Below are 113428 nucleotides of genomic sequence, written 5' to 3' on the forward strand. Positions count from 1 at the left end.
CGCTTCATCGTTCGCGGGGTTGTGCAGCGTGTAGCTGCCATGCGGGGACGAGGTGACCCAGTCGCCGTCCACGTACGCGCCTTCGCGCCAGAGTTGCTTGTCCTTCAGGAGATGACGCATGCCGGCGCTCCTTAACAAGGATGGCGGCCAGCCATGAATGCGCTGTCCGAGTCCTGCGTGACCGGCAGGCCCGAGGCGACCAGGCCCTGGCGCAGCATCTTCATGAGGCGGTCGGGCACGCGCATGGCGGGGGCGCGCAGCGGTCCGCCGTTGAAGCCCGCCAGCCAGTCCTGATACTTCCACATCGTGCGGTTCAGAACGCCTGTGCCACCGGCGTAGCTCTGGGCCGCAGCGCCGTTGGCGTTGCGCGCTGGATTCACCTTCCAGTAGAGCTCCATCGCGGCTTCCCATTCGCCCTTGCGCGCGAGTTCGAAGGCGCGCGGGTAGTAGCTGCCCATCCACTGGGTATTGCTCGTGCCGGAGAACTGCAGCTTCATCAGGCTCATGAGCGGAATGGCATCGCCCTCGATCGGGCAGCTGATCACGACCTCGTCGCGGAAGTGGTGGTACATCTCGCAGATGCCGGCCGGCAGCGGAAAGCCCTGCTCGGACTTGATCGCGACGATGTTGGGACAATCCTTCAGCAGCCGGCGCACGAGCTCGACGGACATGCCCGCAGGATGCACGCGCTCGAAGCCCCACAAGGGGATCGGGAACAGCATCACCGCCAGCCCGGTCGCATCGCAGAACTGCTTCGTGTAGTCGTAGATCTCCTGCTCGGTCGTGGGCCAGAACTGCGGTGGGTAGGAGAGCAGCACGATGTCCGCGCCAGCCTTTTCGGCCAGCTTCACTGCCCGGATGTTCTCGGCCAGCGTACCGAACGCAGCGTGGAAGAACAGGCCGAAGCCGCTGCCGGCGGTGTCGCGCGCCCAGGCGGTGAATTGCGCGTTCTCCTCGGGCGTGATCGCGACCTCCGCGCACAGCAGCGTGTAGGTGTAGCCGAGTTCCTTGGCGAGCGCCACGTCGTGGCGGATACCGCGCTCGTTGAGCCGGGCGAGATCGGCCGAGTAGCTCGGGATCGTTACCGCGGAACAGCCGACAAGGTGTTCGCGAGCCCATGCACGGGCGTCATTGAGTTGGTAGGCGGGCATGAGGTTTTCCTTTTCTTGAGGTTTACTTGGCCACCGGCACGATGCTCCGGGCCAGTTCGGTTCCGACATGGCGGGCCCGCGCGCGGGCCAGCAGCATCTCGGCGGTGATGACGTCCTGCAGCGCGGAGCCGACGGACTTGTAGAGAACGATGTCTTCCGGCGCGCGCGCAACCTTGCCGGCCACGAAGTCGGAAAGCGGAACGAGCCGGGCGGCAAAGTCGATGCCCGCCCTCGCGGCAGCCAGCATGTCGCCGGTGTCGTGGGCCACCTCCTCGGGCATGTCGGCGACGATGCGCGCCGCCCGTGCGATCACCTGTTCGTCGACTTCGCGCTGTTCCGGGAGCGTCGAACCGATCGAAACCACCGTCATGCCGGGCTCGAGCCACTCACCGCGCAGCACCGGCGTCTCGTCGCGGCTGCGCGCGGCGCACAGCACCACGTCGGCGCCCGCCACCGCTTCGGCTGCCGAGGCAACGGCATTGATGGCCATACCTTGCTCCTGCCTGAAGGCCGCGGCAAATCGTTCGCGGCTGGAGGGTGTGGGGCTGAACACGCAAGCACGGCCGATGGTGCGCACGGCGGCCAGCGCGGCCAGCAGCCCCCTGGCTTCGAAGCCGGAGCCGATCACCGCGACCTTCAACGCCCGGTGTGGTGCGGCCGCATCCACGGCCACGGCGGCGGTCGCGGCGGTCCGGATGCCCGTGATGCGATTGCCGTCGATCAGCGCGGCAAGAGCCATGGTCTCCTGGTCGAACAGCGAAACGAGGTAGCTGGCGCGTCGGGCCTTGATGTTGGCCGAGATGAGCTTGCAGCCCAGGTGGCGGCCGCTCGGCGAAACCGCGGTGAGCCCGCGCAACCAGACGCCGTCGCCGCGTGCCATGGAGCGCGGAGGGACCATCGCTGGCGCGATCGCACTCGCGTAGGCACTGCGCAGGGCGTCGAAGGCCGCGTTCCAGTCGGCGAGTTGCGCGACGTCGGCGTCGGTGAGGAACAGAGTCGGCGGGACGGAAGCCGCCGTGTCGGGGGTCTGGATGCCCAAGGCCATATCTCCTTTAGTTGGAGCGGATGCTAGGCAGGCAGGACCGGCGCAGCGAGAGCACGTGCGCGAAAGCAGCTTTCCCGTTATCGGATAGCTGGCAGCTGCGACTATGTCGCCTTGAGGGTGGCGGTGGCCATGGAGCGTATGAGGCTCGCGACCGAACGCGTTGCCAGCGTGTGGGGGCGATGCGCGGTGATGCCCAGGACGATGGATCGCCACAGGGTGGGCCGGGTGATGCGCACCGCGGCCAGCCGCCGTGCGTCGTGCTGCATCAGTGCCCCGGCGGTGATCGCGAAGCCACCGCCGCAGGCGACGATCTCGTGCTGCAGGCGAATGGAGTCGGCTTCCAGCGCCTGGACCAGCGACACCTGGTGCTCGCGGGCGAGCACCGCCAGCCGCGCCAGCAGAGGATGAGGCTCACTGGGGAGCACCAGGGGAAGCCTGGCGACTTCCTCGAAGGGAATGCTCTTGCGCTTCGCGAGGAGATGTCCCGCGGGCACCACCAGACAAAGCGGCAGCCGAACCAGCACGGGCTCGTCCGGCCTCGCCGTGTCCTCCTCGCGCAGCAGCAGCGCCATGTCGAGCCGGCCCTGGCCCAGCCATTCCTCCAGCTGTGCGCTGGAGCCTTCCGTGAGATGCAGGCGCACCTCGGGCCACTGCTTGCGGACTTCGGAGAAGAGCACCCCCGCCAGCAAGGGCACGGTCGACGGAAGCAGGCCGCAGCGCACGTCCCCAATGGGCATGCCGCTGCGTGTGCGCATCTCATCGGCAAGCTGCTCGGCTTGCCGGATCAGCGCCATGATGCGCGGATACACCTGCTCTCCGAATTCGGTCAGCACCACGCCGCGGCCGGTGCGGCGGAAAAGGCGTGCTCCCGATTCGGTCTCGAGCTGCGCGATCTGGCGGCTCACCACGGACTGCGGAAGGTCCAGCGCGACGGCCGCGCCGGACACGCTGCCGAGGTCTGCCACCTTGACGAACAGTCGCCACCTGGCGTCGACGATGGTTTGCATGGGGTCGTTGTCCTCAGGTCTCGTCCATGTGCCTTGCCGCGTCCGCCAGCAGGCTGCGCAACCAGACCAGCCCGGGATCGCTGGTGCGGAACTTGTGCCATTGCACAGACTGCTCCATGCGATCGAATTGCATCGGCGTTTGGCGGATCTCAAGCGGAAAGGCCTGGACCAGCCGGCGCGCGACGCGTGCATGCACCGTCGCGACGTACTCCGTGCCCACCAGCATCGCAGGCAGCGTGACGAAGCTGTAGGTCGAGACGGCGATGCGACGCGTGACGCCGAAGCGCCTGAGGAACCATCCCTCGAACGCGTCGGCCTGCCCACCGGCCGGCTGCATGACGACGTGCTCCGCGTTCACGTACCGCTCGAAGCTAAGCTCGCCCTGCGCCAACGAGCCGTGCCGCCACACCATGCAGACGAAATCCTCGTGGTAGAGAAGCTCGCGCGGATGGTCCGGGGACATGAAGCCGGTGGGAATGATGAGCAGGTCGGCTTCCCCGCGCTCCAATTGCCGGTGCGGCGCCGCCACCTGCGGCAGGAACTCGAAACGGACCGTGCTGCGCGCCTTCGCCGCGAGCGCCAGCAGCGACGGCACCAGCACGAGCTGGGTGTAGTCCGAGGCGAAGATGCGAAAGATGCGGTCGCTGCCATTCGGCTCGAAGACCGGCTGGTCCGCGATCGTGCTGTCGATGCGCAAGAGGAGATCGCGAACGGCGGCGTGCAGCCCTTCCGCCCGCGGCGTGAGTTCCATCTTGCGGCCGATCTGCACGAGCAATTCGTCGCCGAAGTAGTCGCGCAAGCGCGCCAGCGCATTGCTCGTCGCTGATGCGCTCAGGTTCAGTGCTTCGGCAGCGCGGCTCACACTGCGTTCCTTGAGCAGCACGTCGAGCGCCACCAGCAGGTTGAGATCGAGCTTCTTGAATCTCATTGTTGTGTCATCTCCGGTCTGGTTCGGCGGCGCGGACTCCGGTCTCCAGCGCGTAATTGTCGAGGTTCTCGGAGCGCATCTTGGACGCGATTCGCGCGTCCCGGGTTAACCCTCGATCGTTCGGCCGCACCGAAAGCTCGCCTTCATCGAAAGCGATTTTCCGAAGGCGCGTGCCCGCATAACCTTCCGCTCCATCACCGCAAGCAGCGGTGCAATACCAAAGGCAGGAGACAACGAATGGCCATGTGCCAACCGAAGGGCGTGTTCGTGCCCACGAACCCCGGCTTCACCGGATGCGCCCTTGCATGGCGCGCGGCGACCTGAAGATGACGGTGCATCGCGTCGTCGTCGTCGGAGCGGGCATCGCGGGCCTGGCGTGTGCCCTCGCCTGCGCCCGTGCCGGGGCGAGCGTGGAGATCCTGGAAGCGCGGACCCGACCGGCTGCGACGCCGGCGCACCTCGACCTCGTCCCCAACCTGTTGCGCGACCTCGCACGGTTGGGCATCGCCGAGGAATGCGTGCGCCGCGGTTTTGCCTACAACGGACTGGCGGTGGTCAACGAACACGGCGATCAAGGTTTCGAGATCCCGACGCCGCGTCTCGCCGGCAGCCACCTGCCCTGTGCCGCCGGCATCGCCTACGACGAAGCCCTGGATGTGCTGACAACACATGCGCAAACGGCCGGGGCTGTGATTCACGCCGGGCGTCGCGCCACCACCGTCGATCCCGCGACAGGCCGCGTTTCCGCGACAGACGGCAGCCGATTCGAGGCCGATCTCGTCGTTCTCGCCACGGGAGCCGACTCGCCCCTCGCCGCGCAACTGTTCGGCTCGGTGTCGCGCAGAGCGATCGTGCATTGGTGGTGGCATGCGCTGCTTCCCCGCCCCGAGGGCCTGGACCGCGCCACCTGGATGGCGGGTGCGCCGGGGCGCCGCCTGCTTCTCGTCCCCATCGACATGTCACGCGCCGGCATCGCCGTGATTCGGACGCAGGCGGTTGGCGCCGGAACGGACGGCGCTGCGCTGCGCGAGACGCTGGCCGGCTGGGGTGGTCTACCGCAGCGGCTCGCTGCCTTGATTTCTCCGCAGACGCCCACGGCGCTGCACCCGGCGAGCGTCGCCCTGCTCGAGCCCCCCTGGTATCAGGAAGCGGTCGTGGGCGTCGGCGCCTGCGTGCATGCGCCGCCGCCGCCGTTCGGGCAGGCCGCCGCGCAGGCGCTGGAGGACGCGGTCGTGCTCGGCGAACTCGTCGGCGCCCGGCTGGCGCGCCCGTCGCTGCTGGAGCAGTACATGGCCAGGCGCGGCGAACGCGCACGCCGCGTCCATTCCTTGCTCGAGCGCGCGGCGCGATGGGTCGCACAACCCGAGCCGGCGATGGACCTGATGGCCCTGTCGCGCGAACTCGGCTCGATCCTGGCCGTTCCGGCATGACCCGCGCAGCCCCCTCTTCCAACTTCAACAGGAGCTCCATTCCATGATCAAGATGATGGCCACGATCTGCCGCCGCCCCGGCATGACCCACGCCGAGTATGTGGCGTACGTGCAGCACGTGCATGGCCCGATCGCGACCGAGACACCGGTCACGTTGAGGCGCTACGTGCAGAACCATGTGTTCGATGCTGCCTTCGGCACTGCCGCGGATCGCGCGCATTCGATGGTGGTGGCGCGCGACTCGGTGACGGAGCTGTACTGGGATACCCCGCAGGACATGGCCGCCAACTTCGCGCACGAGCATGTGCGCACGAAGGTCGGCCCCGATGGCGCCAACTTCAGCGACCTGAGCGTGGCATTGAGCCTGGTTGCACAGGAGAGCGAGCAGCCGGTCCAGCGCCCGGGTCGTGGTGCGGGCGCCAAGGTCATGCACTTCATGCGGGCCTCCGAAGGCCTGAGCCTGGCGGAATTCTTCGATCGCTGGGCGCGCGCACACGAGCAGGCCCTCGCTGCGGCGCCGGCGGCCGCGGAGGCCGTGCGCCGCTGTGTGCACAACCGGCAACTGCCGCAGTTCAACGAGATGCTCGCGTACTTCGGTGGGCTGGAGGTCTTCTACGAAGGAGTGGCGAGCCTCTGGTTCGACGACGTGGCCAGTGTGGGTGCCTTCCGCGCGTACGAGCGCGCGCTGCTCGCCATCAATGCCGATCCCGGATCAGCTTTCTATCAGCCATCGAAATCGTTCTTCCTCCATGCAACGGAAGTGCCGATCTACGAGCGCAGCGCGCACTGACGAGCCTGCGCAACGCCCCCTTCCAACCCTTCTAGGACAAAAAACGCAATGAAGATCATCGGACCCGACGCACTCGTGTTCGGCGTCGACGACGTCGCCGCCTGCGCCCAGTACCTCACCGACTATGGCCTCTTGCCGTCAGCAGACGGCCGCTTCGAGGCGCTGGACGGCACGGCGGTCGTGCTTCGACCGAAGGACGATCCGGGTCTGCCGGACCCGCTGGCGACCGCCAGCATGCTGCGTGAAACGGTCTACGGTGTCGCCGACGCGCAGACGCTGGACGAAATCGAGAACGAACTGCGCCGTGACCGCGAAGTGACGCGCAGGGACGGGGTCCTGCGCTGCGTCGACGACATGGGCTTCGCGCTCGCCTTTCAGGTGACCGTGCGAAGGCCGCTGGCGCTGCCCGTCGAAGCGGTGAATGCACCAGGCGCGCCAGCGCAGCGCGGACTGAACGTGCCGGGCGTGCGCGAGGACATGGCGGCACGCCCCCGCACCCTGTCGCATGTCGTGTACTTCGTGCCGGACGCGGCCAAGGCCGAGGCGTTCTACACCCGATTGGGTTTTGTGCGCACCGACCTGTTCACGGACTGCGGGCCTTTCCTGCGGCCGGCCGGCACGCAAGACCACCACACGCTGTTCCTGATCCAGACGCCCGAATCCATGAAGGGCGTGGAGCATTTCACTTTCCACCTGGGCGGACCCACGGAGCTGATGCTGGCCGGCACGCGCTTCGTGCAGAAGGGCTACGAGTCGTTCTGGGGGCCGGGGCGCCACAAGTTCGGCAGCAACTGGTTCTGGTACTTCAACAGCCCGCTCGGCTGCCATGTCGAGTACGACGCCGACATGGACCTGCATGACGAGCATTGGCAGGCACGCGAATCGCCGATGGGCGCGGACAACTCGCAGGCATTCCTGTTCCAGTACCGCGAGAAGTGGGCTCCGGGCGGCCCACCGCCTCAGGGAGCGCAGTCGCGCTGATCCATTCAACCGTTCGGAGATCCATTTATGACAAGACAAGCGCGTCGCATCCTCATCGTCGGCGGCGGATTTGCAGGCATGTCCGCGGCCATCGAGCTGCGCAAGACGGGGGCCGAAGTCGACCTGGTCGAGATCGACCCGGAATGGCGCAACTACGGCGCCGGCATCAGCCTGGGCGGAGCGACCCTTCGGGCGTTCCGACAGCTCGGGGTTCTCGAGGAATTCCTTGCACATGGCAGCGCGCACGACGGCGTCTCCATTCGCCTGCCCCACGGCGTGCAGATCGGCGAGTTGCCCACGCCCCGGATCGCCGGGGCGGAGGTGCCCGGAGGCGGCGCCATCATGCGGCCAATGCTGGCGAGGATCCTGGCCGATGCCACGCGCAGGGCGGGCACCCGCGTGCACCTGGGCTGCACCTTCAGCACCATCGAACAAGATGCCGAGGGTGTGGAGGTGAGCTTCACCGACGGCCGGCGCGAGCGCTACGACCTGCTCGTGGGCGCCGACGGCCTGCACTCCAAGGTGCGGCAGACTGTCTGCCCCGAAGCGCCGCAGCCGCGATACAGCGGCCAGGGCGTCTGGCGCGCGGTGCTGCCGCGCCCGCCGGAGATCCGGACCGCGACCATGTGGGTCGGCCCCAGGATCAAGCCCGGCGTGAACCCCGTGTCGAAGGAGGAGATGTACCTCTTCATCACCGAGCCTCGGCCGGTGAACGAACACGTGGACCCGGCCACCTTCGTCGAGCGGGTGCGCGCCTTGCTGGCCGACTTCCCGGCACCCGAGTTGCAGCAGATCCGCCGTCAGCTCGGCCCGGATTCGCTGGTGGTCTACCGCCCACTCGAAGCCCTGCTGCTGCCGCGTCCCTGGTTCCGCGGGCGCATCGTCCTGATCGGCGACGCGGTGCATGCGACGACCCCACACCTGGCCTCCGGTGCCTGCATCGGCATCGAGGACGCACTGGTGCTGGCCCAAGAGCTTGCCCGCCACGGCGATCCGGCACCCGCGCTGGCCGCTTTCGAGGAGCGGCGCTGGGAACGCTGCCGCATGGTGGTGCAGAACTCCGCGCGCCTCGGAGAGATCGAGATCGCGGGCGGCGACAAGGACGAGCACGCCCGGGTCATGCGTGAGTCGCTGATGGCCCTGGCCGAGCCGATCTGACGGAAGGAATTCCCGCATCGATCGGTCCCCGGCCCCGAAAACATCTTCCGCTGCGTGAAGGCTTCGCAGCGTTGCGGCACTGAATCACAGAACCATTCCAAAACGAGGAGACGACATGGACAAGACGAGGAAGCTCAGGCTGACCCTCACCGCGGCCGCTGCGCTCACGGCGGCCCGTGGCTGGGCAATCGAGCTCGACACCGGCAACCCGGACTGGAGCGTGCGCTTCGACAACACGGTGAAGGCGAGCACGATCTACCGTACCGGCGAGGCCGATCCGGCGCTCGCGAGCTCATTCCGACAGCTGACGCCGGGCGTACCCGCCTCGGCCTTCCCGCAGGCCCTGAACTTCAATGCCGGGGACGACAACTTTCGCAACCGCGGTTTTGTTTCGAAGCGGGTCGACCTGCTGAGCGAATTCGATGCGGTCTACCGCAGGAACTTCGGACTGCGCGTGAGCGCGGCGGCCTGGTACGACGACGCCTACCACGGCACCACCGATGCCATCGACTCCAGGAATGGCCAGACGCCTTTCAACCAATTCCCGTCCCGCACACGCAAGCTGGCCGGCGAAAAGGCGGAGCTGCTCGATGCCTTCGTGTTCGGCGGCTGGGAGCTGGGCGATGGCCGCAAGCTCACAGCGCGCTTCGGTCGGCATGCGTTGCTGTACGGAGAGAGCTTGTTCTTCGGTGACAACGGGATCGCGCGCGCGCAGGGGCCGGTCGACATCTACAAGCTGCAGTCTTCGCCCAACGCGCAGTTCAAGGAGATCATCCGCCCCGTTCCGCAGGTGTCTACGCAGCTGCAGCTGTCGCCGGATCTTTCCATCGGCGGCTACTACCAGTTCCACTGGCAGGCCGACCGCTTGCCGCCCTCGGGCAGCTTCTATTCGGCGGCCAACATTCCCTGGGGCTCGGTGCAGCCCGAATTCGTCGGCATCCAGTCGGGCCAGCTCGCGGGCAACTATGTGCTCAACCCCGCCGGTGACGTGAAACCGCGCAACTCGGGACAGTTCGGCGCACAGCTCAAGTGGCGCGTGGCCGAAACCGATCTCGGCTTCTATGCCGCGCGCTACCACGACAAGGGCGGCCAGCTGTACGGCAACCTGAACGTGTTCGCGCCTGCAGCCAGCCAGTGGTTCTACGTGTTCCCGGAGGCGATCAAGACCGCGGGCGTGAGCGCGAGCCGCTCCATCGGCGATGTGAACTTCGCCGGAGAGGCGTCGCTGCGCTGGAACATGCCGCTGCGCAGCCAGAACATGGTCTATCCCGGCGCCCTCGGCCCTGCGCCCACCTATGCAACCGGACGCACCGCGCACGTGAACCTCTCGTGGCTGGCGACGCTCGGCCCGAACTTCCTTGCCCGGGAAAGCAGCCTGGTCGGCGAACTCGCATGGAACCGGGTCCTGAAGTTCGACGATCCGTCCCAGCAGCTCGATCCCGGCCGCACGCGCAGCGCCACCGCAGTGCAGCTCGTCTTCAGCCCGAGCTACCGGCAGGTCCTTCCCGGGCTCGACATCAACGTGCCGATCGGACTGCGCTACACGATCGATGGCCGCTCCGCGATCACCGCCTGGGACGCACGGGGCAGCGGCAGTGCCACCCTCGGCGTGGAAGGCACCTACCTCGGCGTGTGGCAGTTCGCGATCACCTACACGCACTACATCGGCAAGGCCGCGCCCTTCGTGGAATTCGCACCGCTGCTCAGCGGCGGTTCACCCATCTATTCGACCGGCAACCCACTGGCGGACCGCAACAACATCGCGGTCTCGCTGCGCCGGACCTTCTGATTCAACACTGGAGACAAGCAATGAAACGAATCGTTCTCGCGGCGGCTACGCTGGCCGTGCTCGGTGCGGCGTCGTCCGCTCTGGCGGCCGTCACCGCCGAGGAGGCTGCCAAACTCAAGAGCGAGCTGACGCCCCTTGGAGCCGAGAAGGCCGGCAACAGGGACGGCAGCATCCCGGCGTGGACCGGCGGCCATACGACGCCGATCGCCGGCGACAAGCCGGGCGGCCGCCGCGGCGACCCGTTCAAGGACGAGAAACCGCTCTTCTCGATCAGCGCCCAGAACATGGCGCAGTACGCCGACAGGCTCAGCGACGGGCAGCAGGCGCTGCTGAAGAAGTACCCCGAGTACCGCATCGACGTCTACAAGACCCACCGCACCGCCGCCGCGCCGCAATGGGTGTACGAGAACACGTTCAAGAACGCGACGCGCGCCAAGCTCGATGGCGACATCGAACAGGGCGGCTACGGGGGCGTCCCCTTCCCAATCCCCAAGAACGGCGCCGAGGTGATGTGGAACCACATGCTGCGCTGGCGGGGCTCTTCCTGGCAGTTCGTCTCGACGATGTACCAGATCACCGCCGATGGCCGCGCCGTGCTGACGACAGACGGCATCGGCGACCAGCAGATGTCTTTCTACATGCCTGATGGATCACCGGAAGCGTTCGAGAAGAGCGGCCTTCCGTACTGGCAGGTCCGGCTGGTCAATGCCGGTCCTCCTATCCGGGCGGGAGAAGCGATCGCCGGCGGCACCAAGCTCGACGGAACGAAGGACGAGGCCTGGGTCTACCTCACCGGGCAACGCCGCGTGCGCAAGCTGCCGAATCCATGCTGCGACACACCGACACCGGCCGCGGCGGGAGTGATGAGCTTCGACGAGCTCGAGGTCTGGACGGGGCGGCTGGACCGCTTCGACTGGAAGCTGGTCGGGAAGAAGGAGATGTTCATCCCCTACAACGGGAACAAGCTGATGCAACCCAAGACGGACAGCGACGTCCTCGCAAAGCACGGCCTCAACCCCGATCACGTGCGCTGGGAACTGCATCGCGTCTGGGTGGTAGAGGCAGCACTGCGTCCGGGCCAGCGCCACCAGGCACCCAAGAGCCGGTACTACTGCGACGAGGACACGTGGACGTGCGCCCTGGGGGACCGCTGGGACGCCAACGGGCAGCTCTGGAAGACGCTCTGGCAGATGAACTTCGTCGCGCCGGACCTCCCCGGCACCGTGGGAAGCACCTTCGGCTTCAACGACCTGCTATCCGGCACCGGCTTCGTATCGAACCTGTACAACACCAAGTCCGCGCAATACCCGCTCAAGCCCCGATACCCGGACGGCACGTTCACGGGTGATGCGCTGGCTGGCGAAGGCGTCCGCTGAGAACCCGCGGACAAGTCCACGCCATGCAAGAACTCTTGAAGCACGGCTGCCGTCCGGGGCTGGGCCGGGCGTTGCTGATGCTCGGCCTCGCTGTTGCGCCGCTGGCAGGGCATGCCGCCGCTCCCGCGGCCGACGCGCTGGAGCGCCCTGCCCTCGTCGCCCGGCAGCCGGAGCGCTCGGTGCTGCTGGCCGCGGCGCAGGCCGGCTCGCGCATCGTCGCGGTCGGCGAGCGGGGCCTCGTCGTGCTCTCTGAAGACGGCGGGCAACACTGGCGCCAGGCGCCCGTACCGGTCAGCGTCACGCTGACCGCCGTGCGCTTCGCCGATCAAGCCCACGGCTACGCGATCGGGCATGGCGGCACGGTGCTCGGCACGACCGACGGCGGCCAGACCTGGACCCGCCGGCTGGACGGCCGGCAGCTTGCGCAAGTGCTTCTGGCACAGGCGAAGGCCGGTGGTGATGCGGCGGCCCTGAAATCCGCGCAACGGCTGGTGGATGACGGCCCGGACAAGCCTCTGCTCGATCTGCTCGTCTTCGATGCGAAACGCATCCTCGCCGTGGGTGCCTACGGCCTGGCCTTGGCGACCGAGGATGGGGGCGCGACATGGACCTCCTGGCAAGGGCGTCTCGACAACCCCAAGGAACTCCATCTGTATGCCGTTCGCCAGCGCGGCAGCCGCATCGTCATCGCGGGCGAGCAGGGCCTTCTGCTGCAGTCGCTGGACGGCGGCCAGAGCTTCAGGCGCGTGGCGACGCCGTACGGCGGCAGCTTCTTCACCGCAGAGCTGAAGGATGACCGGACAGTCATCGTCGCGGGGCTGCGCGGCAATGCGTGGCGCTCGACGGATGCCGGCGCCAGCTGGACCCAGCTCGCCTCGCCTGTGCCTGTGTCGATCACGGCTTCGGCACAGGGACCGGACGGGCAAGCGCTGTTCGCCAACCAGGCGGGAATGATCCTCGGCCTGTCGGACGGCATGCTGAAGCCGCTGAGCGCGGCTGCTCTGCCGCCACTGAACTTCGTCCTGCCGCTGGAGCGCGCGCGCGTGCTCGCGCTGTCCGTGCAGGGCGCGCTGCGTGTGGGTCTGCGCAGCACCGATGAGGCCCGCAAAGGGGTGTCGCAATGAATGCCAAGTTTCCTGCCCCGGCCGCAGAGGCCTTCGATGCGCGTTCAGGATCACTGGTCGAGCGCGCCCTGTTCAACCATCGCGCGCTCATCGTCACGCTGTGCCTGCTGCTGACCGCCGTGTTCGGCTGGCAGGCCAGCAAGCTGCAACTCAACGCCAGCTTTGAAAAGACCATCCCCACGCATCATCCGTACATCGGCACCTTCCTGAAGTACCAGGGCGAGCTCGACGGCCTGGGCAATGCCGTGCGCATCGCCGTGGAGAACCCGGGCGGCACGATCTACGACGACCACTACCTGGCCACTTTGCGCAAGCTCAGCGACGAGGTGTTCCTCCTTCCCGGCGTCGCCCGGAACCAGATGAAATCCCTCTGGACGCCGACTACGCGCTGGGTCGGGGTGACAGAGGAAGGGCTCGAGGGCGGACCCGTCATTCCGGACGGTTACGACGGTTCCCCACGTTCGCTGGAGCAACTGCGCGCCAACATTGCTCGCTCAGGCGAGATCGGGCAACTGGTCGCGTTCGATGCTCGCTCCAGCGTGATCTACGTTCCCTTGCTGGCGAGAGATGCCGAAGGGCGCCAGCTTGACTATGCGCGCTTCTCCGGCCACATCGAAGCGCTGCGCGCGAAGTACGAGGCGCAGGGCATGCGCATCCACGTCACCGGCTTCGCCCAGGTCGTCGGCGACCTGATCGAGGGCGTGCGCGCCGTACTCGCATTCTTCCTGCTCGCCGTCGCGATCGCAGCAGCCATGGTGTACGGATACACGCGCTGCGTTCGCTCCACCCTGCTGGTGGTCGCAGCGTCTCTGGTCGCCGTGGTCTGGCAACTCGGGCTGCTTCCGACGCTCGGCTACTCGCTCGACCCGTACTCGATCCTCGTGCCCTTCCTGGTGTTCGCCATCGGCATGAGCCACGGTGCGCAGAAGATGAACGGCATCATGCAGGATGTCGGACGCGGCGCGGACAAGCTGGTGGCGGCGCGTCTCACCTTCCGCCGCCTGTTCCTCGCCGGCCTGACCGCATTGCTCGCGGACGCAGTGGGCTTCGCCGTGCTGCTGGTGATCGACATCCAGGTGATTCGCGAGCTGGCGGTCGCCGCATCGCTGGGCGTCGCGGCGCTGATCTTCACGAACCTGATCCTGCTTCCGATCCTCCTGTCGTACCTTGGGGTCAGCCCGAAGGCGGCGCGTCGCAGCCTGGGCGCGGAAGAAGGCGTCGCGCGCCCGGCGGCAAAGCACCCCTTGTGGGCCTGGCTCGACCGCTTCACCCGGCGCCGCCACGCGGCTGCGGCCGTCGGCGCAGCGGCCGTCCTCGGGCTGCTGGGCGTGGCGATCAGCACGCAGTTGTCCATCGGCGACCTCGATCCCGGCGCGCCGGAACTGCGGCCCGGCAGTCGCTACAACCAGGATGTCGCCTTCATGAACACGGCCTACGGCGCCTCCAGCGATGTGCTCGCCGTTCTCGTGAAGACCCCGGAAGGCCGATGCTCGAGCTACGACACGCTGAACAAGGTCGACGCCCTGGAGTGGGAGCTCAGGCAACTGGACGGCGTTGAGACGACGAACACGCTGGCCCTGCTGAACCGGCGCATGCTCACCGGGCTCAACGAAGGCAATCCGAAGTGGTACGAGTTCTTGCCGAACCAGGACATGCTCAACACCGTCACCGCGGGTGCGCCGCGGGGGCTGTACAACGACAGCTGCGGCCTGCTGACCGCCTATGTGTTCCTGCGGGACCACCGGGCGGAAACCCTCAGCGCTGTGGTGCGCCACGTCGAGGCTTTCGCGCAGGCCAATGACACGGCGGACGTGCAGTTCCTTCTGGCGGCCGGATCGGCGGGAGTCGAGGCGGCGACGAACATCGTCGTGAAGCAGGCCTGGCGACAAATGCTGTTGCTTGTGTACGGGGCAGTGGTGCTGCTGTGCTTCGTGACCTTCCGCTCCTGGCGCGCGGTGGTGGTCGCGGTGCTCCCGCTGGCGCTGACCTCGGTGCTGGCCGAGGCGCTCATGGTGGCGCTCGGCATGGGCGTGAAGGTGGCCACGCTGCCGGTGATTGCGCTGGGCGTGGGCATCGGGGTCGACTACGCGCTCTACATCCTGTCCGTGACGCTTGCCCAGATGCGCGCGGGAATGAGCTTGTCGGAGGCGTACTACCGCGCGCTCCAGTTCACCGGCAAGGTCGTGATGCTGACCGGCGTCACGCTCGCAATCGGCGTCGTCACCTGGGTGGCGAGCCCGATCAAGTTCCAGGCCGACATGGGGCTGCTGCTGGCCTTCATGTTCCTCTGGAACATGCTGGGCGCGCTGGTGCTGCTGCCAGCCCTCGCCCACTTCCTGCTCGTGCCGGCGCGCCGCGCCCCGGCCGAGGCCCAGCCTGCAGCGGCGCCGCCGCTGGCGCCAACCTGAAAGGACAAACAAACATGGCTTACCTGCGCAATGTCTGGTATGTGGCCGGCTGGTCGGACGAGGTCCAGCCCGGCGGGATGCTCGCGCGGCAGATCTGCGACGAACCGGTCGTTCTCTATCGCGACGAGCAAGGCTCCCCGCACGCGCTCTTCGACCGCTGCCCTCACCGCTTCGCCCCCCTGTCCATGGGCACGCTCTGCGAGGGCGGGCAATCGATCCAGTGCGGCTACCACGGGCTGCGCTTCGGGGCAGACGGCAAGTGCAAGCACAACCCGCATGGCGACGGCCGCATCCCCGCGAGTGCCGCGGTGAAGGCGTATCCCGTCGTCGAGCGCTGGAGCTTGCTGTGGATCTGGCTCGGCGAGCCCGGCCGCGCCGATGCCGGCCTGATCCCGAGCTATCCCTTCCTCGACACCGAGCATTGGCATGTGGGCAAGGCGCAGATGGACATCGACGCCAACTACGTGCTGGAGAGCGACAACATCCTCGACCTCAGCCATATCGAGTTCCTGCATCCGGGCAGCCTGGGCGCGGGGCAGTCCGGCGAGGGCAAGACGATGGTTTCGCAGGAGGGCCACACCGTCTGGTCGCGGCGCTTCGTGCGCAACGAGATCCTGCCGGCCTTCCTCTATCAGGCGACGGGCCTGCCCGAACAGGCGCCCTGCGACCGCTGGCTGGACGTGCGGTGGGATGCCCCCTCGTACATGTACCTGCAAGCCGACATGGCGGTCTCCGGCACGCCGCGCGAGCAGAGCATCCAGACGCCCCAGGTCCACCTGTTCACGCCGGCCTCCGAGCAGAAGACCCACTACTTCTATGCGCTGGCGCTGCCGAAGTCGCTGGGCGACTGGGCCGCGGAAGCGGCCGAACGCAACGTGGCGGGCCTGCGCGAGCCTTTCCTTCGAGAAGACAAGCCCATGGTCGAGGCCCAGCAGCGCGCGCTGGCGGGCCGCGCCTTCTGGGACATGAAGCCGGTGCTGCTGGATGTCGATGCGCCGGCGGTGCGCGCCCGGCGCGTGCTGGACCAGTTGCTTGCCGCCGAACAGGCGGCCGGCGCTTGATCCCATTGTCTGAACAGGAGCGACGAATGACGAATTACCCGCGCAATCAATGGTACGTGGCAGGCTTCGATGAGGAGCTGCAGCGCGGAGCGCTGCTGCCGCGCACCTATCTCGGCGAACGTGTGGTCCTGTTCCGCGAGCCCGACGGCACGCCCAGGGCCCTGGAGGATCGCTGCCCGCATCGATTCGCGCCGCTGTCGGCGGGCACGCTGCGCGAAGGCGGTATTCAGTGCGGCTACCATGGTCTGACGTTCGACGGCTCGGGGACTTGCGTGCGCAATCCTCACGGCGCGATCCCGAAGGCTGCCTGCGTGAAGTCGTATCCGGTGCGCGAGCGTCATCGCCTGCTCTGGATCTGGATGGGCGAGCCGGCACTCGCCGACGAAGTGCTGATTCCCGACTTCAGCGCCGTCGCGGCCGCGCCCGAGCATTCGTCCTTCCGCGGCTACCTGCCCACCGCCTGCGACACCCTGCTGCTGGTGGATAACATCCTCGACCTGTCGCACGTCGATTTCCTGCACCCGACCACGCTGGGTAGCGGCGCAATCTCGCGCGTGAAGGCGACCGTGGAAGACCTGTCGGAACGCAGCGTCAGGGTTTCATGGATTTCCAGCGGCGACATCGCGCCGCGCGCGTTCGACACGCACCTGCGCCAGCAGGGCCAGCCCACCGACCAATGGACCGAGGTGACCTGGACCGCGCCCTCCAACATGCTGCTTTGCGTCGGCGCGACCCTTCAAGGAGAACCGCGCAGCGAGGGTGTCACGACCCTGAACCTGCATCTGGGCACGCCCGAGGGCCCCGGGCACACGCACTACTGGTATTGGGCCACGCGCGACTTCGCGATCTCGCCCGAAGCCAATGCCGCCATCCGTCCGATGGTGGAGCACATCTTCCGCCATGAGGACAAGCCGATGCTCGAGGCCCAGCAGCGGCGCATCGGCGAGCATGACTTCTGGTCGCTCAAGCCGGTCCTGCTGGCGCCGGATGCCGGCGCCGTGCGCGCCCGCCGCAAACTCACGGCCCTTGCTCAGGCCGAGGCAGCCGCCTGACCCCTTCACTTTCCTGGAGATCTTCTTGTTCCGTTATTTCCCCACCAACTACGTCTGGAACCTGTCCGTCGACCTCGCGATAGAGATGGGCGCGCGCATCGGAGAGATCGAAGCGATGTGCGCCCCGCTCCAGGAGGCGGCCAAGGCGCCCGATGCCGCAGGCACGCAGGCGTTTCGCGAGACCTGGGCCAGCATGGCCGACAAGCTGTGCGCGCTGGCCGAAGAGGACGAAGCGCGCGGGCGGCTGCTCGCGGCCGGCGAGAAGTACAACCGCGCGGCGACCTATCTCATCACCTGCGAGCGCCTGCAGGCCCATGGCGCGCCGGGCCGGCTGGCGCTGTACCGGCGCTTTCTCGACGTGTTCACGCGCGGCGTCAGTCTCGCCAGGGAGAACTGCGAACGCGTCGAGATTCCGTACGAAGGCAAGGTGATCGCGGGCCTGTACGTCCGCGCCGAGGGCGTGGCCGGCCGCGCGCCGGTGCTGGTGCAGCTCAATGGTTTGGACTCCACCAAGGAAATGAAGTACCGGGTCGGGCTGCCGGCATGGCTGGCCAGGCGCGGCATCTCGTCGCTGGTGATCGACCAGCCGGGCAGCGGCGAAGCCTTGCGCCTGCACAGTCTCGCGGCGCGCTTCGACAGCGAGCATTGGGCCAGCCGCGTAGTGGACTGGCTCGAAACGCGCGATGACGTGGATCGTGAACGCATCGGGCTCGAAGGCGTCTCGCTCGGTGGCTACTTCTGCCCGCGCGCCGTCGCCTTCGAGCCGCGCTTCGCCTGCGGTGTGGTCTGGGGGGCCAACCACGACTGGCGCGACGTGCAGAAGAAGCGATTGCAGAAGGAAGGCAGCCTCCCCGTGCCGCACTACTGGCATCACGTGCAGTGGGTATGGGGAGCCGGGGATCTCGACGACTTCATGCGTATCGCCGAGAACGTCCACCTCGACGGCGTGCTGGATCGCATCAAGGTCCCTTTCCTGGTGACGCACGGGGAAAAGGATTCGCAGATTCCGATGAAGTGGGCACAACGCACCTACGAGCAGTTGGTCAACAGTCCCAAGCGAGAGCTGAAGATCTTCACCGAGCGCGAGGGCGGGGTGCAGCACTCCAGCTTCGACAACAGCGCCAACGCCGGCCACTACATCGCCGACTGGGTCGCCGAGACCCTGGGCGGGCGCACCGCGTGAGCAGATGAACCATCTCGTGCGCCTTTGCCACACGAGCGAGTTGCCCGAAGGCACCGCCCGTGGCTTCGATCCGGTTTCGCGCGGCCGCGACACCCTGTTCGTGGTCCGCCGCAACGGCCTTCATGCCTACCGCAACGCCTGCCCGCATTGGGCGGACACCTCGATGGCCTGGCGCAAGGACGCCTTTCTGAACGCCGACGCGAGCCGCATCGTCTGTGCCGCCCATGGGGCGCAGTTCGAGATCGAGACCGGGATGTGCGTGCTCGGCCCGTGCCTGGGCCAGGCGCTGACGCGCGTCGCACTGGTGGAAAGCGCAGACGGGTGGTTGACCGTCGATCCGAACACACTGGAGGCAAGCCAATGAATGACTTCACCCGAACCCGCCGCGGGGCCTTGCTCGTCGCGCATTGCGCCGGGATGCTCGACCTGGTGTCCCTGCCTGTCTGGATGGGCGCCCTCATCGGCTGGTACCGCTTCGATCCGCAGCAGGCCGGGCTGCTGGCCAGCCTGTTCCTCGCGGGCCAGGTGGCCAGCAGCGTCCTGCTTGCGCCGAAGTTCATGCACGTGCCGTTGCGCGCGGCCGCCGCAACCGGATTCGCGGTGGCCGCACTGTCCTTCTTCGGAGTGAGCCTGTCGACGAGCTACCCGGTGATGGCCCTCCTGCACTTCACCGGCGGGCTGGGCGCGGGCTGTGCACTGAGCGTGACGCACGGGTTGATCGGACGCAGCGCCAATCCGCACCGGCTGTTCGCCGCCGCCGGCTTCGCACTTGCATTGTTCGGCATCCTGATGCTGGGCGGAGGCTCCAGGCTGGTGGCGACGCACGGGGGAGCCGCGCTCTTCGCGCTGTTCGCCGCTGTCATGTTGGTGGCGTTGGTGGCGGCTGCGATCGGCTTTCCGCGGGTCGACGACACGACGCACCGGCACGGCGCGAGTCAAGCGCGGCTGCCGCGGCAAGTCTGGTTCGGGATGGTCGGCATGGGCCTGCTGGCCCTGGCGCAGGCCGCGATGTTCAGCTTCGTCGAGCGCATCGGTGCGGACCGCGGCTACGGCAGCACGGCCGTGACCGGCGTGCTGGTCGCCGCAGGCATCGTGAACCTGCTGCCCGCGCCGCTGGCGGGCTGGCTACAGCACCGGCTGCGCGCCGAGACCGTGGTGGTGGCCGGGCCGCTGCTGCATGCGGCCATCGCGTTCGCCGTCACGCACACCTCCTCCTTTCCCGTTTACGCGGCGCTGGTCTCGACGCTGATCGCGGTGGCGGTATTCACGCACACCTTCCTGTTCGGCCTGTTGGCACGCCACGACGCCAGCGGCCGGGCCGTGGCGGCCACGCCGGCAATGCTGATGATCGGCGCCGCCATCGGTCCCCTTCTCGGCGGCTCGGCGGTCAAGCTGATGGGTTACCCGGCACTGGGCATCATCGTGGCGTGCACCGGCGTGTTGTCCGCCCTGGTCTTCACCGGTGCGCGGGAACGCCGCCTCGCGTCCGCACTGGCGCAGCAAGTCGATTGAAGCGCTCAGATCTTCGGCAGCGCCTGTGCGGTCGCGATGAGCCGGTCGCGCACCCATTGCACGCCGGGATCGTCGGCGCGGTAGCGGTGCCACTGCAGCACCTCGGTCAGCCGCGGCGTCTCCATCGGAGGCCGCAGCAAGCGAACCGGCGTGGCTTGCTCGAACTGCAGTGCCAGCCGGGTCTGCACGGTGGCGATGCGGCGCGTTCCCACGATGAAGCGCGGCATGACCCCGTACCCGTGCGTGACCACCTCGATGCGCCGCGTATCGCCATGTTCGTTGGCATACCACTGCTCGAACCACGGGTTCGTGCCTCTGTCGTTCTGATAGACCACGTGGCCCAGGGCCTGGTATTGCTCCAGCGTGATGCCATCCTCGAGGTCCGCATGCTGCCGGCAGGCGATCACTTGGTAGGTGTCCTCGAACAGCACCGCCTGCGGATGCTCGTCGAGCGTCAGGTGCGCGGGCGTGATGAGGAAGTCGATCCGCCCCTGGTCCAGGTCCTGGACCATGCCGGAGCCGCTGGGCCGGATGTCGAAGCTCAGGCCCGGCGCCTCCTGCGCGATGCACCGCAGCGCATCTGCGAGCAGCACGTGCGACAGGTAGTCGGACGCGATGATGGTGAAGTGCCGCTGCGCCGTCGAGGGTTCGAAGTCCGGCCGACCGCCGAGGGTGGAATCGACCCGCATGATGATGTCGCGCACCGGTTGCACGAGCGTTTCGGCACGCGGCGTCAGGCGCAGGGTCCGGCCGACGGGGACCAGCAGCTGGTCGTCGAAGTGCTCGCGCAGCCGCGCCAGCACGCCGCTCATCGCGGACTGCGTGATGTGCATGCGCTCGGCGGCGCGCGTGACGCTGCGCTCGGCCAGCAGCGCATCCAGGGCCACGAGCAGGTTGAGGTCGACGCGTTGGTGCCGCATGGCGCGATCATAGTGGCAGGTATCGCGCCGCCCGATGGCTCGCATTGCGAAACGCCATTGGTGCGGCGGGCCCGCGGTCCCTATGCTCCTGTCGCCATGACAAAGAGCAATCCACTGCAAGGCTGGCAGGTCGACCCCGACGCCGTCCGCCATATCGGCCAGGACCTTCAGCGTCCCGAATGCATCCTCGCCGAAAAGAACGGCACGCTGTGGGCCGCCGATGCGCGCGGCGGCGTGATGCGCATCGCGCCCGACGGCAGCCAGCGCCTCATCGTGCCGCAGCAATCCGCCGCGGCGGCGACCTCCACCGATTTCCAGACACGCTACGTGCAGAGCCAGGGCTCGCTGCCCAACGGCATGGCCTTCTTGCCCAACGGCGATTTCGTCATCGCCAACTGGGGTAGCGACGCAGTCGAGCTGATGACGCGCGAAGGGCACGTACGCCGCCTGTTCGACAGCATCGACGGACAACCCATTGGCAAGGCCAATTTCGTGCTGCGCGACAGCCGCGGCAGGGTGTGGCTCACGGTGACCACGCGCATGCAACCATGGACCGACTCCGTCAACGCGCGCGCCCGTGACGGCTACATCGCCCTCATCGATAACAAGGGCGTGCGCATCGTCGCCGACGGCTTCGAGGGCACCAACGAGGTTCGGCTTGATGCGCGTGAGGAATGGCTGTACGTCGTGGAGAGCAACGGCCGGCACATCTCGCGCCTGCGGGTTCAGGAAGACGGCTCCCTGACGCACAGGGAAGTGTATGGCCCGAGCTCGCTGCCGGGCTTTCCGGACGGCTTCGCCTTCGATGCGCACGGCAATCTCTGGGTGACGCTCGTGATGACGGATCAGCTCATCGCCATCACCCCCGAAGGCGAGGTCCTGATGCTGCTGGACGACAGCAATCCCGAAGCGGCACGGAAGCTCAACGAGCACTACGAAGCGCGCACCCTCACGCCCGAGATCATGGGCGCCTGCGCCGGCACGCTCGCGCCCTGGATGGCCAGCATCACCTTCGGCGGACCCGACCTGCGCACCGTCTACCTCGGGAGCCTCCGCGGCACCACCTTGCCCAGCTTCCGCTCGCCCGTCGCCGGGCTGGCACCCATCCACTGGAATGAGATCTGCTCCGCATGAAATTCGCGACACTCAAGAACGGCAGCAAGGACGGCCGCCTGGTGGTCGTATCGCGCGACCTGCAGCGCGCCGCCGATGCCGGCCCGATCGCGCCCAGCCTGCTGGCCGCCGTCGAGACCTGGGACGCTTGCGCGCCGCGGCTGCTCGCGCTGTACGAACGCCTGAACGAAGGCCAGGCGGAGGGCGCATTCGATTTCGAGCCAGGCCAGGCCGCAGCGCCCCTGCCGCGCGCGCCCCAATGGTGCGACGGCTCGGCCTTCCTGAACCACGGGCGCCTGATGGAGAAGGCCTTCAACATACCGCCCATCCCGGACATGGACACGATTCCGCTCATGTACCAGGGCGGGTCGGATGACATGCTCGGGGCGCACGACGACATCCCGCTGCCGGACGAAGCGCACGGCATCGACTTCGAGGGAGAGTTCGGCGTGATCGTCGGCGACGTTCCCATGGGCAGCGGCGCGGCGCTGGCGCACAGCCGCATCCTGCTGCTGGTGCAGATCAACGACGTGAGCCTGCGCGCCTTCGGCCCGCGCGAGATGCGCACCGGCTTCGGCTTCTTCCAGGCGAAACCTTCGTCCAGCTTTGCGCCGGTGGTCGTGACGCCAGACGAAATCGGCGACGCCTGGCGCGATGCGCGCATCGGCCTCGACCTGCAGGTGGAACACAACGGCCAATGGTTCGGCAATCCGAACGGCGGCGAGATGAACTTCGGTTTCGACCAGCTGATCGCGCACGCGGCCGCCACCCGGCGTCTGCGCGCGGGGACGATCATCGGCTCCGGGACTGTCTCGAACGCATCCGGGAAGAACGGCTCTGCCTGCATCGCCGAGCGCCGCGCGATCGAAGCCATCGGCCAGGGCGAAGCCAAGACACCGTTCATGAAGTTCGGCGACCGCGTGCGCATGGAAGCCCGCTGGCAAGGCCGGCCCGTGTTCGGCGCGATCGACCAGCGCGTGGTCCGGGCCGAGCTGCCGGAAGGAGCGAGGTAAGCCAATGCCACGATTCGTCGACCTGTCGATCTACCTCGAGAACGACGTGCTTTCGGACCCGCCCATGCTGGCGCCGAAGATCGAATACCAGAAGCACGGCGACACGCTGCCGGAGTTCATGAAGCTGCTCCCGGGCACGCAGCCGCAGGACTACCCGGACCAGGAAGCGGCGGCGGCCGAATGGGTGCGGCTGACCACGCACAACGGCACGCACCTCGATGCGCCCTACCACTTCCATTCCACGCAGGATGCGAAGCTGGGCGACCCGCGCCCCTCGATGACCATCGACGAGGTGCCGCTGGACTGGTGCTTCCGCCCGGGCGTGAAGCTGGACTTCCGGCATCTGCCCGACGGCCACGTCTGCACGGCGGCCGAGGTGGCGGCGGAACTCGAGCGCATCGGCCACGAACTGAAGCCCTTCGACATCGTGGTGGTCAATACGCGGGCCGGGTCGCGCTACGGCCATGGCGACTACGTCAATGCGGGCTGCGGCATGGGCTACGAAGCGACGATGTATCTGCTGGAGCGCGGCGTGCGGCTCACGGGCACCGACGCGTGGAGCTGGGACGCGCCGTTCTCGTACACCGCCACGAGGTTCGCGCAGACCGGCGACAGGTCGCTGCTCTGGGAGGGCCACAAGGCGGGGAAGGACATCGGCTATTGCCATCTCGAGAAGCTGCACAACCTCGAGTCGCTGCCGGGCCATGGGTTCACCATCTGCTGCTTTCCCCACAAGATCCGCAGCGCCTCAGCCGGCTGGACGCGGGCGGTCGGCATCTTCGAGGACTGAGATGAAGGTGCTTGTCACAGGTGCGGGCGGCTTCATCGGCGCCCAGCTGGCGGCGCTGCTGCGCACGACCGGCCGCATCGGCCAGCAGCCGATCAGCGCCCTTGCGCTGGCCGATCAGCGGCTTGCCGACGTTCCCCCAGGCACGCTGGCGCTGCAAGGGGACCTGGGCTCCGCGCGGCTGCTGCAGCAGATCCGCGATTTCGCGCCGGCCGTGGTCTTCCATCTCGCCGCCGTGCCGGGCGGCGCGGCGGAAGCGGACTACGCGTTGGGGCGCCGCGTGAACCTTGACGCCACGCTGGCCTTGTTCGAAACGCTGGCCGCTGATGGCAAGCCACCCGTGGTCGTCTACGCCAGCAGCATCGCGGTCTACGGGAGCAGCCTCCCCGAGCGGGTCGGCCCCGAGACGCCTCTTCGCCCCCCGCTCACCTATGGCGCGCACAAGCTTGCCTGCGAGATCCTGCTCGCCGACTTCAGCCGCCGGGGCCTGCTGGACGGGCGTTCGGTCCGTCTGCCCGGCATCGTCGCCAGGCCCCGCGCGCCCTCGGGCCTGGCGTCCGCGTTCATGAGCGACATCCTGCATGCGCTCGCCGCCGGGGAGCCATTCATCTGCCCGGTGTCGCCGCAGGCCACGGCCTGGTGGATGTCGGCGCAGTGCTGTGCCGAGAACCTGCTGCACGCGGCCGTGATGGATGTCTCGCAGGCTGATCCCGCCCGGGCATGGCCCCTGCCCGTGCTGCGGCTGTCCATCGCGCAGGTGATCGACACGTGCGCGGCGCTGTACGGAGAGGACCGCCGGCAGCTGGTGCGGTTCGCCCCTCAAGCCGGACTTGAAAACGTGTTCGGACGCTATCCGCAGCTGGACGATGCGCCTTCGCGCGCGCTGGGACTGCGCGACGACGGTTCGGCCGAGACGCTCGTGCGGCGCGCGCTGGGCGCTTGAGAAACCAAGGGAATGAAGCAATGGAAGCGCTGAATCTGGTCGTTTGCAGCCGGCGGCAGGAAGCCGAAGGGATCTGCAGTTTCGAGCTCGAGGCGGTGCACGGTGACGAGCTGCCGCCGTTCGCCGCCGGGGCGCATGTCGATGTGCACGTGCAGCCGGGCATCGTGCGCCAGTATTCGCTGTGCGGCGATCCGGCCGATCGGCGTCGCTGGCGCATTGCGGTGCTGCGTGAGGCAGCTTCGCGCGGGGGCTCCGCCGGCATGCATGACCACGTCCGTCCGGGCACCACGTTGCAGGTGAGCGAGCCGCGCAACCACTTCCCGCTTGTTCCGGCGCGCCACAGCCTCCTGATCGCGGGGGGAATCGGCGTCACGCCGATCCTGTCCATGGCGCGCGCGCTGAACGGCGAGGGCCGCAGCTTCCACATGCACTACTGCACGCGCTCTCCCGCGCGCATTGCATTTCGCGACGAGATCGGGACTGGGGCTTTTGCCGATAAGGTCAGCTTCCATTTCGACGACGGCGAGCCGGCGCAGAAATTCGACGCCGACCATGTGCTGGCGAATTCCCTGCCCGGAACGCACCTGTATGTCTGCGGGCCCTCCGGCTTCATGGACCATGTGCTCGGCACGGCGCGGCGCCTTGGCTGGGCCGAGGACCGCCTTCATCGCGAATACTTCGCCGCATCGGCCGCAGCTTCAATTGCGGACGCCGCTTTTGAGGTGCGCCTCGCACACTCGGGTCACTCGCTGAGGGTCGAGGCGAACCAGACCGTCCTGCAAGTTCTGCTGGGTGCAGGCATCGATATCACGTTCTCGTGCGAGTCCGGTGTCTGCGGGTCCTGTCTCACGCGTGTGCTGGAGGGAACGCCGGATCATCGCGACGTCTATCTCTCGGACGCGGAGCATGCGGCGAACGACCAGTTCACACCCTGCTGCTCGCGCTCGAGGACGCCCGTGCTGGTGCTCGATCTTTAGCGCCGCTGCGCGCAGTTCCCTGCACCGTGTGCTCTGTTTGTGTTGTGGCAAGCCAGCAAGGAGAAGGCAATGCTTTGCTGAGCCGGTACCGAAACCCAGAGGAGATTTCAATGGCTTTCCTGAAAAACGCCTGGTATGTGGCCAGTTGGAGCGATGCACTCAAGCCCGGCGAACTGTTGCCTCGCAAGATTCTTGGTGAGGATGTGCTGCTCCTGCGCGATTCGAAAGGTCAGGTCGCGGCCATGCAAGACCGTTGTCCCCATCGGTTCATCCCACTTCACATGGGACGAATCGTCGAAGACACCGTGGAATGCTGCTATCACGGGCTTCGCTTCGACTGCTCCGGTCGCTGCGTTTTGAATCCGCACGGCGACGGAAAGATCCCAGCGGCAGCCAGAGTGCGGACCTACCCACTCGTCGAGCGCCACAGCATTGTCTGGATCTGGATGGGTGACCAAGAGGCCAATCCGGAAAGAATCCCCGACTACGGTGTGCTCGATTCCGATAGCGGCTTCATGACCACGCGTGGCGACATCCTCATGCAGTCCAACTACATCCTGATGGGCGAGAACCTTCTGGACCTCAGCCACGTGGCGTTCTTGCACAAGGGCTTGTTGGGCAGCGACCAAATGGTCAAGACGCTACCGTCGGTGCGCGAGGAGTCGGGCCACCTCCACGTCGACCGGTTGATGAAGGACGTCGATGTTCCATCGGTGTTCAACATGATCTTCCGCAACGACGGCAAGCCCGTTGACGCGTGGCAAAACATGCGCTGGACACCGCCGAGCTGCTACTTGCTGGACGTCGGTGTCACTGCTCCTGGTCATTCTCGCGACGACGGCGCATGGTTCTTTGGCATCCATCTGCTGACGCCAGAGACCGAGTCGACAACGCACTATCACTTCGCTTCGGCCCGCCCACCAGGCTCGGTCGTCGACCCAGACTTGGACGCGGAGTTGGCTCGCTGTCGCCGTATTGCCTTTGCCGACCAGGACAAGCCGGTCGTCGAGGCACAGCAGCGCGTTGTCGGGACACAGGAATTCTGGTCAATGAAGCCGGTACTTCTGCCTGTCGATGCAGGACCTGTGCGCATGCGTCGAAGCATGGAGCGACTCATCGCAGAAGAATCGAAGGGCGTCGATGCCTGAGTTAACCGCTGCCTTCCTCTTGCTCAGCACATAGCGGGTGCGCCTCGCTCTTGCGAGGGACCCGCTACGTCGCGCTACTGCCGGGACTATTCCCGATTCCCGAAGATTGCCTACTTTGCTATACATGAGTGCATCAGCAAAGGGAACTCGATGAGGGACATCGGATGTCACTGATTCTCAGGTCCAGCCCGGAGTCCGCGGCTCAACTCACGAGTCTGCTCGCTCGACCCATTCTGGCGCTCGGTCAGCCCTCTTTTGGGCCTGCGCTGCTCGGCGTCGTCGGCGACGCTTTCCGGGCGGACCTGCTGTCGGCCTTCTCTCTCGACGAGGTCGGCCGCCCGCACTATCGATTTGCGACAGCCGTCACCGAACTCGGGAACGCCTTTGCGGAACGCGCCGGTGTCCGCTATGAGTCCGATTACTGGAGCAGCGATCCCGGACTGGGCGGGCTCGTCCGGGCGCAACGAGAGACGCCTGGCACGGTGGTGTCCCAGCAGGCGTGGAGCCACATCCCGCCCACCTGGTATCGGGCCGTGTGCTACGAGCAGCCACAGTTGGTGGATCGTGTTTCGGTGCTCGCGGATGTCGCAGGCAGGCGCTTGCTCTTGAGCGCCTACCGCCGGGCGGTGCATGGCCCCTTCAGTGACGAAGAGATCCGCGGCTTTGCCGCCAATGCCGACATCCTGGTGGCCTTGGTAGGCAAGCATGTCGAGATGGCAGACGAGCCAGGCCGCAACCCGGGCGCGCAGGAGGATTCGCTCGACGAGCGCTTGGCGGCGCGTTTTCCTGCCCTCAGCACCCGCGAGCGACAGGTTTGCGCGGGCATCGTGGGCGGCCTGTCGGCGAAGGAGATCGCCAGGACCTATGGCATCGAGCCCAGCAGCGTCGTGACCTACAAGAAGCGCGCGCTGGACAAGATCGAAGTGCCCAACGGGCACGCGCTCGTGGCGCTGTGGCACGCGTCCGGGCGGAGATCGCCGCCGGCGTAGAGCAACGGATCGCCTTGTCCCCATTGCTAGGGGACAGACGTGTGAGCGCGGGGGGCCGACACTGCGGCCCCATGACACATCGACACACTTGCACGAGGCGCACCGCGCCATGAGCGACTGCCCCTCCATCCACGGGCTGCACCACTACGCTGCCCGGTGTCGCGACGCCGAACAGACCCGGCATTTCTACGAGGACCTGCTCGGCCTGCCGCTGGCGCATGTGATCCGTGCCGACAGGGTCCCCAGCACTGGCGAGCACTGTCCCTACGTGCACCTGTTCTTCCGGCTGGCGGACGGCTCGTGCATCGCCTTCTTCGACCTGGGTGATGGCCAAGCGGCCGAGCCGTCTCCCAACACACCGGCCTGGGTCCACCACATCGCCTTCAACATCCGCGCATTGCCGGAGCTGTTGGCCATGAAGGTCCGCCTGCAGTCCGCAGGGGTGGAGGTGCTCGGCCCCACCGACCATGGTTTCGTGCAGTCGATCTATTTCTTCGATCCGAACGGCCTGCGGCTGGAACTCACTGTGCCGACCGCGAGCGAAGCCGAGGTCACGGGCTACGAGCTCGAGGCGCATGCGCGCCTGCGTGCGTGGACCGCGGAAAAGACAGCTGCAGTCACAGACGGCGCGGCAGTCAACGCTCTGGAGCACCGATGCCGCTGAATCGCACGCACGATCCGCAGCGCCGCGGCTGGCTCGCGTCGGCCAACGCCGTCGGTACCGACTTTCCGCTGCAGAACCTGCCGCTGGGCAGCTTCAAGGCTGCCGGATCCCCGCAAGTCCGGGTGGGCATCGCCATCGGCGAGAGCGTACTGGACCTATTTGCCGTGCACAGCGCGCGGCTGTTGCGCGCAGAGGCGGCCGATGCGGCAGCCGTGGCACACGAGGGCGGACTCGCGGCCTTGATGGCCCTGCCTGCGGAAGCAATGTCTTCCTTGCGTGCCGGCGTCTTCGACCTGCTGTGCGACGACACCGAAGCCGGCGCGCGAACGCAAGGCCTGACGCCCGAAGTGCTCCGGGACGCAGCGCAGGTGCAGATGCAACTGCCTTGCGCTATTCGCGGCTATACGGACTTCCTGGCCTCGGAGCACCACACGGAGCGCAATGGACGGCTCAAGGGCCTCGCCGTCCCGGTGCCGGAGGCCTACCGATCGGTTCCGGTCGCCTACCACGGCCGTGCTTCTTCCATCGTCGTCAGCGGCACGGAGGTACGCCGCCCCAACGGACAGTGGAAGGCTGCGGACGGTCGGGTGGTGTTCGGCCCGGCGGACGCGCTCGACTTCGAACTGGAGATGGGCATCTTCATCGGGCAAGGCAATCCTCAGGGCCTGCCTGTCAAGCTTGCTGACGCGCACCGGCACATCTTCGGCCTGTGCCTGCTGAACGACTGGTCCTCGAAGGCCGTGCAGTGGTGGGAGCAGATGCTCGGTCCCTTCCTCGGCAAGAACTTCGCTACGTCCATCTCGCCATGGATCGTCACCCAGGAGGCGCTGGAGCCTTTCCGGGTTGCCGCGCCGCAGCGCGCCACTTCGCATCCGCCGGTCCTGCCCTACCTCGATGTGGGACGGCACTCGCAGGCCGGCAGTTGGAACATCGACCTTGTCGCGTGCCTCTCGACCCGGCAGATGCGCGAACGAAACCAGGCTGCCGCCGTAGTGACGCAAACCGGACTGCGCCATCTGTGTTGGACGCCGGCCCAGATGGTGGCCCACCACACCAGCAACGGTTGCAACCTCGAGACGGGCGACCTGCTCGGAACCGGAACGATCTCCGGTCCACACGACGATAGCCGCGCCTGCATGACCGAGCTCACCAGCGCCGGCCGCGCGCCGCTCGCGCTTTCTGGCGGGGAATCGCGCGGCTGGCTCGCCGATGGTGATGAGGTCGTCCTGCGCGCCCGGGCCTCCGCACCCGGGCATGTGCCGATCGGCTTCGGCGAATGCCGGGGCCTGATCCTGCCCTCCCTCACCTACTGATTCAACAACCACCGGAACCAGCAAACCATGAACAAACCCTTCGCATCCAGTGCCGACCTCAACGAGCAACGTCCTCAGGTGGTCGAACTCGCGCCCGACGTGTACGGCTACATCAGCGCGTCCGATCCCAACTGTGGATTCGTGGTGGGGCGCGACTGCGTGCTCGCAGTGGACACCACGGCCACCCCAGCCAGCGCCCGGCGCTGGCTCGAGGAGGTCCGCAAGATCACCGACAAGCCGGTTCGCTACGTGTTTCTCACCCACTACCACGCGGTGCGGGTCATGGGCGTATCAGCATTCGAGGGCGCCACCATCATCGCCAGCCGCGGCACCGGCTCGCTGATCGAGGAGCGCGGTTTGGCCGACTACGAGTCCGAGCGTGTCCGCATGCCACGGCTGTTCGCGGACGCCGACGTCATCGAGGGACTTTCCACGCCGCACATCACCTTCCAGGACGAGCTCACCCTGGACCTGGGCAACCAAAAGGTCGTCCTGAAGCACCTGGGCCGTGGGCACTCGGCCGGAGACGCGGTCTGCTGGATTCCGGGGGCGGACGTCATGTTCGGTGGAGACCTGATCGAGAACCGCTGCGGCATCTATTGCGGCGACGCCTACCTGGCGGACTGGCTGGAGACGCTGGAGCGGCTGCGGGAGTGTGCGCCGCGGGTACTCGTACCCGGCCGGGGCAACCCCATGCGAACGCCCAAGGAGATTTCCGATGCGATCGACACGCACAAGGACTTTCTGGTCACGCTGCTCGCGACCGTGCGGTACGGCTTGTCGCAGGGCCTGGACCTGAAGGGCTGCTACGACTTGGCCGATCGCCAGCTCACGGCCCGCTTCGGCGACTGGCCCGTGTACCGGCACGTGCTGCCGTTCGACGTGGCGCGGGCCTTCGATGAGCTGCGCGGGCTGCGGCATCCACAGATCTGGACGACCGAGAAAGACCGGCAGCTCTGGGCTGCGCTCGTCTGATGCCACAACCGGATGTGCGCCACACCATGAGTTCCGCTGAACAGCCCTACGCTGCTTCGCCGTACACGAATGGCTACGAGTTCAGCCAGGGCAGGGGCTACGCTCTTCCCGAATATCCGTTCGTTCCGCCGCCAGCGCTTGTCGAAGGCACGGTCGGGCGCTGCCAGGTGGCCATCGTCGGCGGCGGGCTTTCCGGGCTGACGCTGGCCTGCGCCCTCGCGCGACAAGGCGTCGAGGCGGTGCTGCTGGACGAGGACAACACCGTGGGGGTCAAGGGCGCCTCCTCGCGCGGCATCTGCTACACGCAGAAGTCGCTGGAGATCTTCCAGCGACTGGGCATCTTCGAGCGGATTGCTGCCAAGGGAATCCAATGGCGCGTCGGTCGGACCTACCTCGACGACGACGAGATCTACGCGTTCGACCTGCAGCGGCAGCCGGGCTTCGAACTGTCCGAGCAGCCGCCCTTCATCAATATCCAGCAGTTCTACGTGGAGGGCTACCTGGTCGAAAGAATCATGGAGCTCGGCCACGTCGAGCTGCGCTGGAGCAGCCGAGTGACAGGCTTCCGGATGGACGAGGATGGTGCACGCCTGGAGGTGCAGACGCCCGCCGGGCAGTACGTCCTGCAGGCGGACTACGTTGTCGACGCCACGGGCTCGCGCAGCCCCTTCCGCGCCTGGGCCGGCGCGCAGATGTCGGGCCAGCGCAGCGATGATCGCTGGTGCATTGCCGACGTCCGCTTTGCCGACCAGCCGCCGCTGGAGCGCCACACGTGGGTCGAGGCGCCATTCAACGAGGGCCGCGCGGTCTGGCAGCACCTGATGGGCGACGGCGTCTGGCGTATCGACTACCAGATGGCACCCGACGCCGATCCCCGCGAGATCAGCCGGGAGGATATCGTGCGAGAGCGCCTGGCACAGCAGTTCGGGGCGGACTGCGAAGTCGAGGTCCTCTGGGTGGGGCCCTGGATGTACCGCAGCGAATGCATCGACCGCATGCGCTACCACAGGCTCTTCTTCATGGGTGACGCGGCCAAGGTGGTCAGTCCGTTCGGCGCGCGCGGCGGCAATACCGGCGTGGCTGATGCCGACAACCTCGCCTGGAAGCTGGCGGCGGTGACGCGCGGCGCGGCGCCCCCAGAGCTTCTGGAGACCTACCACGACGAGCGCCATGAAGCCGCTCTGGTCAACATCGCGGTGACGGACCGCACCGCACGCTTCATGCGCGCGCGCACCGCGACTGAGCGGCTCTTCCGCAGTGCCGTGCTGTCGCTGGCACGCCAGCACCCCTTCGCGCGTTCGTTCGTCAATACCGGGCGCATGGCGGTGGCCAACCGCTACACGCGTTCACCCGTCTGCGGCCTGCACGGCGGGACATCGGTGCAAAACGTGAGGTTCACCCGCCCGAACGGGACCCAGGCGCTGCTCAACGACCTGCTCGAATCCGGTGGCCCCCACGTCCTGGTACTGCTGCTGTTCGGGCGACCGGGGCAAGCGGACGATTCGCTTCAGCGCGAGCGCCTTGCGGGTCTGCCCGTGCGTTGCATCGCCGTGCAGGAAGGCCAGGCCTCAGCTGGCGGCATCGACCACATCGTGGACGCGGAAGGCCGGCTGCGACGCGCCTGCATGCTGCCCGCGACCTCGGGCTGGGCCTTGCTGCGACCCGACGCGTACCTGGCCGCGGCAGGCTCCCTGGAGCACGATGACCCGGTGGCGGCGGTGCGCACGGCACTGGGCCTTGCTGCCAAAGGAATCCAATGAAGACCGCACTCGCTCTCGAAGATCCGGACGGCATCTACGAACAACTCCTGGACGCGCATGCCGGCCTGAGCGATGAACAGTCCTCGGCTTTCAATGCGCTGCTGATCCTCCTGCTGGTGAACCAAGTGGGTGATCAAACAGCTTCCGGCTGCATCCAAGCGGCACGGCTGGAGCTGGAGTCGCGCACCCCACGCTCGCATTCCTACCTCACTCCCACGGAGACATCATGAAGCCGATGCAATTTCTTCTCGCTGCCTGCGTAGCACTGGCGGCTTGGACGGCCCAGGCCCAGTCTTTCCCGGCCCAGCCCATCAAATGGATCGTGCCGTTCGCGGCCGGCGGCGGCACCGACAACATCGCGCGCACGCTTGCCGAAGTCATTCAGCAGGGGCTCGGCGCGCCCGTCGTGATCGACAACCGTCCGGGCGCGGCCACCAATGTCGGCGTCGCCGCGCTCCTGCACGGCAAGGCCGACGGCTACACGGTCATGCAAGCGGAGAACGGCGCCCTGCTGTTCAACGAATTCCTGTTCGCCAAGCTCCCATATAACCCCACTAAGGACTTTACATACATCGGCGGCATCGGGCGCCTGCCGGTGGCTCTCGCCGTGCATCCTTCGCTGCCGGTCCGCACGCTGGCGGATTTCGTGGCCTATGCCAAGGAGAACAGCGGCAAGGCGCACTACGCCTCAGCCGGCGTCGGAACGCCGCACCACATGGCCATGGAGCTGTTCAAGCAGCAGGCCGGCCTCGACCTGGTCCATATTCCCTACAAGGGGGCAGCGCCGGCGCTGCAGGACCTGGTGGGCGGACAGGTGAAAGTCATGATGGTGGACTTGGCTTCGTCACTCCAGTACATCCGCGCCGGCAAGATCCATGTGGTGGCGATCGCTGCGAACCGGCGTGCCCAGGCCCTTCCGGACGTGCCGACCTTCAGGGAAGGCGGCTATAAGGACGTCGATGCCTACGCATTCCAGGGCCTGATCGGCCCGGCCGGCATGCCCGCCGACGTGGTCGCCAAGCTCAACGCCGAACTGAACAAGGCCCTCGCGCATCCGAAGGTGGTCGCCCTCTTCAGCAACTTCGGTTTCGAAGCCATGACCGGCACTCCGGAAGAATTCCGCACCGCGGCACGCGATGAGCGCATGCGCTGGGGCCGGGTCATCAAGACGGCGGGCGTGCAGCTCGAATGAAGCGGGGTGACCTGACGACCCACCGACAGGCCAGCCGGTGATCAAGAGCAAGAGCACCGGATTGAGCGTCCTCCCAATGCGACTGCGCGCCTGACGCCTTGGCCGGCATAGAACGGTGAACCTGCATCAGGACCACTCCCGCCGGGATGCCACCCAACGATCCTGCGACGCCTGAAGGTGTGAACGCATGGCGGTCTGCGCTGCAAGCACGTCCCGGCTTTCCAGGGCTCGCAAGATGCCTTCATGTTCGCGCAGCGCCTCCATCCAGGTTTCGCTGCTTTCCGAGCGCACCCTGAGCCGGGAGGAGATGGGACTGTGGCGTCCATCGAACAATTCCCCGACCAGGCGCTCCATGACCGAGTTGCCTGTCATTGCGGCGATGGCCAGGTGAAACGCGCGGTCTTCTTTCAAGGGCGGACGATTTTCTTCGATCGCGGCACGCATCTCCGCCAACGCCTTCGATACGGCCGCGATCCCTTCAGGCGACGCCAGGCCGCATGCCAACGCGACCACCGAACCTTCGAACGCCGAACGGGTCTGCATCAGCTCGATCGGACTCTCGCCCAACGATGCAGTCGATTGCGATGCGCGCTCCGGCGGGGCGCAGACATAAACGCCGACGCCCATGCGGACTTCAACGCTGCCATCCAGTTCCAGTGCGATCAATGCCTCGCGAACGGAAGGACGCGATACGCCCAGCTGTTGCGCGAGGTCGCGCTCCGGGGGCAACCGGGAGCCCTCCGAAAAACCGCCCTCCTTGATGAGGGCTCGAATCTGGTCGGCGATCTGCTGGTAAAGCCGCCGGTTATCGACGGGTTTGAGCTGATTGATCACGTTTGCCCTTCATTCCAAAAAAGAGGCTCGGCGGCCTTACCACATGCGTGCGTGGCGAGTGACCTTACCACCGATTGACCCGCAGTGTACCCCGCAAAGCGCGCTTGAAAACAGGGGGAGCTATGCCCCGCCAGAAGGGAACGTGTCCTCGGCCAGTTGGCAACCAAGGGTATATACGGTAAGGCCACGACCGCCAATTGGGTAAAGTGGCCTTACCAAGATGTGTCGATTTTTTGAGCATACGAAACGACAGGAAAGCGATTTGGCCAGACCACGCTGCCTCGGCAGGCTCAGCCCTTCAAGGCGCACATCCCCACAGAACCAGGACAGGAGCCATGAAATACGACTTTGACATCAGCGCCCCGCTGGCCTATTGGCCGGATCTGTTGCACGCCGCCGGAACAACCTTGGGCTTGTCGCTGGCCGCGACGGTGTTCGGCTTCTTGCTCGGTGTGTTCTGCGCCGTCGCCGGCAAGAGCCGCGTCGCCTGGCTTGCACGATTGACCACGATCTACGTGGAGACGATCCGCAACACGCCATTGCTGGTACAGATATTCATCGTGTACTTCGGGCTTGCCACCATCGGCCTGAAAGTCGATGCGTTCACCGCTGCCACGGCGGCGCTGGTGATCAACGTCGGTGCGTACACCTCGGAGATCGTCCGTGCGGGCATCGAGTCGATTCCCAAGGGCCAACTGGAGGCGGCTGAGTGCCTGGGCCTCACGCGGCGTCAGCTTCTGACCCACGTGGTGCTACCGCCGGCCATCGAGCGGGTCTACCCGGCGCTCACCAGCCAGTATGTGCTGCTCATGCTGGCCTCGTCGATCACCTCGCAAATCTCTGCCGAGGAACTGACGGCGGTCGCCAACCGGATCCAGTCCGAAACCTTCCGCTCGGTGGAAACCTACCTGATCGTGGCTGCCGCCTACCTGGTGCTCTCGCTGGTGATGCGACTGGTCTTCTGGTGCGCGAGCTACGTCGCCTTCCCTCGCCGCCGACGCCTAGGCACGACCGTCTGAGGAAGAAATGCCATGACCGCCTTGTCTCTTCCCCAGCTCCAGTTCCTTTTGAGCGGCTTCGGGTGGACGATCGTCCTGACCCTGCTTGCATTCTCCGGTGGCGGAATCCTGGGCTTCGTGGTCGCGATCGCTCGCGTCTACGGGCCGAACTTCACCCGCCAGATCGTGATGCTCTACATCAAGCTGATCCAGGGCACGCCTCTACTGGTCTTGCTGTCTCTCGCCTACTTCGGCCTGCCGACGCTGGGCTTCAACATCAAGCCGCTCACCGCTGCCGCACTCGGCCTGAGCATCTATGTGTCGGCCTACCTGGGGGAGATCTGGCGCGGCTGCATCGAGTCCGTGCCGCGCACGCAGGCCGAAGCCGCAGAGTGCCTGGCGCTCAACTGGGGGCAGCGACTGATCCACGTGATCCTTCCCCAGGCCATGAAGATCGCCACGCCGCCGACCGTCGGATTCATGGTGCAAATCGTCAAGAACACCTCTTTGGCCTCCGCCATCGGATTCGTCGAACTCGCACGTGCCGGCCAGGTGATCAACAACGCCACCTTCCAGCCCTTCGTCATCTTCGTGCTCGTCGCAGCGCTGTACTTCGCCCTGTGCTACCCGCTGTCGGTGCTGAGTCGGCGCCTCGAAAGGAAATTCAATGTCGCCCATCGTTAATGTCCAGTCGATCTCGAAGAGCTACGGAGCCACCCGTGTGCTCAACGATGTGTCCTTCACTGTCGACAAGGGCTCGGTCGTTGCGATCATCGGGCGCAGCGGCTCCGGCAAGACCACGGCCTTGCGCTGCATCGATCGGCTCGAGACGGTCAGCGAGGGTCGCATCGATGTCTGCGGGCACGAGATCACCTCGCCCAAGCTGGACCTCCACCAACTGCGGCGCGATGTGGGCATCGTGTTCCAAAGCTACAACCTGTTCCCGCACATGACGGTCGAGCAGAACATCATGCTTGCTCCGCGCATTGTTCTCAAAGGCAAGCGGGACGAGGTCCGCGAACGAGCCCACGCCGTGCTGGCTCAAGTGGGCCTGTCGGACAAGGCGGACTTCTACCCGTCGCAGCTCTCCGGCGGCCAACAGCAACGTGTCGCCATCGCCCGGTCGCTCGCGATGTCTCCGCAACTGATGCTGTTCGACGAAGTCACCTCAGCACTCGATCCGGAGCTGACCGGCGAGGTCCTGCGCGTAATGGAAAAACTGGCCGCTGACGGAATGACCATGGTGCTCGTCACACACGAGATGGCTTTCGCCCGCAAGGTCGCCGACAAGATCATCTTCATGCACCGCGGCACCGTTTGGGAGGAAGGCCCTGGCGAGATGCTCGACGCTCCCAGGACCGAGGAACTGCGCAACTTCGTCGGCAGCGGCCTGTGAAATGACCGCATCGCACAAGCCTCATCGAGTACGCCCCACGGCACAACCACCTTTGCAACCATCCACCGAAAGAGAGACTCCCATGATTCAACGTTCCAAGATCTTGCGCCGCCTGTGTGCGGGTATTGCCCTGGTCGCCATTGCGGGTGCTGCACAGGCAGACCAACTCGACGAGGTGCGCGCAGCGAAGAAGATTCGCGTCGCCATCGACCTCGGGTCGCCCCCGTTCGGCACGAACGACGCGCAGATGAACCCGACCGGCTCCGACGTCGAAACGGCGCGCCTGCTGGCCAAGGACCTCGGCGTCGAACTGGAAATCGTCCCGACGACGGGCGCCAACCGGATTCCGTTTCTCCAGACCGGCAAGGCGGACGTCGTGATTTCCTCCTTGTCGGTCACGCCAGAGCGCGAGAAGGTCATCGACTTCTCGGCTCCCTATGCGCAGATCCAGGCGGTCATTGCGGCGCCCAAATCCGTCGTGGTCAAGGACTTTGCCGGCCTCGTCGGCAAACGGGTTGCCACTGCGCGCGGCACGACCAACGACAAACTTGCCACCGAGAGCGCCAAGGGTGCGCAGATCGTTCGCTTCGATGACGACAGCACCCTCGTCACCGCCGTCGCCAGTGGCCAGGTCGAGATCTTCGCAACGTCGCCCGCCATCGTGAAGACGGTCGCGGACAAGGTGCCCGCACTGGGCGTCGAGACCAAATTCGTGATGAAGAGCTTCCCCTTGGGCATTGGCATGCGCAAGGGTGAAACCAAGCTGCAAGCTTGGATCAACCAGTGGGTCGGCAACAACACCGAGAACGGCAAGCTCGCCGCCATCTACAAGCGCTTCCACGGTTGAAGCGTTCGTTCCATCACTCAAGGAAATTTTCATGCTGACTGTGATCTGCGAAACCCCCGGCACGCTGCGCGCCGAAGACCGGCCGATGCCGCTGCGTGGCGGTGACGAGGTGCTGCTGCGCGTCAAGCGCGTGGGCGTGTGCGGCACCGATCTGCACATCTTCACCGGCAACCAGCCGTATCTCAGCTACCCGCGTGTCATGGGTCACGAACTTTCCGGCATCGTCGAAGCCGCGCCGATGGGCAGCCGGTTGTCTCCGGGAGACCAGGTCTACGTCATGCCGTACTTGTCCTGTGGCAAGTGCATTGCCTGCCGCCAGGGCAAGACCAATTGCTGCGTCAACATCCAGGTGTTGGGCGTGCATCGCGATGGCGCATTTACCGAGTACCTCAGCGTTCCGCAGGCCTTCGTGCACAAGGCCGAGGGCGTATCGCTTGACCAGGCGGCGATGGTCGAGTTTCTCGCGATCGGCGCCCACGCGGTGCGACGTGCCGACGTTCGCGGTGGGCAGCGCGTACTGGTGGTCGGCGCAGGACCCATCGGCATGGCTGCGATGATCTTCTCGAAGTTGCGCGGTGCGCAGGTGACCGCGCTCGATACGCGCAAAGACCGCCTCGACTTCTGTTCAGCGCAACTCGGGATGGCTGCCAGCGTTCAGATTTCGGACGACGACGAAAAGCAGTTGGCTGCACTCACCGACAACGAGTTCTTCGACATCGTCTTCGATGCCACCGGCAATCCGAAGGCGATGGAGCGCGGCTTCAAGTTCGTCGCGCACGGCGGCACCTACGTGCTGATCTCCGTTGTCGGTGCCACGATCAGCTTCTCGGACCCGGAGTTCCACAAGCGCGAAACCACCTTGCTCGGAAGCCGCAACGCGACGACCGAAGATTTCGAGACAGTGCTCGAGGCGATGCGCGCGGGCCTCATTCCGGACGCGGCGCTCAACACGCACCGCCTTGCGCTGGCCGATGTTCCAGCCGACTTCAAGAACCTGCTGGATCCTGCCAGAGGCGTCGTCAAGGCCATCGTGGAGTGCTGAGCATCATGGGCCAGGCCATCCTCCAGTTCGGCACCAGCCGCTTCCTTCAGGCGCATGTGGACCTCTTCGTTTCGCAGGCGCTCGATCGCGGCGAAGCGGGCCAGGCGCTCGGCGGCATCATGGTCGTGCAGACGACCCGCAACCCGGCGAGCACCGAACGGGTGGCAGCCCTTGCAAGCGGTGGCGGCTATCCGGTCCGCATCCGCGGCATAAGGAGTGGTCGGCAAATCGACGAAACCATCACCTGCCGCGCCGTGCGCCAGGCCATGCAGGCGGACGCCGACTGGTCGGCGCTGCGCGACGCGGTCGCGACCGACGTCCGGGTGATCATTTCCAACACGGCCGATCGTGGGTATCAACTCGACGACGAGGACGGCCCGGGATTGATCGCCGACCGCCTGCATGCGCCCCGCAGCTTCCCGGCAAAGTTGCTGGTGCTGCTCCACCATCGTTGGCAGGCGATCCCCGCTGCCGACCTGTCGATCTTTCCCTGCGAACTCATCGAGCGCAATGGCGATGTCTTGCGCGATGTGGTGCGCGCAATGGCTGCACAGTGGAAGCTGGACGCGAGTTTCATCGAGTGGCTGGGCGAGCATTGTGTCTGGGCCAACTCACTCGTCGATCGCATTGTGTCGGAAGCCCTGCATCCGGTCGGCGCGGTTGCCGAACCCTATGCACTGTGGGCCATAGAACGTCAGCGAGGATTGACGCTGCCCTGTGCGCACCCGGACATCGTGGTGACGGACGATCTTGAGCGGTTCGAGCGGCTGAAACTGTTTTTGCTGAACGCGGGGCACACGTTCCTCGCTGAACGCTGGCTGACGGAGAACCGCGCCCAGGACGAGACGGTGAAGCAAGCCATGAACGACGCCGCCTCGCGGGGGGATCTCGAGTCGCTTTGGGCCGATGAAGTTCTGCCAGTGTTCGACGCACTTGGACAACGCACCGAAGCAGAGGCTTACCTCGTCGAGCTCAGGGAGAGGCTGCTCAATCCCTTTCTGAACCATCGTCTCGCCGATATTGCGCAGAACCACGCGCAAAAGAAACAACGGAGGCTCGCTCCCATCGTGGATCTTGCAGACAAGCTGCGGTGCGGACTCGCCCAGCCGCGGCTGCGCGCAGCGCTTGCAACGACGACTTGAATACACCCCGGAGCCACACTGATGCTGTCCCCTATCGAAGAGCAAGCCATCGAGAAAATCACGGCACCCACTGGCGCGCGCGTCATTCGCCTGCATCCCGATGACGATGTCGTCATTTCCCTGGACCAATTGGTATCCGGAGCGCACATCGCTTCCGAGAACACCACGGTCTCCGGCCTGATACCTCCGGGCCACAAGATGGCGACGCGCGCCATCGAAGCGGGCGCGGCGGTGCGGCGGTACGGTCAGATCATTGGCTTTGCAAGCCAGCCCATCCGGCCTGGTCAGCATGTGCACACGCACAACCTGGAAATGGGCGAGTTCGAGCGCGACTACGCCTTTGGGGCCGAAGTCCGCGAGACGGTGCCAGCGCTGCTGCCCGCCAGTTTCGAGGGCATCGTGCGCGAGGATGGCCGGGTGGCGACGCGCAACTACATTGGCATCCTCACCTCGGTCAATTGCTCGGCAACAGTCGCTCGCGCGATTGCGGACCACTTTCGACGCGATGGACACCCCGAGGCTCTTGCGGAGTTTCCCAATGTCGACGGTGTTGTCGCACTGACACACGGCACAGGCTGCGGGATCGACTCGGCCGGTGAAGGTCTTCAAATCCTTCAACGTACGCTTGGCGGCTATGCGTGCCATCCCAACTTCGCGGGCGTCCTCGTTGTCGGACTGGGCTGCGAGACCAATCAAATCCCGAAGTTGCTGGCCACGCAAGGCCTGAGCGATTCGGGGGCGTTGCGCTCGTTCACGATCCAGGACGTAGGGGGAACGACGAAGGCGATCGCCCGCGGCATCCAACTCGTCAAGGAAATGCTTCCATCGGCCAACCAGGTCCGACGTCAGTCCGTGCCAGCCAGCCACTTGATCATTGGGCTGCAGTGCGGTGGCTCTGACGGCTATTCCGGGATCTCAGCCAATCCGGTCTTGGGCGCGGCCGTCGACCTGCTCGTGGCACACGGTGGAACGGCCATTCTCTCGGAAACCCCTGAAATCTATGGCGCCGAGCATCTGCTGACTCGACGCGCTCAAACCCTCGAAGTTGGGCGAAAGCTCGTCTCGCGCATTCGTTGGTGGGAAGACTATTGCGGGCGTAACGGCGCGCAGATGAACAACAACCCCTCTGCTGGCAACAAGGCCGGTGGCCTGACCACGGTGCTCGAGAAATCGCTGGGAGGGATCGCCAAGGGCGGGTCCACCAATCTCACCGAGGTCTACGAATACGCGCAGCCCGTCAGGGCGCGGGGCTTGGTCTTCATGGACACGCCCGGCTATGACCCCATATCGGCCACGGGTCAGGTGGCGGGCGGCGCCAATCTGATCTGTTTCACCACCGGGCGGGGCTCGGCCTATGGATGTGCGCCATCGCCTTCGGTCAAGCTTGCCACCAACTCAGCGCTGATGGACAGGCAGGCGGACGATATGGACCTGAATTGCGGCCAAGTCCTGGATGGCACGAAGTCGATCAATGAGCTCGGCGCCGAGTTGTTCCAACTCTTGCTCGACACAGCTTCGGGCCGGCCATCACGCAGTGAAGTGCATGGCTATGGCCAGAACGAATTTGTTCCTTGGCAGATCAGCGTCATCACCTGACCCCGTCGCTATCGCGCCGCCTTTCGAGTTCGGCCCCGCCTGGCACTCCACTGCGTGATGCCCAGCATGACAGTCACCAGCACAGCGCCTGCGCCAAGCCCGAAGCTTCAGTGGCTAGCATTGCGCTGGCCCATGGCCTGAACGCGAACCTGGTGCACAAGTGGCGCCGGATGGCAGCGGCGCCCGCAGTCCCGAAGCTTGGCGCAAGTGCGGAACCTACGTATTCTTTTATTTCGCTGGCAGTCGCCGTCTCGCAGGACCCGTTGCCGGGCCGCGGGATCCGTGAAACCGTCCGCGCCAAGTTCGCGGGCTGCACGCGCCAGGGCGGCCAGATGAGCGCCCAGCTTGTCGTCGAGGTCCGCCGCAGCGCTCTCGGTCAGCGCCTGCTGCTGCTCGCGCATCAGGTTGACGTACTCACCCGACAGGCTTTCGGTACAACCACCAGCCCGTTGCACCTACCAGCGTGAGCACGAGCGAGGTGATCGGCAGTGCTGTCTTCGTTCTCAGCTTGAGCCGCACTTGGTTTCCTTCGCGAGCACGGCGGTGGTTCGAGGCTGCATTTTTCGACGATAGCAACGGCCTTCCTTGACCGCGGCATGGTACGGGGGCAGTTCGCGGCAGGATCCAGCTATATCTTCAATGTGTGTACGCAATCCGAATGAGTTGGGGCGTTAGATAAAACCGAGCCGCCTACAGAGGACCAAAAACAAAAGCCGAGATCGCAGTCGTTGTTTCAACAACAGATCGCCCAGGCCACCGCCACCAACATCCTCCCGAAACTTGATCAAAGTCAAGCGCCGAAAGCCACACGCGTAGATAACATCGAAGGCGACGCGAGGAGACGCCGTGGAACTCGAGATACCGGAAATGCTGGCCGCCGCGCTGCAGGGGCAGGTCGGTGCGCAATCGCCGCTTGGCCTTCAGCTGGGTGGACAAGGCGCCGGCAGCGGCACCCGGGTCGTGTCCAGCCGCCATTTCGACGGCCACTCGCTCAACCTGCTCTACCAGCTGGGCCTGACCACCGGTGCGCGCGACTTGGTGTTCCAGCTTCTCGCGCTGGACAACCTCAACGGCGAACCGCTGGTGCGCCCCATCCCCAGCCTGGAGTTGATGGTCCCGGCGCTGATCGAGTGGCTCGGGCGGGACTTGATCGACGGCTGGCTGTACCAGCGCGGCAAGGACGGTGTGCTTCTGGCCTGGCTGATCCATTCGGTGCGCCTGGTGAAGCCAGCGGACGGTCAGTCCTATGTACTGGTGGGACTGCTGGCCAACACGCTGTCGGCGGCCGGCCGCGATCCGCCCGCCGAACCGCGCCTGCGTTTCGCCGGAATGACCTGGGGCCTGAGCTTCTATGCCGAAGACCTGCCTGGACGCACCCTCGCCGGCCTGTTTGCCGATCACGGCTTTCACAAGGAATGCGCCGAATTCAAGCGCGAGTACGACTTGCAGGTGGCCTGCTTCACCAGGCTGCAGCCGCAGTTCGGCGCTCAATTCACCGTCAGCGGCAGCGCCTGGACTCCCGGTGAAAGCCCGCGGGCAGAGATGGTGCGCCATCGGCTGCCCACAGGCACGGTGGCACGCTGCGTGAACGACGAGGAACTGGTGCGCCGACGCTTTGATCTGTCCGCCGACCCCCGCTACTGGCGCGAGAACGGCGTCGCCAATGGCTTCGACCGCATTCCCCAGCACTGCTACCTGCACTTGTTCCACTTGGATTGGCACCGCAACATCTGGGTCCACGCGCAGCACGTGCAGGAATATAAATACCAGCCCAGCCTGCGCGAGCGGCTGGTGCTGCCGCAGGCGCACCGCGACCTGATCGACATCCTCACGGCCGACCGCAACTTCCTCGTGGAAGATGTGGTGTCCAATAAATCGGGCGGCACCACGATCCTGTGCAAAGGCGCGCCGGGGCTGGGCAAGACCCTCACCGCCGAGGTCTACGCGGAGGTGGTCGGCAAGCCCTTGTACCGCGTGCATTCGGGCCAGCTCGGCGTCACGGCCAGTTCGGTCGAGGCCAGCCTGACGCAGATCCTGCAGCGCGCGGCGCGCTGGGACTGCGTGCTGCTACTGGATGAGGCTGACGTCTATATCCGCCGGCGCGACAACGACCTGCAGCACAACGCCATCGTCGCGGAGTTCCTGCGTACACTGGAGTACTTCAGCGGCCTTCTCTTCATGACCACCAACCGGGTCGGCGACATCGACGAGGCCGTCCTGTCGCGCTGCATCGCAGTGATCGACTACCAGCCGCCGGGCCCCGACGACGCGCGGCGCCTGTGGTCCATGTTGTCGGCACAGTTGGGCGTCGACGTACCGGACACGCTAATCGACAGGCTGGTGGTGGACTACGCCGGTGCCAGCGGCCGCGACATCAAGGAACTGCTCAAGCTCACCAGCAAGTACTGCCGGCGCAAGGACCTGCCGCTGTCGACGCCCACGTTCGCGCAATGCGCGGTATTCCGCGGCATCGCCTGCGCCTCGTCGCCTGCAGGAGCGACCGCACCATGATCGACCCCACCCTGCTGGGCGGCGCGCTGACCGGCCGCATGGCCTTCCGGCCCGGCGCTGTGCCCGTGGCGGACCCGCTGCCGCCCGGACGCCACGGCCTGTCGTTCGCCGAGGGGCGCGAGGCGGTGCTGGTGGCACCCGAGGGCCTGCCCGTCGATGCACCGCTGCCACTGCTGGTGATATTCCATGGCGCGGGCGGCGAGGCCAACCGGGTGCTGCCGCATTTCGTGGCCCACGCGCGGGCACGGCGCTTCTTGCTGCTGGCCCCGCAGTCGATGTACCCCACCTGGGACATTGTGGTCGGCGGGTACGGCCCCGACCTGGAGCGGCTGGACGGCGCGTTGTCCAGGGTGGCCGATCATTTCCGGATCGACCCCACGCGCTTGGCATTCGCCGGCTTCTCCGACGGCGGCAGCTACGCCCTGTCGCTCGGCCTGACCAACGGCGACGTGGCGAGCCACGTGATCGGGTTATCGGCGGGCTTCATGAGCGCGTTCACGCAGACGGGCAAGCCGCGCGTGTTCCTCGCGCACGGGCGGTCGGACAACCAGTTGCCGATCGAGACCAGCGCCCACCCGCATGCACGGCGGCTGCTGGAGAGCGGGTACGACCTGACGCTACTGCCCTTTGACGGCGACCACGTCATCGAGCCGTGGGTTGTTGCAGGGGCGGTCGAGTTTTTCATGGGGATGCAGACAATAGGAAAACCAGCAACAGCAGCGCCGGGCTGAATTCGACCGGCCGCACCTGCCTCTCGCGGAGATGCGCCGCTGCGCCGACCGCAAAAGTAACGATGACGGGGCGACACCAACTGGTCGGCGAGATAGGTACCTGAGGGCTCCGGCACGCAGAAGCCCGACCTTCGACCTAAGTCGACTATGTGGGCGAGGCGCTTCCATTTTCACAATCCGTTCGGACAACTCGTCAGCATCCCCTCGCATGCTTGCGAAGGGTGTCCAAGTGTGATGCTCCGGTATCCCAAAAACGGGGTGCCTGCCGACACACCACACGAGGAGCAAAGCCGAAGCGGGCGAAACCAAGGCCTTGGAGCTGAAGATTGCCCCGCCACCGGCGACGACCACGCCATCGTCCGCGCGTCTGTCACGATGTCCGCCGTGTTGTAGAACAGTTCGTCCTACAGCACGGGCGCGTCGACTGGGAGTTCGGTCATTGCCGTCACCGGCATGGCCCAGGAATATGAAGAAGAGAGCTCAGGCGACGCGCCGCGTCGCAGATTGTCGCACTGCGCCTTTCGGCGCCAGGGCGCGCCAGCCAATGACGCACGACGTGATGCACAGGGCGATACCGAGCAGGGAAAGGACCAGCACCAGCGCTTCGCGCAACCAGGGCCGTTCGCGCAGCGGCTCGAAGTCGAGACTGTGCAATCCCTGGTAGAGAAGCCGCTGCCAACGGCCCGACGGGTCGACCCGCAACAGCACCTTGCCCGAGGCAGCGTCAGCATAGAGGGCCGTGCCGTCCGGCCAATGGGCGCGCCAGACGGGCAGCGGCCGGGTGTCCGGCGCCTCCGCCGACGCCGGGTCCTTCGCGTAGTAGACATCGTCGTAGCGATCCATCCGCGTCACGTTCGACGCGGGCTGGTCGATGCCGCGCAGGCGCCGCAGGGCGTCCGACACCAAGCCGTCCGGCAGCACCGATTCCACCGCCGGCCGGGCGTCCGCATCGTCCGCACGCACCCACCACCGGCGCTGCGTACCCTGGAGGCGGTACCAGACCTGCCCGTCGATCCGGACCCGCTCCAGTTCCAACGCCTGCGCGCCGGCCGCCCGGGACGCGACCGCGGCCAGGGCCAGCTGCGGCGCCACAGCGGCACCCCGGTCGGCGCCGAGCCAGCGGTCGCGCTCGGCGGGCGGAAGTCCCCGTGGAGAGAACACCCCGTAAGGATTCATCGACATCAGGCCCGAGAAAATCCAGGTCAGCGTGAACACCGCGGCGACCAGACCGACCATGTGGTGCCAACGCATCCAGAACTTGCGATACGGAATCCAGCGGGACCGGTTGAGAAACAACTGCCAGATGCCCAGCACCAACCCGCTCGCGGCCAGCAGCACGCCCAGAATCGAGAGCCAGACGACGACCTGGTTCCACGCCTGCGGGAACTGCCGCAGCACGGTCGGATAGATCCAGTGCGGCACGGCGCCGATCCAGTTCCAGAACCGCTCGGCGCGGCGCGTGTCGCGCACCACTTCGGCGGCCGTGCGGGACACGTACAGTTCGAGACCGTCGTCGCCATCCAGGCTGACTTTGAACAGAGGACGGTAAGGATCCAATCCTTGCGGAACCGTCCACTGGTCACGCTCGAGCGCTTCGGCCGCCAGCGCCCGCCGGCCGCTGAAGGTCTCGGCCACCTTCATGGCCTGGACGGTCGTCAGCGGCGCCTTCAGTGCACCGGTGCGGGCATCGAGCGCTTGCCATCGAGGGGGGGTCTTGTCGCCGGCATCGACCAGGAGTCGCCAGACCGGCGCCCCTTCCTCGGCCATGGCGAGGCGCGCTTCGGTGAACGCCACGCCGGCTCGCCGCGCAGCGTCTTCGGCCGTCAGGCAGCAGCCGGTGGCCGGAACCAGGGGCCGCAGTCCGGCCCGGCGCTCTGCCTGCGTGAGGTTCGGGAACGGCACGTAGTACAGCACGATGCCGCTGAGGAACCACATCAGAAACAGCAACGCCAGCGAGATGCCGAGCCACTTGTGAATGAAGATCAAGGCCGGCTTCATGTCTTTTCCATCGGCTTGATTCGGACGCGCATCAGAACGCCGCCCGGTAGCTGACTTCGAAGCTGCGCGGCGCGCCGATCAGGACCTGGTTGTTCGAATTCGCGCCGCTCCAGTAGGCGTAGAGCTTGTCCGTCAGGTTGCGCACACGAAACGTGAGGTCGCCCTTGGGCAGTGTCCACGTGGCATAGGCGCTGGCCGTGGTGTACCCGTTCATGCGCACCGTGTTGGCGTTGTTGGCGTAGGAGTGGCCGGTCCGGTTGACGCCCGCACCCACGCGCACGGGCCATCCGGGAATCTGGTAGTCGGCCCAGAGATTGGCGACCGTCTTCGGCACGTTGGGCGGCGTGTTTCCGGCGCGCGAAACATTCCCGGCCTCGATCAGTTGATCGAACTGCGCATCGACACGCGCCAGGTTGCCGCTCAGCGTCAGTGCACGCGTCGCCCTCCAGGCCGCAGCGAGCTCGAGGCCGCGGGCCGACTGCTTGCCGCTGTTGACGGTGAGCGTCGGGTTGCTGGAATCGCGCGACAGCACGTTGTCGAGTTCGATCTTGTAAGCCGCCACCGTGTAGTCGAGCCGCCCGTCGAAAGCCGACTGCTTGATGCCGACCTCGAGTTGCTTGCCCGTCGAGAGACTGAAGGCACTGTTGGCGGCCGAAAGCAGCAGGAGGTTGCCCGTCCCGACCGGCGCGCTCGCGTTGGTGTACTGCGCATAGACCGACGTGTCGGTGTCGATGGCGAACACCACGCCCAGCCGTCCCGACGTCGGCCTGTACTTCTGGGTGAACGACGTGAGCGCACGGGTGTTCAGGTCCACGTTCTGGCGCTGCAGCTTCACGTCGTCCTGCCGCAAGCCGCCCACGATGGTCCAGCGGTCGCTGACGGACAAGGCGTCCTCCAGAAACAGTGAGCGGGTGGGGATCCGTGCGTCGAAGACCGTGCGGTTGCCGGCGCCGGCGTAGAGCGCCGGATTGGCGGCAAAGGCGTCGTAGCGTCCCGGGAAGGTGGCGAACTCGCCCACTGCGAGGGCAGTGTTGGCCGCGGCCGATCCATTGGAGAAATCGCGGTTGGAAGAAAAGTCGGTCTTCGTGTATTCGAGGCCCACCACGAACCGGTTCTTCATTCCGGCGATGGGCGAGGTGTTGGTGAGGTCGAGCCGATTCGTCAGGATCTGGTGATCGTGCGTGATGCCGACCAGGTCCCGCACGATTCGCCCGGGCGCGGCAAAGGCAAAGGACTCCGCATTGCGCCACGCCCTGTCCGCCGTGTAGTAGGACAGTTCGTTGCGCAGCTTCCATTCCGGGGCGATCTGCCAGCTCAGCTTGGCACGCGTCCAGAGGCTGCGCGCGCTCATCTGGGCATCGTCGACGTTGTAGTTGCGAAAGGCGATGCTGCGATCGACCACCCGCCCCGACGAGTCGCTGAGGATGCCGGTCGGCTGCAGCGCAAAGGCGCGCGGCATCAGCGGCGTCCCCTGGTACGACAGTGCGCTGTCCTTGGCGTAGTCCATCGTCAGATCGAGGACCAGGTCACGCGTCAATGCCGTGGTGAACCCCATGGTGAGGTTGTCGTACCGCTGCTTGTTGCGGTCGATGTACCCGTTGGTCTCCTGGTGGCTGTAGTCCAGCCGGAAAGCACTCGATTCGCCGACGTTGACGCCCAGGCCGACGCCGGCACGCGCCGTGCCGAAACTGCCGTAGGACAGCATGGCCTCGGCGCCCGGGTTGTTGCGGTCGGGCCGCTTGGTCACGAAATTGACGGCCGCGCCGATGGCGCCTTCGCCGTAGAGCACCGAGGCGGGGCCCTTCAGGACTTCGATGCGCTCGTAGTTCCAGGTGTCCTGCGGCCGGCTCACCATCGAGGCCACGGCCACCCGATCGCCGTCGAACAGGTAGGTGATGAAGCCGCCGGTGAAGCCGCGCGTCGATGCCACGGAGGGCGAGCCGGGTGCGCCGCCCGCGGTCATGCCCACGCTGCCGCGCAATGCCTCCTCGAACGTTCGCGCACCGCGCCGTTCCATCGTTTCCTGCGTGATCACCTCCGCCGACGCGGGCGTTTCGCGGACGCTCAGGCCCAGCCGGCTGCCGACCGCGGGCGTGGCCTGCAGCGATGGCGACTGGTCCTGCTGCGTGGCCGTCACCTCGATGGCTTGCAGGCTCGGCTGCGCCATCGCCTGGGTGCTGGCCAGGGCGATGAAGCCCGGGAATGCGATGTGTTTGAACATGGGGGAACCGGAGAAGAAGCAAGAGAAAACCACCGGCCCGCGGCTGCGCTGCCTGTCGGCAGCCGTCGGTTCCCCGACGGGATCGCGAGGCGGCATCAGGAGGTCCGTGAAGGGCGGGGTGCGGGGGCCGCTTTGGCGCTGCGTGCGCGCCTGGCACTCCACGCCCAGATCCCCAGCATCACAGCCACCAGCGCGGCGCCGGTGATTGAAAACGCCATGTCGTCGAGTTCGACTTCCGGCAGCAAGACCTTGGCCACGTTGTAGCCCGCCACGCCAAACGAGATGGCCACGACGAGCCAGCCCAGTGTCCGGCGCACGCGGCGCCCCGCTTCCGGATTCTCGATGCCCCGGCCGATCCGGCAGATGATTCGGCCGTCCAGCGTGTCGGTCACCATCATCCCTGCCGTGAAGGTCAGCCCTGCGAGCAGGGCGGCCCACGCGCCGCCGTTCTTGTTGCTGGCGACGTAGCCCCAGGCGGCCGCCTGCGTGGCGGTGTCGAAGACGGTGGCGAACAGCACGCCGATGACCACCACCGACCAGGCACTTGACTGCTGGCGCAAGCGCGCAGGGATCAGGCTCATCTTCCAACCGGTCGGCGCGTAGGCCTCGTTCCTGCGCAGCAGCAGGCGCAGATTGAGGCAGCCGACCACGACCAGCAGCAAGGTCGGAATCCAATCGAAAACGGTCACCACGAAGCCCGGGGGGTCGAAGTGCAGCGCCAGCTTGCTGACGACCACCGCGATCAGCGTGACCAGCAGGCCGTGACCCAGTGCGAACAAGGTCCCGATCCAGCCCGCATGGGCATGCGAATGATTGAGCGCGCGCCAGGTGAGGCCATCGATGCAGGCGATATGGTCCGGATCCAGCCCGTGCCGCAACCCCAGGACAAACATCAGCAACAGCCCTGACAGGGAAAGCAACTCGGCACTCATTTACTGCTCCGCCATGGTCATTCAGGCCTTCTTCGGTTGCCCGGCGACTGCCTGGGCCAGCTCGCCCGCGGTGACCACCCGATGCTGCTCGAGCACCTGCAGCAGCGCCGCCAGGAAGCGCTCGTAGTAATCCCACGGCGGCTGCGCCGCGCAGTCGAGCCGTTCCCAATCGCCGATCGATCCTATCAACTGCTGGCGGAAGTCCTCCCACTCGAAGTGGCCCTGCTTGGCCACCGCGAGCGTCAGTCCAAAAAGCTGGCGCTGCCAGTCCTGGCCGAAGTACAGCTTGCCATGGCTGCGGGGGGGAGAGTCCGCATGGCCAAGCATCTGGGCGGCCGCGTATTCCTCGAAGCGGGTGAACATCGCGCCGACCTCACGCTGCCGATGCAGGCGGCTGAACCAGCGCGACGCCCATCATCGACTCAGGTGTGACCAACGCGGCCAACTGCTCTTCGCTGAGGCCGTCAGTGTTGATGGGCCGTTCCGGCACGACGAACCAGCGGATCTGCGCGCTGCTGTCCCACACCTTGACTTCGCTGTCCTCGCTCACCGGCACGCCGAACTCGCGCAGGACAGCCCGAGGCTCGCGCACGCCGCGGGCGCGGAACACCGGGTCCTTGTACCAGTACGGAGGCAGGCCGAGCACCGGCCACGGGTAGCAGGAACACAACGTGCAGATGATCAGGTTGTGCACGCCAGGGCCGTTGGCCACCGCGGCCATGTGCTCGCCTTCGGCGCCCTCCATGCCCTGCGGCAGCTGGAGTTCGGCGATGGCCTTGGGCGTGTTCGCCAGCAGGCGCTCCTTGTAGTCGGGGTCGGCCCACGCCCGCGCGACAATGCGTGCGCCATTGAAAGGGCCGGCGACCTTCTCGAAATGATCGAGCACCGCATCGACCGAATCGCTGGCGATCACGCCCTTCTCGATCAGCAGGGCTTCCAGTGCGCGAACCTTCGCCGCGCTCTCGGCTTCACGCTCGGCGTTGTACTTGAACAGATCGCTGCTCATGATATTTCCTCTTCTTCAAGTGTTCGGGGATTGCAGGTAGACCTCGAAGAGGTCGGCGTAGATCGTCGTGTTCGGCTCGCACAGCTCGGGACCCCAGATGTCTCCGGCGTCGAACGCAACGCGGTACACCGGCATCGGCGCTCCGAGCCCGTCCGGCCCGGTCGAGCAGAAGTACCCGAAGGCGCCTGGATACACCTCGCGGATGGTGCCCTTCTTGTGGCGCAGGTAGCCGGGCAGCCGCGTGTGTTCGGCGGCCGTGGGGTCGGCCACGTACACCGTTTGGCCCGCCGTGAACTGCGGCGCATGGGGCAGAGGCCGCAAACCGGAATCGCCGCGCAGCAGATAGTCGATCACCTGGCGTTTGATCGGCTCGCTGGGCCGGTCGGGCAGCGGCGCGTCCGGCTGGATGCGGTAGTGCGCAGTCATCCTGGCCAGCTCGTCGGCTGTGATGTAGCCCTTGTCGACGAAGAACTGGCTGATGCCCATCAGCCACTTCTCGTAGTAGCGGAACTTGAAGTACTCGAAGGGCTGCATGCTCTCTGCGCCAGTACGCAGCGAGGCCCAGGTCCAGGAGTCCTTGAACGAAGTTGGAAGCGTGTCGACGGGGTACTTCGGCAACGCCTCGGCGAGATGGGCGCTCTCGGCCATCATCACGGTGTGGATGCCGAAGATGCGCTTCTCCCAGTCCTGCACGAAGACGCGGGTTTCGAGGTTGACGGGCCCGAGGTTCTCGAGACCGCCCAGCGCGTGTTGAAGTTTCATGGGTACTCCGGTTGGCAGATTCGAGGCCACGCCTTCATGGCACTCGTTCGGATTGAGAAACGAGACAATTGAGGAAGCCTTCGCGCAGCGCGTCTACCGCCAGATCCCGGCCGATGAAGACCAGCCTGTTGCGGCGCGGCTCATCGGGGCGCCATCGACGCCCCGGCCGTGCGTCCAGCAACATGTGCACGCTGTGGAAGTGGAATTGGCGCGCCTCGCCGTGCAGGCGCAGCACGCCCTTGGTCCGCATCAACTGGGCGCCTTCGCGTTGGACCAGTTGGCTCATCCAGCGATTGAATCGCTCCGGGTCGAGGGCACCGTCGGTTTCGATACAGCACGATCCGATCGAGGTATCGTGTTCGTGGTCGTGCTCCTCGCCATCCAGCAGATCAGGCTCGATCGATAGCACGTGCGGCAACGAGAAGCGCTTCGTCCCCAGCAGCTCAGCAGCCGAGACCTGTGCGTGTTCAGTGCGGATCAGATGCGCGGCCGGGTTCAACCGGCGCAGTTCGCGCTCGAGCCGCGCCAGTTCCTGCGGGCTGGCCATCTCGATCTTGTTGAGCACGATCACGTCGGCAAAGGCGATCTGTTCGCGCACGATGTCGTCATCGATGTGAAGCAGGACATGGCATGCATCGGCGACGGTGACCACCGACTCGAGTTCCACACGCTCCAACAGCGCGGCGTCGGCAAGAAAGCTCTGCAGCACCGGGGCCGGGTCGGCCAGGCCGGAGGTCTCGATGATCAATCGATCGACCGGGCGGCCGGCACGCTGCAGCAGCTCGTCGACCGCTGCCGTCAGGTCCTTGCGCACGGTGCAGCAGACGCAGCCGTTGGTGATCTCGATCAGTGGCTGTTCATCGGCGACGATCAGCTGACTGTCGATGCCGACCTCGCCGAACTCGTTGACGATGATGCCGATGTAGGCATCGCCGCACTGCGCCAGCAGATTGTTCACGAGCGTGGTCTTGCCGGCCCCGAGGAAGCCGGTGACGATCGTGACGGGGATGTTGTGGAGCGCCATACCGGTCCTCATAGCCACTTGCCGTTCGTCCGGACTACTGTTGCGAAGCGGTGAGTGTCGCGACCGGGCTCGGCTTCTCCGTCGGCGTCGTCGGTTCGCGCATGTCCAGGCCGCGGCGGTCACGGATGCAGAACGCGCCGACCACCAGCGTAAGCAGCGACACGACGATCGTGTAGATGAGGCCGCGGTAGATATCGCCGCTGCTCACGACCATCGCGGTGGCGATGAACGGCGCGAAGCCGCCGATCCAGCCGTTGCCGAACTGCAGAGCCACCGAGACGCCGCTATAGCGCACCTGTGTCGGAAACTGCTCGACGAGGAAAGCGCCCATCGGACCGTACACCATGGTCGCGAGCAGGACCAGCACGAACAGCATCAGCACGACCATAGGCGCATTGACGCGCGCCGGATCGGCCGACAGCGGCATGCCGCGCTCGACCAGCACCTGGCGCAGCGCTGCTTCGTCGAAACCGGTCAGCGTCGTCTCGTCGACTACAAGCCGCAGCTCACCCGCCTGCGGCCGCAGCACATATGGCACGCCTTGCGCTGCCAGAAACGAGCGGGCGCGCGTGCACGGCTTGGTCGCCTTCGGCTGGAACAGCTGGCCGATGAAGGACTGGTCCTCGCGACAGTCGCCGCCCTGGATCACGACCTGGGTGCGGGCGCGGAACTCCTCCTGGGCGGGGTTGCCGTACTTCGCCATGCCCTGGAAAAGCGGCATGAACAGCAGCGCCGAGAGCAGGCAGCCCGTCAGCATGATCCACTTGCGCCCGATCAGGTCGGAAAGCCAGCCGAAAAACACGAAGAACGGCGTGGCCAGCACCAGGGCGATCGTGAGGTAGGCGTAGGCGGACTGCGGCGGCAGCTTGAGCGTGGCGGTGAGGAACTGCAGGCTGTAGAAGTGCGCGGTGTACCAGATCACCGCTTGTCCAGCCACCGCACCGAAGATCGTCACCAGCACGATCCGCAGGGTGCGCGGATTGCCGAAGGTGTCCTTGATCGGGTTTTGCGATCCCTTGCCGTGCGCCTTCATCTCGAGGAAGACAGGCGACTCCTCCAACCGCATGCGCACGTAGAGCGAGTACGCGAGAAGCCCGATCGACAAGATGAACGGTACGCGCCATCCCCACAGGGCGAAGGACTCAGCAGATAGCGAGGAGCGCAGCATGAGGATCACGGCCAGGGAGACGAGCAGCCCGATGGTGCCGGTGATCTGCAGCCAGCTCGTCATGAAGCCCCTGCGCCGCGGGTCTGCATGCTCGGCGATGTAGGTGACCGCGCCGCCGAACTCGCCGCCGATCGCCAGGCCCTGCAAAAGACGCAGCAGAACCAGGATTGCAGGCGCGGCCCAGCCGATGGTCTCAAACGTGGGTAGGAATCCGATCGTGGCGGTGGCGGTGCCCATGATCATCATCGTCACAAGAAAGGTCTTCTTGCGCCCAACCAGATCGCCCAGCCGCCCGAAGACGATCGCACCGAATGGCCTCAACACGAAGCCTGCCCCGAAGGTCGCGAGCGACGCGAGGATGGCCGCCGACTCGTTGCCCTTGGGAAAGAACAGCCCGCCGAAGAACACGGCGAGGCTGCCATAGATGAAGAAGTCATACCACTCGAACACGGTGCCGAGCGCCGCGGCGAAGACCACACGGCGCGTTTCACGCGCATGCCGAGGCGTTGCGGGGGATGCATTGACTGTTGTCATGTCCATACTCCTTGATGTATGGCGGGCGTCAGGCGCCGCTCCAGTTGTCGACGCAAGCGATGAAGTCGCGCAAGATGGCATTGAAGCGCTGGGGCTGCTCGAGCATCGGGAAGTGCGCGGCACCAGCGACGAGTTGCAGTATCGCGCCGGGGATGCCGGCGGCGAGCGCATGGGACTCGGCGGGCGGCGTGATGGCATCCTCGTCGCCACAGACGACGAGCGTCGGCAAGGCCAAGCGCGCGAGTTGCGCGCGGCTGTCGGCCTCGTTGAGCGAGATGATGGCTTCACGGGCGACGAACTCTGGCGTCTGCGCCACCTGTTCGCGCGCGAACGCCAACAGCTCGGCCGAGGCGGCGGAGCCGAACGAGCGGTCGATCACTGCCTGGCTCGCCGCTGCCACGCCCAGGCTGTCGATGGCCTGCAGCACATTCTTCACCTCTACGTCCGGGCCGAGTCCATGGGGCGTGGCGCCCACCAGCACCAATGCGCGCAAGCGGCTTCCGTGCGTGAGTGCGAAGCGCTGAGCGATCGTGCCGCCCATCGATAGCCCAACGAGAATGGCATCGTCGAGACGCAGTTTGTCGAACAGCAGTACGAGGTCATCGACGAAAGCATCGATCGTGTAGCGGCGCGTGGCCGGGGATGCCGAGCGGCCGTGCCCCGGCAGATCGAGGACCACCAATTGGTGGTCACGCGAGAACGGGGCGATCTGCTCGCGCCAGAACTCGCCGGTCGTGGTGTAGCCGTGGCAGAACACGAGGGCCGGACCGTGGCCCGCCACACGTACTTGCATGTCTCCGATAGTAATAATGTCGTTCATTGCATTTCCACTGAGGTGAGGGATGGAAGGCGCCACGCCGATTGCGCGCGGTGCGGACGACATAGAGCAAGCCTGATGCCAATCGCGCGGCGGACTCTGGCGCGCACACTAAGTCGTTGATTCCTCAGGGATAAACGCCACAGCGCCAATTGATTGACGGCGTTCCGCACATGCACTAGTCTCAGATTTGCGTCCAGATTTCGCAAATTCGAGACTATCCATGCCCTTTCCTGAATGGTTCGGTTCCGGCCAGAACGAGGCCGAGTTCCTGCGCAGCGTGCTTGACCATGTGTCCGACTGCCTTGTGGCGGTCGACACCGATGGCCGCGTGGTGCTCATCAATGCGCCCTACTGCCGCCTGCTGGGCGGCCCCCCCGAGGACTTCATCGGCAGGCACATCACTGATGTCGTGTCGGCGAAGACGCGCCTGCATCGTGTAGCGCGCGGCGACACCACTGTGACCATGATGCCGCTGGAAGTGCGAGGCCATCAGTTGCTCGCACGCCAAGTGCCGGTTTACCAGAACGAACGGATCATCGGCGCGGTCGGCTTGGCGCTGTTCTCGAACATGGCGGCGCTTAAGAAGGCAGTCGCCGTCGCCGGGAGCGAGGATCGCGCCATCCACAGCCCGCCCACGCCATGGACTGTGCGGTACGGGCCCGATGACATCCTGGGCCGGGGCGCCACCATGGATGGAGTGCGCGCGGCCATCGAACGAGCCGCATCGCTGTCGCAGCCAGTGCTTGTGCAAGGGGAGACGGGCAGCGGAAAAGAACTCGCGGCCAACGCCGTCCACGCGCTATCGCCGCGCGCCCGACGGCCATTTGTTTGGGTCAACTGCGCGTCGATTCCGGAGTCGCTGATCGATGCCGAGCTCTTCGGCTACGAAGGTGGTGCGTTCACGGGCGCCCGGACGCGCGGCAAGCCAGGCAAATTCGAACTGGCGAGCGGTGGCACGCTGTTTCTCGACGAGATTGGCGACATGCCGCTCAGCCTGCAAGCCACACTTCTGCGTGCTGTGCAGAACCAGGAGATCGTGCGAGTGGGCGGCGTCTCGCCGATCCCGATCGACACGCGCGTCATCTGCGCCACGCACCGCGATCTGCAAATGCGTGTGGATGCCGGCAAGTTCAGGGCCGACCTGTATTACCGGCTCAATGTTCTCGGCGTGCACATGCCAGCGCTGCGCGAGCGCGAGGACCTGGATTGGTTGACCGAGCAGTTGCTCGAGCGCATCGCGCAGCGAGAAGGTCTGCCGTCTCGCCGCGTGCCGCCCTCGGTACGCGCGCAATGGCGCGCGTTCGACTGGCCGGGCAACGTGCGTCAACTTGAAGCCGCGCTCCTACGCTTCCTCATATCCGGGGACGCGGGGCTGCCGACGAGACCGGCTGCGAAGCTCTCGCGGGCCGGCACCGACCCGCGTGAGGCCTCGTCAGCGACCACCTTGCAGGAACACCTCGATCGCGAGCGCGCCGCCTGCATACGGAAAACGCTGGCGGAGACCGTCGGCGACAAGGACGAAGCCGCACGACGGCTCGGGATCAGCCGTGCGACGCTGTACCGCGAACTTCGACACTTGCCCTCGTCGCTCTGACGGCCGGATGCCGGGGTCCGATTGCCTATTGCGTTCCGCCCATGAGCGCGGGCAGACGATGTCCAGGCGCCAACTTGCTTCCGCGCGGCCCGCTTATGCGGGGCCTGTCTTCCAGTCCTGAACCAGGACTACCCGGCTCGAATCACTGGCCCGAGAGTTCCGGTTCGAAGACTCTCCTCCACCAAGGCCGTGTCGACGCCAAATCGCTGGCAGACGGAAACAGAGTGCTCACCGACGGACGGCGCGCGGCATCTGTCTTCGCATGGGTTCGCCACACCAGGGATCTCGGCAAGAGGAAGAGAGCCGAGCGCGCCACCATCGATCCATCGGTATGCCTGCCGGGCGAGGACATGCTCGTCGCACAGCCATTCATCATAGGTCTGCACCTTTTCCACGAGCACCCCGACTGCCTGGAGTGCAACAAGCAGATGGCCCGTTGTCCAGCTTTCGGCCAGTCGAGCGAGCTCCTGCATCAGCACACCTTCGTTGCGAACACGATCCTCCCCCGACTTGAACCGGGCATCCCCTGCAAGGGCAGGCTCTCCCAGCACTTGGCATAGCAAGACAAAGTGTTCGCCCTTTCGGCAGGAAACAGAAACCCCGCCATCGCTCGTCGGGAGAAAACCGACCGGCCCGTAGAACGACTTGGGCTCGCCGCCACTGGCATGGAACTCGGCAATCTTGGCACCCTGAAAGGCAGCCGCCGACTGCATCAAGTTGAGGTCCAGATAGCCGCCCTCCCCCTGTTGGCGGCGCGCCGACAGTGCCGCTGAAAGCGCAGAGAACACGTACAAACCGGTCAGGACGTCGGCAGCGACCATTCCCTGGCGGTGAGGCGTTCCGTCGGGTGTGCGATTCATCACCATCATCCCCGAGAAGCCCTGAATGAGCGAGTCAACAGTGCCCCGTTGACTGTAGGGACCGGTCTGCCCAAACCCCGACACGGACGCATAGATCACGTCCGGACGAATCGCCTTGACTGCGTCGTACGAAAAGCCGAGCCGTTCGATGACGCCGGGCCTGAAGCTCTCGATGAAGATGTCGCATTGGCTGGCAATCGTCCTTAGCACCTTTTGGCCGGACTCGCTCTTCAGGTCCAGAGCGATCGATCGCTTGCCGAGGTTGTAGTGCCACGAGTGCACGCAGTGATCGCCGCTTCGGGGCCCAAGAAGGCGTCCCCAATCGCCATCCGGCGGCTCCACCTTGACGACCTCTGCGCCATATTGAGCCAGCAGCATCGTGGCGTGTGGCCCTGCAATGCCCTGGCTCAGATCGCAAACTCGAACGCCTTCAAAGGCTCGACCAAGATCCATTCGGACACTGCCTTTCACGAATACCTCCGCCGCAGATGACTGCCGATCCGTTCGTTCAGAATCTCCGTCGTGCCATCTGCATAGCTTGCCATCTTGACCTCGGCCAGTTGCCGCTGCAGCCCGTGCGTGCGCAGCAGACCGTTGGCTCCCATGCTCTGCATGCAGTGTTCGATCCCCGAGATTGCCCTCGACGTCGCGAACTTCTTTGCATGCGCGGCCGCAAGTTCGGCGTTCTCGCCCGCGTTGATCAGCTGGGCTGCCCGCAGTACCAAGGCGTTGGCGGCATCCAGTTCATTGGCCACGTCGACCAATCGCCACCGAAGACCTTGGTGATCCATCAGAGGATGCCCGAATGCCGTCCGGGTCAGGGTGTAGGCCACCGCAACCTCAAGCGCCCGCTCAAGGCATGCCGCCGCCATGGCAGCGACATGGACCCGCGCGCCGTTGATGGCAGCCATCGAGCGCTTGAACCCTTCGCCCGGAGCTTCGAGGAGATGGTCGTCAGGGACAAAGACGTCCGAAAACCTCAGGCCCCCGACCCCGCTGGCAGAACCGGCATCCACGGGATGTGCGCCCAAGCGATCCACACCCGACGCCGACAGGGAGACCAGGAATCGCCCAATGCCGGCGGTTCCTGTGGCCGTCTGCGCGCCGACCACAGCCAGATCAGCGATCGTCGCATTGGTGATCCACGCCTTCTCGCCGTTGATCAACCAGCCACCGTCGACTTTCTTGGCCAAGGTTCTGGTCGCAGCCAGATCACTGCCCCCTGTGTGCTCAGTCAGCGCGATGCAGGCCACCAGCTTGCCGGACAGCAGATCGCCAAGATAAAGATTGCGCAGCCTGTCCGACGTCTGCGTCGCGACCATGTGGACCATGCTGTGCGAATTGTTCAGACTGAACGCCGCCGCAAAGGCGAAGCGCGACAGCACCTGCACCACCCTGATCTTCGCCAGGTACGAAGCTCCCTGGCCTCCGAGGTCCTGCGGAGTCTGCAACCCTTGCAGCCCGAGTGCGGCCCATGCCTGAATCAGCTGCTTGGGGAGCACTTCTCCGGTGTGATGAGCTCGCTCGGCGAAGGGCACCAGTTCGGAGGCACAGAAGGACTTGGCCCTTTGCACCAACTCGACCTCACGCGGCGTCAGCAGCGCATCCCAATCCGCATAGAAGCTGCGCGAGTCACCCGACTTCGTCGAGGTGCTCATCTTCCCCGTGCCTTCTCGATGGTCCTGTCGAGCATGTCGAGCCGATCCTGGCCCCAGAAGGCCTCCCCCCGGAAAAAGTAGAACGGCGCGCCAAACACTCCCTTTTCAATCGCCTCGTTCGTGTACTTCATGTAGGTCAGTTCCGTTCGCCCGTCCTGCGCGCTCTTCAGGATCTCCTGACCGTCCAAGCCCATGTCGTTGGCAATGGACACCAGCGTGCCAGCGTCTTCGGCATTGCGGTCCTCCACCCAGATGGCGCGCATGATGCCCTGGCTCAGGTCCGCCACCTCGTGACCAAGCGCCTCCGCCGCGATCACGAACCAGGAGGGAAGATGCCCCGTCACGCAGAAGTGCTTGGGCTCGAGATTGATGGGCATGCCAAGGATTTCCCGGAAGCGCCTCATCTCCAGCAGGCGATAGTCCTTCCGTTCCTTCGAACGGTAGGGAAGCTTGATGCCGCCCGTTCTTGAGTAGACCGTTGCGAGATCCACGGGGCGATGGTTCACCTTGAGTCCATGGCGCTCACCCATGGCCTTCAACCGTGGGCCTCCGAAATAGGCCCAGTCTGAATGAATCCAATAGAAGGCATCGATGCAGTCGGTCATCTTCAGATCTCCTGTGAGTTACTCGTCGGCTTTGAGCACGCCCTTGTCGATGAGCATCTGCGCGGCCCGGTGGTCGGCCCGCGCCCGCTCAATGAATCGCGATCGATCGGTCGCAAGCACCACAAAGCTCGCGTCCTCGAGTTGCTTCTTGACCGCGGGCTGCTCCAACCCCCGTCGGACAGCCAGGGCGATGCGCTCCGTCACCGCCTTGGGCGTGCCCTTGGGAGCGACCAGGCCCACCCATATCGTTGATTCGTAGCCCGGGACCACGGTGCTCAGCGGCGGCACGCCGGGCAGCGCTGGAAGGGGCTGAGCCGATCCCACGGCGATCGCGTTGACCCTTTTTGCCTGAATCAAAGGCAAAAGCGCCGGGACCGAGGCAAGGACCACGTCAATCTGCCCTCCAGCGAGCGCCGTGAACGCAGGCGCCGCCCCCGAGAATGGCACATAAGTGACGCGCGAGCCGAGTGCCTGGTTCAGCAGCTCAGGTTTCAGCATGCTCGCCGCACCAGGTCCGGGTACTGCCTGGTTGATCTGCTCCGGCCTTGCCTTCAAGGCAGCGATGTACTTCGCAAGCGTGTCATAGCCCGATTGGAGCGAGGTTGCCAGGACCGTTGGCGACTGACCCAGCAGCGATATGTACTCGAACGAATCGAATGCGTCGAACTTGTAGTTCTTGTTGAAAAGATTGGCCGTCGCGTGGGTCTCATAGACCATGGACAGCGTGTACCCGTCCGCCTTGGCTCGCGCCACTTCGCCAGCGGCAATGTTGCCTCCGGCTCCGGCCTTGTTTTCGACAACGATCGGCTGACCCAACTCCTGCCCCAAAGGGCCGCTGATCACCCGTGCAACGAGATCGACAGGCCCGCCAGGCGGGAAGGGCACTACCAGCCGGACCGGCGCCGAGGGATACACATCTGCATGGGCCGAAACCAGGCCCGCGACCAAAGGCAACACGGCCGCAATCAACTTGGCTGGGGACATTCGATTCTCCTTGTTGTCTCCTAGGGGAACAGGAACTGTTGAGGCGGCCATTCAGCGGGCGGACATCCCAAAGCACGTCACGCCGAAGATGAGCGAAACCAGCTCCTACTGCGCCGCCTCTGCCGCAGAGGCAAGCATTACTCTTCGGGCTTGAGAATTCCCTTCTGGACCAGTTGCTCCGCGTCCCGAAAGTCCGCCCGGGCACGATCGATGAAGCCGTTCTGATCGGTCGCGAGGACGACAAACGTCGATGCCTCGAGCTGCTTTCGGACGGCGTCACTCGCCATCACTTTCTGCACGGCCCCCTGAAGACGATCGAACACGTCCTTGGGCAGTCCCGCAGGTGCCACGATGCCAATCCACGCCGTCGACTCGAAGTTGGGGATACTGCTGTTCATGGTGGGAACGCCCGGCAGCGCGGGCAGCGGCTTGGCCGATCCAACGGCGACCGCATTGACTTTCTTGGCCTGTATCAAGGGCAAGGCCGCAGTAACCGAGACCAGCGCGATGTCGATCTGCCCACCGACCAGTGCCTGCATCGCCGGCGCGACGCCCGGATACGGAACGTAGGTCACCTTGGTGCCCAGCGCCTGATGCATCAGTTCCGGCTTCAGAACGCTCGCTGCGCCAGGACCGGTAACTACTTGGTTGAGCGCGCCGGGCTTGCTCTTCAACGCAGCGATCAGCTTCGGGAAGGTGTCCAGGCCTGACTGCGTTGATGTCGTGAGCACCAGTGGCGAGTAGCCGAGCAGAGAGATGTGGTCGAAGGACTTGAAGGCGTCGAACTTGAAATTCTTGTAGAACAGATTGGTCGTTGCATGGGTCTCGTAAACCAGCGACAGCGTATAGCCATCAGGCTTCGCGCGAGACACCTCATTGGCAGCGACATTTCCGCCTGCTCCCGCCTTGTTCTCGATGACGATAGCCTGACCCAGCTCCTGACCAAGCGGCACACTGACGACCCGCGCCACGAAGTCGACGGGCCCTCCTGGCGGGTAGGGAACGACAAGTCTGATCGGGGCATTGGGATAGCCGCTGGCCTGCGCTGCCCCCATCGCAAGGAGCATGAAAGCACCTGCGGCAAGACTCGACTTCTTGACTGACATCGGCTTCTCCAGGAAGTTAAACGCAGCAACTCACTCCCACTTGAGCGATCGCTCCACAGACATGTCGGGATCGCTGCAGACCTCGATCACCACCGGTCCCTCGGTCGCCATCGCCCGCTCGACCATTCCTGCTGCGTCCCTGGCGTGCTCGATCCTGAAACCACGGGCGCCAAACGCCTCAGCAAGCTTGGCAAAGTTCGGATTCCCCAAGTCAGTACCACTCACCCGATTCGGAAAGTGCCGCTGTTGATGGGTTCGGATGGTCCCGTACGAGCCGTTGTTGGAAATCACCACCCGGATGTTCAGTCCTCGATCAACGGCTGTGATCAGCTCGTTGCCGTTCATGAGGAAGCCTCCGTCACCTACGAATGCGAGGACCTCCCTGTCCGGATAGCGCAAGCCGGCCGCCACCCCGGCTGGAACGCCCGTCCCCATGGCGCCGCACGCGGATCCCAGCAGCCGGTTCTCCGGTGTCATCTTGAAGATGCGGTGCACCCAGGAGGCGAAGTTCCCGGAGTCCGTCGTCAGGATCGCATCGCGCTTCGCCAAGCGCTCCAACGCCATGATCGTGTGCCCCATCACGTCGTCGGCCACCACGTTCTGAGGCTGCCAGCCGTGCGCACGATTCGCCGCTTCAGCAACGCGCTGCATCCAGGCCGCGGAGGTGCCTGCCCGCCTGCCGTGGCGCAGCGTCGCGCGCACGAATCCATGCGCTGTCGAAACGATCGGCAAATCCGTTTGAAAGTGCCGCCCGATCATCTCAGGATCGGGATACACGTGAACGAACCGCTGAGGGTTCAGGCCCTGACGCGGGAATGCGAAGCCGAGCGATGAGACATCGCCCATCCGGCTCCCGATGGCGATCAACAGGTCGGCTTCGCTGAACAGCGCCGTGTGCGCTGGCGAAGCGAAGAAGCTCAGCTGGCCGACCCAATGTGGATCCAGGTTGGAGAACTGGTCCTGATTCTTGTTCGTCAGCGCCACCGGCACGTCCCACAGGCCCACGAGTTCCTGGAGATCGCGTCGGAACTCGGAACTGCGGCATTCACCACCCACGATCAGGATGGGCCGGCTCGCGCTTGCAAGCAGCTCATGGACGCGAGCGGCATCGTCCACGCTCGCTTCAGCAATGGCTCGACCGTGGACTCGTGCTGGCCGCTGGTCGACAACGGCCGTCAGAACGTCTTCGGGCAATTCGACCGTCACGGGACCGGGTGTGCCCGAAACTGCCATGGCGAAGGCTCTGGCCATGACCTCGGCTACCGCGTCAGCGCGATCGATGCGCCCGGACCACTTGATACTTCCCCAGAACGCTTTGGACGAATCGATCTCCTGGACCGCTCCTCGTCCCAGATTTGGCGTATCCACCTGTCCAATCAGGAGGATCATGGGAATCGCTTCTTCCGCAGCCACGTGAACACCAATCGCAGCGTTGAATGCGCCAGGACCACGACTTGCCATGACGATGCCGGGGCGGCCGGTCAGCTTCGAGTCGGCGATGGCGGCCAGGGCGGCGGAACCTTCATGACGGCAAGTGACCAGATCGAAGTCGCGACGTGCGTGCAAGGCGTCCAGCAGTCCCAGAAAACTCTCCCCGGGGACGCTGAATCCGCGATCCGCACCGTGCGCGACCATGCTGTCAACGATTGCGTCAGCAACTCGGTATGCCATGACTGTCCTCTCATGAAGCCCATCGGTCTGGGCGGTTCAGCTCTTGCTAAGCGTTGGGATTGACAATCAGGCGACCGCGAACCTCTCCTCGCATCAGCCTTTTGGCAGCATCAATCGCCTGTCCCAAAGGGATTTCATCGGCGATGTCTTCCAGGATCGGCCCGTGCAGATCCTTTGCAAGGCGCTCCCACGCTGCCAACCGATCTGCCTTCGGACGCATCACGCTATCGACACCGAGCAAGGTCACGCCGCGAAGAATGAAGGGAGCGACGGAAGACGGGAAATCAAGTCCTTGCGCCATGCCGCATGCCGCGACAGCCCCGCCGTATTGAACTTGCGCGCACACATTCGCCAGAGTGTGGCTCCCCACGGAGTCCACGGCAGCGATCCACCGTTCCTTCTGCAAAGGCTTGCCTGGCTCGTTCAGTTCCTTGCGATCAATCACGTCGCTCGCGCCGAGGCGGCGTAGATACTCCGACTCAGCGGGGCGACCCGTCGAGGCCACGACCTGATAGCCCAGATTGGCCAGGAGCGCGACCCCGAAGCTACCTACGCCCCCGTTCGCACCGGTGACCAACACGGGCCCCTGCCCCGGCTTCAGGCCATGCCACTCAAGTGCCATCACGCAGAGCATCGCGGTATAGCCAGCGGTCCCGATGGCCATCGCCTGCTTGGCACTGAAGCGCTGCGGCAGTGGGATGAGCCAGTCACCTTTTACGCGCGCGCGCTGGGCCAACCCACCCCAGTGAGTCTCACCCACGCCCCAGCCATTGAGGAGCACCCGATCACCGGCTTTGAAATCGGCGTGTTCGCTCTGTTCGACGACGCCCGCAAAGTCGATGCCCGGCACCATCGGAAAGCTCCGGACGACCGGCCCCTTGCCCGTGATGGCCAGTCCGTCCTTGTAATTGAGGGTGCTGTACTCGATCCGAACCGTGACGTCGCCTGCAGGCAGGCGGCTGTCATCGATCTCGCTCACCGACGCACGATGGCCTTCGGCGTCCTTCTCTACAACGATGCCTTTGAACATGCTTTTCCGTTCCAGTTAAAAGTGCTGCTGATTCGCCCCGGGGTGGGGGATTGCCTCGGCACGCGCGCCCAGGCTCGAGAGAAATGCAGTGATGAAAGTGATCAACGGGCGGTCGCTCTGAACGAGCCGGGCACGAAGCACCGCACCTTCCCACGCGATCCAGAAGAACTCGGCAAGCTGCTCTGGGTCCAATGCAGCCGAAATGCTTCCCTCGACCTGGGCGGCCTCGAGACAACGGGCTACCCGCGCCTGCCATCCGAGGAGGATGGCATCCAGGCGTTCGCGAAATCCGGAGGGCAGCACACCCAGCTCCTGGCTCAAGTTCCCGACGAGGCATCCACGCGTGAAGCGATGCTTGCGCATGCCCTTCGACGCATCGGCGATGAAATCCGCGAGACGGTCCAGCGGCGGACGCTCCTCGCTCAACAACCACCGATCGAGCTTTCGCTTGAAGTAGTCGTCGTAGGCGTCCATCACCGCAGCGCCGAATGCATCCTTGCTCTCGAAGTAGTGATAGAAGGACCCCTTGGGCACTGTCGCCCGCTTCAGCACCGCATCCAGGCCGGTCGCGCTGAAACCCTGCTCGGTCAGCAGTTCCATCCCACACCGTATCAGCACGTCTCTCGTGGCCGAATAGGCTGGCGAGGCACCGCGGCCGCGAGACACGGCCACCTTCAGTTTTGTCGTCATTTTTTTATTCTAGACCGATCGACTAGGAAACATCCAGCGATTTTTCCAGCCTGCGCAATCACGCCGAGTTGAGGCGCATGGCGCACCACAACGCGACAGAGTTCCGCACCCTTATTGTGCAAATGGGTGAATTCGTGGTTTGCACCAAGAGTGAGGCGTTGCGCTCGGACGCACTGCCAAGCTGGCCCGGGTCTTGCTGGAAAACCCCTATGAGAGTCCTTATTGACACAATGTGTCCTTGGATTTCATACTGCCCACACCCTCCTCGACTCAGCTGAAGGAAGCCCGAATGAAATTCAATGCGATCAGGAAATGGCTCGTTGCCGCCGGCCTTGCCTGTATGACCGTCGCGCCCGCACTGGCCGATGAAGCCTATCCGTCCCAGCCCATCAAGCTTGTGGTTGGCTTCCCTCCCGGTGGTCCCACGGACATCGTCGCCCGCGTCATCGCCCAATCGTTGGGCAAGGAACTCAAGGCTTCGGTCATCGTCGACAACCGCGGCGGCGCTGGCGGCATCATCGGCGCCGAGGCCGTGGCGAAAGCCAAGCCCGATGGCTACACCCTCCTGGTTGCGGTCGAGTCCTCTCAAACGCGTGGACAGGCACTCAATCCCACCCTGCCTTACGACCAGATCAAGGATTTCACCTACATTCGAAACGTTGCCAAGCAACGCAACCTGATCGTGGTGAATCCCGGTGTTTCCATCAACAGCATCAAAGAGCTCATTGCCTACGCCAAGGCAAACCCTGGGAAGCTGAACTCGGGTGGCACCTTTGGCGCTACCTCGCACATCGGCGGTACTTTGTTCGACGCGCTCAATGGCACTGAACTGACCTTTGTGAATTACAAGGGCGGCGCGCAGCCCATCAGCGACCTGATAGCCGGTGTAGTTCAAGTCGGGTTCTTCACGGAGGCGACCGTTGCTCAGCACGTTCGCGCCGGCAAGATCAAGGCTCTCGCGGTTGCCGCACCAGAGCGCTCGCCGGCGTTCCCGGACCTCCCGACCGCAGAGGAAGCTGGCGGCAAGCCGATGGATCTCTCCCCTTGGTTCGGGATTGCCGCACCCGCCGGCATGCCGAGTGCCGTGACCAAGAAGATCGCCGCAGCACTCGACAAGGTAGTGACGAGTCCTGAATTCCTCTCGCAGCTGGAGACGCTCGGAGCGGTCCCAGTCAAGAACTCGTCGCCCGAGGCCTACTCCAAGCAGGTTGCCCGCGAAATCGACTTCTGGAACAACTGGGCCAAAACGCTCAAGACGCCGCTGGCCCGTTGACCGTCTGGCGAGGACACTTGCTTCATGAGCTTCTACGATTCGTACGACGAGAAACTCGCCGCTGAGGAGCTGGCTCTCGTCGCTGCCGCGGCCGACTTCTGCCAGGGCGAGTTCAGCACCCACTTGCTTGACACGCACACCCAGGGCCAGCCCTACGACTCAGCATGGATTGGCAAGTGGGCCAAGGCGGGCTTTCTGGGACTGCAGACGCCCCGTGAACTCGGCGGCCACGACGCTTCCTTCCTGTGCAAGATTCGAGTTGCACAGACGATGGCCGAACATGGCTTTGCTGCCGCCTTTGCCATCAACAACCTCCAAGGCTCGGTGACCCGAGTCGCGCGCCTGGGCTCTGACAAACACCGCTCCGAGCTTTTGGAGGGCTTGCTCAGCGGCGGCATCTTGTGTGCCCCCGCGATGTCCGAGCCTGATGGAGGCAGCGACCTGGGCGCGCTGAAGACCTGCGCGCGACGGGTGGACGGCGGCTGGTCGATCACCGGCACCAAATCGTGGATCACGAATGGCCAGATCATTCAATGCGCGAATCTCCTCGCGCGCGTGACTGCAACAGGCGGCGGCTCCGACGAGATCGCATCCTTCCTCGTGCCATTGGCTGACGGACCGACGTTCAGTCGTGAAGAGATCCTCATGCCGGGCGCCCGGTCGTTCCGACTGTCGAGGCTGACCTTCCAGGATCACTTCGTTCCCGACTGGTTTCTTTTCAGTCAACCCGGTCAGGCCTTCAAGGCTTCCATGGCATCAGTCAATGCAGCCCGCGTTCATGTCGCAGCGATGTGCGTCGCATCAACGCGAGCGGCCCTCGGTGAGGCGGTCGGCTATGCAGGGAGCCGACAGACGTTCGGCAAGCCGCTGATCAGCCATCAGGGATTGGCTTGGGAGCTGGCAGAAGTCTCCCTGCGGCTGGAGGCCGCCAACGCACTGGTGTTGCGCGCTGCCCTGGCTGTGCAGACAGGTGCGCCCGCATTGACGCTGGCCGCCCAGGCCAAGAAGTTCGCCGTGGACGTCGCGGTGTGGGGAATCGATCAGTGCCTTCGTGCGATGGGGGCCACCGGGGCAAGCGCCTCACACCGTCTGGCCATGTTGTTCGCGGAAACGCGCCTGGCTGCCTATGGCGATGGAAGCAGCGAGATGCTGCTTGACCGCATCGGCAAGGGACTCGCAAAGGAGTACGGGCCTGCGCCCCTCCAATGAAGAAAGTGTCAAGATGAGAAATGTAGTCGTCAAGGATGCACACGCCGCGGTCGCGGGCCTGCGCGACGGTGACACGGTGATGGTTGGCGGCTTCGGCGGCGCCGGCCTGCCGCGCACCATGATCAAGGCCGTGCTGGATCTGGGCGTCCGCGAATTGACCGTCATCTCCAACAATGCCGGCTCTGGCGGCGATGACCTATCGCTCTGGTTCGGCGCACGAATCGTGCGCAAGATCGTCTGCTCCTACCCACGGAGCGCGGACGTGTTCGCCGAGCAGTACCGCGCCGGCTCGGTCGAGCTGGAACTGGTTCCCCAAGGCACACTGGTGGAGCGAATTCGCGCGGGCGGCGCAGGACTCGGCGGCTTTCTCACCCCTACCGGCGTAGGAACCATGTTCGAGAAGGAAAAGGAGAAGATCGTCGTCGATGGTCGCGAGTATCTCCTGGAGAAGCCGTTGCATGCCGCGTTCTCGCTGCTGAAGGGCCGGCAGGCCGACGTTCTCGGGAATGTCAACTACAACAAAACCGCACGCAACCACTCAGTCGTGATGGCCACTGCAGCAAAGACCGTCGCGGTCGAGGTCGACGAGCTCCTCGACGCCGGCGAACTCGATCCGGAGAGCATCGTCACACCATGCATCTTTGTGGATCGGGTATTTCTTTCGAGGAAAGCATGAATTCGCTATCAAGACAGGAACTTGCACGCCTGGTCGCCAACCAGCTTCCCAAAGAGGGTTTTGTCAACCTGGGCATCGGGGCGCCGACGAGCATCGCCGACCATCTTCCCAAAGACACGTCGGTGATGCTTCACAGCGAGAACGGGATTCTCAATGTGGGGCCAAAGCCGGTCGCCGGGCAGGAGGACTGGGACCTGATCAACGCCGGAAAGATGCCAGTCACCCTTGCTCCGGGCGGCTCCTACTTCGACTCCAGCCTCTCGTTCTCGATGATGCGAGGAGGCCACCTGGACATAGCCATCCTGGGCGCGTTCCAAGTCTCCCAGCATGGCGACCTCGCCAACTGGACGACCGGTGACTCCAACGGCGCGCCGCCTGCCATAGGCGGGGCCATCGATCTCGCGGTGGGAGCCCGGCAGATCTGGGTAATGATGGAGCACACCACCCGGGACGCGCAGCCGCGGTTGGTCGAGCGTTGCACTTTGCCCCTCACGGCCGTCGGCGTGGTCGCCAAGGTGTTCACCAACCTGGCCATCATCGACGTCAGGGCCGAGGGCTTTGTCGTGGAAGCACTCTTTGAGGACGCGTCCCTCGGCGCTGTGCAACAACTCACCGGTGCACCGGTCAAGGCTGCATCCCGTGTCCAGCGATTCGGGCGAGATGGCGTGCTGTTTTCTGACTGAGTCCGCCACCACACGTGCGAGCGAGCAGCATTGCGGCGGAACCGCCGCGGTCTCGGCAGCAAAGACCTACGCAGTGGCGGCAATCACTACAAGCGCCGAGGCGGGCTTGTCGGTCAGTGCCGTCAGCTTGTGAGGGATCGTCGAGTCGAACTGGACGCAATCTCCGGGGCTCAGGCGCTCCCTGCGCGCACCGATCTGCATCTCGATGCTGCCTGTGAGGACGAACAGTATCTCCTCGCCCTCGTGGTGGCTCATGATCCGCCCGCGCTTCTGTGTCTTGCCCGGACGCACGACAAACGCGCGCATCACCCGGTCTTTGCGAAGTCCCCCCACCAACGACAGATGGGTCGTGAGGTCACCTGCGATCGAACCATTGCCTCGAACAATGGTGATGATGTCTTCCTCGGTCTGCTGCCCAAAGAGACGATCCACAGTCACGCCCAGCGCCTTCGCTATGTTGAGGGCAGACTCGATCGACGGTGTGGAGACGCCGCGTTCAATTTTGGACAAGTAGCTTCGCGTCAACCCGGAATCCCGGGCCAGATTCTCCAGCGTCAATCCGCTTTGAACGCGCAGGTACTTTAGATGTAGTGCCAAGGCCTTGTATGGGTCCGCAACTGTTTGATCTGCTGCCGGGGACCCACTGTGAGTTGCTCCAACCTTCGATTCTGGCACGGCCGTGTCGCCCGCACCCTCGCCGGTGGCCGCAGCGGCCCGATCGCTTGTCGTCAAGGCGGGACTAGATATCGAGAACCAGGCGCGGCCCGGCACACTCTGCGACACACACAATGACCTCGTGCACACGCTCCTCCGGGCTCAGGACTCGATCGCGGTGAATGGGTGGTCCTTCGACCCATCGTGTTCGACAGGCGCCGCAAATACCGCCAGCGCAAGAAACCGATATGTCGGCATCCATGGCCTCGAGTGTCGCCAGGAGGCCGACTTCGGGAGCAACTTCCATCTCACGACCGCTCTTTGCCAAAACCACGCTGTATGGTCTGGCCGTTCGTGTTGGCGCGAGCTTCGGCGGGGTGAAGCGTTCCACGTGCTTGCGCTCTTCGGGCCAATCGGCGACAGCGGCCTCGAAGGCATCGAGCATGCCGCCCGGCCCACAGCAAAATGCCTTTGCCTCCTCGCCGTAGCCTTGCACGAGTGAATGGATATCGGGCGGAGCCACCTCCAGGGTGTTGTACAGGCACACGCGTCCGGCCTTGACCGCAGGCTCCAGCACGTCGATGAGACAGGGCTCTCCCATGCTTGCCCAATGCAGCACGTAGTTCGTCCTGCCCTCCCGCTCCAGTGCCAGGATCGCAGAGACAAACGGCGTCACACCGATCCCGCCCGCGATGAAGATGTTCATTGCTTCGGACGAGAAGGCCAGTCCACTTCGCGGCACGGAGACACCAATGATTTCTCCGGTTCGAAGTTCGTCGTGGATATGGCGTGAGCCTCCACGGCCGGCGTCCTCGCGTTTGACGGCGACAACGTACCTGCGGCAATCGGCGGGGTCATTGCACAGTGAATAGGTTCTCACCAACCCGTTGGCGAGGTGCAGGTCGACGTGGGCGCCGGGTCGAAAGGCGGGCAGGCGCCACCCGTCCTGATCCGCCAGAACCAGACGCTTTACGCCTGGGAGCGGTTCGTCGATCTCTTGTACGACGGCTTGGAGATGTTTGATCGCCTTTGCCATCTCACCCCCCGCGAACGATGTCGCCAACGCGGATCACTCCTCCTTTGAGGATGCGACAGTTCAGACCTGAGCGGTTGATGAGTGGATCGAACACCTGCTTGCCCAGGATCTCCTCGATATGACGGCATGGCGTGGACAGCCGCGTCGCCTCCAGAAGTGCCTCGCCTACCCAGAACTGGCGGCCCACGAGGTGGTTGAGAGGCACGCCCTGCACCGTCACGTTTCGCCGATGTTCCTCCGGCAGGAGTTGGATCTTGGCATCGCGAGCGAGTGCCTCCAGCGTTTCGATTTCGAACAGCGTGATCTGGCGGCCCTCCTCCGGCTTGTGGGAATAGAAGCCGGCCTCCTGACCGATCATGTATCGGTCCCCCTGAATCCCCTTGCCCGCAATCAGGTTCAGTTCCTCGAAGGACTCCATCGGAAGGAAGGCGCGAGGCGTGATGTGCAAATGCCGAACCACCCCTGTCCAGGCGAGGATGCCCTCGCGGGCGGAGGCTGGAGTGTGCCGTGCTGTTGCGTTGGAGATCGAGGCGCTCATGATGCAGGATGGACGATTCAGCAGAATGAAGACAGGTAGGACACTTTGTGTCCATTAGGACCAAATGATATGGCGGTCTCGACGGATTGACAAGTGGGCTCGCCACCACATCCGAGCTGTGGACATGCTGCATTGACGCCCCCAAATTGTCGGAAAAGTGACAGTTTCCCGGTGAGCATTGCCATAGCATTCGCGGCCCCGTACCCAAGGTGCCTTACAAGTTCGCCTGCAGATGAGACTCTCACTCCAAACTCCCTTGCCCAACCGCAGGACCGCGCTTCTGGCGATTCTCTTGCTCGCCATCGGCCTGGCCTCAGCCTTTGCGGCTGCTTGGTTAAGTCGCGATGCCACCATCTTCTCCCTGGCGCCGGCGCCCGGAAAGCCACCCGACATGCTGGCGAGCCAGCGTCTGGATCTGCATCGCACGTTCTTCACGATTTGGGTAGCCTTGCTGTTGGTCATGCCCGCTCTGTGCCTGTTCCCTTTTCGACGGCGTTCCGAGTTGGCTGCCCGGTATTGGCTTGCTTTCTGGACGGTGGCTCTGGCCGCCTTCTGCGTTCACTTCTATTGGGCCGTCGTCGTTATCTTTGGGAACGACTGGAAACGCATCATGAGCACTCCCCGAGTGAGTGCTCCTGTACTGGATACAGTTTTTGCGCTCTGGTGGTGCGTGGATGTCGCGATTGCATGGCTGATTCGCTCTGAGGCCGCCTGGGTGAGAGTTGAGCGCACTCTCGTGCACGTCCTCGCATTCGTTCTGTTCTTCATGGGCGCAGCACGAGAGGGCGAACTGACTGCATCGCGATTGCTCGGCTGGACCATGGCAGGTCTTGTTGCGGCAGCTCTCGCAGCGTGGCTGGTCGGGTTGAGGAAGTACCGACTGAGCATCAGCGTCGTATAGCAATGAAGAAGCTGCCAAGAATGTGTCGTGTGGAGTTACAGCACCAGAGGAATCGCGCCTCGACTAACTATCGCCGCGCTGTTGCGTCGCCTCAATCGCCTTCATTACAAGGCTGGCCATCGCCTTGGATTCGTCGCGAAGATCATTCTGCAAGCCCGCCACCGTGCCGCGCCTGTCCTGTATGGCTTCGTCCTGACTTGCCTTGAGCTTTCCCTCGAGTCGATCAATCGGAATTTCGATCCCTACGATGGCGCCCAGGAGCTTGTCGATGAACGCAGTGGGTGCATCGGCGATCCGCCACGGCACCTGCTGATTGGACTCGTGATAACCAGTAAGCCGGTTCAACATGTCGAGCACCCACCCCCTGTCCTCGACGGCCCGCGCAATGCCATGTGCATGGGCGACGGCGTAGTTCCAAGTGGGCACGACCATGCCGTGCTCTGCCTTGCTCGGATACCACCCCGGCGTTATGTACGCCTGTGGACCCTGGAACGCCACCACCGAGGATGCAGCGCGCAGATCGCGCCAAACGGCGTTGGCGCGAGAGACATGTCCAATCAGGGTGCCGAAGCGCCCTCTGCTCCTGTCCAGGAAGAAGGGCAAATGGTTCGCGACGAGGGCACCGTCCACCTGGCACACCCAAGCCCCAAGGGGATGGGACTCCATCAGCGAGAAGATTGCATCTTGATCTGTCAGTTGATGATGTTTTGAAACGTACATTCCTTTTCCCTGGAAGCGAGCGAAGCTAGGCAAGTTCGGCATGCGCAAAGCATGCCTGCACACGCTGACGAAGACAAACTCTCTTTGCTAACGCCAATTTAGTGAATCTAATCTTGTGCTGGACCGCTCGAAGCAAGATTCTTCAGTCCAAACGCTCGCCGTCGAACCATCGCAGCAGGCCGGTTTCCGGACCGCAATTGATGTATTCAAAGAGCTGGTCGCCCGCCGGCAGCACATAGACCTCATGCCAGGTACGCAATTGATTGTCTTTGCCGTAGCGCTTGTAGCGAGACATCGCGGCTTTGAAAATGGCGGCATGCGTCGCGTGGTCTTCCGCCCATTTCTCCATGTGCCGCAGCGAAAGAAAATGCCCGAGCGCATGCTCCTCGGGCAGGAGGCGCCCATCCGTGTCGAGCTTGCACTGCATGCGCAGCGAAGCACAGCCGGTAGGCAACGGTGACCCGCGCAGATAGGCCATTCCGTCATTCAGCGGCTTCTTGAGATTCGTCTCGAAGTCAGCCAACTGCTCCTCGTCCATGCGCTCCCATGAATTCGCGGACCTTATGACGGCCAGATTGTGAGGCGGTGTGATACGCCAGCGCTCTTCGTACCCAGCGCGCCCGGACTGCACGACGAGTGCCGAACCCTCCGGTGCATCCAAAGGATCGTCCGCAGCAAGCGGAATACGATCACGCATCGCGCCATAGTAGCCACAATAAGGCGTTGGATAGACCGCGACCTCCTCGCTCGACATCAAACCTGCCGGATAGTCTCTCCAGTAGATGCTCTCCTGGCGTTCGCGTGGCACGCGCAGCATCTCGCGCCACACGCCTGTTCCATCGTGCAGTCGTTCATTCGAGGTCCACCACGACTGCAATACGTCGTCGGAGCGCCAACGTTCGAACCGGCGCTCGTCGACCCAGTAGGCGGTGATCACGTGATTCCGCAATCCCTGCGTATCAGTGAAACGGGCGTGGTCGAAGGTCGCCGGACTGGCGGGATGCGACAGCGCACCCCTTGCCCACTTGAAGAATGCGCTTTGCTCAAGCGCGGCGTCGTCCACACCCTGTACCGCCAGAAAGCCAACGCGCATCTGCATGCAATCGGGCGGCAGTTGAAAAGACCAGCGTTGCACTTGGGGAACGAACCCGTCGCGCTTGCGCAAGGGGAACTTGCGCTCTGAAGGCCCGTGAGCCTCCGCCGGCGCATTCTCAAGGATCTTTGCTGTCATGGGGGGTTCTGACATTAGTGGGTGAATCGACGTCCTGCACCAAGCAGACTCTGGCGCACTGCAGCATAGGCCGCATATGCGCCTCTGCGAAGCCGGCGTGCCGAACCGCATAGCTGCTATGCCTTGTGATGCATGGCTCCACGCGACTGTGCTCCGGATACTTTGGGTTTCGAAACGACGCGCCGAGCCGTCGTCATCGCTTCAGGCACGCGAACCCCGGATCCAAAGGACTGATGATGACCAAAGATCTGCGCCGGAAAAACTACGTCGACGACCGCGTCGCCCGAGGACACGGCACCTGCTGGTGGAGGCAGACCGAAGTTCCGTCCAAGTCCCTGTCAGGTGCTGGCACGCAAGTACAGAAAGATCCTGAAGCGAGGAGGACAGCTTGAACTCTGCAACATCTTCATCGGGCCGCGGGCGCACCAAAGGCTACGTGACCGCGGCACTGGCGAGCATGATGGGCACCACGATAGAGTGGTACGACTTCTTCTTGTACGGCACGGCAGCGGCGCTCATCTTCAACAAGATCTTCTTTCCGTCGTTCGATCCGATCGCGGGCACGATGGCTGCGTTTGCTACCTACTCGGTGGGCTTCTTCGCCCGCCCTCTGGGCGGCGTCATCTTTGGGCATTTCGGTGACCGCGTCGGACGCAAATCGATGCTGCTCATCACGCTCTTCCTCATGGGCGTTCCCACAGTCTTGATCGGACTGATCCCCTCCTACGAGTCGATTGGATACTGGGCCGCGTTCCTGCTGGTTCTGATGCGCTTCCTGCAGGGGGTCGCCGTCGGGGGCGAATGGGGCGGTGCTGTGCTGATGGCCGTAGAGCATGCGCCTCCCGGCAAGAAGGGCTTTTTCGGCAGCCTGCCCCAGGCCGGCGTGGCGCCTGGACTTATCCTATCTTCGCTGGCCATGGGAGCAGTGGCCAAGTTGCCTGAGGCCGACATGCTTTCGTGGGGCTGGCGCCTCCCCTTCTTGGCCAGCGTGATCTTGCTGCTGGTGGGTTGGTTCATTCGAATCAAAGTGGCAGAGTCCCCGGACTTCGAGCGCATGACCCATCGCGGCGCGCGTGTCGAGATGCCAATAGCGAAGGTGCTTAGGGAGTACCCGCGGGAAACCATCGTTGTGATCGGGGCGCGTCTTGCGGAAGTCACTTGGTTCTATACGACAGTGACGTTTGCGCTGGCATATGCAACCGGAACCCTGGGGATACCTCGCACGCTCATGCTGGACGCAACGATCTGGGGTGCGGCAGCGGCATTGGTCATCATGCCGCTGGCCGGCGTGCTTGGCGACAGGATCGGCAACAAGTGGATTTTCGCCCTCGGCACCGTCGGGATCATCGCCTGCGCCCCGCTCTTCTTCGAGCTGCTGCAGACACGTCAGCCCTTGCAGGTCAAGCTGGCGGTCATCCTCGCGGTCGGCTTGGTGTACGCAACCCTGTACGGTCCCGAAGGTGGGCTCTTCTCCAGTCAGTATCCAGCGGAGGTCCGATACAGCGGCATCTCGCTAGCGGTGCAGGTCTCTGGCGCCATCGGCGGCGGCCTGGCACCGATTGTGGCGACTTGGCTCCTGGCCAAGGGTAACGGTGACCCGCGATATGTGGTTTGGTACCTGAGCGGCCTCGGTGTGGTCGCTCTGATCAGTGCCTTGAAGATGCACGGCGAGTCGCGGTTCGCACACGGCCCGATCGTCGGTGATCCATTGCATACAAAGTGAACTCATGAAGCTCATCGACTACTATTTCTGGCTGAACTCGGATTGGGCCTACCTGGGCGCAGACCGCCTCGAAGACCTTGCCGCCCGTCAAGGGGCGAAGATCCGCTATATGCCAGTGGACCTGCCTTACGTCTACTCCAAGACCGGTGGCGTCATCCTTCCGCTTCGAGCACCCGAGCGCCAGGCCTACCGAGTCGCCGAGCTCGAGCGCTGGTGTGCACGGCTGGACATTCATGTGAATCCGAGCCCCAGATTCATGTGCCCCGACGCCGGATTGGCATCGCGCATCGTCATTGCGGCGGACATGCAAGGCATCGCCTGTCATCCGCTCTACAAGGCCATCCTGCACGCCGAATGGTGCGACGACCAAGACATCTCCGACGAAGCAACGCTTCGCTCGATCATTCACTCGCTGCACCTCGACGACGAGGGCCTCGTACGTGATGCAGAGTCGGCGCGTGTGAAGGCGGCCTACTCAGGCTACACGCACGCCGCAATCGCTGCTGGCGTCTTCGGCTCCCCAACTTACGTTTATCACGGCGAGGTCTTCTGGGGCCAAGATCGTCTCGATTTTCTCGAAGAGGCGATCGCCAGATCCTCGATCCAGCCGTGGCGGGCCACTGCTGGCAAACGCCCCGGCGAACCCGAACGCAGCTTTTCCACCCAAGAACGTTCTTGAGGCATATATGACCGATTCGGACACATTCCAACTCGACAAGGCCACCCTTGTCTTGCAATCGACGAGACAGATGGACCAGCAATTTCAGGACAGTGTCTATACGCTTCGCCAGAAGCTCGCGCTGACCTGCCGCGTCCTGTTCGACAACGGGCATGACTCCGGACTGGCCGGCCAGATCACTGGGCGCACGGAGACGCCCGGGAAGTTCTACACGCAGCGCTTGGGCCTGGGATTCGATGAAATCTCCGAAGACAATCTCCTGCTCGTGGACGAGGACCTCAACGTCCTGGAAGGCGCAGGCATGCCCAATCCGGCGAACCGTTTCCATTCGTGGGTCTATCGCGCACGCCCCGATGTGAATTGCATCATCCACACGCATGCGGTCCACACGGCAGCATTGGGCATGTTGGAACAGCCTCTCGTGGTCTCGCACATGGACAATTGCGTGCTGTACGACGATGTCGCCTTCGTGGCCAAGTGGCCAGGCATTCCCGTGGGAAATGAGGAGGGAGAATTCATTGCGGCAGCGTTGGGCAACAAGCGCGCCCTCTTGCTCTCCCACCACGGCCTCCTGATCGCCGGCAGCACGGTGGAAGAAGCCTGTGTGCTGGCGATCGCGTTCGAGCGGGCCGCGCGCATGCAGTTGCTGGCGAGCGGAGCTGGCGAGATCAAGTCGATCGATCCCGCATTGGGCCTCGAAGCCCATGATTGGGTATTGCGGCCCAAGCGCAACCAATTCGCATTCGACTACTACGCGCGGCGGTCCTTGAAGGACCCGCGCAACGCAGATTGTCTTCGCTCTCCTTCGTAGGGAGCATCAGCAAGGGATGCGGTATTGGGCCGGCAGGCCTGAGGCGCGAATAGCGCGAAGCCGGCTACGCCACGAGCCGCTGGCGCGTCGGCTCAATTGCAATCCCTGGACCGGCAGTGTCACGTCGATCCTTTACCTCTGCTCCTTCCCGCAATCACTGGTCACCACGTATGGCGCAGGCAGCCCGTTTATAGCTGCTATGCCCTCAGGTGCATGGCATGTCTTGCGCGAGGTCAAGATACTTCGTGTCATCAACCGGATGGGCACGAGTGCCTGTCAGATCACGGATCCGAAGAACCCTCGATGACTGAAACCCTGCGCCCCAAGAACTACTTCGACGACCGCGCCACCCGAGACATGGCGAAGCACCTGCCCTCGCCTCAGCGGGATATGAAGGAGACGCTAGCCTATGCCTGCAGGATCCTGGCGATGACCGGCCAGGAAGCCGGACTGGCGGGACAGATCAGCGCGCGCTCGGAGCGGGAGGGGGCCTACTGGACCTTGCGTTTCGGCTTGGGATTCGACGAAGCCACGCCGGAAGACTTCATCGAGGTCGACGGAGATCTCAACACACTGACGGGTACGGGCATGCCCAACCCCGCGACCCGCTTCCACCTTTGGGTCTACCGCGCGCGTCAGGACGTACAGTCGATCATCCACACCCATTCGCCGTGGGCCTCCGCACTCGCCGCAGCCAGACAGCCTCTGGTGATCGCGCAGATGGACATGACCCCTCTGCACGACGACTGCGCGTTCCTGCCGGACTGGCCCGGAGTGCCGATCGCCGACGATGAGGGCGTCATCATCTCCGGCGCCCTTGGGAGCAAGCGCGCAATCGTTCTCGCCCATCATGGATACCTGACCGCGGGCAAGACCATTCAGGAGGCCACCTACCTGTCGGTCTATCTCGAGCGTGCCGCCCGCATGCAGTTACGCGCCCAGGCTGCTTTCGGCGCTTTGACTCCCGTCGACGACGCACTCGCACGAGAAGCCCACGACTACCTGCTCAAGCCGTCGATCGTCAACAGCACCTTCGACTACTGGTGCCGTCAGACGGCAGGTGCACCACAGCCCATCTCGAGTTCGACGGCCTGCTGACGTCTGCGCGCCATGGCTTCTTGTGTTGCGGCTGTCGACCTGGGGATCGCGGCCAACAGTTCGGTAAGCGAGGCCGGCACGCCACAAGCGGGATCCAGCCACCCCGATAGCACCATGGTGCTATCGCGCACGGTGTTCTTGGCTTCCGATCGTCCCTCTATCAAGAGGAGGCTTGCAGCGGGCAGGCCTGCATCGGTTTCCAGGTGGAGGCACTCGCCATTTCTCAACAGTACGCACGCCTTCACCCACACGGACAACACATCTCACCGCCGGTCCTTCCCCTCGATCAACAACAGGAGACAATCATGAAGATCATTCACCTCGCAGCCACTGCACTCATGGGGTTATGTTTGGCCGGCGTCGCGCAAGCCGGCCAAACCTTTGACGCTGTCAAGAAGCGAGGCTTCGTCCAATGCGGGGTATCCACGAACCTGCCGGGCTTTGCATTCACCGATAGCAAGGGTGAATGGCAAGGCATTGACGTCGACACTTGCCGCGCGATCGCCGCCGCCATGTTCGGCAATGCCACAAAGTTCAAGGTCGTGCCGCTCACGACCCAAGCGCGCTTCACAGCTCTTCAATCAGGTGAAGTGGATGTCCTGACGCGCAACACGACACAGACCATGTCGCGCGATACCACACTGGGGCTGATCGGCGTCGGCGTGAACTTCTACGACAGCCAAGGCATCATGGTCACCAAAGATGCCAATGTCACCAGTGCCAAGAATCTCGCTGGTGCCACCATCTGCGTCCTCCCCGGAACAACGACCGAGTTGAACCTTACCGATTGGTTCCGAGGCCTCAAGATGGCGTTCAAACCCGTGCTGCTCGACACGGTCGACGAGATCAAGCGCGCCTTTGCTTCCGGCCGCTGTGACGGCATCACGATGGACAAGTCCCAGCTCGCGCTCGCCCGAATCAACTTCGGCAACTCGGACAAGTACGTGATCCTGCCGGAAGCGCTCTCGAAAGAGCCGCTGGGCCCCATGGTTCGCCAGGGTGACGAAGCGTGGTTCAACGTCGTACGGTGGTCGCTCAATGCACTCCTCGAGGCGGAGGAGTACAACCTGACCTCGAAAAATGTCGACGAGGTCGTCAAGAACAATACGGCTCCGCACATCCAGCGCATCCTCGGGACGACCCCGGGTATGGGGAAGGGCCTCGGTCTGGACGACAAGTGGGCATATAACATCATCAAACAAGTCGGCAACTACGGCGAGATCTTCGACCGTAGCTTGGGCGCACAAAGCCCGATGAAGCTCGATCGCGGACTGAACGCCCTCTACAACAAGGGCGGATTGATGTACGGGTGGCCGATCCGATAAGGATCCGTGGGTGATGCCGGACTGAGGCGCTCGTCGGCGCCTCAATCCGGTGCCGCCTTCGCTTCAATGCTCTACCGCCACATCATGAAATCACGCCATCGTGCCCCTTTCAGATTCTCCTGGCAGCATCCGGAGTTCAGGGCTGTCCTTTACCAGATCATCGTAGTGGGCCTTGTCGCCCTCGCCGCCTGGTATCTCGTCTCCAATACGCTGCACAACCTGGCTACGCGCAACATCGCTACAGGCTTTGCATTCCTCGATCGGGAAGCCGGATTCGCGATTGGCGAATCCGTGATTGACTATTCTCCCTCCGACACCTATCGCCGCGCTATCTTGGTCGGATTGGTCAACACACTGCGTGTATCCATCGTCGCCCTCGTGTTCGCGACCATCCTTGGCGTCATCGTCGGCATCGCCCGGCTTTCGGCCAACTGGTTGGTCTCCCGGCTCGCCACTGCGTACGTTGAATTCATACGCAATGTGCCGCTGCTGCTGCAACTGCTTATCTGGTATGCCTTCATCGGCGAAGTCCTGCCTGGGCCGCGGTCTGCGCTGAATCCTCTGCCTGGGGTCTACATGTCCAACCGGGGCTTGCTGGCCCCAGCCGTCGAGGGAACGTCACTTTCGGGCATATCGGTCGGGCTGGTCATCGCCGCCATCGCCGTCTTCCTGGTGGCACGCCATCAGCGCACCAGGCAACGCGCCACAGGCGTTCAATCCAGACTGTGGCCGTGGGTGCTCGGACTTTGCCTGATCATGCCCTCTCTCGGATGGCTGCTCGGTGGGCAGGATATTCATCTCGACCTGCCTCACCGCAGCGGCTTCAATTTTGAAGGAGGGTGGGCATTCTCTCCCGAGCTCTTTGCGCTGCTGATCGGCCTTATCACCTACACGGCGGGCTTTATCGCGGAGATCGTCCGTGCGGGCATTCAATCCGTCAGCCGAGGGCAGTGGGAGGCGGCCCAATCGATGGGATTGCCACGCGGCCGGATCCTGCGGCTGGTCATCCTGCCTCAGGCGCTGCGCGTGATCGTGCCGCCGACGACCAGTCAGTACCTGAACGTCATCAAGAACAGTTCTCTTGCCGTCGCCATCGGATATCCGGATCTCGTTTCCGTCGTCAACACCACGTTGAACCAGACGGGACAGGCCATCGAGGGCATCCTCATCATCATGGCAGCCTTCATGACCGTGAGTTTGGCGGTATCGCTGTTGATGAACTGGTACAACAAGCGCATCGCGCTGGTGGAGCGGTAGACATGAACAGCACCACTTCATCTACCGCAACCATGACGGCAAAGCCGCCCCCATCTCTTGTGACCCCCTGGGGTTGGGCGCGCCGGACACTCTTCTATTCGCCCGCCAGCCTGCTCGCAACCCTGCTGATCGCCTGGCTGCTGCTGATGGCAGCACCCCCACTGCTCGAATGGCTCCTCTTCAAGGCCAGCTTCCGGGCGCCCGATGCGCAGTCATGCCGCGAAGCAGGTGGAGCGTGTTGGGCCTTCATCCGGGAGAAGTACCGGCTCATCCTGTTCGGAACCTACCCCTATGACGAACAATGGCGCCCCCTGCTTGCGACAGTGGCGCTCATTGCGGCCATTGTGGGAACAGGTGTGCGGCGCTTTCAGGGCCGTGGCCTGTTCGCTCTGTGGGGTTTCACTCTCCTCGCGGTCGCCGTTCTCATGTGGGGCGGGGTGTTGGGTCTGACTTTCGTGGAGAACGTCCGCTGGGGCGGACTTCCCCTGACCTTGATTCTTTCCACCTTCGGCATCGCTTTCGCCTTTCCCATTGGCGTGCTGCTCGCGTTGGGCAGGCGTTCGCGCATGCCTGCCATCAAGGCCATCTGTGTCGCCTACATCGAGTTGATCCGCGGCGTCCCGCTGATAAGCCTGCTCTTCATGTCCTCGGTAATGCTTCCACTCTTTCTTCCTGAGGGAATCAGCATCGACAAGCTTCTGCGCGCACAGATCGCGATCATCATGTTCGCCGCGGCGTACATAGCGGAAATCGTGCGCGGCGGACTCCAGTCGATTCCCAGAGGTCAGTATGAAGGGGCCCAATCCATTGGACTGACCTACTGGCAGCAGATGAGAAAGGTCATCCTGCCGCAGGCGCTCAAGGTGGTAATTCCCCCGCTTGTCGGCACCTTCATCGCACTGTTCAAGGACACGTCGCTGGTCGTCATCATCGGGATCTTCGATCTGACGCAAGCGGCCAAGGCGGCGCTTGCCGATCCTGCCTGGACTGGCTTCGGCGTCGAGGCCTATCTCTTCATCGGCCTCATCTACTTCATCTTCTGCTATTCGATATCGAAGTACAGCCGGTCCCTGGAAAGGCATCTGGCGCGCGGACATGACACCGCGGCCAGCAAGTAAGAGTTGCTGATTCATCTCACAGCAGACGAAAAGGATATAGCCATGAACGACGCCATCGTCAGTCTTCAAAAAGTCAACAAGTGGTACGGAGACTTCCACGTCCTGCGGGACATCGATCTCAATGTGCGCAGAGGGGAGCGCATCGTGATCTGTGGTCCCTCCGGATCTGGCAAGTCGACCATGATTCGGTGCATCAACCGACTCGAGGAGCATCAGGCAGGGACCATTACGGTCGACGGCACCGAATTGATCAATGACCTCAAGCGCATCGAGACGGCCCGGCGCAACGTCGGTATGGTCTTCCAGCACTTCAATCTTTTCCCGCATCTCACCGTGCTGGAGAACCTCACACTCGGCCCGACCTGGGTTCTGGGAAAGCCCCTTGCGGAGGCTCAGGCGCTTGCGATGAAGTACCTCGAGCGCGTACGGATTCCAGATCAGGCGCACAAGTACCCGGGGCAGTTGTCTGGCGGACAACAGCAACGGGTGGCGATCGCAAGATCCTTGTGCATGGCGCCGAAGATCATGCTGTTTGACGAGCCCACATCGGCACTGGACCCGGAGATGGTCAAGGAAGTTCTCGACGTGATGATCAGCCTCGCCGAAGAAACCAAGATGACGATGTTGTGCGTGACACATGAAATGGGCTTCGCACGCAAGGTGGCCGATCGCGTCATCTTCATGGACTGCGGGGAAATTGTCGAACAGGGCGAACCGGAGAGTTTCTTCAGCGCCCCGCAATCGGACCGTGCCCGTCAATTTCTGAGCCAGATCGTGCACTAGCTATCAAGCGCCAGCGCCGCAAGCATCTTTTTTCCAGCCCAACACAGTCGAGAAAGACAATCAATGCAAGACAAGTCGCATACGCTCGGATTTCAAACCCGCGCGCTCCACCACGGTCACGATGCGTCGGACCCCTACGGCGCAGTGTCACCGCCCATTTACATGACATCCACTTTCGCCTTCGAGAACACCGCGGACGCGGCAGCCGTCTTCTCTGGCGAAAGCGACCGATATGTCTACGGCCGCCAACACAATCCCACCCAGCATCTCCTCGAGACTCGGCTTGCACAACTCGAAGGCGCGGAGGCGGCCCTGGCGACAGGATCAGGCATGGGAGCCATCTGCTCGACCCTCCTGACGCTGCTATCCGCCGGCGACGAGTTGGTCGTGCACCACACGATGTATTCCACGGCGACTTCCCTGATCGACGAAGGCCTGCCGAGGTTCGGTATCAAAGTCATCAAGACCGATCTCACCAAGCCTGACAATCTGAGGCAGGTTCTTTCTGACAAGACCCGCATCGTTTACTTCGAGACGCCCGTCAATCCGACGGCCCAGCTGCTGAACATTCGGGCCCTTGCCGATGTGGCCCACGAAAGCCCCGGTGTGCGGGTCCTGGTGGATTCAACCTTTGGTTCGCCGGCACTGCAGCAGCCGCTCCAACACGGCGCGGATCTCGTTGTCCATTCGATGACCAAATACATCAATGGGCACGGAGACCTTCTTGCAGGCGTAGTGCTTGGCGACCTCGCCACGATCAAGAAGATCCGGTCGGCGGGTCTGAAATACATGACGGGCGCGACCCTGTCGCCGATGCTCTGCTTCCTCGTGCTGCGAGGCCTCAAGACCTTGACGCTGCGCATGCGCCAGCACAGCGAGAGTGCACAGAAAGTTGCCGAGATGCTGACGGCACACCCAGCCGTGAAACTCGTCCGCTATCCGTTCCTCGCAGGCAGCGCCGACTTCGATTTGGCCAAGACCCAGATGAGCCGCGGCGGTGGCATGCTCTCTTTCGAGCTGCACGCAGGGCTCGACGGCGCCATCCAGATGATCGACAACCTCAAGCTCGTGTCGCGGGCAATCAGCCTGGGGGACACAGAAACGCTGATCACTCACCCCGGAACGCTGATCAAGGCTCGCCAAAAGGTCGAGCCAGCGGCACGTCTGAGCGCCGGGGTCACCATGGATCTGATCCGGCTTTCCGTAGGGCTGGAGGATGTGGACGACATCATCGACGATCTTCGGCAAGCACTCGATACGATCCGGTAACCATGCCTCAGAAGGCGTTCGCAGGTCGATGCCCACGGCGCGGCAACGACAGATCAATCGGCATGCCGTGCAACAGCACGGCATGCTGAGTTTTCAGCCTGCGAGCTGCCGACAAGCTCTGCATGCCGATGGAACATTTGGCCCAACTCTCTCCAGCCTACCTGACGTTCTTCGTTGGAGCGATGAGCCCTGGCCCGAGCAATCTCACCGTCATGGAAGTGGCGATGAGCGGAGGTCGGCGGGATGGGCTGGTGGTCGCCACTGGTGTCGTGACGGGCACAATGATCTGGGCGATTCTTGCATCGACCGGGCTCGCAGCGCTTTTGATCACTCACAGCGGCGCCATGACGATGGTGACGATGGCAGGAGGAGCCTACCTTCTGTATTTCGCTTTCGCATTCGGACGCTCAGCATTTCGCGATCGGTCGTCATCAGTTGCTGGCGCCGGGTCTTCAGCGCCGCACTCGTTCAAGGCCCTCTATGTGCGAGGTCTCCTGATCCACGTTGCCAATCCCAAAGCCATCCTTTCGTGGGTAGCGACGATGTCCTTGGGCCTTCAATCTGGCGCGCCGGCCTATTTGCCATTCGTGATTCTCGCCGGGTGCGTGCCGATCGCCGTGCTGATCTACGTCTGTTACGCCGCAGTTTTCTCAATGCCGCCCTTGGCACGGATCTATCAACGCATGCAACGCCGGATCAATTTCGTCCTGATGCTGTTCTTCACCGTAGTGGGCGGGAGCATGCTGCTCGGCGGGCATAACTGAGTAGCACTTGGCAAAGGCACCGCGTCGATGCATTTGCCAGCCTGCTACCACCCGCCCCGGCCCGGTGGCACCTGCGATGATTCCCTTGACCGAGCTCAATCGGCCCGGAACAAGGATTTGAACGGTCAATCGATCTTGATGCCGGCGGCCTTCAGCACCTCGGCGCATTTCTTCAGATCGGTATGAATCTGCTGGCCGAGTTCGGTCGATGTGTTGCCCGCGGACGCGATGCCGAGCTTGGTCAGGCGCGCCTTGATGCTCGCGCTGCACGCGGTCAACGATGGGTTTGGGCGTCCCTGGCCGGTGCGAGGATGCCGATCGACGAACTCGCTTCGAAGCCGGGCACGGTCTCGGCGACGGTCGGCACGACCGCCCGTGTAGGGCACATGGACGAAGTTCGCGCCCGTCTTCACTCTCAGCATCTCGGCAGCGGCGTGCGGCGTGCCGCCAGTGCCGGAACTTCCATACGACAGCCCGCCTGCGATCTGCAACAGCGAGAGTGCATCGAGCAGCCGATAGCTAGGGTCGAGGCTGAGCAACTTGGTTCGAGATCAGTTTTCTAGGATTGACGCTCCAACGTGTGGTCATCTCGACCATGGATTCCTTGGTGTACTTCTGAAGTTCATCTCCCTGGATCGTCTCGCCGCCTTGCGCCCCATAGAGAACGACTTCATCATTGGCCCGGATGTCCGGGAAGTCCGTCACATCGGCCATCAGCGTGTTCATCGTGATGGCGCCGACTATGGGCGCCCGATGTCCTCGAATCAGCACATCACCGCCCGTGTAAACCTTGCGATGGCTATCGGCATATCCGACCGGGATGTTGGCCAGGCGCGAATCGCGTCTCAGCACGTATGTGTGGTTGTATGTCACTCCGGTGTTGGCCATGTATTCGTTGACGGTAGCCACGCGCGACTTGAATGTCAGCAGCTTGGCGAACTGCGGGTAGCTCGAATATCCGTAGAGAATGCGGCCGGGACGAACCATGTCGAAATGGCTTTCTGGCACCTCCATGGTGGCATAGGAGTTTGCGGTATGGAGGGTAATTGCTTCCCGCTGTAGTCCCGCAACCCGCACAAGCCATTCCGCGTCCTGCGCGAACTCGCGTGATTGCGCCCTCACCTTCTCGCGATCTTCGAGCGCATAGTGCGTCATGATGCCCACCGGACGTAGCCCCGGCATCTTCAGGATGTCCACCGCCTGCTGTCGCCCACGGTCGGTTCGCATCTCGACACCATTGCGATCCATCTGCCCGGCGTTGATGGCAAGATGGATCCGCACCGTCGCATTGCGACGTCCTGCTTCCAGCGCCAGTTCACGCGCAACGTCGACGTTGCCGATCAACTCCTCGAAATCGAACGGGATGCCTTCGATCATCTCTGGAATCGAAGCTGCGCGCAGCCTAAGGAGTCGCCCCTTGAAGCCACTGCGCCTGACAAGCAATCCTTCCTCGTTACTGGCGACACCCACGCATGGAATGCCCATCTTGATGATCGACGGCATCAGCAAGCCAAGACCGTGGCGATATGCATCCCCCTTCATCGTGGCGCATATCTGGGGGCCTGAGCCAATTTGCGCCTTTAACTGCGCAATGTTTTGCTCGAAGGCTACCGCGTCCACCTCGGACCATGCATTGGACCACTTTGCCACGTCGCCGCCGAGCACCGCTGTGGGTCCAAGGTTGGACGAAGGGCTGGGTGTTGAACAGCCTGCAACGGCAAGAACGACCGCTGAAAGTGCGAGCGACGTCAGGGAATGCTTCACGGGAACTGTCTCCTTTTTTTGGGAATCAGCAGCACTGCTTCCTGCGCAGTGCTGCCCTTCAGGAGTGTCCGATCCGCGCAGTCGAAGATCCATGCCTCACAGGCCATGTCAGCTATGAGCCCAAGTCATCGGGATGTTGGGAGCCATCCCGGGCGAATCCATGCAACGCGTGTCGTCCTCGACGCAGCCGAACGAGCTGTTGAAGCACCGAGCGGCTCAAGGGCCTAGTCGTTGCTCTGCCTGTAAGGACGTTGCGGCGGCAAGCGGCGGATAGCTCAGGCGCGATCGATCCCTTTCCACGATCGCCCCCAGATACTGAGCTACAGCCTTGACCCTCTTGACCATGTGATCGGATGCCCGCGTGACCAGCCACCATTGCCGGGTCACGGGCGGTTGCGTCAACAGCACTCGGACCAGGGAAGGATTGGCTTCTGCCATGAAGGCCGGAAGAGCACATAGGCCTGCCCCCGAGGCGGCAGCGTGAAGCTGCGCGGCCAGACTGGTACTCGCGAAGTGGAGCTTGACGTGTGGAACCCACTCGTCCAGCCACTTGACCTCCGTCAGTGCGAGCTCCGGGACATATCCCACGAAGCGGTGACGGGCCAGGCCGTCGACGGAGGTGGGCGTGCCATGACCTGCGAGGTATTCGACCGCGCCGTACAAACCGACATCGTACGTACCCAGCAGCCGAACGCGAAAAGCCCCCGTCGAGGGCCTCACCATTTCGATCGAAAGATCCGTCTCACGCTGATCCAGACTCAACGGCCGATGCGCCGTGACAAGCTCCACCTGCAGGTCCGCATGTTGCGCCTGCATCTGGGCGAGCGCCGAGGCGAGATACCAGGCGCCGAACCCCTCCATGGTCGACACCCGGATGCTGCCGTGAATGTCCCGCTCCTGGTCGATCCTGGCGCCACGCAGTTCGCTTGCGGCCTTGTCCATGCGCATCGCCACGTCGACGAGCGCTTCGCCATCGGCAGTGACGATGGATTTTCCTGCGCGAACCTCGAAGAGCCGATATCCCAGTTCTTGCTCGATGGTGCGCAGGCGCCGCCGGACAGTCGAAATGTCCAGGCGCAAGGCGTCAGCGGCGGGTTTGACCCCGCCGCACTGGAACACCTGGAAGACAAGTTCGAGATCTTCCCAGTGAATGCCAAGGTTGCGATTGTCTCCGGTCATCTCATGCCCACGAGCGAATATGTGCTGAACCAACGTGCATTTTCGCCCCTGGCATTGGCATTTTTGCATCTCGCTTTCCCCTCGCTTGAGACACAGAATGGAAAGCCAAAGGAGCAACCATGACAACAGCCGCAGACCACCTGACCCGCCCGTGGGAATCTCGCTACGAAATTCGTGACACGACTGTACTGGCCGAGGCCAAGGAGTTGCGTGTTCTGGATATGACTCTCATGCCGAGGCAGAGCGTCCCGTGGCACCGGCACCCCATGAACGACGATCTCTTCATCGGCTTGCGCGGTGAGTTTCGCATCCTCCATGGAGAGGCCGGCGAGGAAATCACCGTCCACGCGGGGGAGCGGTTCAACGTGCCACGTGGGGTTGCGCACAGTGTCGTCAATGGCAGCACTTGCGATTGCCAGTTTCTGGTGATCCAAGGCGTCGGGGAATACGACTACCTGCCCGTTGATCGAGGCGGAAAATGAATCCCGCAAAGCCTGTGAAAGTGGCTGTCGTCCAGGCAGCAAGCGTCGTCTTCGACACCCCGAAGGCAATGGAGAAATTTGCACGGCTGGCCGCTCGCGCGGCCATGGAGGGTGCAAGACTCGCGGTGTTTCCGGAGGCTTTCATCGGGTCGTACCCCAAGGGGCTGGATTTCGGGGCGCGCGTCGGTAGTCGCACCGCCGCCGGGCGAGATGACTTTGTGCGATATCACCAAGGCGCTATCGAGGTTCCGGGCCCGGAGACGAAGGAGATGGAGCGCATCTGCGCGGAGTTGAACCTCGAGATTGTCGTCGGAGTCATCGAGCGTGAGGGTGGAACGCTCTATTGCACAGCCCTGTTCGTGAGCCCCTCAGCGGGGCTGGTCGGCAAGCACAGAAAGCTCATGCCAACGGCCGCCGAGAGGCTCGTATGGGGCTACGGCGATGGGTCGACAATGCAGGCCTTCGACTCTTCACTTGGCCGTTTGGGCACGGTGATCTGCTGGGAAAACTACATGCCGCTCTTGCGGATGGCCATGTATGCGCAGGGCGTGGAAATCTACTGTGCTCCGACCGCAGACGATCGCGACAGTTGGGTGCCAAGCATGCAGCACATCGCTTTGGAGGGCGCATGTTTCGTTCTCTCCGCTTGTCAGGTTCTGCGCAGATCAGATTGCCCTGAAAAGTACGAGGCTGTCCAGGGCAACGAGCCGTCCACCCTCCTGATGCGCGGGGGCAGTTGCATTGTTGATCCCTTCGGCAGGCTTCTTGCGGGACCCGTCTTCGACGAAGAAACGATCCTGCATGCCGAATTGGACATGGATGAGATCCGTCGTCGCAAGTACGACTTCGACGTCGTCGGCCACTATGCACGACCGGATGTGTTTTCGATGCAGATCGACACTTCGCGCAAGGCACCGGTGACCTCGAGGTAGCGTTCTCGGACTCACGCGTGCTCAGGGCGTCAAACGAAGCACCTCATGCGCCTGTGCGCCAGCGTTCTGCGCCACTTCGATGGCTGTCAGCATCAGTTGCTTCATCACCGCCAGCTCATGTCGATCGGCTCGTTCGATTGCCACGACCCGGCGCGACATGCACGGATTCCCGATCCTGACCTTGCGCAATCGGTACTGGTTCAGAACACGATCCGGGAGGCGCTCGGGAAGGATGCAGCCCCCCACCCCGGAACCCACCATCTCAAGCATGGCATCCACCGTCTCGGCCTCCGCCACGAAATGCGGATTCAATCCACTGCTGTGCAGCATGCGCCGCAACGCATAGTGCGCAGGAAAGCCGATCAGTTTCGGCATGTCTGTCCTCAGATCCACCCCATCGCTGGCAGTACAGTCCGGACCAACCACAAGACACATCTGATCGTCGAAGAGCGGCGTCGACACGATCTTTTCGGAAGCCACCGCCGTATCGTAGACGAACCCGACGTCGGCTTTGCCGCTTGCAACCAACTCGACGACCTCCGGAGAACTACGCCCCATGACAGAAAGATTGGTCGCGGGATACCGGGCGGAGAACTTCTTCACCAGTTCACCGACAAAGTAGTAGCTCAGGGTGTGCACGCAGGCCAGCCTCAAGGACCCCTGGACGTCGTTTCGGTCCCTTAGCGCGCTGATCGCGACATCGATCGTTGCGAATGATGGGCGCACCTCCTCGAGAATCCGCTTCCCGCAGTCCGTCAGATCCATGCCTCTGCCGGTTCGCGTGAACAGTGCACAACCAAGGTGCACCTCCAACGAGGCAAGCTGGCGGCTGAGCGCGGGTTGTGTGCAGTCGAGATCTTCCGCAGCGCGAGACAGCGACTTGACCTCGGCGATCTTGATGAAGTAGCGAAGCTGCTTGTCAAATGTTTCCATGGCGCCTGTCTCCCATTCTGTCACTGCGAACATATCTTGTTTCTTGATCCAACGGTGTTCTTCGAGTGATGCGGAATGATCGCCACGGCCACCGGTAGCTTCTACTTCATCGCGAACCGCGCCGCCCGCGCAATGCTCCCCGCATCCACCCCAAAGAACTCCCGCAGCGCCGCGCGCGTGTCGCTGCGCCCGAACCCATCGGTGCCCAGCGTGAGGTAGCGGCGCCCCTCGGGCAAAAAGGCGCGCACGCTCTCGGGCACGGCGCGCACGTAGTCGGTCGCAGCAATAATCGGGCCCGTGCCGGCACCGAGCTGCTGCGCGACGAACGGCACACCGGCTTCTTTCTCGCCTGCAATCGCGCGCTGCTCGCAAGCCAGGCCATCACGCGCGAGCTCGCTCCAGCTCGTCACGCTGAACACCTCGGCTTCGATGCCTTCATCGGCCAGCAGCTGCGCAGCCTTCACGACCTCGGTGAGGATCGCGCCGGAACCCATCAGCGTGACCTTCTTCTTCGCCTCGCCTGAAACCGGCGCATACACGCCGAAGCGATAGCAGCCGCGCAGGATGCCCGCCTCCGCGCCTTGCGGCACGTCGGGCTGCGCGTAGTTCTCGTTCATGAGCGTGACGTAATAGAACACGTCCTTTTGCTCGACCATCATTTCGCGGATGCCCGCATCGACGATCACCGCCATCTCGCCCGCGAAGGCCGGGTCGTAGGCCTTGCAGTTGGGAATGGTCGCGGCCACGAGATGGCTGCTGCCGTCCTGGTGCTGCAGGCCTTCGCCGCCGAGCGTGGTGCGGCCAGAGGTGGCGCCCAGCAAGAAGCCGCGCGCCCGCTGGTCGGCCGCGGCCCAGATGGCATCGCCCACGCGCTGGAAGCCGAACATCGAGTAGTAGATGTAGAAGGGCAGCATCGCCAGGCCGTGCACGCTGTAGCTGGTGGCCGCGGCGGTCCAGCTGGCAATGGCGCCGGCTTCGCTGATGCCCTCTTCGAGGATCTGGCCGTCGGTGGCTTCGCGGTAGCTCAGCACCGAGCCGATGTCTTCGGGCGCGTAGCGCTGGCCCACGCTCGAATAGATGCCGACCTGCTTGAACAGGTTGGCCATGCCGAAGGTGCGCGCCTCGTCGGCCACGATGGGCACGATGCGCGGGCCGAGCGCAGCGTCCTTCATGAGGTTGCCCAGCATGCGCACGAAGGCCATGGTGGTGCTCATCTCCTTGCCGGCCGCTGCGGTGGCGAACTGCGCGTAGCTTGCGATGTCGGGCTTGGGCACGATGTCGCACGCTGTCTCGCGGCGCGGCATGGCGCCGCCGAGCGCTTCGCGGTGGCTGCGCAGGTACTGCATCTCGGCGCTGTCTTCGGGCGGGCGGTAGAAGTCCATCGCAATGGCCTGCGCATCGGTGAGCGGCAGGCTGAAGCGGTCGCGGAATTCGAGCAAATCGACGTCGCCCATCTTCTTGTGCGAGTGCGTGGTCATCTTGCCCTGCGCGGCGCTGCCCATGCCGTAGCCCTTCTTGGTGTGGGCGAGGATCACGGTGGGCCGGCCCTTGTGCGCGGCCGCGGCAGCGTAGGCCGCATGGATCTTCACGAGGTCGTGGCCGCCGCGCTTGAGGCGGTCGATCTGCTCGTCGGTCATGCCTTCGGCCAGCCGCGCGAGCTCGGGGTTCTGGCCGAAGAAGTTGTCGCGGTTGAAGCGGCCGTCCTTGGCCGCGAAGGTCTGCATCTGGCCATCGACGGTTTCGGCGAACACGCGCGCGAGCGCGCCGCTCACGTCCTGCGCGAACAGGCCGTCCCAGTCGCTGCCCCAGATGAGCTTGATGACGTTCCAGCCCGCGCCGGCAAAGAGCTTTTCGAGCTCGTCGATGATGCGGCCGTTGCCGCGCACCGGGCCGTCCAGGCGCTGCAGGTTGCAGTTGACCACCCACACGAGGTTGTCGAGCTTCTCGCGCGCGGCCAGCGTGAGGGCGCTCATCGATTCGGGCTCGTCCATTTCGCCGTCGCCGAACACGCCCCACACTTTCCGGCCTTCGCAGTCGAGCAGGTGGCGGTGCGTGAGGTAGCGCATGAAGCGCGCGTGGTAGATCGAGCTGATCGGACCGATGCCCATGGAGCCGGTCGGGAACTGCCAGAAGTCCGGCATCAGGTAAGGATGCGGATAGCTGCTGAGGCCGCGCGCGCCACTGCCTTGGGTGAAGGCGGGCGCGGTGAGTTCCTGGCGGTAGTGCTGGAGGTCTTCTTCGCCGAGGCGGCCTTCGAGGTAGGCGCGCGCATAGACGCCAGGCGCACTGTGCGGCTGGAAGAACACGAGGTCGCCGCGGTGTGTGTCACTGCGCGCGTGGAAGAAGTGATTGAAGCCCGTCTCGAACAAGTCGGCCGCGCTCGCATAGCTCGCGATGTGGCCGCCGAGTTCGCCATACGCCTGGTTGGCCCTGGCCACCATCGCGAGCGCATTCCACCGCATCAGGGAGGCGAGCTTTTCCTCGACCGCGAGGTCGCCGGGGAACGGCGGCTGGTCTTCCACCGCAATGGTGTTGACGTAGGGCGTCGCAAGCTCGGGCTGCCAGCCGATGCGCTGCTGCCGCGCGAGGCGGGCAAGCTCCGCCAGCATCTGCCGGGCGCGCTGGGGCCCGTGCGCCTGGGCCAGCGCCAGGAAGGCGTCGCGCCATTCAGCGGTCTCGGCAGGGTCGGGGTCGTGCGTGAGCGGCGTGTCGAGCAGCAGCGCGCGCATCTGGTCGGCGGAAATCGGGGCGTTCATGCCGGCACTTTAGGCCGCCAAGCGGCAAATTAGCTACCGGTACAGCCGATTCCATGCGAGCCTCGCAGCATAAAATTCCGGCAATCCTTTATTTGGCGGCATTTCATGCAACTCAGCCCCTCACTCACCCTTCGCGCCGCGAAGGGTGAGTGAGGGTCGGCTAGGCAAGGCCGACGCCGAGATACCGATCCTTGACCGTCTCGTCGGCCAGGAACTGCGCGTTGCTGCCCTGGTATGCGATCGCGCCCTGTTCGATGACATAGTGGCGGTCGGCGAGTTGCGTACAGACCTCGAGGTTTTGTTCCACCAACAGGATCGCCACACCCGCGCGGCGAATCTCCTTCAGTTGGGCAACGATCTCCTCGACGATCACGGGTGCCAGGCCTTCAACCGGCTCGTCCAGCATGAGAAGCTTCGGATTGTTGAGCAGCGCGCGGCCGATCGAGAGCATCTGCTGCTCACCGCCTGAGAGCTGTGCGCCCCCGTTCTTGCGGCGCTCGAGCAGCCGTGGAAAGATCCTGTAGATGTCGGCCAACGCCCACGGGGAGCCGCGCCGTTGCCCCAGCAGGAGGTTCTCCTCAACCGTCAAGAGCTTGAAGATGCCCCGGTCTTCGGGCACCAAACAGACCCCGCGCGACGCGATTTGGTGTGAATGCAGGCCTTGGAGCTCGGCGCCTGCGAATACGATCCTGCCGCCCGTGGCGCGAAGCGCGCCCGCAATCGTCTTGAGCGTGGTGGACTTACCTGCCCCATTGCGTCCGAGCAGGGTAACCAGCTCGCCATCATCGATCTGCAGATCTACGCCTTGAAGGATGTGGCTCTTGCCATAGTGGCTGTGGAGGTGTTCGACGCGAAGAATCATGCCCGGCCTCCCGTGATCATGTTGCCCAGATATGCGGCGCGTACGCGTTCGTCGTCACGCACCGCTTGCGGAGCGCCCTCCACCAGCACTCGCCCCTGCTGCATCACCGTTACCGTGTGGGAGATGTCCATGACAATGCTCATGTTGTGTTCGATGAGAACGACGGTGTGGTCTCTCCCCAGATCTGCGATCAGGGCCTTCATGTCGGCGAGATCATCGATGCCCATACCCGACGTCGGCTCGTCCAGGAAGATCACCTTGGGCCTGGCGGCGAGGGCCATGCCAACTTCCAACCGACGCTGCTGTCCATGCGACAGGGAACTGGCCGTTGCATGCTGTTGTCTGCGAAGACCGAGACGCTCGACTACCCGATCCACGGTCTCCGAACATGCCCAGCGGCCTTCCGGCGACCGCCAGCAGTTCAGTGCTCGCCTTGCGTCAACCCCCTGCGCCGCGAGGCGGAGGTTCTCGCGAACCGTCAAGCTGTGGAAGAGGCTGGTGACCTGGAACGATCGCGCCAAGCCCCTGCGCACCCGTACATGACCAGGCTCGCGCGTCACGTCGTGGCCATCGAAGATGATTGTCCCGCCCGTCACGCCCACCGTGCCGCTGAGCAAGTGAAACAGCGTCGTCTTGCCGGCGCCATTGGGGCCGATGACCGAATGCACCGTGTTGCGCTTGACGCGCAGGTCCACCCCGCCGAGGGCAACGAACTTCCCGTAGTGCTTGGTGACTTGCCGGGCCTCTAGAAGGAAGTCCGCGCTCATGCCCGCTTCTCCCGTGCTTGATCCGCGTCCGAATCCCCTTTGAAACGTGCCGACAGAGTGTGAACGGCGTCCTCCACGAGGCCCCACAAGCCGCGCTGCATACCAAGGCTGATGACCACCAGGAGCAGGCCCAGCAGCATCAGCCAGCGCGGCCACAGCGTGGACAGCCAGTCGGCGGCGAGCATGTAGAACAGGGCTCCGATCAGCGAAGCGGCTAGGTTTCCGACGCCGCCGATCACCGTCATCACAAGGATCATCTCACTCACGTGGAACTCAGCATTCGCCAACGGAGCGACGCCGGTCATCATGGCGTTGAGCGCGCCGGCCAAGGCGGTCACCGCGCCCGAAAGCACGAAGGCGAGTAGCTTGAATCGCTGAACGTTGTAGCCAATGGCGCCGGCGCGATCTTCGTTGTCCCGGATCGCCAGCAGCGTGCGTCCGAATATTGAAGTCGACACCCGATGCAGCGCGACGAAAACAAGCATGAAGATGCTGCCCACCATGCCATAGAACCGCCAGGGTGAGTTGTTGTCCCAGAGTATCGCCCCGAGCACTGACACCGGCGGGCGTGGGATGTTCAGCAACCCGTTGTCTCCGCCTGTCAGGGGCGTGGCGGTGTAAGCAAGGAAGTAGAACATCTGCGCAAATGCGAGGGTCAACATGACGAAGTAGGTCCCCTTCTGCCGGATCGACACGAAGCCAACCAAGCCTGCCGCGAGGCCGCCGATGAGAACTGCGGCGACCAGGGCAATGGGCATCGGCATCGCCGCGCGCGTCAGCAGGAGGCCGATGGCGTAGCTGCCAAGCCCGAAGAAGATGCCTTGGCCGAAGGACAGCAGTCCTGTATAGCCCAGCAACAGGTTGCAGCCCAGCACCGCCAGCGCATAGATCAGGACTTCGCTGGCCAGGGAGCCGGACTTCAGAAAGAGTGGCAACGCCAACACAACCACGAGTGCAATCGCGATATCCAGGTTTCGACGCATGACTCAGCCTCGCTTTCCCAACAGGCCATGGGGGCGCAAGAGCAGGATTGCGGCCATGACAACATAGATCATCAGACGGGCGGCCTCGGGCCAGAGCGTGCTCATCACGCTCTGCACGATGCCGATGAGAACGCCCCCCACGAGCGCGCCGGAGAAACTTCCCAGGCCTCCAACCACAACGACCACGAACGCGACCGCCAGCGCCTCGATCCCCATGAATGGTTCCACACCTCGAATGGGGGCAGCGAGAACCCCCGCGATGGCAGCCGTGGCCGCCCCGAGAGCGAACACCAGGCTGAAGATCCGGAAGACGTTGATGCCAAGCAGGGAGACCATCTCTGGCGACTCGCTGCCGGCTCGCACCGCGCTGCCAAGGCGCGTTCCCTCGAGAATCCACCAAAGCAGTGCCGCCAGGCCCGCCGTGAAGGCGATCACGAACAGACGGTACTTGGGATAGATGAAGTCGCCCCACATGACAACGCCCTGCAGGGTCGCGGGAACCGCGACGCTGTCGCCCAGAGGCCCCCATTGCACGATCACGGCTTCCTGCATCACCAGCGCAAGGCCCACGGTGATCAGGATGTGGAATTCGTGAGCCTTGGGGTAGACACGCCGCAGAAGGGTCTTCTCGGCGATCCAGCCTGCCGCTCCGACGAGCAGCGGTACGACCAGCAGTGCCCCCCAGAAGTTGACACCCCGCTTCGTGGCCTCGAAGCAGAGGTAGGCCCCCAGCAGATAGAAAGCGCCATGGGCGAAGTTGACGAATCGAAGTAATCCGAAAACTATGGAAAGTCCAACAGCCAGCAGGAAGTACAACATGCCTATCCCGATGCCGTTGACTACCTGGAGAAGATAGACATTCATGGCGCGGCGAATCCGATGGGTTGGTTTCTCAAGCCAGCTTGCAGCCGGTCCGATCCACTGGCAGGAACGATTTGCCGAAGCTGATCACGTCGACGTAGTCGTCTGCATCCTTCATTCGGCTCTTCGGTTTGCCGCGCATCAGGTAGTAGTCCTTGATGACCTGGTGATCTTCCTTGCGAATCTGTTCCGGACCGGTCAGCCCTTCGTACTTCATGCCTTCGAGTGCCGCAATAACCGCCCGCGGCTCGGCCGAACCTGCCTTGGCGATCGCATCGATGACGCACTTGGTACAGATGTAGGCGCCAGCCAGGGAGTAGTTCGGCGTCATCTTCAGCTCGTTGGCCACCCGTACGGCGAGATCCCGGTTGATTGGCGCATTGACGGTGTGCCAGTACTGGGCGCCGAAGTAGATCCCTTCCGTGAGGTCAGCGCCGAGTGCCTGGAATTGCTCCAGGCCTGACGTCCAAGGCACGACGATCATCATCTTCTTGTGCAGGCCAAAGCTGATGGCTTGGCGCAGAGCATCCGACGATTGCGCACCGAAATTGAGCAGCAGCAGCACGTCTGGCTTGGCCGCCATCGCGTTGGTGAGATAGCCGCTGAACTCCTTCTCGGCCAGCGAGTGATAGCTGTTGCCGACCAGTTCCACGCCCTTCTCCTTGAGCACATCCTTGGTGGCGGCCAGCATTCCCTCGCCAAAGACGTACTGGGCAGTGATGGTGTACCAGCGCTTCGCGTTGGCGTGCGCCTCGATGATCGGCCGTACCGTCTGCGCGATGGCACCGTATGCCGGCACCGGCCATCGGAACGTGGCGGCGTTGCACTCCTTGCCCGTGATCTCGTCAGCACCGGCATAGGTGAAGAAGACGCCGCCGAGCCGATCAACCTCCTTGCCCGTGGCGAGGGCTTCGGGCGACAGGATGCCGCCGACGAAGAACTTGGTTCTCTTTTGCTCGGCAGCCTCCTGCACCTTGCGCACGGCGGTCGCCGGCTTCGCCTCGGTGTCGAGGACGGTGTACGAAAGGCCGCGCTTGATCACACTCCCATACTGCTGGATCGCCAGGCGTACTCCGAGGTCGCCGTACTTGCCATTTGCCGCAAAGGTGCCGGACATCGGAAAGGAAGCACCGAACTCGATGCCCGCCACCGCTTGCGCGTGCGCAAGACGGGCGAACGGCACCGGAGCGGCACTGGCTGCGGCCAGTTTGAGCAGGTCTCGTCTATTCATAAAGCTCTTTCGATACAGATGCATGGTTGAGAAAAAAGCGAGGAAGCGAGCCGACTTGGCCTCTTGCCCAGCGCAACGAAAAACTATGGCGAGCCGAGCAGATGTTCGACTTCGCGCGTCAGTGACAGCAACCGGTAATCTCCACCTCGTGCACCGACCAACTGAATGCCCACGGGGCGGCCGTCCGCGGTCACGCCGCAAGGGATCACGCAGGCGGGCTGCTGGCTCAGGTTGATTGGGAAGCTGAAGCCGGCCCATTCGGTCCATCGGGACAGTCCACCGCCCGGAGGCACTTCGTGACCTGCCTCGAACGCAGCCACCGCCGTTGCCGGCGATACGAGTACATCGAAGTCATCGAGCAAGCGGTCCATCGCACTGCCAAACTCTGCGCGCCGCATCTGTGCGGATACCAAACCTGTGCTCATCTGTCTGCCAAGACGGGCGATCTCACGCAGCCCTGGGTCGAGTCGGCCGCGATCCACCTCCGGGATCGAGTCGACGCGCGCTGCTGCGCCACAGAACCAGTGATGATGAAAGACATCCAGAAGATCGATGCCGGGAAGCTGCATGGGCTCGACGCGGGCGCCGGCGCTCGCGATTCGGCACACGGCCTTCTCGACGATCTGAGCGACCTCGGGGTCGACTTCCCCCGTTGCGGGCTGCGACCAATAACCGACACGGGCGCCCGCCAGCGCGATGGCCTTGCGTTCGGAGCTAGCGTGCTCTCCCCTGCATTGAGTCCAGTCGCGCACGTCCTTGCCCGCCATGACCGCGAGCATGGCCTCTGCGTCCTCGGCCGCTCTTGCCATCGGCCCGATATGCGCCAGAGTACCGAATGCGCTCGCCGGATACGATGGGACGCGCGCGAAGGTCGGCTTGAACCCCACTGTCCCGGTGAAGGAGGCCGGAATACGCACGGACCCGCCGCCGTCCGTCCCAAGATGAAGTACGCCGGCGCCCGTGGCTGCCGCCACCGCCGCACCGCCGGAGGAGCCTCCCGAGGTCGCGCTGGGCATCCAGGGATTGCGCGTGACGCCGCTCAGCGGACTGTCCGTTACCGCCTTCCAGCCGATCTCGGGCGTAGTGGTCAAACCCAGAAAGACCGCCCCGGCATGTCGTAGTCGTTGCACGGCGGGTGCGTCCTCGCGCTGCGGCTGCGGCTGCATCGCCAGGCTGCCGGAGCTAACCACCCACCCCTTTACCCAGACGATGTCCTTCAGTGTCGTGGGAATGCCGTCGATCGGCGACAACGGGGCGCCTGCCCGCCAGCGCTGCTCTGCCGCGCGAGCTTGTTCGATCGCCCCCTCGTGATCGATGTAAGTAAACGCGTTGTAGCGGCCGTTGATCGTTTCGGCCCTATCGAGAGTCTTGAGCACGACCTCCACGGGCGAGAGCTCGCTCTTACGGTACAGCGCCGTCAGCTCGGCCACCCCCAAGCGACACAGCCCATCGGCGTCGGAGAGCGGGCTGGGGTTCGGAATCAGCATGAATTAAAGCGCGCAAGGCATCGTGGGTTGGCGCGCATTGTTGAGTCGGTGTCATAAAAATGTAAAATACATATTTAAGCGAGACATCAAACATTTTCTAGTTGATGCAAAACGAAAACGAGCCGCGCTCATGAACCTGAGCCCACGACAGATCCGCTATGTGTGTGAGGTCGCGCGACTGGGCAGCATTCAGGCTGCCGCCTCGGCGGTCCACATTTCGCAATCGTCCATCGTGGCAGCGATCGACATCGCGGAGGATGCGCTGGGCGCGAAGATCTTTGATCGCCGGCCGGCACGCGGCGTGCAGATCACGCCAACGGGGGAGCGCTTCGTCACTGCCGCGCGAGGACTACTTGCCGCAAACGGTGCGTTCGAGCGGGAGATCGGGGTTCTTGCGCAAGGCACGCCGCAAGTGGTGCGAATCGGATGCTTCGAGCCGTTTGGGTCGCTGTTCATCGCAGAGGTACTGAAGGTCTATGCTGACCGGTACGGTCCGGTGGAGATCGAACTGGTGGAGGGTGACCAGCGGCAGCTTCGCGACTGGTTGGCCAACGGCTCCGTCGATCTCATCATCACCTACGAGATCGGCCCCAGCTTCGAAGAAGACTGCATGACCAAGATCTGCAAGGTGCCGGCCCATGTCATCCTGCCGGGCCCACGATCCCTTGGCGCGCAACGAGGTCGTCAGCATTGCGGAACTCTCCCGGCAGCCCATGGTGCTGCTGGATCTGCCGCAGACGTCAACGTACCTGACCACCTTGTTCGACCTGCTGGCAGCCGAACGGCCGCCAGTGGCGCTCAGGACGCGTTCCTATGAGACGGTACGTTCGGCCGTATCGGCGGGCTTCGGCTTTTCCTTCGTCAACATGCGACCGACGGGAAAGTCTTCCCGCGACGGAACAGGAATCGTGCGCAGACCCTTGTCGGACGTGTACTCGTCGCCGGCGCTGATCGTGGTGGACATCTACGGCTCGAACAAGCCGATGTTCGTGCGCTCGCTGATCCAAGTGACCAGGGACTACTTCAAGAGCATCGGGCCCGCCAAGTTCGCAGTGACCACGCCCGACAGGATCGACTCGCTGTTCGACGTTTGACCTGATCATCCGGGATTGGCAGGGTGTCCTTGCCATGGGCGACGCGGTACAAGGGTCGCGGTCGTCCGCAAGCATCAGGCCGGTTGCGGCGGGAAGGATGAACAATCGCGGCTAACCATCCTCGATCGCGCCAGTGCCCTGACAGGTGGTTGGATCGACCCCAAACTCGCAGTGAACGAGGTTGGCAGCCGCCGCGTGAACGCTTTGGTCGGTAGTTCCTTTCAACAGCATCGGCCCTAAAGGAATGGAGCCGCGCTGCCGCCAGCGGCCATCGCCTTCTTCAGTGTCTTCATGGGCGCCGCGATCTCGCGCACGGAACCAAGTGCGCTTGCTCCTCGCAGGAGTCCATCGGCATCGACAGACAGGTACAGCTGTGACGCTCCCAGCGTGCGCACCTCGGTGGCAGCGCCCAGCGCGGGCAGCCCGACCACCTGCAGCGCGAGATCGTACTGATTGCTCCAGAACCAGGGCACCTCGTCGAACACCTTGCCGTGGCCCAGCAGGTTCCTTGCGGCCGTGTCCGCCTGATCCTCGGCATTCCTCCAGTTCTCCAGACGCAGCGCTCGCCCGTAGAGCCCACTGTCGTAGCGGCAGACGTCGCCACATGCGAAGATCCGGCTGTCGCTGGTCTCCAGCAATCCATTGGTGCGTATGCCGTCGTCGACCAGCAGACCGGCCGCTTGCGCCAGTTCCGTTCTTGGTCTGACGCCGACGCCGTAGACAACGGCGTCGCAATCGAGCGACTCGCCTGACTCGAGTTGGACGGCTGCAACCGCCTCATCTCCCAACAACGCCGCGACTCGAACTCCAAAGTGCAGATCCACGCCACGGCGTCGATGCTCTGCGACCAAAGCGTTTGCGGCGAGCGACGGCAGGCTGCGCCCCATCGCACTGGGCCCCGCTTCGAGCACGTGCACCGAGCAACCACGCTCGACGGCCGCCGCGGCGACTTCAAGGCCGATGACGCCCGCACCGATCACAACAACCCGCTGACCGGTATGCAATGACCGCGCAACATCGTCGGCGTGCTGCGGGGTGCGCAGCGCATGCACCCCTTGTAGACCGGCGCCGGGGACAGCAAGCGGGTTCAGCACCGAGCCGGTGGCGAGCAGCAAGCGGTGATACGGAAGATCCCAGTTGCCCTTGAGCATCACCCGGCCACGACCCCGATCGATGCTGGCAACCGATTCGCCGAGAATGAGATCGATACCGTTGTCGGCGTACCAAGCACGCGAAAAGAAGGCGCACTGCTCGCTCGTCTTCTTCCCGAGCAACACGGCCTTCGACAGCGGCGGGCGATCATAGGGCACGCAGCTCTCATCACCGATCAACGTCAGGCCCCCCATCCAACCGTGCTTGCGCAGCGCCGCGGCAGCCTTGGCGCCGCTATGGCCAGCGCCGACAATGACGATAGATTCTTGCTTCACGCTCCACCTTTCCGGGGGGCTGCACCTCGATCCCCAAACGCCTCGGCCCTATTCGGCTTTGGCCGCCGCCGCTGCGAGCATGGCGTCGCCGATCTCGTGCTCCCCCAGCCCCTTGAGCGCCTGGCCCGCACCGCGGATGTCTCGAGTCTCCTTGTTCTGGCTCAGCTTGATCTTGCCCACCAGCCGCGTGATCTCGATCTCCATGCCCACGATCGCCTTGAGCATCATGTCGATGTACTCCTTCGGCCCATCGGTCATCTTCCACGGCACGGGCTGGGCCGCCTCATGCGTGCGTGTCAGCCTTGCCACCATGCCGCGCACATAGCGTTCGTCGTCACGGATCGTCACTCGCCCATAGGCGTGCGCCACCATGTAGTTCCACGACGGCACCTGCTTGTGGAACTCCTGCTTGCTCGGAAACCACTGCGGCGAAATGTAGGCATTCGCCGCGCGGAACACCACCAGCACCTCGTCGCCGTCCGCTACGTCCTGCCACACCGGGTTGTTGCGCGCCACATGGCTGTGCAGCACCCCTTGCGGCCCCTCGGCCGCGTTGAGCTCGAACGGAATGTGATTGGCATCCAGGCCGCTCTTGCCGTTCGTCACAAGAATCCCCAGCGGGTTCTTCACGATCAACTCGTGCAGCACTTCGGGGCGCGATTCATCAAAATGGGCAGGTACGTACATATCAAATCTCCTTTTGCAAATCTCCTTGGCGATACCGGCCTCCGGCTCGCACCATCCAGGCTTCCGCTGCCCCAGGGCAGCACTTGTCTCAGATCTCGGTCATCTCGAAGTCGCTCTTGCCCGCCCCGCACTCGGGGCAGGCCCACTCCTGGGGCACGTCCTGCCAGCGCGTGCCTGCCGCAACTCCCTCTTGCGGCATGCCCTCCCGCTCGTCATATACAAAGCCGCACAGCACGCACAGCCACGTCTTGAAGGCGCCTGACGCCCCTGCGGAGACCGGGACCTGGTCAAGGGTTTCATCGTTCATGGGGAACTCCAATCTCATTCCACGAAGGGGGCACGGGTGTGGTCCGCCTCCACATAGGGATGCATTGTTGTTGTGAATTGGTTTATTCTAAAGAGCCAGTTTCGATAATTTTTCTTGAACCAGAATCATGCCAAGAAGAGCCAAGGCGTTGGAGGTGCCAGCCATAGGAACCCTGGACCGCTCCAAGGGACATCTGGGTCGTCAACTGACTCAGGCGCTGCGGGAGGCGGTGCGCCGCGGCGACATGCGCCCGGGAGAGCTGCTGCCCTCCACGCGTCTGCTTGCCCAGTCGCTGCGCATCGCCCGCGGCACTGTCATCGAGGCGTTTGAGCAGCTGAGGGCGGAGGGCTTCCTGGAATCCCAGGCGGGAGCGGGCACCCGCATCGCATGGTCTTTGGCGGATGCGGTGGAGGCGAGCAGCCGGACACGCCGGCGCCCAAGTCCAGCCAAGGTCATGCCGCTGCCGGCGCGCGCAGACGCTTTTGCCAGGGTCGCCCGACAGTTCGCACCCCTCGCCGCAGCGCCCTTCGCCGTGTCCGTCCCCGTGGGGCCCACACAGCCCGATGACATCTGGCGGCGGCTCGGCAACCGCATCCGTGCAAGGGGGCCGGGCGCGCCTTCGGGGTACGACGACCCACAAGGCGTGCGGCCCTTGCGCGAGGCGGTCGCGGAGTATGTGCGCCGATCGCGAGCGGTCCATTGCAATGCCGACCAGATCGTCACCACCACCGGGACACAGCAGGGCTTGTATGTCTCATGCCAGGTGCTGCTGGACGATGCAGATCTGGCCTGGGTGGAGGACCCCGCCTACCGAGGCATCACCGCGATCCTTGAGAACACAGGCCGGCCCGAGCGCATGGTGCGAGTGCCGGTCGATGCCGAGGGCATCAACGTCGATGCAGGAATCTCGATGGCGAGGGATGCACGGGCCGCGTTTGTTACACCGTCCCATCAGTATCCGCTCGGGATGCCGATGAGCATGTCGCGACGGAGCGCGCTGCTGGCATGGGCCAGGGCCAACAATGCTTGGATCGTTGAAGATGACTATGACAGCGAGCTGCGCTACGGCGGCCATCCATTCCCGTCGCTGCAGGGTCTGGATCCGGACCGGGTTGTCTACCTCGGCACCTTCAGCAAGATCCTGTTTCCGTCGCTTCGGCTCGGGTACGCTGTTGTTCCGGAAGACTTGGTGCCGGCCTTCTGCGGTGCTCGCGTGCTGATGGATCGGCACTCGCCGAGCGCCGATCAGCACGTGCTGGCCGCATTCATTGCCGAAGGCCACCTGGACCGGCACATTCGACGAATCCGCAATGTCTACGCGGAGCGGCGCATGAAACTGATGGAGATCATTGCCAAATGGATTCCTCAAGACCTCGCTTGGTTGCAGCCAAGTGACCAGGGCATGCACTTGGTGCTGTGGCTACCACACGGTGTCGATGACGAGCTGGTGGCGTCGCAGGCGATCGAAGCCGGAGTCGCGGTCCGTGCGGTTTCTCCAATGTACTCGGAGGGCAAGAGCCGCCCTGGGTTGGTGCTGGGGCTGGGGGCGTTTGACAACGAGCAGCTGGAGGGGGCGGTCAAGCGGCTCGCCGCGATCATCGCGCTTGCACCGGATGGCAAGAGAAAGCACCGACCACGGTGACCTCGCTCAGACTTTTCACAATTTGCGCCAGCCTCCGGAGGCCGCGCCTGACGATGCATCGCTTCCCGACGCTCATCCCGCGAAAGATAGCCTCGCCGGCCGCAGTCAAGTCGACGCCACAGCCTTCTCCGGCTCGACCGCTTGTTCCCGCATCCAATCCATGAAGTTCGTCACTTCGCTGCGCTGCAAGTGGCGCTGGGGGCAGACCAGGAAATGGGCATGAACCTTCAGGCACCAGCGTTCGTCGAAGACCTTCTTCAAACGGCCCTGGTCAAGATGGCCCGCTGCCACCGATGAGCTGTCCAGGGCGACGCCCAGACCTTGCACCGCGGCATCGAGAGCCATGGATGTTCGATCGAAGCGGAATGCGAACTGCCCGCTCGAGAACGCGACCTTGCGACTGCGGAACCAATCGCCCCATTGCACGACGTTGACGACAGACTGGATCAATGGAAGGTTCAGCAGGTCCGAAGGATTCTCGATGCGATGTCTCTTGATGAACGCCGGGCTCGCCATCGGCTGAATCCGCTCCTCGAACACGGGTTGCACGTTGAGATGCGGCCAGTTCGGTATGCCGTATCGGATATCGACGTCGACCTGTCCGCTCGCAAAGTCCGAATGAACGACGGACGACGACAACGAGAGTGCGATGCCGGGATGCATCCGCGCGAAATCGGCCAGTCGCGGCATGAGCCACAGGCTCGCGAAGCTTGGCGCCACGTGAACGTACAGCGCGTTGCGAACGCCCTTGCGCGCGTTGTCGGTCGCTGAGCTGATCGCGTCGAGTGCACCGCAGACGCGGCTCATGTATTCGCGGCCGGCTTCGGTCAGTTCGATGCTGCGCGCCGAACGCTCGAACAGCCGCACGCCGAGGAGCTCCTCCAGTTTGGCGATCTGGTGGCATACCGCCGACGGTGTCAGATGCAGTTCGATGGCCGCCGCGCTGAAGCTTGCGCGGCGAGCTGCAGCCTCGAACGCAAGCAGGCAGCTCAGGGGCGGAAACGACGATCGCATCGGGTAAACCCTTTATGAACGCGATTCACTCATCGCTGACGAAGTGTCGTTTGTCTTCATGAGTGACTCCATCGATAGTTACCCCCACACGCTCACCACCACCACCACCACCACCACCACCACGGAGACAGTCCATGTTGCTCACCGATCGCGTCGCCCTCATCACCGGGGCCGCCGGCCTCAATGGCATCGGCTTTGCCACTGCGCGCCTGCTGGCATCGCAAGGCGCCCGGGTCGTCATCACAGATCTCGAAGCCGCCGCCCCCGCGCAGGCTGCCGCGTCCCTCGGCGATGGCCACCTGGGGCTGGTTGCCGATGTGACCAACAAGTCCGAAGTCGAATCCGCCGTGGCGTGCGTGCTCGAGAAGTTCGGACGACTCGACATCCTCGTGAACAATGCCGGCATTACGCAACCGCGCAAGACGGTGGACATATCGGCTGCCGACTACGACGCGGTGCTGGATGTCAGCCTGCGCGGCACCCTCCTCTTCTCGCAGGCCGCCGTTCCCGCCATGCAGCGTCAAGGCAGCGGCTCGATCATCTGCATCTCGTCCGTCTCCGCGCAACGCGGCGGCGGCATTCTCGGAGGTCCCCACTACTCAGCAGCCAAGGCCGGCGTCCTGGGTCTTGCGCGCGCGATGGCACGTGAACTCGGCACCGCTGGCATCCGCGTCAACTCGATCACGCCCGGGCTGATCGGCACGGACATCAGCAAGGGCAAGCTGACCGAAGAGCGCAAGGCGCAGATCGCCGGCGAGATTCCGCTTGGGCGGATCGGCGACGCCGAAGACGTCGCCGGCGCATGCCTGTTTCTCGCCAGCGACCTGTCGAGCTATTGCACCGGTATCACGCTCGACGTGAACGGCGGCATGCTGATCCACTGATTCATCCCACCACAACAACGGAGACAAACCATGAATCGCAGAAACCTTGCCATCCTCGTCGGCGCATTGATCGCCACGGGCGGCCTTGCCTTCGCGCAGGCGCCCACCAAGCTCACCTTCGGCCACGGCGCCGCGCCGGGCAACCCCCGGCATGAGGCGGCCGTGAAGTTCGCCGAAACCATCAAGGCGAAGACCAACGGGCGCTTCGAGATCCAGGTGGCGCATTCGGCGCAACTCGGTGACGACGCCGCGATGATCACTGCGCTGCGCTCGGGAACAATGGACATATCCGCCAACAGCCAGGGCGCGATGGCCAACGTGGTTCCGGAGTACGCAGCACTGGGCCTGCCATTCCTGTTCACGGATATCCAGAAGGCCTGGCAACTGCTCGACGGGCCGGTGGGCGAAGAGCTGTCCAAGCGGACGGCCGCCAAAGGCATGGTCGTGCTGGGTTACTGGGACAACGGCATCCGCCACGTCACCAACAACAAGCGGCCGATCAAGACGCCGGCGGACATCAAGGGCCTCAAGATTCGCACTCCGCCCGACACGATGACCATGGACATCATGCAGGCGCTCGGCGCAGACGCGCAGCAGATCAAGTTCTCGGAGTTGTACGTGGCGCTTCAGCAAGGCGTGGTCGACGGACAGGAGAACCCGCTGACCAACATCGCCTCGGCCAAGCTCTATGAGGTGCAGAAATACCTCTCGCTGACCAGTCACAAGTACGAAGCCAACCCCTTCGTGATGAGCAAGCGTTCATGGGAGCGTCTGAGCCCTGCCGACCAGAAGATCTTCACCGACGCGGCGGCCGAAGCGACGCAAATGCAGCGAAAGCTCTCCAAGGAAGCCGACGAAAAGCTGACCACGGATCTGAAAGCCAAGGGGGTGCAGATCGACACGGTGGATCGCAAGGCCTTTGTCGAAGCAACGAAGTCCGTCTACACCAAATGGGCCGCAAGCCCGGCCGGCGACTTCGTCAAGCGCGTCGTCCAGCAAGCGCAGTAGCGCACCTGAAGGTAGGCGAACAACGCATCGCGCAGCGCAGCGACGCAGTGAAGTCTGCCGTCCCGAGTTCATGACAGCGCTTCAACGCGCGTCCTTCTTCGAGGGTATTGATATGTCGTTCCTTCCTTTCCTTGACCGATGCATAAGTGCAGCATGCCGCGGTGTGCTCTATGTGACGCTGACCGTTGTGTTCCTGATCCTGAGCATCAACGTGGGCCTGCGCTATGTCGCGGGAACCAGCCTCGCCTCCGCATCCGAGCTGCCGGAACTGATGTTCCCCTGGATGATCATGGCCGGCGTCGTGCTGGCGGCTCAGCACAGTTCGCACATCGCGGTCGTCATGTTCACGCAGAAGCTCCGCGCGACACGCCGCTGGGTTCTGGCTGGCGGATCGCTGGCCGTCGCGGCGCTTTATGGATCGCTGGCGGTGGCGGCCTGGCCGTTGATGGAGATCGCGGCAGACGAACGCAGCCCCATGTTGCAGGTTCCCGGCTCAGTCAGTGTGTGGGCCTTGATGCTGGGGTTTCTGCTGCTGAGCGTGGTGACCTTGTGCAAGCTGCCCGCACTGTGGAGCAGTGCCGGGGCCCAGGAGCCTGACGCCGAAGCCCTTGCTCACGGAGTCTAGCCATGACCGCACTCATTATTGGACTCTTCATCGTCACCGCGTTGCTGTCGATTCCGATTGCGCACGCGCTGGTTCTCGCCTCTGTCGGCGGGCTTCTCATCATCGACAAGGTGCCCGTGCACCTCGCGGTCGAGCAGATGATTTCGCAGACACAGAGCTTCCCGCTGATTGCCATTCCCTTCTTCATGATGACAGGCGCGCTGATGGTCAGCGGCCGGCTCGGCCAGAGCCTCGTGAGCCTGCTGTCCATGATGATCGGGCGCGTTCACGGCGGCCCGGCCCAGGTCGGAGTGCTGTCGTCGACCATCTTCGGCGGAGTCTCGGGCTCGGCGGTAGCCGACGCCTCGGCTATCGGCTCGATGTTGATCCCTTGGCTCAAAAAGCTGGGCTATCCGGCGCCCTTCGCGGCTGGCACGCTGGCTGCAGCAGCGACGATCGACATCCTGATCCCGCCGTCCATCCCCATGATCGTGTATGCGTTGGTCTCGGGAGCCTCGATTGGCGCACTGTTCGTGGCGGGTATCCTGCCAGGGCTACTGATGTGCGCCGGCTTCATGGCGGTGTGCTACGTGCAGGGCCGTCGCAGAAACTTCCCGCGCGACACGACGCCGTTCGAGTGGCCTGCGTTCTGGCGGCTGCTCGCACAAGCGGCCCCCGCGCTGATGATGCCGGTGCTCATCATCGTCTTCCTGCGCTTCGGCATCGCGACACCGACGGAGGTGAGCGTGATGTCCACGCTGTACGCGCTGGTCGTCTCGGGCCTGGTCTACAAGGATCTCACGGTCGCGAAGGTCAAGACCGCTGCGATCGAAGCGGGAATCTCCACCGGCGTGGTGCTCCTGATCATCATGGCCTCGAGCGTCGTCGGCTGGATCGTGACCTACGAGCAGTTGCCGGCGGAGTTCACGCGCTTTGCGAAGGAAACACTGCAGTCGCCCTGGCTGATCATCCTGGCGATGAACTTGATCATGCTGGCCACCGGCATGTTCGTCGACTTGCCTGCAGCCGTGCTTCTTCTCACGCCCATGTTCGTGCCGCTCGCCGCTGCTGTCGGGATGGACACCGTGCAGCTCGGCATCATGATGATCGTCAACCTTTCGATCGGTCTCTATCACCCGCCCATAGGCACCACGCTGTTCATCACCAGCACCATCGCCAAGGTGCGCATCGGGGACGTGGTGAAGGAATTAATCCCGTTCTACTTCGTCGCGATCGGGCTGTTGCTGGGCTTTGCGTACCTGCCCTGGCTCACGATTCGCTGAAGCGCTTCCCCCTCTCCCCCATCTTTCAAGAAGGACCATCATGTCTGATCAATCCCCTCTTTCCGAGCGTGCCTACCGTATCCGGCGCTACGCCCTGCGCATGGGCGAAGTGCAAGGCCAGGGCTACGTCGGTCAAGCCCTTGGCTATGCGGATGTTCTGGCCACCGCGTACGGCCATGCGATGACCTACCGGCCCGACGATCCCCAATGGGAGGCGCGGGACCGCTTCCTGCTTTCGCACGGACATTACGCCATCGCGTTCTACGCGGCACTGATCGAGGCCGGGATCATTTCAGAAGCTGAACTGGAAACATACGGCAGCGACGACAGTCGTCTCCCGATGTCCGGCATGGCGACTTACACGCCCGGTATGGAGATGTCCGGCGGCTCGTTGGGTCAGGGCTTGCCGATCGCGGTGGGCATAGCGCTGGCCCTGCGGCTCAAGCGCAACCCGGCCTTCGTCTACAACTCAATGTCCGACGGCGAACTGGACGAAGGCTCGACATGGGAAGCGGCGATGGCGGCCAGCCACCATGGCCTTGCCAACCTGATCTGCCTGGTGGACATCAACAACCAGCAGGCCGACGGCCCGTCGTCCACGATCATGGCCTTCGAGCCGCTCATCGACAAATGGGCCGCCTTCGGCTGGCACGTGCAGCGCGTTGACGGCAACGACCTTCCGGCCGTCAAGGCCGCATTCGACACGGCGCGTGCATTGCCCGAAACGAAGCCCCGCGTGATTCTCTGCGACACGCTGATGGGCAAGGGCGTTCCCTTCCTCGAGCAACGTGAGAAGAACCATTTCATACGCGTCGATCCCCCGGAATGGCAACAGGCCATCGATTACCTCGATCAAGCGCAAGGAGCCGAAGCATGAACACGAGCAACGCGACCGCCGACACCGCAAAAAGGCCGCGCCTGAAAACCTCGGCGATGATCGCCTCCATCGCATCCGAAGGGCAGCGCGTCAAGGCGGCTCCGTTCGGCAAGGCACTGGTCGACCTGGCGCAGTCGCGACCAGAGATCGTCGGCCTCACTGCCGATCTGGCCAAGTACACCGACCTTCATCTCTTCGCGCACGCCTACCCCGAGCGCTTCTTCCAGATGGGAATGGCGGAGCAGTTACTCATGGCGGCCGCCGGCGGATTCGCGAAGGAAGGCTTCGTGCCCTTTGCCACCACCTACGCGGTATTCGGCACGCGCCGCGCCTTCGATTTCGTGCACCAGGTGATTGCAGAAGAAAACCTCAACGTGAAGCTGTGCTGTGCGTTGCCCGGGCTCACCACCGGCTACGGCCCTAGCCATCAAGCGACCGAGGACCTCGCGCTGATGCGTGGCATTCCGGGCATGACGATCGTCGACCCTTGCGATGCGCTCGACATCGAGCAGGCAGTCCCACAGATCGCCGCGCACCAGGGTCCAGTCTACATGCGGCTGCCACGCGGCCAGGTGCCTCTGGTGCTGGACGAATACGACTACAAGTTCGAACTCGGCAAGGCCAAGCTCCTGCGCGACGGAGGCGATGTGCTCGTCATCTCGAGCGGCTTCATGACCATGCGCACCCTTGAGGTGGCCAACGAGTTGCACGCAGACAACGTGGGTGTCGCCGTGCTGCACGTGCCGACGATCAAGCCGCTGGACAACGCGACGATCCTCGCCGAGGTGAAACGGCTCGACCGCATGGTCGTCGTGGCTGAGAACCATTCGGTGATCGGTGGCCTTGGTGAATCGGTGGCGAGCCTGCTCATGCGCAACGGGATTACCCGAACATTCCGTCAGGTCGCGTTGCCCGATGCCTTCCTCGACGCGGGGGCCCTGCCTACGCTTCACGAACGCTATGGCATTTCGACGAGCGCTATGGCCGCAAGCGTTCGGGAATGGCTATGAGCACAAGTGACGTTGCCGCAGGAGTTGATCTTCTTGGCATCAAGTGGCCGCTGCACGCAGCGCGTTTTCCAGGTCGTTCCAGAGATCCTCGACATCTTCAATGCCCACGCTGAGTCGGAGCAGTGAGGGAGGCAAATGGCCTTGTCCTGGGATTGCAGCCCGGCGCTCCATCGTCGACTCCACCGCACCAAGGCTTGTCGCATGACGAATGAGGCGGACACTCTTGCACACAGCATCTGCCAGTTCAGCTCCGCCGCGCACGTCGAACGAGATGATGGTGCCGAAACCCTTGAGAACGCGCTTGGCTACTGCATGCGTCGCATGTGATTTCAAACCCGGATACCTCGCCAACGTTACCAGGGGGTGACTTTCGAGGCGTTCTGCAAGAACAATGGCCGATTGCTGAGCCCGTTGAAGACGAAGTGCGAGGGTTCTTGCGCCCCGGACAGCAAGGAAGGCCTCGAGCGTTCCCGGCGTGGCGCCCGTTAGCTCGCGCGACTTCTTGAGCCCATGCCAAAGGGCTTTGTCTCTTGTCGTCGCGACACCTGCCAGCAGATCGGAGTGCCCCCCGATGAACTTGGTGGCCGACTGCAGGGACACCGTGGCGCCAAAGTCGAGCGGTCGTTGGTTCAGGGGCGTGGCGAACGTGTTGTCCACGGCGACGACGGCTCCGGGCTTGCGAGGCGCGGCACAGATCGCCTCCAGATCCGCGACCGTCAGGAGCGGGTTCGAAGGCGATTCGAGCCAGATCAGGTCCGCAGCAATGCATGCTTGAATCCAGCCGGCCGTATCGTCCAAAGCCACGCGCTGCACCGACCAGCGACGACGTTCCGCCCCAACAGCAGCCAGGCCCGCGACACCTTGATAGCAGTCATCCGGCAGCACGACGAGCGAGCCGGCCGGAAGCTGATCGAAAACCGCGGCGATGGCCGCCATGCCCGAGGCGAACGCCACGGCGTGGCCTGACTCCAGTCCGCCGACGACCTCTTCGAGTGCCTCCCAAGTCGGCGTTCCGTCATCGCGCGAGTATTCGCGCCCACTGCCAATGATGAAATTCGAAGCGGGGATCAGCGGTACGTTCAGCGGAGCGCCGGGCTCGGAAGCGCGACCCGCGGTGACGAGCCACGATTCCGTTTTGATTTCAGTCGGGTGATTCTTCACTCTTGCTACCTCCAGAAAGATTGCGGTGCGGGAATACTTGGAACATGAGAACCAGGTTCCGTGACCATTGGCTGCATTGGTATCAGCTTGGTCAAGCGTGTGCGGATGGAGCAGACAAGTCCCGCATGCTCGGACAATTGCACTGCGCGAAGCAGACTACTCCGGGCTTGCCAGTTTGAGTCCGACAATACCGGCAACAATGAGCCCCAGGCTGATCAACCGGCCAGATGTGGCGGGCTCTCCGAACAGGATGATGCCGAGGATTGCCGTGCCAACTGCCCCAACTCCTACCCACACTGCGTAGGACGTGCCAACGGGTAGGGACTTCATGGCGATCCCCAGCATCACGACGCTGATGACCATGGCAGCGACAGTGAAGATGCTCGGCCACGGTTTGGTGAATCCGTCCGTGTACTTGAGGCCGATGGCCCACCCCACTTCCAGCAGACCTGCAACAACCAAGAGCACCCATGCCATACGCTGCTTCCTTTGTGTAGAGCGATCCAAATGCGTTGTCGGATCGATTCTGTAAGTGTTTATCTGCCCACCCGGCTTGCCAGGGCTTGACCGATTCCGACCCGAGCCCGACGGCAGCCGCCATGCGAGATCGCCCGATGGGGATAAACGGCATTGGACGAACACTCCGCGGTTGACAATTCATCAATGTCAAAGCAGTCTAATTAAATGACCGAAAAAGTCAATATACCGACCGAAGAGATGGACAGCGCCGAGGCGGTGAACGCTGCCATCGCGGAGCGCCTCGCGGCTTTGCGCAAGGATCGCCGCCTCTCTTTTGACCAGTTGTCGACCCACTCAGGAGTGAGCAAGGGGATGCTGGTTCAGATCGAGCAGGGCCGAGCCAATCCAAGCATCGGTACACTGTGCCGCATCGCAGC

109 protein-coding genes and 2 pseudogenes (2 of these 111 only partly in view) are annotated in these 113428 nt (G+C 64.0%); 65 read left to right on the forward strand and 46 right to left on the reverse strand.

Annotated elements, in window-relative coordinates:
- From ACAM54_RS26800 to ACAM54_RS26820, 5 genes are all read right to left on the reverse strand, one after another.
- A protein-coding gene (locus ACAM54_RS26800; RefSeq protein WP_369651734.1) for an NAD-dependent succinate-semialdehyde dehydrogenase crosses the window boundary here: on the reverse strand, window positions 1-120 show its start. 1356 nt of this gene lie to the left of the window's left edge; the window shows 120 of its 1476 coding nt (coding positions 1-120); it begins with the start codon at window positions 118-120; the stop codon falls past the left edge of the window.
- A gap of 11 nt (window positions 121-131) precedes the next feature.
- Window positions 132-1151 carry a dihydrodipicolinate synthase family protein gene (locus ACAM54_RS26805; protein WP_369651733.1) on the reverse strand — a complete coding sequence of 340 codons (1020 nt, stop codon included), beginning with the start codon at window positions 1149-1151 and terminating at the stop codon, window positions 132-134.
- A 22-nt stretch (window positions 1152-1173) separates the two neighbouring features.
- Window positions 1174-2190: an ornithine cyclodeaminase family protein gene (locus tag ACAM54_RS26810; RefSeq protein WP_369651732.1), complete on the reverse strand. Its 1017-nt coding sequence runs from the start codon at window positions 2188-2190 to the stop codon at window positions 1174-1176.
- Window positions 2191-2297: 107 nt separating this feature from the next.
- On the reverse strand, window positions 2298-3203 hold the full coding sequence (locus ACAM54_RS26815; RefSeq protein WP_369651731.1) for a LysR family transcriptional regulator: 906 nt from the start codon (window positions 3201-3203) through the stop codon (window positions 2298-2300).
- A 13-nt stretch (window positions 3204-3216) separates the two neighbouring features.
- On the reverse strand, window positions 3217-4131 hold the full coding sequence (locus ACAM54_RS26820; protein WP_369651730.1) for a LysR family transcriptional regulator: 915 nt from the start codon (window positions 4129-4131) through the stop codon (window positions 3217-3219).
- Between the two features lie 305 nt (window positions 4132-4436).
- Here ACAM54_RS26820 and ACAM54_RS26825 point away from each other — a divergent pair, with 305 nt between their 5' ends.
- The 13 genes from ACAM54_RS26825 to ACAM54_RS26885 all read left to right on the forward strand — a co-directional run bounded on the left by ACAM54_RS26825 (window position 4437) and on the right by ACAM54_RS26885 (window position 19995).
- Complete coding sequence (locus ACAM54_RS26825; RefSeq protein ID WP_369651729.1) at window positions 4437-5561, forward strand: FAD-dependent oxidoreductase; 1125 nt, start codon at window positions 4437-4439, stop codon at window positions 5559-5561.
- A 43-nt stretch (window positions 5562-5604) separates the two neighbouring features.
- Window positions 5605-6351 carry an EthD domain-containing protein gene (locus ACAM54_RS26830; protein ID WP_369651728.1) on the forward strand — a complete coding sequence of 249 codons (747 nt, stop codon included), beginning with the start codon at window positions 5605-5607 and terminating at the stop codon, window positions 6349-6351.
- Between the two features lie 48 nt (window positions 6352-6399).
- On the forward strand, window positions 6400-7332 hold the full coding sequence (locus ACAM54_RS26835; protein WP_369651727.1) for a VOC family protein: 933 nt from the start codon (window positions 6400-6402) through the stop codon (window positions 7330-7332).
- A 27-nt stretch (window positions 7333-7359) separates the two neighbouring features.
- The gene (locus ACAM54_RS26840; RefSeq protein WP_369651726.1) at window positions 7360-8490 is read left to right on the forward strand and encodes an FAD-dependent oxidoreductase; all 1131 of its coding nucleotides are present in this window, start codon (window positions 7360-7362) and stop codon (window positions 8488-8490) included.
- A 115-nt stretch (window positions 8491-8605) separates the two neighbouring features.
- Complete coding sequence (locus tag ACAM54_RS26845; RefSeq protein WP_369651725.1) at window positions 8606-10279, forward strand: DUF1302 domain-containing protein; 1674 nt, start codon at window positions 8606-8608, stop codon at window positions 10277-10279.
- Window positions 10280-10299: 20 nt separating this feature from the next.
- Window positions 10300-11655 carry a DUF1329 domain-containing protein gene (locus ACAM54_RS26850; RefSeq protein WP_369651724.1) on the forward strand — a complete coding sequence of 452 codons (1356 nt, stop codon included), beginning with the start codon at window positions 10300-10302 and terminating at the stop codon, window positions 11653-11655.
- Between the two features lie 23 nt (window positions 11656-11678).
- Window positions 11679-12779 carry a WD40/YVTN/BNR-like repeat-containing protein gene (locus ACAM54_RS26855; RefSeq protein WP_369651723.1) on the forward strand — a complete coding sequence of 367 codons (1101 nt, stop codon included), beginning with the start codon at window positions 11679-11681 and terminating at the stop codon, window positions 12777-12779.
- On the forward strand, window positions 12776-15187 hold the full coding sequence (locus tag ACAM54_RS26860) for an RND family transporter (RefSeq protein WP_369651722.1): 2412 nt from the start codon (window positions 12776-12778) through the stop codon (window positions 15185-15187). Before ACAM54_RS26855 ends, ACAM54_RS26860 begins: the two co-directional genes overlap by 4 nt.
- Before the next feature lie 14 nt (window positions 15188-15201).
- Window positions 15202-16248 (forward strand): Rieske 2Fe-2S domain-containing protein, encoded by a 1047-nt coding sequence (locus tag ACAM54_RS26865; protein ID WP_369651721.1) that lies wholly within the window; start codon window positions 15202-15204, stop codon window positions 16246-16248.
- 26 nt (window positions 16249-16274) lie between these two features.
- On the forward strand, window positions 16275-17300 hold the full coding sequence (locus ACAM54_RS26870; protein ID WP_369651720.1) for a Rieske 2Fe-2S domain-containing protein: 1026 nt from the start codon (window positions 16275-16277) through the stop codon (window positions 17298-17300).
- 25 nt (window positions 17301-17325) lie between these two features.
- Window positions 17326-18483 (forward strand): alpha/beta hydrolase family protein, encoded by a 1158-nt coding sequence (locus ACAM54_RS26875; RefSeq protein WP_369651719.1) that lies wholly within the window; start codon window positions 17326-17328, stop codon window positions 18481-18483.
- Between the two features lie 4 nt (window positions 18484-18487).
- Entirely contained in the window at window positions 18488-18847 is a 360-nt protein-coding gene (locus ACAM54_RS26880) for a Rieske (2Fe-2S) protein (protein WP_369651718.1), read from the forward strand.
- Entirely contained in the window at window positions 18844-19995 is a 1152-nt protein-coding gene (locus tag ACAM54_RS26885) for an MFS transporter (RefSeq protein WP_369651717.1), read from the forward strand. The genes ACAM54_RS26880 and ACAM54_RS26885 overlap by 4 nt, the downstream gene beginning before the upstream one ends.
- 5 nt (window positions 19996-20000) lie before the next feature.
- On the opposite strand, the gene ACAM54_RS26890 is transcribed toward ACAM54_RS26885, so the two are convergent.
- Window positions 20001-20915, reverse strand: coding sequence for a LysR family transcriptional regulator (locus tag ACAM54_RS26890; protein WP_369651716.1), 915 nt, complete (start codon window positions 20913-20915; stop codon window positions 20001-20003).
- Between the two features lie 96 nt (window positions 20916-21011).
- Here ACAM54_RS26890 and ACAM54_RS26895 point away from each other — a divergent pair, with 96 nt between their 5' ends.
- From ACAM54_RS26895 to ACAM54_RS26955, 13 genes are all read left to right on the forward strand, one after another.
- Entirely contained in the window at window positions 21012-22049 is a 1038-nt protein-coding gene (locus ACAM54_RS26895) for an SMP-30/gluconolactonase/LRE family protein (protein ID WP_369651715.1), read from the forward strand.
- Entirely contained in the window at window positions 22046-23041 is a 996-nt protein-coding gene (locus ACAM54_RS26900; protein ID WP_369651714.1) for a fumarylacetoacetate hydrolase family protein, read from the forward strand. Before ACAM54_RS26895 ends, ACAM54_RS26900 begins: the two co-directional genes overlap by 4 nt.
- 4 nt (window positions 23042-23045) lie before the next feature.
- Window positions 23046-23831 (forward strand): cyclase family protein, encoded by a 786-nt coding sequence (locus ACAM54_RS26905; protein WP_369651713.1) that lies wholly within the window; start codon window positions 23046-23048, stop codon window positions 23829-23831.
- A 1-nt stretch (window position 23832) separates the two neighbouring features.
- Window positions 23833-24771, forward strand: coding sequence for an NAD-dependent epimerase/dehydratase family protein (locus ACAM54_RS26910; protein WP_369651712.1), 939 nt, complete (start codon window positions 23833-23835; stop codon window positions 24769-24771).
- A gap of 20 nt (window positions 24772-24791) precedes the next feature.
- Window positions 24792-25748 (forward strand): 2Fe-2S iron-sulfur cluster-binding protein, encoded by a 957-nt coding sequence (locus ACAM54_RS26915; RefSeq protein ID WP_369651711.1) that lies wholly within the window; start codon window positions 24792-24794, stop codon window positions 25746-25748.
- 110 nt (window positions 25749-25858) lie between these two features.
- Complete coding sequence (locus ACAM54_RS26920; RefSeq protein WP_369651710.1) at window positions 25859-26896, forward strand: Rieske 2Fe-2S domain-containing protein; 1038 nt, start codon at window positions 25859-25861, stop codon at window positions 26894-26896.
- Between the two features lie 164 nt (window positions 26897-27060).
- A complete protein-coding gene (locus tag ACAM54_RS26925; protein ID WP_369651709.1) occupies window positions 27061-27885 on the forward strand; it encodes a helix-turn-helix transcriptional regulator in 825 nt (274 codons plus the stop codon).
- Window positions 27886-27994: 109 nt separating this feature from the next.
- Window positions 27995-28549 (forward strand): VOC family protein, encoded by a 555-nt coding sequence (locus ACAM54_RS26930; RefSeq protein ID WP_369651708.1) that lies wholly within the window; start codon window positions 27995-27997, stop codon window positions 28547-28549.
- Window positions 28540-29862, forward strand: a complete 1323-nt coding sequence (gene fahA / locus ACAM54_RS26935; RefSeq protein WP_369651707.1) for a fumarylacetoacetase — start codon at window positions 28540-28542, stop codon at window positions 29860-29862. Before ACAM54_RS26930 ends, fahA begins: the two co-directional genes overlap by 10 nt.
- Before the next feature lie 27 nt (window positions 29863-29889).
- Entirely contained in the window at window positions 29890-30837 is a 948-nt protein-coding gene (locus ACAM54_RS26940; protein ID WP_369651706.1) for an MBL fold metallo-hydrolase, read from the forward strand.
- A 26-nt stretch (window positions 30838-30863) separates the two neighbouring features.
- Window positions 30864-32597: an FAD-dependent oxidoreductase gene (locus ACAM54_RS26945; RefSeq protein WP_369651705.1), complete on the forward strand. Its 1734-nt coding sequence runs from the start codon at window positions 30864-30866 to the stop codon at window positions 32595-32597.
- Window positions 32594-32827 carry a DUF2783 domain-containing protein gene (locus tag ACAM54_RS26950; protein ID WP_369651704.1) on the forward strand — a complete coding sequence of 78 codons (234 nt, stop codon included), beginning with the start codon at window positions 32594-32596 and terminating at the stop codon, window positions 32825-32827. Before ACAM54_RS26945 ends, ACAM54_RS26950 begins: the two co-directional genes overlap by 4 nt.
- Window positions 32824-33789, forward strand: coding sequence for a Bug family tripartite tricarboxylate transporter substrate binding protein (locus ACAM54_RS26955; protein WP_369651703.1), 966 nt, complete (start codon window positions 32824-32826; stop codon window positions 33787-33789). Before ACAM54_RS26950 ends, ACAM54_RS26955 begins: the two co-directional genes overlap by 4 nt.
- A 126-nt stretch (window positions 33790-33915) precedes the next feature.
- Here the strand turns inward: ACAM54_RS26955 and ACAM54_RS26960 are convergent, their stop codons facing one another.
- The gene (locus ACAM54_RS26960) at window positions 33916-34623 is read right to left on the reverse strand and encodes a FadR/GntR family transcriptional regulator (RefSeq protein ID WP_369651702.1); all 708 of its coding nucleotides are present in this window, start codon (window positions 34621-34623) and stop codon (window positions 33916-33918) included.
- A 335-nt stretch (window positions 34624-34958) separates the two neighbouring features.
- On the opposite strand from ACAM54_RS26960, the gene ACAM54_RS26965 reads away from it, so the two are divergent.
- The 10 genes from ACAM54_RS26965 to ACAM54_RS27010 all read left to right on the forward strand — a co-directional run bounded on the left by ACAM54_RS26965 (window position 34959) and on the right by ACAM54_RS27010 (window position 44886).
- Window positions 34959-35642 (forward strand): amino acid ABC transporter permease, encoded by a 684-nt coding sequence (locus ACAM54_RS26965; RefSeq protein ID WP_369651701.1) that lies wholly within the window; start codon window positions 34959-34961, stop codon window positions 35640-35642.
- A gap of 12 nt (window positions 35643-35654) precedes the next feature.
- Window positions 35655-36305, forward strand: coding sequence for an amino acid ABC transporter permease (locus ACAM54_RS26970; protein WP_369651700.1), 651 nt, complete (start codon window positions 35655-35657; stop codon window positions 36303-36305).
- Complete coding sequence (locus ACAM54_RS26975; protein ID WP_369651699.1) at window positions 36289-37017, forward strand: amino acid ABC transporter ATP-binding protein; 729 nt, start codon at window positions 36289-36291, stop codon at window positions 37015-37017. The genes ACAM54_RS26970 and ACAM54_RS26975 overlap by 17 nt, the downstream gene beginning before the upstream one ends.
- Window positions 37018-37099: 82 nt before the next feature.
- Window positions 37100-37864, forward strand: coding sequence for a transporter substrate-binding domain-containing protein (locus tag ACAM54_RS26980; protein WP_369651698.1), 765 nt, complete (start codon window positions 37100-37102; stop codon window positions 37862-37864).
- A gap of 31 nt (window positions 37865-37895) precedes the next feature.
- Window positions 37896-38906 carry a zinc-binding alcohol dehydrogenase family protein gene (locus tag ACAM54_RS26985; RefSeq protein WP_369651697.1) on the forward strand — a complete coding sequence of 337 codons (1011 nt, stop codon included), beginning with the start codon at window positions 37896-37898 and terminating at the stop codon, window positions 38904-38906.
- 5 nt (window positions 38907-38911) lie between these two features.
- Entirely contained in the window at window positions 38912-40048 is a 1137-nt protein-coding gene (locus tag ACAM54_RS26990) for a mannitol dehydrogenase family protein (protein WP_369651696.1), read from the forward strand.
- Between the two features lie 21 nt (window positions 40049-40069).
- The gene (locus tag ACAM54_RS26995) at window positions 40070-41644 is read left to right on the forward strand and encodes a UxaA family hydrolase (RefSeq protein WP_369651695.1); all 1575 of its coding nucleotides are present in this window, start codon (window positions 40070-40072) and stop codon (window positions 41642-41644) included.
- On the forward strand, window positions 41620-42111 hold the full coding sequence (locus tag ACAM54_RS27000) for a hypothetical protein (RefSeq protein WP_369651694.1): 492 nt from the start codon (window positions 41620-41622) through the stop codon (window positions 42109-42111). Before ACAM54_RS26995 ends, ACAM54_RS27000 begins: the two co-directional genes overlap by 25 nt.
- Before the next feature lie 379 nt (window positions 42112-42490).
- Window positions 42491-44155 carry an AAA family ATPase gene (locus ACAM54_RS27005; RefSeq protein ID WP_369651693.1) on the forward strand — a complete coding sequence of 555 codons (1665 nt, stop codon included), beginning with the start codon at window positions 42491-42493 and terminating at the stop codon, window positions 44153-44155.
- Window positions 44152-44886: an alpha/beta hydrolase gene (locus tag ACAM54_RS27010; protein WP_369651692.1), complete on the forward strand. Its 735-nt coding sequence runs from the start codon at window positions 44152-44154 to the stop codon at window positions 44884-44886. The genes ACAM54_RS27005 and ACAM54_RS27010 overlap by 4 nt, the downstream gene beginning before the upstream one ends.
- 480 nt (window positions 44887-45366) lie before the next feature.
- On the opposite strand, the gene ACAM54_RS27015 is transcribed toward ACAM54_RS27010, so the two are convergent.
- The 9 genes from ACAM54_RS27015 to ACAM54_RS27055 form a co-directional block, all read right to left on the reverse strand.
- Complete coding sequence (locus ACAM54_RS27015; RefSeq protein WP_369651691.1) at window positions 45367-46884, reverse strand: PepSY domain-containing protein; 1518 nt, start codon at window positions 46882-46884, stop codon at window positions 45367-45369.
- Window positions 46885-46915: 31 nt separating this feature from the next.
- Window positions 46916-49105 carry a TonB-dependent receptor gene (locus ACAM54_RS27020; RefSeq protein WP_369651690.1) on the reverse strand — a complete coding sequence of 730 codons (2190 nt, stop codon included), beginning with the start codon at window positions 49103-49105 and terminating at the stop codon, window positions 46916-46918.
- 95 nt (window positions 49106-49200) lie between these two features.
- Window positions 49201-50037, reverse strand: a complete 837-nt coding sequence (locus ACAM54_RS27025; RefSeq protein ID WP_369651689.1) for a hypothetical protein — start codon at window positions 50035-50037, stop codon at window positions 49201-49203.
- A 21-nt stretch (window positions 50038-50058) separates the two neighbouring features.
- Window positions 50059-50400: a nitrile hydratase accessory protein gene (locus ACAM54_RS27030; RefSeq protein WP_369651688.1), complete on the reverse strand. Its 342-nt coding sequence runs from the start codon at window positions 50398-50400 to the stop codon at window positions 50059-50061.
- Between the two features lie 10 nt (window positions 50401-50410).
- Window positions 50411-51043 (reverse strand): nitrile hydratase subunit alpha, encoded by a 633-nt coding sequence (gene nthA, locus ACAM54_RS27035; protein ID WP_369651687.1) that lies wholly within the window; start codon window positions 51041-51043, stop codon window positions 50411-50413.
- A gap of 15 nt (window positions 51044-51058) precedes the next feature.
- Window positions 51059-51805, reverse strand: a complete 747-nt coding sequence (gene nthB / locus ACAM54_RS27040) for a nitrile hydratase subunit beta (RefSeq protein ID WP_369651686.1) — start codon at window positions 51803-51805, stop codon at window positions 51059-51061.
- A 34-nt stretch (window positions 51806-51839) separates the two neighbouring features.
- Window positions 51840-52829 carry a GTP-binding protein gene (locus ACAM54_RS27045; protein WP_369651685.1) on the reverse strand — a complete coding sequence of 330 codons (990 nt, stop codon included), beginning with the start codon at window positions 52827-52829 and terminating at the stop codon, window positions 51840-51842.
- Window positions 52830-52863: 34 nt separating this feature from the next.
- Window positions 52864-54531, reverse strand: coding sequence for an MFS transporter (locus ACAM54_RS27050; RefSeq protein WP_369651684.1), 1668 nt, complete (start codon window positions 54529-54531; stop codon window positions 52864-52866).
- 28 nt (window positions 54532-54559) lie between these two features.
- Window positions 54560-55351, reverse strand: a complete 792-nt coding sequence (locus ACAM54_RS27055; protein WP_369651683.1) for an alpha/beta fold hydrolase — start codon at window positions 55349-55351, stop codon at window positions 54560-54562.
- 220 nt (window positions 55352-55571) lie between these two features.
- On the opposite strand from ACAM54_RS27055, the gene ACAM54_RS27060 reads away from it, so the two are divergent.
- Window positions 55572-56945 (forward strand): sigma-54 interaction domain-containing protein, encoded by a 1374-nt coding sequence (locus ACAM54_RS27060; RefSeq protein ID WP_369651682.1) that lies wholly within the window; start codon window positions 55572-55574, stop codon window positions 56943-56945.
- Window positions 56946-57073: 128 nt separating this feature from the next.
- Here the strand turns inward: ACAM54_RS27060 and ACAM54_RS27065 are convergent, their stop codons facing one another.
- The 8 genes from ACAM54_RS27065 to ACAM54_RS27100 all read right to left on the reverse strand — a co-directional run bounded on the left by ACAM54_RS27065 (window position 57074) and on the right by ACAM54_RS27100 (window position 65459).
- Complete coding sequence (locus ACAM54_RS27065) at window positions 57074-58183, reverse strand: CaiB/BaiF CoA transferase family protein (protein WP_369651907.1); 1110 nt, start codon at window positions 58181-58183, stop codon at window positions 57074-57076.
- An 89-nt stretch (window positions 58184-58272) separates the two neighbouring features.
- The gene (locus ACAM54_RS27070; protein WP_369651680.1) at window positions 58273-59463 is read right to left on the reverse strand and encodes an acyl-CoA dehydrogenase family protein; all 1191 of its coding nucleotides are present in this window, start codon (window positions 59461-59463) and stop codon (window positions 58273-58275) included.
- Complete coding sequence (locus ACAM54_RS27075) at window positions 59460-60068, reverse strand: 2-hydroxychromene-2-carboxylate isomerase (protein WP_369651679.1); 609 nt, start codon at window positions 60066-60068, stop codon at window positions 59460-59462. The genes ACAM54_RS27070 and ACAM54_RS27075 overlap by 4 nt, the downstream gene beginning before the upstream one ends.
- Before the next feature lie 18 nt (window positions 60069-60086).
- Window positions 60087-61052 (reverse strand): Bug family tripartite tricarboxylate transporter substrate binding protein, encoded by a 966-nt coding sequence (locus ACAM54_RS27080; protein WP_369651678.1) that lies wholly within the window; start codon window positions 61050-61052, stop codon window positions 60087-60089.
- 137 nt (window positions 61053-61189) lie between these two features.
- On the reverse strand, window positions 61190-62158 hold the full coding sequence (locus tag ACAM54_RS27085) for a Bug family tripartite tricarboxylate transporter substrate binding protein (protein WP_369651677.1): 969 nt from the start codon (window positions 62156-62158) through the stop codon (window positions 61190-61192).
- A 30-nt stretch (window positions 62159-62188) separates the two neighbouring features.
- The gene (locus ACAM54_RS27090; RefSeq protein ID WP_369651676.1) at window positions 62189-63829 is read right to left on the reverse strand and encodes a thiamine pyrophosphate-dependent enzyme; all 1641 of its coding nucleotides are present in this window, start codon (window positions 63827-63829) and stop codon (window positions 62189-62191) included.
- 46 nt (window positions 63830-63875) lie between these two features.
- On the reverse strand, window positions 63876-64859 hold the full coding sequence (locus tag ACAM54_RS27095) for an MDR family oxidoreductase (protein ID WP_369651675.1): 984 nt from the start codon (window positions 64857-64859) through the stop codon (window positions 63876-63878).
- A gap of 15 nt (window positions 64860-64874) precedes the next feature.
- Window positions 64875-65459 (reverse strand): TetR/AcrR family transcriptional regulator, encoded by a 585-nt coding sequence (locus ACAM54_RS27100; RefSeq protein ID WP_369651852.1) that lies wholly within the window; start codon window positions 65457-65459, stop codon window positions 64875-64877.
- A 379-nt stretch (window positions 65460-65838) separates the two neighbouring features.
- On the opposite strand from ACAM54_RS27100, the gene ACAM54_RS27105 reads away from it, so the two are divergent.
- The 4 genes from ACAM54_RS27105 to ACAM54_RS27120 are packed head-to-tail and all read left to right on the forward strand — an operon-like array spanning window position 65839 to window position 69390.
- Window positions 65839-66822, forward strand: coding sequence for a Bug family tripartite tricarboxylate transporter substrate binding protein (locus ACAM54_RS27105; protein WP_369651674.1), 984 nt, complete (start codon window positions 65839-65841; stop codon window positions 66820-66822).
- Window positions 66823-66846: 24 nt separating this feature from the next.
- A complete protein-coding gene (locus tag ACAM54_RS27110; protein ID WP_369651673.1) occupies window positions 66847-68031 on the forward strand; it encodes an acyl-CoA dehydrogenase family protein in 1185 nt (394 codons plus the stop codon).
- Between the two features lie 13 nt (window positions 68032-68044).
- Window positions 68045-68707 carry a 3-oxoacid CoA-transferase subunit A gene (locus tag ACAM54_RS27115; RefSeq protein WP_369651672.1) on the forward strand — a complete coding sequence of 221 codons (663 nt, stop codon included), beginning with the start codon at window positions 68045-68047 and terminating at the stop codon, window positions 68705-68707.
- On the forward strand, window positions 68704-69390 hold the full coding sequence (locus ACAM54_RS27120; RefSeq protein WP_369651671.1) for a 3-oxoacid CoA-transferase subunit B: 687 nt from the start codon (window positions 68704-68706) through the stop codon (window positions 69388-69390). The genes ACAM54_RS27115 and ACAM54_RS27120 overlap by 4 nt, the downstream gene beginning before the upstream one ends.
- A 66-nt stretch (window positions 69391-69456) precedes the next feature.
- On the opposite strand, the gene ACAM54_RS27125 is transcribed toward ACAM54_RS27120, so the two are convergent.
- The 3 genes from ACAM54_RS27125 to ACAM54_RS27135 are packed head-to-tail and all read right to left on the reverse strand — an operon-like array spanning window position 69457 to window position 71498.
- Complete coding sequence (locus ACAM54_RS27125) at window positions 69457-70122, reverse strand: helix-turn-helix domain-containing protein (RefSeq protein WP_369651670.1); 666 nt, start codon at window positions 70120-70122, stop codon at window positions 69457-69459.
- A gap of 7 nt (window positions 70123-70129) precedes the next feature.
- The gene (locus ACAM54_RS27130) at window positions 70130-71107 is read right to left on the reverse strand and encodes a 2Fe-2S iron-sulfur cluster-binding protein (protein WP_369651669.1); all 978 of its coding nucleotides are present in this window, start codon (window positions 71105-71107) and stop codon (window positions 70130-70132) included.
- On the reverse strand, window positions 71082-71498 hold the full coding sequence (locus ACAM54_RS27135) for an MOSC domain-containing protein (protein WP_369651851.1): 417 nt from the start codon (window positions 71496-71498) through the stop codon (window positions 71082-71084). The genes ACAM54_RS27130 and ACAM54_RS27135 overlap by 26 nt, the downstream gene beginning before the upstream one ends.
- Before the next feature lie 376 nt (window positions 71499-71874).
- Here ACAM54_RS27135 and ACAM54_RS27140 point away from each other — a divergent pair, with 376 nt between their 5' ends.
- Entirely contained in the window at window positions 71875-72519 is a 645-nt protein-coding gene (locus ACAM54_RS27140; RefSeq protein ID WP_369651668.1) for a hypothetical protein, read from the forward strand.
- A 63-nt stretch (window positions 72520-72582) separates the two neighbouring features.
- On the opposite strand, the gene ACAM54_RS27145 is transcribed toward ACAM54_RS27140, so the two are convergent.
- On the reverse strand, window positions 72583-73281 hold the full coding sequence (locus tag ACAM54_RS27145; RefSeq protein ID WP_369651667.1) for an FMN-binding negative transcriptional regulator: 699 nt from the start codon (window positions 73279-73281) through the stop codon (window positions 72583-72585).
- A 100-nt stretch (window positions 73282-73381) separates the two neighbouring features.
- On the reverse strand, window positions 73382-74470 hold the full coding sequence (locus ACAM54_RS27150) for a phenylacetaldoxime dehydratase family protein (RefSeq protein ID WP_369651666.1): 1089 nt from the start codon (window positions 74468-74470) through the stop codon (window positions 73382-73384).
- A 457-nt stretch (window positions 74471-74927) separates the two neighbouring features.
- Here ACAM54_RS27150 and ACAM54_RS27155 point away from each other — a divergent pair, with 457 nt between their 5' ends.
- From ACAM54_RS27155 to ACAM54_RS27200, 10 genes are all read left to right on the forward strand, one after another.
- The gene (locus ACAM54_RS27155) at window positions 74928-76193 is read left to right on the forward strand and encodes an MFS transporter (RefSeq protein WP_369651850.1); all 1266 of its coding nucleotides are present in this window, start codon (window positions 74928-74930) and stop codon (window positions 76191-76193) included.
- A 4-nt stretch (window positions 76194-76197) separates the two neighbouring features.
- Window positions 76198-76872: a 2-hydroxychromene-2-carboxylate isomerase gene (locus ACAM54_RS27160; protein ID WP_369651665.1), complete on the forward strand. Its 675-nt coding sequence runs from the start codon at window positions 76198-76200 to the stop codon at window positions 76870-76872.
- A 7-nt stretch (window positions 76873-76879) separates the two neighbouring features.
- Window positions 76880-77683: an aldolase gene (locus ACAM54_RS27165; RefSeq protein ID WP_369651664.1), complete on the forward strand. Its 804-nt coding sequence runs from the start codon at window positions 76880-76882 to the stop codon at window positions 77681-77683.
- 303 nt (window positions 77684-77986) lie between these two features.
- On the forward strand, window positions 77987-78781 hold the full coding sequence (locus ACAM54_RS27170; RefSeq protein ID WP_369651663.1) for an aldolase: 795 nt from the start codon (window positions 77987-77989) through the stop codon (window positions 78779-78781).
- Between the two features lie 305 nt (window positions 78782-79086).
- Window positions 79087-80106: an amino acid ABC transporter substrate-binding protein gene (locus tag ACAM54_RS27175; protein ID WP_369651662.1), complete on the forward strand. Its 1020-nt coding sequence runs from the start codon at window positions 79087-79089 to the stop codon at window positions 80104-80106.
- 84 nt (window positions 80107-80190) lie between these two features.
- The gene (locus tag ACAM54_RS27180; protein WP_369651661.1) at window positions 80191-81363 is read left to right on the forward strand and encodes an amino acid ABC transporter permease; all 1173 of its coding nucleotides are present in this window, start codon (window positions 80191-80193) and stop codon (window positions 81361-81363) included.
- 32 nt (window positions 81364-81395) lie between these two features.
- Window positions 81396-82481: an amino acid ABC transporter permease gene (locus ACAM54_RS27185; RefSeq protein ID WP_369651849.1), complete on the forward strand. Its 1086-nt coding sequence runs from the start codon at window positions 81396-81398 to the stop codon at window positions 82479-82481.
- A 42-nt stretch (window positions 82482-82523) separates the two neighbouring features.
- Window positions 82524-83264, forward strand: coding sequence for an amino acid ABC transporter ATP-binding protein (locus tag ACAM54_RS27190; protein ID WP_369651660.1), 741 nt, complete (start codon window positions 82524-82526; stop codon window positions 83262-83264).
- Window positions 83265-83327: 63 nt separating this feature from the next.
- A complete protein-coding gene (locus tag ACAM54_RS27195) occupies window positions 83328-84533 on the forward strand; it encodes a PLP-dependent aspartate aminotransferase family protein (protein ID WP_369651659.1) in 1206 nt (401 codons plus the stop codon).
- A 122-nt stretch (window positions 84534-84655) separates the two neighbouring features.
- Window positions 84656-85297: a LysE family translocator gene (locus ACAM54_RS27200; protein ID WP_369651658.1), complete on the forward strand. Its 642-nt coding sequence runs from the start codon at window positions 84656-84658 to the stop codon at window positions 85295-85297.
- Between the two features lie 125 nt (window positions 85298-85422).
- Here ACAM54_RS27200 and ACAM54_RS27205 read toward each other — a convergent pair whose 3' ends face one another.
- From ACAM54_RS27205 to ACAM54_RS27215, 3 genes are all read right to left on the reverse strand, one after another.
- Window positions 85423-85836 carry a tripartite tricarboxylate transporter substrate-binding protein gene (locus ACAM54_RS27205; protein ID WP_369651657.1) on the reverse strand — a complete coding sequence of 138 codons (414 nt, stop codon included), beginning with the start codon at window positions 85834-85836 and terminating at the stop codon, window positions 85423-85425.
- Window positions 85817-87061, reverse strand: coding sequence for an alanine racemase (alr, locus tag ACAM54_RS27210; RefSeq protein WP_369651656.1), 1245 nt, complete (start codon window positions 87059-87061; stop codon window positions 85817-85819). Before alr ends, ACAM54_RS27205 begins: the two co-directional genes overlap by 20 nt.
- Window positions 87062-87277: 216 nt before the next feature.
- The gene (locus tag ACAM54_RS27215; RefSeq protein WP_369651655.1) at window positions 87278-88240 is read right to left on the reverse strand and encodes a LysR family transcriptional regulator; all 963 of its coding nucleotides are present in this window, start codon (window positions 88238-88240) and stop codon (window positions 87278-87280) included.
- Window positions 88241-88359: 119 nt separating this feature from the next.
- On the opposite strand from ACAM54_RS27215, the gene ACAM54_RS27220 reads away from it, so the two are divergent.
- Both ACAM54_RS27220 and ACAM54_RS27225 read left to right on the forward strand, forming a co-directional pair.
- Window positions 88360-88722: a cupin domain-containing protein gene (locus tag ACAM54_RS27220; protein WP_369651654.1), complete on the forward strand. Its 363-nt coding sequence runs from the start codon at window positions 88360-88362 to the stop codon at window positions 88720-88722.
- The gene (locus tag ACAM54_RS27225; RefSeq protein ID WP_369651653.1) at window positions 88719-89654 is read left to right on the forward strand and encodes a carbon-nitrogen hydrolase family protein; all 936 of its coding nucleotides are present in this window, start codon (window positions 88719-88721) and stop codon (window positions 89652-89654) included. The genes ACAM54_RS27220 and ACAM54_RS27225 overlap by 4 nt, the downstream gene beginning before the upstream one ends.
- 21 nt (window positions 89655-89675) lie before the next feature.
- Here the strand turns inward: ACAM54_RS27225 and ACAM54_RS27230 are convergent, their stop codons facing one another.
- The 8 genes from ACAM54_RS27230 to ACAM54_RS27265 all read right to left on the reverse strand — a co-directional run bounded on the left by ACAM54_RS27230 (window position 89676) and on the right by ACAM54_RS27265 (window position 99534).
- Window positions 89676-90587, reverse strand: a complete 912-nt coding sequence (locus ACAM54_RS27230; RefSeq protein ID WP_369651652.1) for a LysR family transcriptional regulator — start codon at window positions 90585-90587, stop codon at window positions 89676-89678.
- A 101-nt stretch (window positions 90588-90688) separates the two neighbouring features.
- Window positions 90689-93343, reverse strand: coding sequence for an alpha-ketoglutarate dehydrogenase (mdeB, locus tag ACAM54_RS27235; RefSeq protein WP_369651651.1), 2655 nt, complete (start codon window positions 93341-93343; stop codon window positions 90689-90691).
- A 160-nt stretch (window positions 93344-93503) separates the two neighbouring features.
- The gene (locus ACAM54_RS27240; protein ID WP_369651650.1) at window positions 93504-94205 is read right to left on the reverse strand and encodes an ABC transporter ATP-binding protein; all 702 of its coding nucleotides are present in this window, start codon (window positions 94203-94205) and stop codon (window positions 93504-93506) included.
- Entirely contained in the window at window positions 94202-94972 is a 771-nt protein-coding gene (locus tag ACAM54_RS27245; RefSeq protein WP_369651649.1) for an ABC transporter ATP-binding protein, read from the reverse strand. The genes ACAM54_RS27240 and ACAM54_RS27245 overlap by 4 nt, the downstream gene beginning before the upstream one ends.
- On the reverse strand, window positions 94969-95955 hold the full coding sequence (locus ACAM54_RS27250; protein WP_369651648.1) for a branched-chain amino acid ABC transporter permease: 987 nt from the start codon (window positions 95953-95955) through the stop codon (window positions 94969-94971). The genes ACAM54_RS27245 and ACAM54_RS27250 overlap by 4 nt, the downstream gene beginning before the upstream one ends.
- 3 nt (window positions 95956-95958) lie before the next feature.
- On the reverse strand, window positions 95959-96819 hold the full coding sequence (locus tag ACAM54_RS27255) for a branched-chain amino acid ABC transporter permease (RefSeq protein ID WP_369651647.1): 861 nt from the start codon (window positions 96817-96819) through the stop codon (window positions 95959-95961).
- A gap of 28 nt (window positions 96820-96847) precedes the next feature.
- Window positions 96848-98047 carry an ABC transporter substrate-binding protein gene (locus ACAM54_RS27260; protein ID WP_369651848.1) on the reverse strand — a complete coding sequence of 400 codons (1200 nt, stop codon included), beginning with the start codon at window positions 98045-98047 and terminating at the stop codon, window positions 96848-96850.
- An 83-nt stretch (window positions 98048-98130) separates the two neighbouring features.
- Window positions 98131-99534, reverse strand: a complete 1404-nt coding sequence (locus ACAM54_RS27265; RefSeq protein ID WP_369651646.1) for an amidase — start codon at window positions 99532-99534, stop codon at window positions 98131-98133.
- 130 nt (window positions 99535-99664) lie between these two features.
- Between ACAM54_RS27265 and ACAM54_RS27270 the strand changes: the two are divergent.
- The 3 genes and pseudogenes from ACAM54_RS27270 to ACAM54_RS27280 form a co-directional block, all read left to right on the forward strand.
- A pseudogene (locus ACAM54_RS27270) lies at window positions 99665-100120 on the forward strand (LysR family transcriptional regulator); the annotation flags it as partial.
- 52 nt (window positions 100121-100172) lie between these two features.
- Window positions 100173-100403 (forward strand): annotated as a pseudogene (locus tag ACAM54_RS27275) (LysR substrate-binding domain-containing protein); the annotation flags it as partial.
- A gap of 39 nt (window positions 100404-100442) precedes the next feature.
- Complete coding sequence (locus ACAM54_RS27280) at window positions 100443-100628, forward strand: hypothetical protein (RefSeq protein WP_369651875.1); 186 nt, start codon at window positions 100443-100445, stop codon at window positions 100626-100628.
- 236 nt (window positions 100629-100864) lie between these two features.
- Here the strand turns inward: ACAM54_RS27280 and ACAM54_RS27285 are convergent, their stop codons facing one another.
- The 3 genes from ACAM54_RS27285 to ACAM54_RS27295 all read right to left on the reverse strand — a co-directional run bounded on the left by ACAM54_RS27285 (window position 100865) and on the right by ACAM54_RS27295 (window position 103049).
- The gene (locus ACAM54_RS27285; RefSeq protein WP_369651645.1) at window positions 100865-102055 is read right to left on the reverse strand and encodes an NAD(P)/FAD-dependent oxidoreductase; all 1191 of its coding nucleotides are present in this window, start codon (window positions 102053-102055) and stop codon (window positions 100865-100867) included.
- A gap of 48 nt (window positions 102056-102103) precedes the next feature.
- The gene (locus tag ACAM54_RS27290; RefSeq protein WP_369651644.1) at window positions 102104-102742 is read right to left on the reverse strand and encodes an FMN-binding negative transcriptional regulator; all 639 of its coding nucleotides are present in this window, start codon (window positions 102740-102742) and stop codon (window positions 102104-102106) included.
- Window positions 102743-102830: 88 nt separating this feature from the next.
- Entirely contained in the window at window positions 102831-103049 is a 219-nt protein-coding gene (locus ACAM54_RS27295; RefSeq protein ID WP_369651643.1) for a rubredoxin, read from the reverse strand.
- Window positions 103050-103176: 127 nt separating this feature from the next.
- Between ACAM54_RS27295 and ACAM54_RS27300 the strand changes: the two genes are divergently transcribed.
- Window positions 103177-104691, forward strand: coding sequence for a PLP-dependent aminotransferase family protein (locus tag ACAM54_RS27300; RefSeq protein ID WP_369651642.1), 1515 nt, complete (start codon window positions 103177-103179; stop codon window positions 104689-104691).
- A 105-nt stretch (window positions 104692-104796) separates the two neighbouring features.
- Here ACAM54_RS27300 and ACAM54_RS27305 read toward each other — a convergent pair whose 3' ends face one another.
- Complete coding sequence (locus ACAM54_RS27305) at window positions 104797-105705, reverse strand: LysR substrate-binding domain-containing protein (RefSeq protein ID WP_369651641.1); 909 nt, start codon at window positions 105703-105705, stop codon at window positions 104797-104799.
- A gap of 134 nt (window positions 105706-105839) precedes the next feature.
- On the opposite strand from ACAM54_RS27305, the gene ACAM54_RS27310 reads away from it, so the two are divergent.
- The 6 genes from ACAM54_RS27310 to ACAM54_RS27335 all read left to right on the forward strand — a co-directional run bounded on the left by ACAM54_RS27310 (window position 105840) and on the right by ACAM54_RS27335 (window position 111371).
- Entirely contained in the window at window positions 105840-106589 is a 750-nt protein-coding gene (locus ACAM54_RS27310; protein WP_369651640.1) for an SDR family NAD(P)-dependent oxidoreductase, read from the forward strand.
- Between the two features lie 30 nt (window positions 106590-106619).
- Entirely contained in the window at window positions 106620-107597 is a 978-nt protein-coding gene (locus ACAM54_RS27315; protein WP_369651639.1) for a TRAP transporter substrate-binding protein, read from the forward strand.
- A 70-nt stretch (window positions 107598-107667) separates the two neighbouring features.
- Window positions 107668-108222 carry a TRAP transporter small permease gene (locus ACAM54_RS27320; RefSeq protein ID WP_369651638.1) on the forward strand — a complete coding sequence of 185 codons (555 nt, stop codon included), beginning with the start codon at window positions 107668-107670 and terminating at the stop codon, window positions 108220-108222.
- 2 nt (window positions 108223-108224) lie between these two features.
- Entirely contained in the window at window positions 108225-109484 is a 1260-nt protein-coding gene (locus ACAM54_RS27325; protein ID WP_369651637.1) for a TRAP transporter large permease, read from the forward strand.
- A gap of 40 nt (window positions 109485-109524) precedes the next feature.
- Complete coding sequence (locus ACAM54_RS27330) at window positions 109525-110361, forward strand: transketolase (protein WP_369651636.1); 837 nt, start codon at window positions 109525-109527, stop codon at window positions 110359-110361.
- Window positions 110358-111371: a transketolase family protein gene (locus tag ACAM54_RS27335; RefSeq protein ID WP_369651635.1), complete on the forward strand. Its 1014-nt coding sequence runs from the start codon at window positions 110358-110360 to the stop codon at window positions 111369-111371. The genes ACAM54_RS27330 and ACAM54_RS27335 overlap by 4 nt, the downstream gene beginning before the upstream one ends.
- Before the next feature lie 39 nt (window positions 111372-111410).
- Here ACAM54_RS27335 and ACAM54_RS27340 read toward each other — a convergent pair whose 3' ends face one another.
- Complete coding sequence (locus ACAM54_RS27340) at window positions 111411-112532, reverse strand: PLP-dependent aspartate aminotransferase family protein (protein ID WP_369651634.1); 1122 nt, start codon at window positions 112530-112532, stop codon at window positions 111411-111413.
- 156 nt (window positions 112533-112688) lie between these two features.
- Complete coding sequence (gene sugE, locus ACAM54_RS27345; protein ID WP_369651633.1) at window positions 112689-113009, reverse strand: quaternary ammonium compound efflux SMR transporter SugE; 321 nt, start codon at window positions 113007-113009, stop codon at window positions 112689-112691.
- A gap of 207 nt (window positions 113010-113216) precedes the next feature.
- Between sugE and ACAM54_RS27350 the strand changes: the two genes are divergently transcribed.
- Window positions 113217-113428, forward strand: the 5' end (the start) of a protein-coding gene (locus ACAM54_RS27350; RefSeq protein ID WP_369651632.1) for a helix-turn-helix domain-containing protein. The gene runs 415 nt beyond the window's last position; only the first 212 of its 627 coding nucleotides appear in the window; its start codon is at window positions 113217-113219; the stop codon falls past the right edge of the window.

Origin of the sequence: Variovorax sp. V93 (assembly GCF_041154485.1) — a bacterium.
GTDB lineage: Bacteria > Pseudomonadota > Gammaproteobacteria > Burkholderiales > Burkholderiaceae_C > Variovorax > Variovorax beijingensis_A.

Excerpts from the sequence above, each read along its gene's own strand:
- ACAM54_RS26805 (WP_369651733.1), bottom strand. The coding sequence starts at position 1,151 with ATGCCCGCCTACCAACTCAATGACGCCCGTGCATGGGCTCGCGAACAC.
- ACAM54_RS26815 (WP_369651731.1), bottom strand. The coding sequence starts at position 3,203 with ATGCAAACCATCGTCGACGCCAGGTGGCGACTGTTCGTCAAGGTGGCA.
- ACAM54_RS26820 (WP_369651730.1), bottom strand. The coding sequence starts at position 4,131 with ATGAGATTCAAGAAGCTCGATCTCAACCTGCTGGTGGCGCTCGACGTG.
- ACAM54_RS26825 (WP_369651729.1), top strand. The coding sequence starts at position 4,437 with ATGGCGCGCGGCGACCTGAAGATGACGGTGCATCGCGTCGTCGTCGTC.
- ACAM54_RS26830 (WP_369651728.1), top strand. The coding sequence starts at position 5,605 with ATGATCAAGATGATGGCCACGATCTGCCGCCGCCCCGGCATGACCCAC.
- ACAM54_RS26835 (WP_369651727.1), top strand. The coding sequence starts at position 6,400 with ATGAAGATCATCGGACCCGACGCACTCGTGTTCGGCGTCGACGACGTC.
- ACAM54_RS26840 (WP_369651726.1), top strand. The coding sequence starts at position 7,360 with ATGACAAGACAAGCGCGTCGCATCCTCATCGTCGGCGGCGGATTTGCA.
- ACAM54_RS26845 (WP_369651725.1), top strand. The coding sequence starts at position 8,606 with ATGGACAAGACGAGGAAGCTCAGGCTGACCCTCACCGCGGCCGCTGCG.
- ACAM54_RS26850 (WP_369651724.1), top strand. The coding sequence starts at position 10,300 with ATGAAACGAATCGTTCTCGCGGCGGCTACGCTGGCCGTGCTCGGTGCG.
- ACAM54_RS26855 (WP_369651723.1), top strand. The coding sequence starts at position 11,679 with ATGCAAGAACTCTTGAAGCACGGCTGCCGTCCGGGGCTGGGCCGGGCG.
- ACAM54_RS26860 (WP_369651722.1), top strand. The coding sequence starts at position 12,776 with ATGAATGCCAAGTTTCCTGCCCCGGCCGCAGAGGCCTTCGATGCGCGT.
- ACAM54_RS26865 (WP_369651721.1), top strand. The coding sequence starts at position 15,202 with ATGGCTTACCTGCGCAATGTCTGGTATGTGGCCGGCTGGTCGGACGAG.
- ACAM54_RS26870 (WP_369651720.1), top strand. The coding sequence starts at position 16,275 with ATGACGAATTACCCGCGCAATCAATGGTACGTGGCAGGCTTCGATGAG.
- ACAM54_RS26880 (WP_369651718.1), top strand. The coding sequence starts at position 18,488 with ATGAACCATCTCGTGCGCCTTTGCCACACGAGCGAGTTGCCCGAAGGC.
- ACAM54_RS26885 (WP_369651717.1), top strand. The coding sequence starts at position 18,844 with ATGAATGACTTCACCCGAACCCGCCGCGGGGCCTTGCTCGTCGCGCAT.
- ACAM54_RS26890 (WP_369651716.1), bottom strand. The coding sequence starts at position 20,915 with ATGCGGCACCAACGCGTCGACCTCAACCTGCTCGTGGCCCTGGATGCG.
- ACAM54_RS26895 (WP_369651715.1), top strand. The coding sequence starts at position 21,012 with ATGACAAAGAGCAATCCACTGCAAGGCTGGCAGGTCGACCCCGACGCC.
- ACAM54_RS26900 (WP_369651714.1), top strand. The coding sequence starts at position 22,046 with ATGAAATTCGCGACACTCAAGAACGGCAGCAAGGACGGCCGCCTGGTG.
- ACAM54_RS26905 (WP_369651713.1), top strand. The coding sequence starts at position 23,046 with ATGCCACGATTCGTCGACCTGTCGATCTACCTCGAGAACGACGTGCTT.
- ACAM54_RS26910 (WP_369651712.1), top strand. The coding sequence starts at position 23,833 with ATGAAGGTGCTTGTCACAGGTGCGGGCGGCTTCATCGGCGCCCAGCTG.
- ACAM54_RS26915 (WP_369651711.1), top strand. The coding sequence starts at position 24,792 with ATGGAAGCGCTGAATCTGGTCGTTTGCAGCCGGCGGCAGGAAGCCGAA.
- ACAM54_RS26920 (WP_369651710.1), top strand. The coding sequence starts at position 25,859 with ATGGCTTTCCTGAAAAACGCCTGGTATGTGGCCAGTTGGAGCGATGCA.
- ACAM54_RS26925 (WP_369651709.1), top strand. The coding sequence starts at position 27,061 with ATGTCACTGATTCTCAGGTCCAGCCCGGAGTCCGCGGCTCAACTCACG.
- ACAM54_RS26930 (WP_369651708.1), top strand. The coding sequence starts at position 27,995 with ATGAGCGACTGCCCCTCCATCCACGGGCTGCACCACTACGCTGCCCGG.
- fahA (WP_369651707.1), top strand. The coding sequence starts at position 28,540 with ATGCCGCTGAATCGCACGCACGATCCGCAGCGCCGCGGCTGGCTCGCG.
- ACAM54_RS26940 (WP_369651706.1), top strand. The coding sequence starts at position 29,890 with ATGAACAAACCCTTCGCATCCAGTGCCGACCTCAACGAGCAACGTCCT.
- ACAM54_RS26945 (WP_369651705.1), top strand. The coding sequence starts at position 30,864 with ATGAGTTCCGCTGAACAGCCCTACGCTGCTTCGCCGTACACGAATGGC.
- ACAM54_RS26950 (WP_369651704.1), top strand. The coding sequence starts at position 32,594 with ATGAAGACCGCACTCGCTCTCGAAGATCCGGACGGCATCTACGAACAA.
- ACAM54_RS26955 (WP_369651703.1), top strand. The coding sequence starts at position 32,824 with ATGAAGCCGATGCAATTTCTTCTCGCTGCCTGCGTAGCACTGGCGGCT.
- ACAM54_RS26965 (WP_369651701.1), top strand. The coding sequence starts at position 34,959 with ATGAAATACGACTTTGACATCAGCGCCCCGCTGGCCTATTGGCCGGAT.
- ACAM54_RS26970 (WP_369651700.1), top strand. The coding sequence starts at position 35,655 with ATGACCGCCTTGTCTCTTCCCCAGCTCCAGTTCCTTTTGAGCGGCTTC.
- ACAM54_RS26975 (WP_369651699.1), top strand. The coding sequence starts at position 36,289 with ATGTCGCCCATCGTTAATGTCCAGTCGATCTCGAAGAGCTACGGAGCC.
- ACAM54_RS26980 (WP_369651698.1), top strand. The coding sequence starts at position 37,100 with ATGATTCAACGTTCCAAGATCTTGCGCCGCCTGTGTGCGGGTATTGCC.
- ACAM54_RS26985 (WP_369651697.1), top strand. The coding sequence starts at position 37,896 with ATGCTGACTGTGATCTGCGAAACCCCCGGCACGCTGCGCGCCGAAGAC.
- ACAM54_RS26990 (WP_369651696.1), top strand. The coding sequence starts at position 38,912 with ATGGGCCAGGCCATCCTCCAGTTCGGCACCAGCCGCTTCCTTCAGGCG.
- ACAM54_RS26995 (WP_369651695.1), top strand. The coding sequence starts at position 40,070 with ATGCTGTCCCCTATCGAAGAGCAAGCCATCGAGAAAATCACGGCACCC.
- ACAM54_RS27010 (WP_369651692.1), top strand. The coding sequence starts at position 44,152 with ATGATCGACCCCACCCTGCTGGGCGGCGCGCTGACCGGCCGCATGGCC.
- ACAM54_RS27015 (WP_369651691.1), bottom strand. The coding sequence starts at position 46,884 with ATGAAGCCGGCCTTGATCTTCATTCACAAGTGGCTCGGCATCTCGCTG.
- ACAM54_RS27020 (WP_369651690.1), bottom strand. The coding sequence starts at position 49,105 with ATGTTCAAACACATCGCATTCCCGGGCTTCATCGCCCTGGCCAGCACC.
- ACAM54_RS27025 (WP_369651689.1), bottom strand. The coding sequence starts at position 50,037 with ATGAGTGCCGAGTTGCTTTCCCTGTCAGGGCTGTTGCTGATGTTTGTC.
- ACAM54_RS27030 (WP_369651688.1), bottom strand. The coding sequence starts at position 50,400 with ATGTTCACCCGCTTCGAGGAATACGCGGCCGCCCAGATGCTTGGCCAT.
- nthA (WP_369651687.1), bottom strand. The coding sequence starts at position 51,043 with ATGAGCAGCGATCTGTTCAAGTACAACGCCGAGCGTGAAGCCGAGAGC.
- nthB (WP_369651686.1), bottom strand. The coding sequence starts at position 51,805 with ATGAAACTTCAACACGCGCTGGGCGGTCTCGAGAACCTCGGGCCCGTC.
- ACAM54_RS27045 (WP_369651685.1), bottom strand. The coding sequence starts at position 52,829 with ATGGCGCTCCACAACATCCCCGTCACGATCGTCACCGGCTTCCTCGGG.
- ACAM54_RS27050 (WP_369651684.1), bottom strand. The coding sequence starts at position 54,531 with ATGACAACAGTCAATGCATCCCCCGCAACGCCTCGGCATGCGCGTGAA.
- ACAM54_RS27055 (WP_369651683.1), bottom strand. The coding sequence starts at position 55,351 with ATGAACGACATTATTACTATCGGAGACATGCAAGTACGTGTGGCGGGC.
- ACAM54_RS27060 (WP_369651682.1), top strand. The coding sequence starts at position 55,572 with ATGCCCTTTCCTGAATGGTTCGGTTCCGGCCAGAACGAGGCCGAGTTC.
- ACAM54_RS27065 (WP_369651907.1), bottom strand. The coding sequence starts at position 58,183 with ATGCTGCTGGCTCAATATGGCGCAGAGGTCGTCAAGGTGGAGCCGCCG.
- ACAM54_RS27070 (WP_369651680.1), bottom strand. The coding sequence starts at position 59,463 with ATGAGCACCTCGACGAAGTCGGGTGACTCGCGCAGCTTCTATGCGGAT.
- ACAM54_RS27075 (WP_369651679.1), bottom strand. The coding sequence starts at position 60,068 with ATGACCGACTGCATCGATGCCTTCTATTGGATTCATTCAGACTGGGCC.
- ACAM54_RS27080 (WP_369651678.1), bottom strand. The coding sequence starts at position 61,052 with ATGTCCCCAGCCAAGTTGATTGCGGCCGTGTTGCCTTTGGTCGCGGGC.
- ACAM54_RS27085 (WP_369651677.1), bottom strand. The coding sequence starts at position 62,158 with ATGTCAGTCAAGAAGTCGAGTCTTGCCGCAGGTGCTTTCATGCTCCTT.
- ACAM54_RS27090 (WP_369651676.1), bottom strand. The coding sequence starts at position 63,829 with ATGGCATACCGAGTTGCTGACGCAATCGTTGACAGCATGGTCGCGCAC.
- ACAM54_RS27095 (WP_369651675.1), bottom strand. The coding sequence starts at position 64,859 with ATGTTCAAAGGCATCGTTGTAGAGAAGGACGCCGAAGGCCATCGTGCG.
- ACAM54_RS27100 (WP_369651852.1), bottom strand. The coding sequence starts at position 65,459 with ATGGAACTGCTGACCGAGCAGGGTTTCAGCGCGACCGGCCTGGATGCG.
- ACAM54_RS27105 (WP_369651674.1), top strand. The coding sequence starts at position 65,839 with ATGAAATTCAATGCGATCAGGAAATGGCTCGTTGCCGCCGGCCTTGCC.
- ACAM54_RS27110 (WP_369651673.1), top strand. The coding sequence starts at position 66,847 with ATGAGCTTCTACGATTCGTACGACGAGAAACTCGCCGCTGAGGAGCTG.
- ACAM54_RS27115 (WP_369651672.1), top strand. The coding sequence starts at position 68,045 with ATGAGAAATGTAGTCGTCAAGGATGCACACGCCGCGGTCGCGGGCCTG.
- ACAM54_RS27120 (WP_369651671.1), top strand. The coding sequence starts at position 68,704 with ATGAATTCGCTATCAAGACAGGAACTTGCACGCCTGGTCGCCAACCAG.
- ACAM54_RS27135 (WP_369651851.1), bottom strand. The coding sequence starts at position 71,498 with ATGGAGTCCTTCGAGGAACTGAACCTGATTGCGGGCAAGGGGATTCAG.
- ACAM54_RS27145 (WP_369651667.1), bottom strand. The coding sequence starts at position 73,281 with ATGCCGAACTTGCCTAGCTTCGCTCGCTTCCAGGGAAAAGGAATGTAC.
- ACAM54_RS27150 (WP_369651666.1), bottom strand. The coding sequence starts at position 74,470 with ATGACAGCAAAGATCCTTGAGAATGCGCCGGCGGAGGCTCACGGGCCT.
- ACAM54_RS27155 (WP_369651850.1), top strand. The coding sequence starts at position 74,928 with ATGATGGGCACCACGATAGAGTGGTACGACTTCTTCTTGTACGGCACG.
- ACAM54_RS27160 (WP_369651665.1), top strand. The coding sequence starts at position 76,198 with ATGAAGCTCATCGACTACTATTTCTGGCTGAACTCGGATTGGGCCTAC.
- ACAM54_RS27165 (WP_369651664.1), top strand. The coding sequence starts at position 76,880 with ATGACCGATTCGGACACATTCCAACTCGACAAGGCCACCCTTGTCTTG.
- ACAM54_RS27170 (WP_369651663.1), top strand. The coding sequence starts at position 77,987 with ATGACTGAAACCCTGCGCCCCAAGAACTACTTCGACGACCGCGCCACC.
- ACAM54_RS27175 (WP_369651662.1), top strand. The coding sequence starts at position 79,087 with ATGAAGATCATTCACCTCGCAGCCACTGCACTCATGGGGTTATGTTTG.
- ACAM54_RS27180 (WP_369651661.1), top strand. The coding sequence starts at position 80,191 with ATGAAATCACGCCATCGTGCCCCTTTCAGATTCTCCTGGCAGCATCCG.
- ACAM54_RS27185 (WP_369651849.1), top strand. The coding sequence starts at position 81,396 with ATGACGGCAAAGCCGCCCCCATCTCTTGTGACCCCCTGGGGTTGGGCG.
- ACAM54_RS27190 (WP_369651660.1), top strand. The coding sequence starts at position 82,524 with ATGAACGACGCCATCGTCAGTCTTCAAAAAGTCAACAAGTGGTACGGA.
- ACAM54_RS27195 (WP_369651659.1), top strand. The coding sequence starts at position 83,328 with ATGCAAGACAAGTCGCATACGCTCGGATTTCAAACCCGCGCGCTCCAC.
- ACAM54_RS27200 (WP_369651658.1), top strand. The coding sequence starts at position 84,656 with ATGCCGATGGAACATTTGGCCCAACTCTCTCCAGCCTACCTGACGTTC.
- ACAM54_RS27215 (WP_369651655.1), bottom strand. The coding sequence starts at position 88,240 with ATGACCGGAGACAATCGCAACCTTGGCATTCACTGGGAAGATCTCGAA.
- ACAM54_RS27220 (WP_369651654.1), top strand. The coding sequence starts at position 88,360 with ATGACAACAGCCGCAGACCACCTGACCCGCCCGTGGGAATCTCGCTAC.
- ACAM54_RS27225 (WP_369651653.1), top strand. The coding sequence starts at position 88,719 with ATGAATCCCGCAAAGCCTGTGAAAGTGGCTGTCGTCCAGGCAGCAAGC.
- ACAM54_RS27230 (WP_369651652.1), bottom strand. The coding sequence starts at position 90,587 with ATGGAAACATTTGACAAGCAGCTTCGCTACTTCATCAAGATCGCCGAG.
- mdeB (WP_369651651.1), bottom strand. The coding sequence starts at position 93,343 with ATGAACGCCCCGATTTCCGCCGACCAGATGCGCGCGCTGCTGCTCGAC.
- ACAM54_RS27240 (WP_369651650.1), bottom strand. The coding sequence starts at position 94,205 with ATGATTCTTCGCGTCGAACACCTCCACAGCCACTATGGCAAGAGCCAC.
- ACAM54_RS27245 (WP_369651649.1), bottom strand. The coding sequence starts at position 94,972 with ATGAGCGCGGACTTCCTTCTAGAGGCCCGGCAAGTCACCAAGCACTAC.
- ACAM54_RS27250 (WP_369651648.1), bottom strand. The coding sequence starts at position 95,955 with ATGCGTCGAAACCTGGATATCGCGATTGCACTCGTGGTTGTGTTGGCG.
- ACAM54_RS27255 (WP_369651647.1), bottom strand. The coding sequence starts at position 96,819 with ATGAATGTCTATCTTCTCCAGGTAGTCAACGGCATCGGGATAGGCATG.
- ACAM54_RS27260 (WP_369651848.1), bottom strand. The coding sequence starts at position 98,047 with ATGAATAGACGAGACCTGCTCAAACTGGCCGCAGCCAGTGCCGCTCCG.
- ACAM54_RS27265 (WP_369651646.1), bottom strand. The coding sequence starts at position 99,534 with ATGCTGATTCCGAACCCCAGCCCGCTCTCCGACGCCGATGGGCTGTGT.
- ACAM54_RS27290 (WP_369651644.1), bottom strand. The coding sequence starts at position 102,742 with ATGTACGTACCTGCCCATTTTGATGAATCGCGCCCCGAAGTGCTGCAC.
- ACAM54_RS27295 (WP_369651643.1), bottom strand. The coding sequence starts at position 103,049 with ATGAACGATGAAACCCTTGACCAGGTCCCGGTCTCCGCAGGGGCGTCA.
- ACAM54_RS27300 (WP_369651642.1), top strand. The coding sequence starts at position 103,177 with ATGCCAAGAAGAGCCAAGGCGTTGGAGGTGCCAGCCATAGGAACCCTG.
- ACAM54_RS27305 (WP_369651641.1), bottom strand. The coding sequence starts at position 105,705 with ATGCGATCGTCGTTTCCGCCCCTGAGCTGCCTGCTTGCGTTCGAGGCT.
- ACAM54_RS27310 (WP_369651640.1), top strand. The coding sequence starts at position 105,840 with ATGTTGCTCACCGATCGCGTCGCCCTCATCACCGGGGCCGCCGGCCTC.
- ACAM54_RS27315 (WP_369651639.1), top strand. The coding sequence starts at position 106,620 with ATGAATCGCAGAAACCTTGCCATCCTCGTCGGCGCATTGATCGCCACG.
- ACAM54_RS27320 (WP_369651638.1), top strand. The coding sequence starts at position 107,668 with ATGACAGCGCTTCAACGCGCGTCCTTCTTCGAGGGTATTGATATGTCG.
- ACAM54_RS27325 (WP_369651637.1), top strand. The coding sequence starts at position 108,225 with ATGACCGCACTCATTATTGGACTCTTCATCGTCACCGCGTTGCTGTCG.
- ACAM54_RS27330 (WP_369651636.1), top strand. The coding sequence starts at position 109,525 with ATGTCTGATCAATCCCCTCTTTCCGAGCGTGCCTACCGTATCCGGCGC.
- ACAM54_RS27335 (WP_369651635.1), top strand. The coding sequence starts at position 110,358 with ATGAACACGAGCAACGCGACCGCCGACACCGCAAAAAGGCCGCGCCTG.
- sugE (WP_369651633.1), bottom strand. The coding sequence starts at position 113,009 with ATGGCATGGGTGCTCTTGGTTGTTGCAGGTCTGCTGGAAGTGGGGTGG.